The sequence below is a fragment of the Streptomyces sp. NPDC001663 genome (assembly GCF_042893105.1).
Taxonomy (GTDB): domain Bacteria; phylum Actinomycetota; class Actinomycetes; order Streptomycetales; family Streptomycetaceae; genus Streptomyces.
In genome coordinates this window covers 300,101-410,676 of sequence record NZ_JBIAUR010000001.1, presented here as the reverse complement: position 1 = coordinate 410,676, position 110,576 = coordinate 300,101, and the positions used below count along the sequence as shown (strand labels likewise).

108 protein-coding genes, 1 tRNA gene and 2 pseudogenes (2 of these 111 running past the window's edge) are annotated in these 110,576 nt (G+C 71.1%); 68 read left to right on the top strand and 43 right to left on the bottom strand.

What is annotated here, in order from left to right:
* Nucleotides 1-444 carry the end of a cytochrome gene (locus ACFY1L_RS01965; RefSeq protein WP_388816672.1) on the top strand. It extends 966 nt beyond the left edge of the window, so 444 of the gene's 1,410 nt are visible here — the last part of the coding sequence; its start codon lies beyond the left edge, outside the window; its stop codon occupies nt 442-444.
* An 82-nt stretch (nt 445-526) separates the two neighbouring features.
* Nucleotides 527-1,381 (top strand): Cof-type HAD-IIB family hydrolase, encoded by an 855-nt coding sequence (locus ACFY1L_RS01960; protein ID WP_388816669.1) that lies wholly within the window; start codon nt 527-529, stop codon nt 1,379-1,381.
* On the opposite strand, the gene ACFY1L_RS01955 is transcribed toward ACFY1L_RS01960, so the two are convergent.
* The 4 genes from ACFY1L_RS01955 to ACFY1L_RS01940 form a co-directional block, all read right to left on the bottom strand.
* Nucleotides 1,378-2,088 (bottom strand): response regulator, encoded by a 711-nt coding sequence (locus tag ACFY1L_RS01955; RefSeq protein WP_388816666.1) that lies wholly within the window; start codon nt 2,086-2,088, stop codon nt 1,378-1,380. The two genes, ACFY1L_RS01960 and ACFY1L_RS01955, sit on opposite strands and share 4 nt — an antisense overlap.
* A gap of 70 nt (nt 2,089-2,158) precedes the next feature.
* The gene (locus tag ACFY1L_RS01950; RefSeq protein WP_388816663.1) at nt 2,159-4,168 is read right to left on the bottom strand and encodes an FtsX-like permease family protein; all 2,010 of its coding nucleotides are present in this window, start codon (nt 4,166-4,168) and stop codon (nt 2,159-2,161) included.
* A 16-nt stretch (nt 4,169-4,184) separates the two neighbouring features.
* The gene (locus ACFY1L_RS01945) at nt 4,185-4,868 is read right to left on the bottom strand and encodes an ABC transporter ATP-binding protein (protein ID WP_388816660.1); all 684 of its coding nucleotides are present in this window, start codon (nt 4,866-4,868) and stop codon (nt 4,185-4,187) included.
* A gap of 22 nt (nt 4,869-4,890) precedes the next feature.
* Complete coding sequence (locus ACFY1L_RS01940) at nt 4,891-5,262, bottom strand: DUF4333 domain-containing protein (RefSeq protein ID WP_388816657.1); 372 nt, start codon at nt 5,260-5,262, stop codon at nt 4,891-4,893.
* A 167-nt stretch (nt 5,263-5,429) separates the two neighbouring features.
* On the opposite strand from ACFY1L_RS01940, the gene ACFY1L_RS01935 reads away from it, so the two are divergent.
* The 9 genes from ACFY1L_RS01935 (at nt 5,430) to ACFY1L_RS01895 (ending at nt 14,514) form a co-directional block, all read left to right on the top strand.
* On the top strand, nt 5,430-6,593 hold the full coding sequence (locus ACFY1L_RS01935) for a sensor histidine kinase (RefSeq protein ID WP_388816654.1): 1,164 nt from the start codon (nt 5,430-5,432) through the stop codon (nt 6,591-6,593).
* 103 nt (nt 6,594-6,696) lie between these two features.
* Nucleotides 6,697-7,353, top strand: a complete 657-nt coding sequence (locus tag ACFY1L_RS01930) for a helix-turn-helix domain-containing protein (protein ID WP_388816652.1) — start codon at nt 6,697-6,699, stop codon at nt 7,351-7,353.
* 52 nt (nt 7,354-7,405) lie between these two features.
* Nucleotides 7,406-8,740 carry a M24 family metallopeptidase gene (locus ACFY1L_RS01925; protein ID WP_388816649.1) on the top strand — a complete coding sequence of 445 codons (1,335 nt, stop codon included), beginning with the start codon at nt 7,406-7,408 and terminating at the stop codon, nt 8,738-8,740.
* Nucleotides 8,740-9,720: a thiamine pyrophosphate-dependent dehydrogenase E1 component subunit alpha gene (locus ACFY1L_RS01920; protein WP_388816646.1), complete on the top strand. Its 981-nt coding sequence runs from the start codon at nt 8,740-8,742 to the stop codon at nt 9,718-9,720. Before ACFY1L_RS01925 ends, ACFY1L_RS01920 begins: the two co-directional genes overlap by 1 nt.
* Nucleotides 9,708-10,688, top strand: a complete 981-nt coding sequence (locus ACFY1L_RS01915; protein WP_388816643.1) for an alpha-ketoacid dehydrogenase subunit beta — start codon at nt 9,708-9,710, stop codon at nt 10,686-10,688. The genes ACFY1L_RS01920 and ACFY1L_RS01915 overlap by 13 nt, the downstream gene beginning before the upstream one ends.
* Nucleotides 10,689-10,710: 22 nt before the next feature.
* Nucleotides 10,711-12,063 (top strand): amidohydrolase family protein, encoded by a 1,353-nt coding sequence (locus tag ACFY1L_RS01910; RefSeq protein ID WP_388816640.1) that lies wholly within the window; start codon nt 10,711-10,713, stop codon nt 12,061-12,063.
* On the top strand, nt 12,060-12,935 hold the full coding sequence (locus tag ACFY1L_RS01905) for a cupin domain-containing protein (RefSeq protein ID WP_388816637.1): 876 nt from the start codon (nt 12,060-12,062) through the stop codon (nt 12,933-12,935). Before ACFY1L_RS01910 ends, ACFY1L_RS01905 begins: the two co-directional genes overlap by 4 nt.
* Nucleotides 12,932-13,621 carry an SDR family NAD(P)-dependent oxidoreductase gene (locus ACFY1L_RS01900; RefSeq protein WP_388816634.1) on the top strand — a complete coding sequence of 230 codons (690 nt, stop codon included), beginning with the start codon at nt 12,932-12,934 and terminating at the stop codon, nt 13,619-13,621. The genes ACFY1L_RS01905 and ACFY1L_RS01900 overlap by 4 nt, the downstream gene beginning before the upstream one ends.
* Nucleotides 13,618-14,514 (top strand): NAD(P)-dependent oxidoreductase, encoded by an 897-nt coding sequence (locus tag ACFY1L_RS01895; protein WP_388816631.1) that lies wholly within the window; start codon nt 13,618-13,620, stop codon nt 14,512-14,514. Before ACFY1L_RS01900 ends, ACFY1L_RS01895 begins: the two co-directional genes overlap by 4 nt.
* Nucleotides 14,515-14,522: 8 nt before the next feature.
* On the opposite strand, the gene ACFY1L_RS01890 is transcribed toward ACFY1L_RS01895, so the two are convergent.
* The 7 genes and pseudogenes from ACFY1L_RS01890 to ACFY1L_RS01860 form a co-directional block, all read right to left on the bottom strand.
* Nucleotides 14,523-14,915 carry a winged helix-turn-helix transcriptional regulator gene (locus ACFY1L_RS01890; RefSeq protein ID WP_388816628.1) on the bottom strand — a complete coding sequence of 131 codons (393 nt, stop codon included), beginning with the start codon at nt 14,913-14,915 and terminating at the stop codon, nt 14,523-14,525.
* Between the two features lie 66 nt (nt 14,916-14,981).
* Nucleotides 14,982-15,794 carry an SAM-dependent methyltransferase gene (locus ACFY1L_RS01885; RefSeq protein ID WP_388816626.1) on the bottom strand — a complete coding sequence of 271 codons (813 nt, stop codon included), beginning with the start codon at nt 15,792-15,794 and terminating at the stop codon, nt 14,982-14,984.
* A 54-nt stretch (nt 15,795-15,848) separates the two neighbouring features.
* A pseudogene (locus ACFY1L_RS01880) lies at nt 15,849-15,971 on the bottom strand (endonuclease); the annotation flags it as partial.
* Nucleotides 15,972-16,024: 53 nt separating this feature from the next.
* Nucleotides 16,025-16,357 (bottom strand): DUF3140 domain-containing protein, encoded by a 333-nt coding sequence (locus ACFY1L_RS01875; protein WP_388816623.1) that lies wholly within the window; start codon nt 16,355-16,357, stop codon nt 16,025-16,027.
* A gap of 49 nt (nt 16,358-16,406) precedes the next feature.
* Nucleotides 16,407-16,889, bottom strand: coding sequence for a Dps family protein (locus ACFY1L_RS01870; protein WP_388816620.1), 483 nt, complete (start codon nt 16,887-16,889; stop codon nt 16,407-16,409).
* On the bottom strand, nt 16,886-17,143 hold the full coding sequence (locus ACFY1L_RS01865) for a WhiB family transcriptional regulator (protein ID WP_388816616.1): 258 nt from the start codon (nt 17,141-17,143) through the stop codon (nt 16,886-16,888). Before ACFY1L_RS01865 ends, ACFY1L_RS01870 begins: the two co-directional genes overlap by 4 nt.
* Before the next feature lie 99 nt (nt 17,144-17,242).
* Complete coding sequence (locus tag ACFY1L_RS01860) at nt 17,243-18,052, bottom strand: alpha/beta hydrolase (RefSeq protein ID WP_388816613.1); 810 nt, start codon at nt 18,050-18,052, stop codon at nt 17,243-17,245.
* Between the two features lie 136 nt (nt 18,053-18,188).
* On the opposite strand from ACFY1L_RS01860, the gene ACFY1L_RS01855 reads away from it, so the two are divergent.
* The 3 genes from ACFY1L_RS01855 to ACFY1L_RS01845 all read left to right on the top strand — a co-directional run bounded on the left by ACFY1L_RS01855 (nt 18,189) and on the right by ACFY1L_RS01845 (nt 20,738).
* On the top strand, nt 18,189-19,376 hold the full coding sequence (locus tag ACFY1L_RS01855) for a thiolase family protein (protein ID WP_388816610.1): 1,188 nt from the start codon (nt 18,189-18,191) through the stop codon (nt 19,374-19,376).
* Nucleotides 19,377-19,404: 28 nt separating this feature from the next.
* Nucleotides 19,405-19,893, top strand: coding sequence for a universal stress protein (locus tag ACFY1L_RS01850; RefSeq protein WP_388816608.1), 489 nt, complete (start codon nt 19,405-19,407; stop codon nt 19,891-19,893).
* Nucleotides 19,894-19,964: 71 nt separating this feature from the next.
* Entirely contained in the window at nt 19,965-20,738 is a 774-nt protein-coding gene (locus ACFY1L_RS01845) for a sulfite exporter TauE/SafE family protein (protein WP_388816605.1), read from the top strand.
* On the opposite strand, the gene ACFY1L_RS01840 is transcribed toward ACFY1L_RS01845, so the two are convergent.
* A complete protein-coding gene (locus tag ACFY1L_RS01840; protein WP_388816602.1) occupies nt 20,724-21,530 on the bottom strand; it encodes a TIGR01458 family HAD-type hydrolase in 807 nt (268 codons plus the stop codon). The genes ACFY1L_RS01845 and ACFY1L_RS01840 overlap by 15 nt on opposite strands.
* A 123-nt stretch (nt 21,531-21,653) precedes the next feature.
* On the opposite strand from ACFY1L_RS01840, the gene rpmG reads away from it, so the two are divergent.
* From rpmG to ykgO, 3 genes are read left to right on the top strand one after another with little or no spacing between them, the layout of a single operon-like run.
* Entirely contained in the window at nt 21,654-21,818 is a 165-nt protein-coding gene (gene rpmG / locus ACFY1L_RS01835) for a 50S ribosomal protein L33 (protein ID WP_388816599.1), read from the top strand.
* 41 nt (nt 21,819-21,859) lie between these two features.
* Nucleotides 21,860-22,120 (top strand): type B 50S ribosomal protein L31, encoded by a 261-nt coding sequence (locus ACFY1L_RS01830; protein ID WP_388816596.1) that lies wholly within the window; start codon nt 21,860-21,862, stop codon nt 22,118-22,120.
* 24 nt (nt 22,121-22,144) lie between these two features.
* Nucleotides 22,145-22,267 carry a type B 50S ribosomal protein L36 gene (gene ykgO / locus ACFY1L_RS01825; protein WP_361258987.1) on the top strand — a complete coding sequence of 41 codons (123 nt, stop codon included), beginning with the start codon at nt 22,145-22,147 and terminating at the stop codon, nt 22,265-22,267.
* Here the strand turns inward: ykgO and ACFY1L_RS01820 are convergent.
* The 3 genes from ACFY1L_RS01820 to ACFY1L_RS01810 all read right to left on the bottom strand — a co-directional run bounded on the left by ACFY1L_RS01820 (nt 22,248) and on the right by ACFY1L_RS01810 (nt 25,825).
* Complete coding sequence (locus ACFY1L_RS01820) at nt 22,248-24,368, bottom strand: MDR family MFS transporter (RefSeq protein ID WP_388816593.1); 2,121 nt, start codon at nt 24,366-24,368, stop codon at nt 22,248-22,250. The two genes, ykgO and ACFY1L_RS01820, sit on opposite strands and share 20 nt — an antisense overlap.
* An 82-nt stretch (nt 24,369-24,450) precedes the next feature.
* Complete coding sequence (gene cobF, locus ACFY1L_RS01815; RefSeq protein WP_388816590.1) at nt 24,451-25,224, bottom strand: precorrin-6A synthase (deacetylating); 774 nt, start codon at nt 25,222-25,224, stop codon at nt 24,451-24,453.
* Between the two features lie 76 nt (nt 25,225-25,300).
* A complete protein-coding gene (locus ACFY1L_RS01810; RefSeq protein ID WP_388816587.1) occupies nt 25,301-25,825 on the bottom strand; it encodes a DUF309 domain-containing protein in 525 nt (174 codons plus the stop codon).
* A gap of 100 nt (nt 25,826-25,925) precedes the next feature.
* Here ACFY1L_RS01810 and ACFY1L_RS01805 point away from each other — a divergent pair.
* Nucleotides 25,926-25,999, top strand: a tRNA-Pro gene (locus tag ACFY1L_RS01805).
* Nucleotides 26,000-26,225: 226 nt separating this feature from the next.
* Nucleotides 26,226-27,524 (top strand): phosphatidylserine/phosphatidylglycerophosphate/cardiolipin synthase family protein, encoded by a 1,299-nt coding sequence (locus tag ACFY1L_RS01800; RefSeq protein WP_388816585.1) that lies wholly within the window; start codon nt 26,226-26,228, stop codon nt 27,522-27,524.
* A gap of 7 nt (nt 27,525-27,531) precedes the next feature.
* Here the strand turns inward: ACFY1L_RS01800 and ACFY1L_RS01795 are convergent, their stop codons facing one another.
* Nucleotides 27,532-28,284 (bottom strand): TetR/AcrR family transcriptional regulator, encoded by a 753-nt coding sequence (locus ACFY1L_RS01795; RefSeq protein ID WP_388816582.1) that lies wholly within the window; start codon nt 28,282-28,284, stop codon nt 27,532-27,534.
* 231 nt (nt 28,285-28,515) lie between these two features.
* Between ACFY1L_RS01795 and ACFY1L_RS01790 the strand changes: the two genes are divergently transcribed.
* Both ACFY1L_RS01790 and ACFY1L_RS01785 read left to right on the top strand, forming a co-directional pair.
* Nucleotides 28,516-30,672 (top strand): glycosyltransferase, encoded by a 2,157-nt coding sequence (locus ACFY1L_RS01790; RefSeq protein ID WP_388816579.1) that lies wholly within the window; start codon nt 28,516-28,518, stop codon nt 30,670-30,672.
* A complete protein-coding gene (locus ACFY1L_RS01785) occupies nt 30,669-31,439 on the top strand; it encodes a polysaccharide deacetylase family protein (protein ID WP_388816576.1) in 771 nt (256 codons plus the stop codon). The genes ACFY1L_RS01790 and ACFY1L_RS01785 overlap by 4 nt, the downstream gene beginning before the upstream one ends.
* A gap of 10 nt (nt 31,440-31,449) precedes the next feature.
* On the opposite strand, the gene ACFY1L_RS01780 is transcribed toward ACFY1L_RS01785, so the two are convergent.
* The 3 genes from ACFY1L_RS01780 to ACFY1L_RS01770 are packed head-to-tail and all read right to left on the bottom strand — an operon-like array spanning nt 31,450 to nt 35,204.
* A complete protein-coding gene (locus ACFY1L_RS01780; protein ID WP_388816573.1) occupies nt 31,450-32,598 on the bottom strand; it encodes a glycosyltransferase in 1,149 nt (382 codons plus the stop codon).
* Nucleotides 32,595-33,818: an ATP-grasp domain-containing protein gene (locus ACFY1L_RS01775; protein ID WP_388816570.1), complete on the bottom strand. Its 1,224-nt coding sequence runs from the start codon at nt 33,816-33,818 to the stop codon at nt 32,595-32,597. Before ACFY1L_RS01775 ends, ACFY1L_RS01780 begins: the two co-directional genes overlap by 4 nt.
* Nucleotides 33,819-33,830: 12 nt before the next feature.
* Nucleotides 33,831-35,204 (bottom strand): exopolysaccharide biosynthesis polyprenyl glycosylphosphotransferase, encoded by a 1,374-nt coding sequence (locus tag ACFY1L_RS01770; protein ID WP_388816567.1) that lies wholly within the window; start codon nt 35,202-35,204, stop codon nt 33,831-33,833.
* Nucleotides 35,205-35,330: 126 nt separating this feature from the next.
* On the opposite strand from ACFY1L_RS01770, the gene ACFY1L_RS01765 reads away from it, so the two are divergent.
* Nucleotides 35,331-36,572: an NAD(P)-binding domain-containing protein gene (locus ACFY1L_RS01765; protein WP_388816564.1), complete on the top strand. Its 1,242-nt coding sequence runs from the start codon at nt 35,331-35,333 to the stop codon at nt 36,570-36,572.
* A 36-nt stretch (nt 36,573-36,608) separates the two neighbouring features.
* Here the strand turns inward: ACFY1L_RS01765 and ACFY1L_RS01760 are convergent, their stop codons facing one another.
* From ACFY1L_RS01760 to ACFY1L_RS01740, 5 genes are all read right to left on the bottom strand, one after another.
* The gene (locus ACFY1L_RS01760; protein ID WP_388816561.1) at nt 36,609-37,463 is read right to left on the bottom strand and encodes a hypothetical protein; all 855 of its coding nucleotides are present in this window, start codon (nt 37,461-37,463) and stop codon (nt 36,609-36,611) included.
* The gene (locus tag ACFY1L_RS01755; protein ID WP_388816558.1) at nt 37,460-39,610 is read right to left on the bottom strand and encodes a polysaccharide deacetylase family protein; all 2,151 of its coding nucleotides are present in this window, start codon (nt 39,608-39,610) and stop codon (nt 37,460-37,462) included. The genes ACFY1L_RS01760 and ACFY1L_RS01755 overlap by 4 nt, the downstream gene beginning before the upstream one ends.
* Nucleotides 39,607-39,789 (bottom strand): hypothetical protein, encoded by a 183-nt coding sequence (locus ACFY1L_RS01750; protein ID WP_388816555.1) that lies wholly within the window; start codon nt 39,787-39,789, stop codon nt 39,607-39,609. The genes ACFY1L_RS01755 and ACFY1L_RS01750 overlap by 4 nt, the downstream gene beginning before the upstream one ends.
* Nucleotides 39,789-41,228, bottom strand: coding sequence for a glycosyltransferase (locus ACFY1L_RS01745; RefSeq protein WP_388818869.1), 1,440 nt, complete (start codon nt 41,226-41,228; stop codon nt 39,789-39,791). The genes ACFY1L_RS01750 and ACFY1L_RS01745 overlap by 1 nt, the downstream gene beginning before the upstream one ends.
* Before the next feature lie 197 nt (nt 41,229-41,425).
* Entirely contained in the window at nt 41,426-42,775 is a 1,350-nt protein-coding gene (locus ACFY1L_RS01740; RefSeq protein WP_388816552.1) for a nucleotide sugar dehydrogenase, read from the bottom strand.
* A 170-nt stretch (nt 42,776-42,945) separates the two neighbouring features.
* On the opposite strand from ACFY1L_RS01740, the gene ACFY1L_RS01735 reads away from it, so the two are divergent.
* Nucleotides 42,946-44,784: a glycoside hydrolase family 15 protein gene (locus tag ACFY1L_RS01735; protein ID WP_388816549.1), complete on the top strand. Its 1,839-nt coding sequence runs from the start codon at nt 42,946-42,948 to the stop codon at nt 44,782-44,784.
* On the opposite strand, the gene galE is transcribed toward ACFY1L_RS01735, so the two are convergent.
* From galE to iolC, 7 genes are all read right to left on the bottom strand, one after another.
* On the bottom strand, nt 44,732-45,832 hold the full coding sequence (gene galE, locus ACFY1L_RS01730) for a UDP-glucose 4-epimerase GalE (RefSeq protein ID WP_388816546.1): 1,101 nt from the start codon (nt 45,830-45,832) through the stop codon (nt 44,732-44,734). The genes ACFY1L_RS01735 and galE overlap by 53 nt on opposite strands.
* A gap of 92 nt (nt 45,833-45,924) precedes the next feature.
* On the bottom strand, nt 45,925-46,710 hold the full coding sequence (locus ACFY1L_RS01725; RefSeq protein WP_388816543.1) for a GntR family transcriptional regulator: 786 nt from the start codon (nt 46,708-46,710) through the stop codon (nt 45,925-45,927).
* A 35-nt stretch (nt 46,711-46,745) separates the two neighbouring features.
* Nucleotides 46,746-48,239, bottom strand: a complete 1,494-nt coding sequence (locus tag ACFY1L_RS01720) for a CoA-acylating methylmalonate-semialdehyde dehydrogenase (RefSeq protein ID WP_388816541.1) — start codon at nt 48,237-48,239, stop codon at nt 46,746-46,748.
* A 40-nt stretch (nt 48,240-48,279) separates the two neighbouring features.
* On the bottom strand, nt 48,280-50,157 hold the full coding sequence (gene iolD, locus ACFY1L_RS01715) for a 3D-(3,5/4)-trihydroxycyclohexane-1,2-dione acylhydrolase (decyclizing) (protein WP_388816538.1): 1,878 nt from the start codon (nt 50,155-50,157) through the stop codon (nt 48,280-48,282).
* Nucleotides 50,157-51,047 (bottom strand): 5-deoxy-glucuronate isomerase, encoded by an 891-nt coding sequence (gene iolB, locus ACFY1L_RS01710; RefSeq protein WP_388816536.1) that lies wholly within the window; start codon nt 51,045-51,047, stop codon nt 50,157-50,159. The genes iolD and iolB overlap by 1 nt, the downstream gene beginning before the upstream one ends.
* 30 nt (nt 51,048-51,077) lie before the next feature.
* Entirely contained in the window at nt 51,078-51,956 is an 879-nt protein-coding gene (locus ACFY1L_RS01705; protein ID WP_388816533.1) for a deoxyribose-phosphate aldolase, read from the bottom strand.
* 13 nt (nt 51,957-51,969) lie between these two features.
* On the bottom strand, nt 51,970-52,947 hold the full coding sequence (gene iolC, locus ACFY1L_RS01700; RefSeq protein WP_388816530.1) for a 5-dehydro-2-deoxygluconokinase: 978 nt from the start codon (nt 52,945-52,947) through the stop codon (nt 51,970-51,972).
* 296 nt (nt 52,948-53,243) lie between these two features.
* On the opposite strand from iolC, the gene ACFY1L_RS01695 reads away from it, so the two are divergent.
* The 6 genes from ACFY1L_RS01695 to ACFY1L_RS01670 all read left to right on the top strand — a co-directional run bounded on the left by ACFY1L_RS01695 (nt 53,244) and on the right by ACFY1L_RS01670 (nt 60,724).
* Entirely contained in the window at nt 53,244-54,263 is a 1,020-nt protein-coding gene (locus tag ACFY1L_RS01695) for a sugar ABC transporter substrate-binding protein (protein WP_388816527.1), read from the top strand.
* Entirely contained in the window at nt 54,263-55,339 is a 1,077-nt protein-coding gene (locus tag ACFY1L_RS01690; protein WP_388818866.1) for an ABC transporter permease, read from the top strand. The genes ACFY1L_RS01695 and ACFY1L_RS01690 overlap by 1 nt, the downstream gene beginning before the upstream one ends.
* A gap of 4 nt (nt 55,340-55,343) precedes the next feature.
* A complete protein-coding gene (locus ACFY1L_RS01685; protein ID WP_388816524.1) occupies nt 55,344-56,261 on the top strand; it encodes an ATP-binding cassette domain-containing protein in 918 nt (305 codons plus the stop codon).
* Between the two features lies 1 nt (nt 56,262).
* Nucleotides 56,263-57,165: a sugar phosphate isomerase/epimerase family protein gene (locus ACFY1L_RS01680; RefSeq protein WP_388816521.1), complete on the top strand. Its 903-nt coding sequence runs from the start codon at nt 56,263-56,265 to the stop codon at nt 57,163-57,165.
* A gap of 19 nt (nt 57,166-57,184) precedes the next feature.
* Nucleotides 57,185-58,204 carry a Gfo/Idh/MocA family protein gene (locus tag ACFY1L_RS01675; RefSeq protein ID WP_388816519.1) on the top strand — a complete coding sequence of 340 codons (1,020 nt, stop codon included), beginning with the start codon at nt 57,185-57,187 and terminating at the stop codon, nt 58,202-58,204.
* 72 nt (nt 58,205-58,276) lie between these two features.
* Entirely contained in the window at nt 58,277-60,724 is a 2,448-nt protein-coding gene (locus tag ACFY1L_RS01670) for a hypothetical protein (RefSeq protein ID WP_388816516.1), read from the top strand.
* Here ACFY1L_RS01670 and ACFY1L_RS01665 read toward each other — a convergent pair.
* Nucleotides 60,693-61,148 (bottom strand): GNAT family N-acetyltransferase, encoded by a 456-nt coding sequence (locus ACFY1L_RS01665; protein WP_388816513.1) that lies wholly within the window; start codon nt 61,146-61,148, stop codon nt 60,693-60,695. The genes ACFY1L_RS01670 and ACFY1L_RS01665 overlap by 32 nt on opposite strands.
* Nucleotides 61,149-61,224: 76 nt before the next feature.
* Here ACFY1L_RS01665 and ACFY1L_RS01660 point away from each other — a divergent pair, with 76 nt between their 5' ends.
* On the top strand, nt 61,225-62,925 hold the full coding sequence (locus ACFY1L_RS01660) for a hypothetical protein (protein ID WP_388816510.1): 1,701 nt from the start codon (nt 61,225-61,227) through the stop codon (nt 62,923-62,925).
* Here ACFY1L_RS01660 and ACFY1L_RS01655 read toward each other — a convergent pair.
* The 4 genes from ACFY1L_RS01655 to ACFY1L_RS01640 all read right to left on the bottom strand — a co-directional run bounded on the left by ACFY1L_RS01655 (nt 62,880) and on the right by ACFY1L_RS01640 (nt 67,153).
* Entirely contained in the window at nt 62,880-63,896 is a 1,017-nt protein-coding gene (locus tag ACFY1L_RS01655; protein ID WP_388818863.1) for a Gfo/Idh/MocA family protein, read from the bottom strand. The two genes, ACFY1L_RS01660 and ACFY1L_RS01655, sit on opposite strands and share 46 nt — an antisense overlap.
* Before the next feature lie 250 nt (nt 63,897-64,146).
* Nucleotides 64,147-65,151, bottom strand: coding sequence for a Gfo/Idh/MocA family oxidoreductase (locus tag ACFY1L_RS01650; protein ID WP_388816507.1), 1,005 nt, complete (start codon nt 65,149-65,151; stop codon nt 64,147-64,149).
* Nucleotides 65,152-65,196: 45 nt separating this feature from the next.
* A complete protein-coding gene (locus ACFY1L_RS01645) occupies nt 65,197-65,973 on the bottom strand; it encodes an SDR family oxidoreductase (protein ID WP_388816505.1) in 777 nt (258 codons plus the stop codon).
* A gap of 16 nt (nt 65,974-65,989) precedes the next feature.
* Entirely contained in the window at nt 65,990-67,153 is a 1,164-nt protein-coding gene (locus ACFY1L_RS01640) for a phytanoyl-CoA dioxygenase family protein (protein ID WP_388816502.1), read from the bottom strand.
* 130 nt (nt 67,154-67,283) lie between these two features.
* Between ACFY1L_RS01640 and ACFY1L_RS01635 the strand changes: the two genes are divergently transcribed.
* Both ACFY1L_RS01635 and ACFY1L_RS01630 read left to right on the top strand, forming a co-directional pair.
* Nucleotides 67,284-68,315: a LacI family DNA-binding transcriptional regulator gene (locus tag ACFY1L_RS01635; RefSeq protein WP_388816499.1), complete on the top strand. Its 1,032-nt coding sequence runs from the start codon at nt 67,284-67,286 to the stop codon at nt 68,313-68,315.
* A gap of 8 nt (nt 68,316-68,323) precedes the next feature.
* Nucleotides 68,324-68,935 (top strand): poly-gamma-glutamate hydrolase family protein, encoded by a 612-nt coding sequence (locus ACFY1L_RS01630; RefSeq protein WP_388816496.1) that lies wholly within the window; start codon nt 68,324-68,326, stop codon nt 68,933-68,935.
* Here the strand turns inward: ACFY1L_RS01630 and ACFY1L_RS01625 are convergent.
* Entirely contained in the window at nt 68,919-70,076 is a 1,158-nt protein-coding gene (locus ACFY1L_RS01625; RefSeq protein WP_388816493.1) for a Gfo/Idh/MocA family protein, read from the bottom strand. The two genes, ACFY1L_RS01630 and ACFY1L_RS01625, sit on opposite strands and share 17 nt — an antisense overlap.
* A gap of 122 nt (nt 70,077-70,198) precedes the next feature.
* Here ACFY1L_RS01625 and ACFY1L_RS01620 point away from each other — a divergent pair, with 122 nt between their 5' ends.
* Nucleotides 70,199-71,203, top strand: coding sequence for a LacI family DNA-binding transcriptional regulator (locus ACFY1L_RS01620; protein ID WP_388816490.1), 1,005 nt, complete (start codon nt 70,199-70,201; stop codon nt 71,201-71,203).
* 23 nt (nt 71,204-71,226) lie between these two features.
* Here ACFY1L_RS01620 and ACFY1L_RS01615 read toward each other — a convergent pair whose 3' ends face one another.
* On the bottom strand, nt 71,227-71,571 hold the full coding sequence (locus tag ACFY1L_RS01615; protein ID WP_388816487.1) for a cupin domain-containing protein: 345 nt from the start codon (nt 71,569-71,571) through the stop codon (nt 71,227-71,229).
* A gap of 132 nt (nt 71,572-71,703) precedes the next feature.
* Between ACFY1L_RS01615 and ACFY1L_RS01610 the strand changes: the two genes are divergently transcribed.
* From ACFY1L_RS01610 to ACFY1L_RS01595, 4 genes are all read left to right on the top strand, one after another.
* The gene (locus tag ACFY1L_RS01610) at nt 71,704-72,216 is read left to right on the top strand and encodes a hypothetical protein (protein ID WP_388816484.1); all 513 of its coding nucleotides are present in this window, start codon (nt 71,704-71,706) and stop codon (nt 72,214-72,216) included.
* Between the two features lie 61 nt (nt 72,217-72,277).
* Nucleotides 72,278-72,871: a hypothetical protein gene (locus ACFY1L_RS01605; protein ID WP_388816482.1), complete on the top strand. Its 594-nt coding sequence runs from the start codon at nt 72,278-72,280 to the stop codon at nt 72,869-72,871.
* 26 nt (nt 72,872-72,897) lie between these two features.
* Nucleotides 72,898-73,764 carry an intradiol ring-cleavage dioxygenase gene (locus tag ACFY1L_RS01600; protein ID WP_388816479.1) on the top strand — a complete coding sequence of 289 codons (867 nt, stop codon included), beginning with the start codon at nt 72,898-72,900 and terminating at the stop codon, nt 73,762-73,764.
* Nucleotides 73,761-74,843, top strand: a complete 1,083-nt coding sequence (locus ACFY1L_RS01595; RefSeq protein ID WP_388816476.1) for a maleylacetate reductase — start codon at nt 73,761-73,763, stop codon at nt 74,841-74,843. The genes ACFY1L_RS01600 and ACFY1L_RS01595 overlap by 4 nt, the downstream gene beginning before the upstream one ends.
* A gap of 72 nt (nt 74,844-74,915) precedes the next feature.
* On the opposite strand, the gene ACFY1L_RS01590 is transcribed toward ACFY1L_RS01595, so the two are convergent.
* From ACFY1L_RS01590 to ACFY1L_RS01580, 3 genes are all read right to left on the bottom strand, one after another.
* Nucleotides 74,916-76,391, bottom strand: coding sequence for an MFS transporter (locus tag ACFY1L_RS01590; protein ID WP_388816473.1), 1,476 nt, complete (start codon nt 76,389-76,391; stop codon nt 74,916-74,918).
* Nucleotides 76,392-76,454: 63 nt separating this feature from the next.
* Nucleotides 76,455-77,654, bottom strand: coding sequence for a sensor histidine kinase (locus tag ACFY1L_RS01585; protein WP_388816471.1), 1,200 nt, complete (start codon nt 77,652-77,654; stop codon nt 76,455-76,457).
* Nucleotides 77,655-77,796: 142 nt separating this feature from the next.
* Nucleotides 77,797-78,831, bottom strand: a complete 1,035-nt coding sequence (locus tag ACFY1L_RS01580; protein WP_388816468.1) for a zinc-binding dehydrogenase — start codon at nt 78,829-78,831, stop codon at nt 77,797-77,799.
* 272 nt (nt 78,832-79,103) lie between these two features.
* Between ACFY1L_RS01580 and ACFY1L_RS01575 the strand changes: the two genes are divergently transcribed.
* The 14 genes and pseudogenes from ACFY1L_RS01575 (at nt 79,104) to ACFY1L_RS01510 (ending at nt 92,344) form a co-directional block, all read left to right on the top strand.
* Nucleotides 79,104-79,601: a MarR family winged helix-turn-helix transcriptional regulator gene (locus tag ACFY1L_RS01575; RefSeq protein WP_388816465.1), complete on the top strand. Its 498-nt coding sequence runs from the start codon at nt 79,104-79,106 to the stop codon at nt 79,599-79,601.
* Nucleotides 79,602-79,755: 154 nt separating this feature from the next.
* Nucleotides 79,756-80,406, top strand: a complete 651-nt coding sequence (locus ACFY1L_RS01570; RefSeq protein ID WP_388816462.1) for a GntR family transcriptional regulator — start codon at nt 79,756-79,758, stop codon at nt 80,404-80,406.
* A 51-nt stretch (nt 80,407-80,457) separates the two neighbouring features.
* Nucleotides 80,458-81,210 carry a PIG-L deacetylase family protein gene (locus tag ACFY1L_RS01565; RefSeq protein ID WP_388816459.1) on the top strand — a complete coding sequence of 251 codons (753 nt, stop codon included), beginning with the start codon at nt 80,458-80,460 and terminating at the stop codon, nt 81,208-81,210.
* Nucleotides 81,207-81,920 (top strand): 4-carboxy-4-hydroxy-2-oxoadipate aldolase/oxaloacetate decarboxylase, encoded by a 714-nt coding sequence (locus ACFY1L_RS01560; RefSeq protein ID WP_388816457.1) that lies wholly within the window; start codon nt 81,207-81,209, stop codon nt 81,918-81,920. The genes ACFY1L_RS01565 and ACFY1L_RS01560 overlap by 4 nt, the downstream gene beginning before the upstream one ends.
* A complete protein-coding gene (locus ACFY1L_RS01555) occupies nt 81,917-83,029 on the top strand; it encodes a 4-oxalomesaconate tautomerase (protein ID WP_388816454.1) in 1,113 nt (370 codons plus the stop codon). Before ACFY1L_RS01560 ends, ACFY1L_RS01555 begins: the two co-directional genes overlap by 4 nt.
* Nucleotides 83,026-83,976 (top strand): catechol 2,3-dioxygenase, encoded by a 951-nt coding sequence (locus ACFY1L_RS01550; protein WP_388816451.1) that lies wholly within the window; start codon nt 83,026-83,028, stop codon nt 83,974-83,976. The genes ACFY1L_RS01555 and ACFY1L_RS01550 overlap by 4 nt, the downstream gene beginning before the upstream one ends.
* A 131-nt stretch (nt 83,977-84,107) precedes the next feature.
* Nucleotides 84,108-85,433, top strand: a complete 1,326-nt coding sequence (locus ACFY1L_RS01545; RefSeq protein ID WP_388816448.1) for an MFS transporter — start codon at nt 84,108-84,110, stop codon at nt 85,431-85,433.
* 89 nt (nt 85,434-85,522) lie between these two features.
* A complete protein-coding gene (locus ACFY1L_RS01540) occupies nt 85,523-86,308 on the top strand; it encodes an alpha/beta fold hydrolase (RefSeq protein WP_388816445.1) in 786 nt (261 codons plus the stop codon).
* A gap of 122 nt (nt 86,309-86,430) precedes the next feature.
* Nucleotides 86,431-87,069 (top strand): annotated as a pseudogene (locus tag ACFY1L_RS01535) (ABC transporter ATP-binding protein); the annotation flags it as partial.
* Between the two features lie 101 nt (nt 87,070-87,170).
* A complete protein-coding gene (locus ACFY1L_RS01530; protein ID WP_388816442.1) occupies nt 87,171-87,962 on the top strand; it encodes an ABC transporter permease in 792 nt (263 codons plus the stop codon).
* A 38-nt stretch (nt 87,963-88,000) separates the two neighbouring features.
* Nucleotides 88,001-89,326: a sensor histidine kinase gene (locus ACFY1L_RS01525; protein WP_388816439.1), complete on the top strand. Its 1,326-nt coding sequence runs from the start codon at nt 88,001-88,003 to the stop codon at nt 89,324-89,326.
* A gap of 42 nt (nt 89,327-89,368) precedes the next feature.
* The gene (locus tag ACFY1L_RS01520; RefSeq protein ID WP_388818860.1) at nt 89,369-90,013 is read left to right on the top strand and encodes a response regulator; all 645 of its coding nucleotides are present in this window, start codon (nt 89,369-89,371) and stop codon (nt 90,011-90,013) included.
* Between the two features lie 102 nt (nt 90,014-90,115).
* The gene (locus tag ACFY1L_RS01515; protein WP_388816436.1) at nt 90,116-90,856 is read left to right on the top strand and encodes a PP2C family protein-serine/threonine phosphatase; all 741 of its coding nucleotides are present in this window, start codon (nt 90,116-90,118) and stop codon (nt 90,854-90,856) included.
* A gap of 132 nt (nt 90,857-90,988) precedes the next feature.
* Complete coding sequence (locus ACFY1L_RS01510; protein ID WP_388816433.1) at nt 90,989-92,344, top strand: MFS transporter; 1,356 nt, start codon at nt 90,989-90,991, stop codon at nt 92,342-92,344.
* Here the strand turns inward: ACFY1L_RS01510 and ACFY1L_RS01505 are convergent.
* Entirely contained in the window at nt 92,341-92,754 is a 414-nt protein-coding gene (locus ACFY1L_RS01505; RefSeq protein ID WP_388816430.1) for a cupin domain-containing protein, read from the bottom strand. The two genes, ACFY1L_RS01510 and ACFY1L_RS01505, sit on opposite strands and share 4 nt — an antisense overlap.
* 203 nt (nt 92,755-92,957) lie before the next feature.
* On the opposite strand from ACFY1L_RS01505, the gene ACFY1L_RS01500 reads away from it, so the two are divergent.
* The 12 genes from ACFY1L_RS01500 (at nt 92,958) to ACFY1L_RS01445 (ending at nt 103,908) form a co-directional block, all read left to right on the top strand.
* Nucleotides 92,958-93,521: a carboxymuconolactone decarboxylase family protein gene (locus tag ACFY1L_RS01500; protein ID WP_388816427.1), complete on the top strand. Its 564-nt coding sequence runs from the start codon at nt 92,958-92,960 to the stop codon at nt 93,519-93,521.
* A complete protein-coding gene (locus tag ACFY1L_RS01495; RefSeq protein ID WP_388816424.1) occupies nt 93,518-95,005 on the top strand; it encodes a sugar ABC transporter ATP-binding protein in 1,488 nt (495 codons plus the stop codon). The genes ACFY1L_RS01500 and ACFY1L_RS01495 overlap by 4 nt, the downstream gene beginning before the upstream one ends.
* Before the next feature lie 59 nt (nt 95,006-95,064).
* A complete protein-coding gene (locus ACFY1L_RS01490) occupies nt 95,065-96,012 on the top strand; it encodes an ABC transporter permease (RefSeq protein ID WP_388816421.1) in 948 nt (315 codons plus the stop codon).
* Between the two features lie 43 nt (nt 96,013-96,055).
* Nucleotides 96,056-97,006: a sugar ABC transporter substrate-binding protein gene (locus ACFY1L_RS01485; protein WP_388816418.1), complete on the top strand. Its 951-nt coding sequence runs from the start codon at nt 96,056-96,058 to the stop codon at nt 97,004-97,006.
* Between the two features lie 46 nt (nt 97,007-97,052).
* Nucleotides 97,053-97,964 carry a LysR family transcriptional regulator gene (locus ACFY1L_RS01480; RefSeq protein ID WP_388816415.1) on the top strand — a complete coding sequence of 304 codons (912 nt, stop codon included), beginning with the start codon at nt 97,053-97,055 and terminating at the stop codon, nt 97,962-97,964.
* 97 nt (nt 97,965-98,061) lie between these two features.
* Entirely contained in the window at nt 98,062-98,982 is a 921-nt protein-coding gene (locus tag ACFY1L_RS01475; protein ID WP_388816412.1) for a VOC family protein, read from the top strand.
* 20 nt (nt 98,983-99,002) lie between these two features.
* Entirely contained in the window at nt 99,003-100,451 is a 1,449-nt protein-coding gene (locus ACFY1L_RS01470; RefSeq protein ID WP_388816405.1) for an NAD-dependent succinate-semialdehyde dehydrogenase, read from the top strand.
* Nucleotides 100,448-101,227: a fumarylacetoacetate hydrolase family protein gene (locus tag ACFY1L_RS01465; protein WP_388816402.1), complete on the top strand. Its 780-nt coding sequence runs from the start codon at nt 100,448-100,450 to the stop codon at nt 101,225-101,227. The genes ACFY1L_RS01470 and ACFY1L_RS01465 overlap by 4 nt, the downstream gene beginning before the upstream one ends.
* Nucleotides 101,224-101,595, top strand: coding sequence for a VOC family protein (locus ACFY1L_RS01460; protein ID WP_388816399.1), 372 nt, complete (start codon nt 101,224-101,226; stop codon nt 101,593-101,595). The genes ACFY1L_RS01465 and ACFY1L_RS01460 overlap by 4 nt, the downstream gene beginning before the upstream one ends.
* Nucleotides 101,596-101,621: 26 nt before the next feature.
* Nucleotides 101,622-102,407: an alpha/beta fold hydrolase gene (locus ACFY1L_RS01455; protein ID WP_388816396.1), complete on the top strand. Its 786-nt coding sequence runs from the start codon at nt 101,622-101,624 to the stop codon at nt 102,405-102,407.
* Nucleotides 102,408-102,429: 22 nt separating this feature from the next.
* On the top strand, nt 102,430-102,909 hold the full coding sequence (locus ACFY1L_RS01450; RefSeq protein WP_388816393.1) for a heme-binding protein: 480 nt from the start codon (nt 102,430-102,432) through the stop codon (nt 102,907-102,909).
* Nucleotides 102,910-102,912: 3 nt separating this feature from the next.
* A complete protein-coding gene (locus tag ACFY1L_RS01445) occupies nt 102,913-103,908 on the top strand; it encodes a methionine synthase II (cobalamin-independent)-like protein (RefSeq protein WP_388816390.1) in 996 nt (331 codons plus the stop codon).
* A 106-nt stretch (nt 103,909-104,014) separates the two neighbouring features.
* On the opposite strand, the gene ACFY1L_RS01440 is transcribed toward ACFY1L_RS01445, so the two are convergent.
* Nucleotides 104,015-104,302 carry a putative quinol monooxygenase gene (locus ACFY1L_RS01440; protein WP_388816387.1) on the bottom strand — a complete coding sequence of 96 codons (288 nt, stop codon included), beginning with the start codon at nt 104,300-104,302 and terminating at the stop codon, nt 104,015-104,017.
* A 134-nt stretch (nt 104,303-104,436) separates the two neighbouring features.
* Between ACFY1L_RS01440 and ACFY1L_RS01435 the strand changes: the two genes are divergently transcribed.
* From ACFY1L_RS01435 to ACFY1L_RS01415, 5 genes are all read left to right on the top strand, one after another.
* On the top strand, nt 104,437-105,903 hold the full coding sequence (locus ACFY1L_RS01435) for an aldehyde dehydrogenase family protein (RefSeq protein ID WP_388816384.1): 1,467 nt from the start codon (nt 104,437-104,439) through the stop codon (nt 105,901-105,903).
* On the top strand, nt 105,896-107,095 hold the full coding sequence (gene lhgO, locus ACFY1L_RS01430; RefSeq protein WP_388816381.1) for an L-2-hydroxyglutarate oxidase: 1,200 nt from the start codon (nt 105,896-105,898) through the stop codon (nt 107,093-107,095). Before ACFY1L_RS01435 ends, lhgO begins: the two co-directional genes overlap by 8 nt.
* A 142-nt stretch (nt 107,096-107,237) precedes the next feature.
* A complete protein-coding gene (locus ACFY1L_RS01425; protein WP_388816378.1) occupies nt 107,238-108,098 on the top strand; it encodes an amidohydrolase family protein in 861 nt (286 codons plus the stop codon).
* A 13-nt stretch (nt 108,099-108,111) separates the two neighbouring features.
* Entirely contained in the window at nt 108,112-109,821 is a 1,710-nt protein-coding gene (locus tag ACFY1L_RS01420; protein ID WP_388816375.1) for a thiamine pyrophosphate-dependent enzyme, read from the top strand.
* A 105-nt stretch (nt 109,822-109,926) separates the two neighbouring features.
* Nucleotides 109,927-110,576 carry the 5' portion of an Ldh family oxidoreductase gene (locus ACFY1L_RS01415; protein WP_388816372.1) on the top strand. The gene runs 412 nt beyond the window's last position, so 650 of the gene's 1,062 nt are visible here — the first part of the coding sequence; it begins with the start codon at nt 109,927-109,929; the stop codon falls past the right edge of the window.

Genomic DNA, 110,576 nt, shown 5'->3' with positions numbered 1-110,576 from the left:
AACCACACCATCCGCGCCGGCGACCCCGTGTGGGTCTCCTCGGCCGCCGCGCACGCCGACCCCCTCTTCGCCGGGCAGATGGCACCGGGCTCCAGCATCAGCAGCCGGGCGCACCTGTCGTGGGGTGCGGGGCCCCGCCAGTGCCCGGCCCGTGAGCTGGCCTCGACGATCGCGGCGGCGGGCGTGCGCCGTGTCTTCGAACGGTTCGCACATCTGGAGCTCGCCCTCCCGGTCGACCAACTCCCGTGGCGCTCCTCGCCGTTCATGCGCGGGCTGCGCTCGCTGCCGGTGCGGTACGAGCTCGCCGGGCCGGTGCCGGAGGCCCCGGCGCCGATGGCGGCCGAGGCGCCCGCAGCGGACGTACCGGACGTCCCGGACCAGGCGGCCAAGCGGCGGTCGTCGCTGTGGCGGTACCTGACCGGGCTGATCCGGTCCGGGAGCTGACCGTCCGCGCAGCTCGCGTAGGGTGACGGGACCGCCGTACGACATCCCGGCGCTCCGTCGCGCCCGCCACCGGAAGCAGGTCATGTCCTCCGCCCTCTCGCCCCTGAGCACCGCCGCCGACCTGCCCACCGGTTCCGCCGACATACGGCTGATCGTCACCGACATGGACGGCACGCTGCTGGACGACGCCAAGCGGATCCCGGTCGGCCTGTGGGAGACGCTGGCCGAACTGCGTCGGCGCGGGGTGCTGTTCAGCCCGGCGAGCGGGCGTCAATACGCCACGCTGGCACGGGAGTTCGCCGAGGTGGCCGAGGGCATGGTGTTCATCGCGGAGAACGGCACGTACGTGGTGCGCGACGGCGTGGAGCTCAGCTCGGACCCGCTGGAGCCCGAAGTCGCCGCCCGCGTCGTCCATGCCGTACGGCAGCTGGTGGCCGAGGGCGTCGACGTGGGCGCCGTCGTCTGCGGCAAGCGGTCCGCGTACGTCGAGCGCAGCGACGAGGCGTTCCTGGCCGAGGTGCGCAGGTACTACCTCGAGCACCGGGTCGTGGAGGACGCCACCGCCGTCGACGACGACGTCATCAAGGTGGCCCTCTTCGACTTCGGCGCGGCTGAGCGGACCACTGCCCCGGCCCTGGCACCGCTCACGGACACCCACCAGGTCGTCGTCTCCGGCGAGCACTGGGTCGACGTCATGAACCGCACCGCCGACAAGGGCGCCGCCCTGCGCCGGCTCCAGCAGGAGCTGGGCATCACGCCCGCGCAGACCATGGTCTTCGGCGACTACCTCAACGACCTGGAGATGCTGGACGCCGCCAACTGGTCCTTCGCCATGGCCAACGCCCACCCGGACGTCATCGCAAGGGCCCGCCACCTGGCCCCGTCCAACAACGACAACGGCGTACTGCGCACGATCGCCCGCGTGCTCAACCTCTAGGCATCGGGGCGCTGCGCATACCCGTTCTGCCACGCCCAGGCCGCGATCTCGACCCGGTTCCGGGCCGCCAGTTTGAGCTGGACGCTGGAGAGGTGGGTCTTGACCGTGGAGAGGGAGACGTAGAGCTCGGCGGCGATCTCGGCGTTGGTACGGCCGAGGGCGACCCGGCGGACCACGTCGAGCTCGCGGTCGGTGAGGGACTCGGTGGGCGGTGCGGGCCGTACCGGCGCCTCGGCCTGTGAGCCGCCGCCGGTCACGTGCTTGAGTAGGCGCACGGTGACCGAGGGGGACACCAGCGAGTCGCCGGCCGCCGCGGCGCGGACCGCTTCCGCGAGCAGGGTCGGTCCGGAGTCCTTGAGCAGGAACCCGCACGCGCCGCCGCGCAGCGCCCCGTACACGTACTCGTCGAGGTCGAAGGTGGTGACCACGACGACCCGCATCGGGTCGGCGACATCCGGTCCCGCCAGCAGCCGGGTCGCCTCCAGGCCGTCCAGCTTCGGCATCCGGATGTCCAGCAGGCACACGTCCGGCCGCACCCGCCGGGCCAGCGCCACGGCCTCCTCGCCGTCCCCGGCCTCCGCGACCACGGTGATGTCCGGCTGGGCGTCCAGGAAGAACCGGAAACCGGTGCGGACCATGTCCTGGTCGTCGGCGATCAGGACGCGGATGGGGGTGCCGGACGGAGTGGCGGGGGTGGGGCTCGTCATGGCTCGATCATGCCTCAGGGGGATTTCCGGCGGAGCGGCCACCGTGTCGGTGACCGCTCCGTGTTCAGTGTCAGTCCGCGGTCCGGGCCGGGTCGGCCGTCACCTTCCGCAGCAGCGGGCGGCTGCCGCTGATCGCGGCGAACATCGCCAGCGCGCCGAGGACCGTGCAGGCGGACAGTTCCAGGAGGCCGGTGGTGTTGATCGTGGTGCCGAACGCCTTGTTGAGCCGGCTGGAGCCGTACATGCCCATCGCGGTGGTGCCCCCGGCCAGGACCACCAACGGGACGACCGTCTCGCGCACCCGGGCCCGGTCCAGCACCCGCAGCGGGGTGCCCGCCAGCCGCAGCAGGCCGTACACGCGACGCCGGTCGAGGACGTTCGCCGCGGCGGTCAGTCCGGCGGAGGCGGTCGCCACGGCGAAGCTCAGGGCCAGGGTGGCGATGCTGACCTCGGCGATGCGGTCGGTGGCGGTGCTGTCGCGCGCTCCGGCGTAGTCCCGCGAGTAGGGCGGCGTGCTTTTGGCGAGCGGCGTGAGCGCGGTGGCTGCGGTGTCGACGGCCTGTGCGCCGCCGGAGACGTGGGCGATGACGCCCGGAGTGCCGCCCAGCAGGTTGCCGTAGTCGTCCGAGCGGCCGACCGTGACGGTCGCGGTGACACCGGCGCGGCGCAGCAGCGTACGGGCCTCGGCGGCGGCGTGCCGGGCGGCGCCGGCGTTCGCGGTGACCACGGCGACCCGGTCCTGGTAGTGCGCGGTGTCGGTGCCCAGCGTGCTGACGGAGAAGAACCCGGCCGCGAACCCGGCCAGCACCAGCCCGCTGACGGTGCGCCAGGAGCCGCGGGGGTCGTCGCTGAGCCGGCGCGCGGCCAGCAGCGTCGCCGGACGGCGGGCGAAGCGGCCCACGACCCGGCCCAGCCGGTCCACGACCCACGGCCCGAACAGCCAGAACGCGCCGTAGAACAGGAGCAGAAGGGCGAGCAGGTCACGGTTCTTGAGCTGGCCGCCACCGGCCTTCGTCCAGATGTAGCCCAGGACTGCCACGAACACCGCGAGACGGATCAACCGGGTGCGCCTCGGATTCGCCTGCTGGGCCACGCCCAGCGGGGAGGTCGCCACCTGGCGCAGCATCGACACGGCGCTGACGGTGATGAGCGCGGTCACCGCGAGGACGACCCCCGCGAACCACCCCGGCCCCACCCACAACTGGCCCGTGTACCAGCTGCCGATGCCGTACGGGATCTGCGCGAGGGCGGGCAGCAGGGCCACGTGGGCGAGCGCGCCCGTGAGGGCTCCGGCCGCGCCGACGGCCGCCGCCTCGACGGCGGTCATGGCGAGGATCTGCCTCGGAGTGGCCCCGGCCAGCCGCAGCGCGGCGAGCCGCTGTTCGCGCCGGGCCGCGCCGAGCCGTCCGGCCGCGGAGGACAGCACGACCACGGGCATCGCCAGCAGCACCACGCCCAGCAGGGCCACCGTCCGGTCGGAGGCGGTGAACAGGCTCACCTGGCTGCCGGAGAACCCGGAGATCTCGGCCCGCGCGGCCTGTCCGATGTCGAACCAGGTCGCTCCGCCGTCGGCGGCCCCGGACACCGCGGAGTCGCCCGGCGCCCGCCCCACCACGGCGACCAGCTCGTCCGGCGAGGCGAGACCGGCCGCGCCGATCGTGCCGTAGGACGTCACCTCGGGGAAGCGGTCGGCGAGTTGCTTCGCCGGGAGCTTGTGCAGCAGGTCGGCCAGGGCGGGGGAGACGTACACCTGGCCCTGCTTCGGGAAGGTGCTCAGGCCGGGCGGTGCGGGGGTCGCCGCGCGGCCGGGCAGCTGGGCCAGGGACACCACCGTGACCGGCTCGTGGCGGACGAAGGTCGTGGCGAGCGCCTGGACGGCCGTGCCGTGCTTGGCGGGTTCGGGGGTGCGCCAGGCCGTGCGGTCGGCGCGGGTGCCGGAACCGAGCGTGGCGGCGATCATCACCAGCATCACGAACGCGCCGACGGCGGCGGCGCCTGCCGCGAGCAGCCGGCTCTGCAGACCGCGGCGGCCGGACGACTTGGCGAGGTGCCAGGTAAGGGACAGGACGGGGGAGCGCATCACATCTCCGGAGGGGTCAGGCGACCGTGTACTGGCCGTAGTTGTTGATCCGGCCGTCGCGGACCTGGAGGATCCGGTCGCAGTGCGCGGCGACGTCGGCGTCGTGGGTGACCACCACCAGGGCGGCGCCCTGCTCGCGGGTCACGGAGGTGAGCAGGCGGACGACCTCGGTGCTGGTCGTCTGGTCGAGGGCGCCGGTGGGTTCGTCGGCGAAGACCACGTCGGGTTCGATGACCAGGGCGCGGGCGATCGCCACCCGCTGGGCCTGGCCGCCGGACAGCTGGCCCGGCCGGCGCAGCTCCAGGCCGTCGAGGCCGAGCGGCGCGAACCAGCGGCGGGCGCGGGCTACGGCCCGCTTGCGGGGCATGCCCTCCAGCATCAGCGGCAGGGCGACGTTCTCCTCGGCGGGCAGCTCCGGCAGCAGCTGGCCGAACTGGAAGACGAACCCGAACCGCTTGCGGCGCAGGGCGCTCAGCCGGTTCTCGCCCAGCTTGTCGACGCGCTCGCCGCGCAGCAGGACCTGGCCGCCGTCGGGACGGATGATCCCGGCGAGGGTGTGCAGCAGTGTGGACTTGCCGGACCCCGAGGGGCCCATGACGGCGAGGGAGTCGCGCTCGCCGACCTCGACGTCCACCCCGGCCAGGGCGGTGATGGAGCCGTACGTCTTGGTGAGGCCGTAACCGGCCAGAACGGTGCTCATGATGTATGTACCGGGTCCCTTCTCAGCGCTCGAACTTCCAGGTGACGGAGGAGCCCGTGGCCTTGACCACGGAGACCGGGATGTCGACGCTGCGCCCGTCGGTGCTCTTGCCGGTGCAGGTGATGGTGGCGCCGGCGACGGCCTTCAGACCGGTCGGGCAGGTGACGCCGGAGACCTTCTTGCCGACCCAGGGCAGGGGGTGGTACTTGCTCTCGGCGCGACCCGCGACGATCTTGCCCGACAGGGCCTTGTGGCCGTCCACCTGCACCGACGAGTACCGGTCGAGCTCGCTGGTCGACTCGGTCCCGGACAGCAGGTAGGTGCCGAGACCGCCCAGGGCGACCAGGGCGGTGGCACCACCGACGGCGCCGACGAGGAACTTGCTGGGCTGCATCACGCACTCCTGATGACTGAGGGCCCTGCGGGACCGTTCGGGGAAGTGGCTCCACCCTCGCCCGCGGGCCCGTGCGCGCGCCTCGGCCACAAGGCCACGGTGAGGCGGCGCCGCCTCGGCCATTCGGCCGATCCGGCCGCTCTTCGCCCTCACCTACGGTGAACGGCATGACCTCCATCTCCGGCCGGGGCTGCTCCCGTGGATTCGGCGTCGGCTTCGTGCTCGCGGCGTCGGTCGCCGACCTCCTGATCGTGGGCAGCGCGGGCGAGAACGTGCGGCCGACCGTCGTGGTGCTCCTGGTCGGACTGGTCGCCGTGCTGTGGCCGGCCGAGCGGCACCCGGCCTGGCTCACCCCCCAACTGCGCACGGCTGTACCGGCGTTGGTCTCCGCGCTCTACTCGGTGGGCGCACTGCTGGCCGGGTCGGAGGCTCTGTTCGGCCCGGGCGAGATCGCCATCCTGCTGTGCCTGCTGTTCGTCGCCGTACGGCACTGCCCACCCCTGTCGGCCATGGTGTGCGGTGCGCTGGACGGCGTCGCGCTGCTGCTCACGCCGCTGCGCTACTCCCACTCGGTCAAGGACGGCGGGACCCTCGGCGTCATGGTCGGGGGCCTGGTCCTGATCGGACTGGTCGCCGGTCTCGCGGCCTATCTGCGCTCCCTCGACTACCGCCGCACCGTCGCCGTCACCGACACCCGACGCGAGGAGCGGGTGGCGATCGCCGCCGACCTGCACGACTTCGTCGCCCACCACGTCACCGGCATCCTGGTGCAGACCCAGGTGGCCCGCGTGATGGCGACCACGCAGCCGGAGAATCTCGACCCGGTCCTCGCCGGCATCGAACGCGCCGCCACCGAGACCCTGGCCTCGATGCGCCGCACGGTCGGCGTCCTGCGCGACACCGGCGACGAACCGGCCGACCGCCGCCCGGTCGGCGACCTGGCCGCCGTCACCGGCCTGACCGAGGGCTTCGCGAGCCCCGTCCAGAAGGTCACCCTGCACCGCGACCCCACCGTGCCCGACGACCTCCCGCACGAGGTCCAGGCGGCCGCCTTCCGTGTCGTCCAGGAGTCCCTGACGAACGTCCGCCGCCACGCCGCCGACGCCGCCCAGGTCACGGTCCGCCTGAGCTACGACACCGACCGCCTGTCCGTGGCGGTCGCGGACGACGGCCGAGGCGGCACCCAACTCCCGGCCGCCGCACACGGCGGCGGCTTCGGCCTGGTCGGCCTGAAGGAACGGGTGACCGCGCTCGGCGGCGACCTGCACGCGGGACCGCGGGCCGGGGACGGCTGGGAGGTACGGGCGGAGTTCCCGGCGGGCCGACGCTGAACGCCGACGTACCGGACGGGGGCCGTCGCCTGCGGCTCTGGCGTCACCGTGCACCCCGGCTGTTCAATGGTGCTGCACATGTCCGCCCGAGAGGGGAGCAGCCGTGTCTCCTGCCGCCGTGCCGCCCGTCGGTGCGCGCATCCGGCAGGCGCGCCTTGCGAAAGGCGTGAGCCTGCGTGGCCTCGCGCGGGACGTCGGCGTCTCCGCGAGCCTGGTCTCCCAGATCGAGACCGGCAAGAGCCAGCCGTCGGTGAGCACGCTGTACGCCATCACGACCGCGCTGTCGATCTCCGTCGAGTCGCTCTTCGACGGATACGAGGACGAGGCCGCCGCGCCCCCGGTCCTGACCGCGTCCGCCGCCCCCGCCACCGTGCTGCACGCCCTCGCCGCCTTCGCCGCCGACCCCGGCCGCCGTATAGGACCGCTGGTCACACCCGGTGAGCGCGACGTACTGGAACTGGACTCGGGTGTCGTGTGGGAGCGTCTCGGGCACGTGCCCGGCACGGACGTCGACTTCCTGCTGGTGACCTACCGGCCCGGCGGCTCCTCCTCCAGCTCCGGCGGCCTGATGCGCCACGCGGGCACCGAGTACGGCTATCTCACCTCCGGCGAACTCGTCCTCACCCTCGGCTTCGACGAGCACACGCTCCGTCCCGGCGACGCCGTCTGCTTCGAGTCGACAACCCCGCACCGCTACCGCAACGATGGTGCTGAGCCGGCCGTCGGCGTCTGGTTCGTGTTCAGCCAAAGCGTTCAGTAGCACTTGACACTCACGAGGCGTGGTCGTTCACTCCGAAGTGGGGGTGGTCGCCATGGCGATCCGCACATATGGACCCAATGCCGTCGACTGGGAAGAGCGCATCGACCTGGACCGGCTGCGCAAGGAGCGCCTGGCCCGGCTGCACGAGACCCTGAACCGCTCCTCGCTGGGCGCCGTGCTCAGCTTCGACTTCGCCAACATCCGCTACATGACCGCCACGCACATCGGCACCTGGGCGATGGACAAGCTGATCCGCTTCGCCCTGCTGGTGCGCGGCGGCGAACCGGTCGTCTGGGACTTCGGCTCCGCGGCCCGTCACCACCAGCTCTACAACCCGTGGCTGGACTACAGCGACGGCAAGGACGGTCCGCCCACCGGCGCCCGCGCCGGGATTTCGACCTTGCGCGGTGCCTTCCATCCGGACGCCGGCATCGCCGCGGACGTGGCCCGCAAGATAGCCACCGAACTGCGCGAACACGGCCTCGCGAACGAGCCCCTCGGCATCGACGTCGCCGAGATGCCGATCCTCACCGCCCTGCGCGCCGAGGGCATCGACGTCGTCGACGGCCAGCAGGTCTTCCTCGAGGCCCGCCGCACCAAGACCCGCGACGAGATCTCCCTGCTCACCCAGGCCTGCGCGATGGTGGACGCGGCCTACGAGGAGCTCTACGGTTACCTGCGTCCCGGCGTGCGTGAGAACGAGTGCGTCGGCCTCGTCAGCAAGGTCCTCTACGACCTCGGCAGCGAGTACGTCGAAGGCGTCAACGCCATCTCCGGCGAACGCTGTTCACCTCACCCGCACGTCTACAGCGACCGCCTGATCCGCCCCGGCGACCCCGCCTTCTTCGACATCCTGCACAGCCACCTCGGCTACCGCACCTGCTACTACCGCACCTTCGCCGTCGGCAGCGCCTCCGCCGCCCAGCGCGACGCCTACATCCGCTGCCGCGAGTACATGGACGAGGCCATCGCCCTCGTCCGGCCGGGCGCGACCACCGCCGACATCGTCCAGGTCTGGCCGCGCGCCGAGGAGTTCGGGTTCGCCGACGAGACCGCCGCCTTCGCCCTGCAGTACGGCCACGGGGTCGGCCTGTCGATCTGGGAGAAGCCCATCTTCAGCCGACTGGTCTCGCTCGACCACCCCGAAGTCCTCGAAGAGGGCATGGTGTTCGCCCTGGAGACCTACTGGCCGGCCGCCGACGGCTGGTCCGCGGCCCGTATCGAGGAGGAGCTGGTCGTCACCGCGGACGGCTGCGAGGTCATCACCAAGTTCCCGGCCGAGGAACTGCTGGTCGCGGGCCGCAAGTACTGGACGGTCGGCGGCGAGCTCAACACCAGGCGCGAGGCGCAGTCCCACCTCAACACCCGTAGCAACGGGGGTGCTTGATGGTCGACCGCGACGAACTCCTCGCCCTGTACGAGCAGATGGTCCTCATCCGCCGTACGGAGAAGGCCGCCCACGACCTGTTCATGTCCGGCCTGGTCAAGGGCACCACCCATCTCGCCGCCGGGCACGAGGCGATAGCCGTCGGCGCGAGCGCGGCCCTGCGCCCCGACGACTACGTCTTCGCCACCTACCGCGGCCATCACCACGCCATGGCCCGCGGCGCCACCCCCGAGGAGTGCCTCGCCGAACTCATGAGCCGCGCAACGGGGTTGTGCAAGGCCAAGGGCGGCTCCATGCACCTCACCAAGGCGTCCACCAACATGCTCGGCTCGTACGCCATCGTCGGCGCCCACCTGCCGATGGCGGTCGGCGCCGCATGGTCGGCCCGGCTGCGCGGCACCGGACAGCTCGCGGTCGCCTTCTTCGGCGACGGCGCCACCAACATCGGCGCCTTCCACGAGGCCCTCAACCTGGCCGCCGTATGGAAACTGCCCGTCCTGTTCGTCTGCGAGAACAACCTGTACATGGAGTACACGCCCATCGCCGACGTCACGGCGGTGGCCCGACCCGCGGCCGACCGTGCGCCCTCGTACGGCATCCCGGGCGAGGTCGTCGACGGCAATGACGTCGTCGCCGTGCAGGAGGCGGTGGCCCGGCTGGCTCAGCGGGCCCGGGCGGGAGACGGGCCCGCTGTCCTGGAGGCCGAGACCTACCGCCACTTCGGGCACAGCCGCGCCGACCCGGCCACCTACCGTCCGGCCGAGGAGGTCGAACGGTGGCTCAAGCACGACCCGTTGGACCTCGCCCGCGGCCGCCTCGTCGAGCTGGGGGTGCCCGAGGAGACGGTCACCGCGGCCGACGAGCGCGCCCGTGACGTCGTGGAGAAGGCGGTCGATGCGGCGAAGAACGCGCCGCCGCCGGATCCGAGCGAGGCGCTGACCGACGTGTGGGCGGACGGAGGTGCGGCATGGCGGACGTGATCACCTACCGCGATGCGGTCGCGGAAGGCATCGCCCGCGAGATGCGCCGGGACTCCACCGTCGTATGTCTCGGCGAGGACATCGGCGAGGCCGGCGGGGTGTTCAAGACCACCGTCGGGCTGTTCAAGGAGTTCGGGCCCGAGCGGGTCTGGGACACGCCGATCTCCGAACAGGCCATCGTGGGCGCGGCGATGGGCGCCGCGATGACCGGGATGCGGCCGGTCGCCGAGATCATGTTCTCCGACTTTTTGGCCTGTTGTTGGGACTACCTCGCCAACGAGATACCCAAAGTGCGTTATATGACGGGTGGTCAGGTCACCGTGCCCCTCGTCGTACGCACCGCCAACGGCGGCGGGCTCGGCTTCGGCGCCCAGCACTCGCAGGCCACCGAGAACTGGGCCCTGACCGTTCCCGGCCTGAAGATCGCGGCACCGGCCACGCCCGCCGACGTGATCGGCATGATGGCGGCGGCGATCCGCAGTGACGACCCGGTCGTCTTCTTCGAGCACAAGGGGCTGCTGGCGAGCAAGGGTGCGCCGCCTCCGCCGGACCACGTGGTCGAGCTGGGGCGGGCGGCGGTCGTCCGCGAGGGCGCCGACGTGACCCTCGTGGCCCTCGCCTCGATGGTGCCCATGGGACTGAAGGCCGCCGAACTCCTTGCCCCGGAGGGCGTCGACGTCGAGGTCGTCGACCTGCGCTGCCTGATCCCGCTCGACACCGCCACCGTCCTAGCCTCCCTCGGGAAGACCTCGCGGCTCGTCACCGTCGAGGAGAACCCGTACCAGGGCGGCTGGGGCGCCACCCTCGTCTCGGTCGTCGCCGACGAGGGGTTCAGCCTGCTGGATGCGCCGGTGCGCCGGGTGGCAGGGGAGTGCGTGCCGCTGCCGTTCGCCGACGCGCTGGAGGAGCGGGTCATCCCCACCGTAGAGAAGGTCGTGGCGGCAGTCCGGAGTCTCGCCGCGTACTGAACACCCCTGAGGAGGAAGCGCGATGACCGATCGGATACTGCTTCGCGGGGGGCACGTGATCTCGATGGATCCCTCCGTCGGGGATCTGCCGAGGGGTGACGTCCTCATCGAGGACGGCCGAATCGCGGCCGTGCAAACGGAGATCAGCGCGGATGCGGAAGTGCTCGACATGACCGGCCGCATCGTGATCCCCGGCTTCGTCGACACCCACCGCCACACCTGGGAGGCGTCCATCCGCAATGTCGCCCCGGATGCCACCCTGGACGACTACTTCGTCGACATCCTCGACACCTTCGCCCCGCTCTACACCCCCGAGGACGTGTACGCGGGCAATCTCGCCGGCACCCTCGAATGCCTCAACGCCGGTATCACCACCCTCGTCGACTGGTCCCACATCAACAACACGCCCGAGCACCCGGACGCCGCGGTCCAGGCGCTCACGGAGACCGGCATCCGTGCGCAGTACGCGTACGGCAGCGCCAACACCTCCCTCGCGGACTACTGGTTCGAGAGCAAGATCGCGATTCCGGGCGACGACGTCCGCCGGATCCGCGCCAAGTACTTCGCCTCCGACAACGGCCTGCTGACCATGGGGCTCGCCACCCGCGGCCCCGGCTTCTGCGTCAACGACGTCGTCACCTCCGAATGGATCCTCGCGCGCGAGCTGGACATCCCGATCACCGTGCACGTGGCGATGGGGCGCCTGGCGGGCCGCTTCGGCATGGTCAAGCAGCTCCACGACCTCGGGCTCCTCGGCTCCGACACCACCTACATCCACTGCTGCTACTTCAGTGAGGAGGAGTGGCGGATGGTCGCCGACAGCGGCGGCACGGTGTCGATCGCACCGCAGGTCGAGACCCAGATGGGGCACGGCTGGCCGCCCGTGATGAAGGCGATCGAGTACGGGCTGCGGCCCAGCCTGAGCATCGACGTCGTCACCACCGTGCCCGGCGACATGTTCACCCAGATCCGCGCGGCCTTCGGGGCCGAGCGGGCCCGCGTCAACGCGGACTGCTGGAAGGCCAACATGCCGGTGCCGGACACCATGTTGACGGCACGTCAGATGCTGGAGATCGCAACGCTGAACGGCGCGCATGTCGCGGGACTGGAGCACCGCACCGGTTCCCTGACCCCCGGCAAGCGCGCCGACGTCGTCGCCATCGACGCCACCGCAGTGAACGTCGCGCCGGTGCACGACGCGGCCGCCGCGGTGACCCTGTCGGCCGATGTGTCCAATGTCGAGACGGTCATCGTCGACGGCGTGATCCGCAAGCGCGACGGCAGGCTGACGGCCGACGTGGCGCGGGCCCGGCGGCTCGTCGAGGAGTCCCGCGACCGGCTCCTGGCGGCGAAGGAGGCGAGGCCGACGGCATGACCCGGCATCTGGTGCGGCGGTCCGCCGATGTGCCCGAGCCGCAGTACGACCGACTCGGGTACCGCAGGCGGACGTTGGTCGGCGAGGACGACGGCAGCGTGCACACCGGCTTCGGGCTGTGCGAACTGCGGCCGGACGGCGGGGTGCCGGCCCATGTGCACTCGTACGAGGAGAGCTTCCACATCCTCGACGGCACGGTGATCCTCGACCTGCCGGAGGGCTCGTACCTGCTCGAAGAGGGCGACTACGGCATCCTCCCGACCGGCGTCCCGCACGCCTGGCGCGGTGCCGGAGACACCCCCGCGCGCTGGGCGGACATGCTGGCGCCGGTCCCGCGGGCGCGCTACGGGTTCGACACCCAGGCCGTCCGGGATCTCCCGCCGCGCACCCCCGTCCGGATCGACGTCCGTGACCCGCGCACCCGCTTGTTCGGCCACTTCGAAGCCGCCCAGATGGACCCGGGAAAGCAGTCCCAGGACCTCCTGGCGGTCTCGGCCAGCATGCGCACCGCTCTGCTCGTCTACAGCGGCATCACTGTGAAGATGATGGTCGACAGCGACCTCGGCGCGGTCGCCTCGACGATGTTCATGGTGCAGTACGCGCCCGACGGCGTCGCCGGCACCCACGACCACCCCTTCGAGGAGACGTACCTGTTCCTCGAAGGGGAGGCGGACGCGACCTTCGACGGCGAGACCTACCGGCTCGGGCCCGGCGACTGCGCCTGGGCGGGCGCCGGTTGTGTGCACGGCTTCGCCAACGCCGGTCAGGGGCCGCTGCGTTGGCTGGAGACACAGGCACCGCAGCCGCCGCCACGCCACTCGTACCGGTTCACCCGCGACTGGGACTACTTGAGGGAGGCCCTGGAGTCATGAGCAGCGTCCTGGTCGTCGGCGGCACGTCCGGCATCGGCCGTGAGTTCGCCCGCGAGCGGTCGGAACGGGGGGACGACGTCGTCCTCACCGGCCGCGACCCTGCCCGCGCCGACGCCGTCGCCAAGGAGATCGGCGCCCGCGGTCTCGCCCTGGATCTGTCCCGACCGCGGGAGATAGCAGGGGCGTTGGCCGATGTGGAGCGCGTCGACCACCTGGTGCTCGCCGGAGTCACCCGCGACGAGAACACGGCCGCCGACTACGACATCAGTGCCGCCCTCCGCCTCGTCACGCTCAAACTCGTCGGCTACACCGAGGTCGTGCACGTCCTGCGGCCCCGGATGACCGACGACAGCGCGATCGTCGTCTTCGGCGGCCAGGCCAAGGAGCGCCCCTACCCCGGCGCGACGACGGTGGCGACCGTCAACGCGGGCGTACGGGGCCTGGTGAACACCCTCGCCGTCGAGCTCGCACCGGTCCGGGTCAACGCCGTCCACCCGGGTGTCGTGGGCGACAGCCCCTACTGGCAGGGCAAGCCGGCGGAGGTGCTGGCCGGGCTGCGTGCCAGGACCCCGACGGGACGGCTCGCGACCATGGCGGACGTCGTCGACGCCGTGGACTTCCTGCTGCGCAACCGCTCGGTCAATGCAGTGGAGTTGAGCGTGGACGGGGGGTGGCTCCTCGGGTGAGCGACAGGGATCGGGGCGGCGGCACGGGACCGCGCGTCGCGGTCGTCGGTACGGGCCGGATGGGCGCCGCCATGACGATACGGCTGCGCGAGGCCGGCTTCCCGGTGACGGCGTACAACCGCACGCGGGAGAAGGCCGCGGCCACCGGCGCCGCCGTCGCCGGTACGCCCCGCGAGGCCGCCGCGACGGCGGATGTCGTCCTCGTCTCCCTCGCCGACGCCACGGCCGTGACGGGGGCGTACGGTGGCGACGACGGCATCGTGGCCGGACTGCGCCCCGGCGCGGTCGTGCTGGAGACCAGCACGGTCGCCCCCGAGACGGTGACCGCCCTGAGCCCGCTGGTCGAGAAGGCGGGCGCGACCCTGCTGGACACGCCGGTCTCGGGCAGCGTCAGCTTCGTCCAGCAGGGCAGGCTGACGGTGATGGCGGGCGGGGACGCGGCGGCTCTGGAGCGGGCCCGGCCGGTACTGGACGTCCTGGCGGCCCGAGTCGTCCACCTCGGCCCCGGCGGCAACGGCGCGGCGATGAAACTGGCGGTCAACTCCCTTCTGCTCGGCCTCAATCAGGCCCTCTCCGAGGCTCTCGTCCTTGCCGAACGGGCCGGAGTGCCGCGGGAGTCGGCGTACGAGGTGTTCGCCGCGGGCGCCGCGGGGGCGCCGTTCGTGCAGTACAAGAAGGAGGCGTATCTGAATCCGGAGGGTGCCGCGGTCGCCTTCACCCTCGAACTGGTCGCCAAGGACCTCGACTTGGTCCTCGCCCTCGCCGAACGCGTGGGTGCACCCATGCAACAGGCCGTCGCCAACCGGCGGTTGGTGGGCGAGGCAGTGGAACAGGGCTTCGGGGGGCGGGACTTGAGTGCAATTGCGGAGTACTTGCGCGCCAAGCCTTGGTGAGGCCCGGGTCAGGCCTTCGCCTCGTCGTACTCGGCGCGCGCCTTCTCCACCGCCGGCATCTGCCGGTCCACCCACCGGGCGAGGGCGCTGACCTGCTCGGCGGCCTCCCGGCCGAGGTCCGTGAGGGAGTAGTCCACGCGCGGCGGGATCACGGGCTTCGCGTCGCGGTGGACCAGGCCGTCGCGCTCCAGGGTCTGCAGCGTCTGCGTCAGCATCTTCTCGCTGACCCTGCCGATCGCCCGGCGCAGCTCACTGAAGCGGTAGGAGCGCTCCAGCAGCGCGATCAGCACCAGGGTGCCCCAGCGGCTCGTCACGTGTTCCATGACCAGACGGTGGGGGCACATCGTGCCGCCGTCGGCCATCCGTACCTGGTCGACGAGTGTCGTGTCGTTCACGCCCATGACGGAAGCTTACTCCAGGGTGGGCACTTTCGAAAAGTTAGTGCGCTCGTGGTGCGCCGCCGGTCGTCAGGGCTTGACGCCGATGCCCCCGTACAGGGACACGGGCCCCGTCCCGTCCGGCGTCTCGTCCAAGCCGAGCTCGGGATGCCAGTCCACCACGGACACGATCCCCGGCTCGACGAGGTCGAGCCCCTTGAAGAAGCCGGCCATCTCGGCGTGGGTGCGGGCCACCAGGGTCACGCCCCCCGCCGCGTACGCCTCGATGCCCCGCCGTACGCTCTCCGGCTCGAAGTCGGCCGTCATCGCCGAAAGGACGAGGCAGCTGCCCGGGGCGAGCGCGTCGACGAGGGTGCCGACCACGTCGTAGGCACCGTCCTCGTCGGCGATGAAGTGCATCAGCGCGATCAGGGACAGGGCGACCGGGCGGCCGAAGTCCAGGACGCGGCCCGCCTGTTCGAGGATTGCGCCGGTGTCTCGGGCGTCGGCCTGGAGGTACTCCGTGACACCTTCCGGGGTGCCGCGCAGCAGTGCGCCCGCGTGCGCGAGGACGATCGGATCGTTGTCGACGTAGACGACACGCGCGTCCGGTGCCACGGTCTGGGCGATCCGGTGGAGGTTGGGCTCGGTGGGGATGCCGCTGCCGATGTCGAGGAACTGGCGGATTCCCGACTCCCCGACGAGCCTGCGCGTGGCCCGCTGCATGAAGCGGCGGTTGGCCCGGGCGGTCCTCGGCGCGCCGGTCTCGATCGACATGATCTGCCGGCCGAGCTCCTCGTCGACCGGGTAGTTGTCCTTGCCGCCGAGGAACCAGTCGTAGACGCGCGCGGGATGCGGCCTCGTCGTGTCGATCCGGGTGCCGGCCGGCTCGGTGGCGGTCACGTGCTGCTCCTCTGCTCGGCGGACCCGACAGGACGTGCGAGCAGTCTGACACGATCATGCGGCGCGACGGAGACTGTCTTCGGCCACCTCCTCGTCCCGGGCCGCCGCCCGCACCAACGCGGCGGCCAGGACGGCCGGTTGGGTGTTCCCGGCGAGCTTCACGAGCCGGTCCGCATCCGACGTACGCCCGTGCAGATTCGCCAACTCCCTTACCGCACGCTGCTGTTCGGTCATGGCTTGAGCGGATCGTGGCCGATCGTCATCAGCATGTGCCGACGACGGGTCTCCTCGGCCTCGGGCTCGTTCTCCAGGTCGGCCTGCGCCGTCACCGTGTCCACGACCTCGTACATCACCTCGAGGTCGTCGTCGGTGAGGTCGGTGCGTCGCTTCTGCAGGATCGCCAGGACATGCTGCCCGGTCGGCGAGCCCGCGTGCTCGGGCAGCGGCTCCGTCTGTTCGTCGGCCTCGCTCACCCGCAGCCACGCGGCCAGTTCCTGCGAGGTCATGTTCACCACGCGGTGGAAGTCCTCCCACAGCGCGTCGAGTTCGAGGGCGTCGGTCATCGCGTCCCCTTTCCGTACGTACGTGCTCCGGTGGCCGGGGCCTGTCCGGTCAGTTGTCGCGCGGCCAGTTCTCCGCGTCGAACATCCACCGCTGCTTCTCGAGCTCGGCGGTGAGGGAGATCAGCAGGTCCTGGGTGACCGGATCCGGCTCCGCGGTCGCGTCGATGCGTTCGCGCAGCCGCCCGATCGCCGCCTCCAGCGTGTCCACGACCAGCTGGACGACCTCCGTGTCCCGCAGCCAGCCGTCCTTCGGGCCCGGCAGCGTGTAGGCCGCCGCGATCGTCTCGGGCCGGCCGTCGGGCGGCAGGCCGAGCGCGGCGGAGCGCTCCGCCACCGTGTCGGCGAAGGCGCGCGCCGTGTCCACGACCTCGTCGAGCTGCAGATGGATCGAACGGAACCGCGGGCCCACGATGTTCCAGTGCGCCTGCTTGCCGATCAGCGAGAGCCCGAGAAGATCCACGAGAGTGCTCTGCAGCGCCTCTCCGGTGACCTTGCGGGCCGGTTCCGGAAGCGTGCTCTTCACGACAGTCATAGGGTGCTTCTCCTTCTGGCGTCGTGCGTGTCGGTGCGGAGCAGTGCGGTGCGTTCCTCCTCGCAGGTCCCTCCCCACACCCCCGAGGTCTGACCGCTGCGCAGGGCCCAGTCGAGACACTCGACGGTCACCGGGCAGCGGGCACAGACGCGTTTGGCCGCGGCGATGTCCCGCAGCGCCGGTCCCTCGGTGCCCACCGGGAAGAAGAGCTCGGGGTCCTCTCCCGCGCAGGCAGCACCGCGCAACCACTCCATGCGGGCGCGGGTGCCCAGGGCGAACCGGTGCAAACGCGGCGCCGGGGCGGCCTGACCCCGTCTCGGTGTGTGAGCAGGCTGTCCAGGTGTCGGATCAGGTCAGTTCGTGAGTACGTCGTCCACGAACCGCGTCAGGTCCGCGAAGACCTCGGCCTTGTTCGTCTCGTTGAACACCTCGTGCCGGGCACCGGCGTAGATCCGCTCGACGAGGCGGCCGCCGCTCAGCTGCTCGACGCCGACGCGGCTGCCCGCGAGCGGCACCAGCCGGTCGTCGTCGCCGTGCAGCCACAGCAGCGGGAGCCCGCCGATGTCACCGCCCTTCGCGACGGTCTCCAGGGTGCAGGCGAACGCCTCCACCGTCGGCCGCTTCATCGGGCCGTGCCAGACCAGCGGATCGGCGGCGTACGCCTCCCCGACCGCCGGGTCCCGGGAGAGCGCGGCCGGGCTGATGGGCGTGTCGGGGATCTCGTCGAGCGCGAGCAGCCGGCCCGGCAGCTCCCAGACCCCGATCACCGGCCCGGACAGCACCAGCGCGGCGAGCTCGTCGCCGTGGCGCTGGGCGTAGCGGGCCGAGATCAGGCCGCCCATGGAGTGCCCGATCAGGACGAGCGGCACGCCGGGGTGCACGGACCGGGCCAGGGCGGCCACGGCGTGGAGGTCGGTGACCACGTCCTCGAAGTCCTCGACCAGCACCGGCTCGCCCGCCGACCTCCCGTGCCCCATGTGGTCGGGCCCGAACACGGCCGCGCCGTGCCCGACCAGGACGTCGGCCACCTCCTCGTACCGGCCGACGTGCTCGCCGTAACCGTGCACCAGCAGGGCGAGGTACCGCGGCCGCTCGCGTGGCCACTCGCGTGCGGTGATCGTGCCCCTGGTGCCGGTCAGGACGTGCTCACGGGCGTCGGCCATGTCTCCTCCAGCTGCGTCGGTGAAGGTCCCCGTGGATCTTCCCAGGGAGCCGCCCGGCGGTCTATAGTCCAAAACTAGCGGTGCTAATTAAACGGCTGCCGCCCGGGTGCAGCCGCCGTAGCTCAGGAGTCCTGTCGTGCGTCCCGTCCACTTCGCGGCCGCCCGCCGCACCCCCATCGGCAAACTGCGCGGAGCCCTGTCCGCAGTACGGCCCGACGACCTCGCCGCGGCCGTCGTCCGCGGGCTCGTCGCCGACGTACCCGCCCTCGACCCGGCGCGCATCGACGACGTCTACTGGGGCGCCGCCAACCAGGCCGGCGAGGACAACCGCAACGTCGCCCGCATGGCCGCCCTGCTCGCCGGCCTCCCCGAGTCCGTACCCGGCGCCACGGTCAACCGCCTGTGCGCCTCCGGCCTCGAGGCGGTGACGCTGGCCGCCCGCACCGTCGCCGCGGGCGAGGCCGATGTCGTCCTCGCGGGCGGCTCCGAGTCGATGAGCCGCGCCCCCTTCGTCCTGCCCCGCCCCGACGAGGCCCTCCCGCACCGCATCGAGACCGCCGACACCCGCCTCGGCTGGCGCCTGGTCAACCCGGCGATGAAGGACCTCCACGGCCTGCTCTCCATGGGCGAGACCGCGGAGGAGGTGGCGAAGCGATACGGCATCCCGCGCGAACGCCAGGACGAGTTCGCCCTGCGCAGCCACCAACGCGCCGCGGACGCCCGCAAGAACGGCCACTTCGACGACGAACTCCTGCCGGTGGAGCGCCCGGACGGCGTACTCGTCGACGCCGACGAATGCATCCGCGAGGACACGTCGTACGAGAAGCTCGCGCGCCTGAAGCCGGTCTTCCGCGAGGGTGGCACGGTGACGGCGGGCAACGCCTCACCGATGAACGACGGCGCCGCCGGCCTCCTCCTGGTCAGCGAGGAGGCCCTCAACGACCTGGGCCTGGAGTCGCTGGGCCGCTATGTCGCCGGCGTCTCGGCCGGTGTCCACCCCGACGTCATGGGCATCGGCCCGGTCCCCGCCACGCGCAAGGTCCTCGCCCGCGCCGACTGGAGCATCGCCGACATCCAGGAGGCCGAGTTCAACGAGGCGTTCGCGGCCCAGGCCCTCGCCTGCGTGGACCAACTCGGCATCGACCCCGACCTGGTCAACCCGAGCGGCGGCGCGATCGCCCTCGGCCACCCGCTGGGCTGCTCGGGAGCCCGCATCCTGACGACACTGCTGCACGGCATGCGGCGGACGGGGGCGGAGCGCGGCCTGGCCACCATGTGCGTGGGGGTGGGACAGGGGAGCGCGGTGCTGGTAGAGAGGCACTAGCTGTTCTTCGCAGGGTGGAGGCCTCCGCATGGCTGTCGTGGTCTGGATCGTCGAGGGCACCTGGCCGGCATGCGTGGACGCCGCCCGCTCGCATACGGCCGAGGGCGACGAGATCGTGCTGCTGCACGTGACCGGACAGGAGCTCCCGGGCGTCGCGCACGGCGCCTTCGCCGGACTGCTCGGCCGCGGGCATCCCGAACGCGATCCCGGCATCCAGGTCGAGCATCTCGCCGCCGCCTCGGCCCAGCAGTTGCTGCAGGCCGCCGCCGACCGACTCGGCCGCCCCTGCACCCGCGTGGAGCGCACCGGCCGGGTCGAACGCGAGGTCGTCGCCGCGGCCGAGGACGCCGACCTCCTGATCCTGGCCCGGGACGGCGACCGCAGCCGCCTCGGGCCGAAGAGCCTGGGCCCGGCCTGCCGCTTCGTCGTCGACCACGCGCCGTGTCCCGTGCTGCTCATCTGGCCCGAACCGGCACCGGACCTCGCAGACATGCCGCCACCGCCGCATCACCGATAGGGCCGGGCAGTCGCCACCTGTCGAGACGCTCCTTACGCCGCCGGATGCATGCGCATAGCATCGGTGCCCGCATGAACACGATGACGCTCTGGCACATAACCGGCTGGGAGTTCGCCGCCCTCGCCTTCGCGGCCCTCCTCGTCGGCTTCTCGAAGACCGCCGTGAGCGGGGCCAACACGGTGAGCCTCGCCATCTTCGCGGCGGTCCTGCCCGCCCGCGCCTCCACCGGCGTACTCCTGCCCATCCTGATCGTCGGCGACGTCCTCGCCGTCCTCACCTACCGGCGGCACGCCCACTGGCCCACGCTCTGGCGGCTGTTCCCGGCGGTCGCGGCGGGCGTGGTCCTCGGCACGCTGTTCCTGGTCTGGGCCGACGACGGGATCGTACGGACGTCGATCGGCGCGATCCTGCTGCTGATGGCGGCCGTGACGGTCTGGCGGCGACGCACGGCCGAGGCCGAGGAGGAACCGGACTCGGTCGCCACTCGCTCGGGCCGCGTCAAGGCCCGCTCGTACGGCGTCCTCGGCGGCTTCACCACGATGGTCGCCAACGCGGGCGGCCCGGTGATGTCGATGTATCTGCTGTCCGCGGGCTTCCGCAAGCTCGGCTTCCTGGGGACCTCGGCCTTCTTCTTCCTGATCGTCAACGTGTCCAAGGTGCCCTTCAGCGCCGGCCTCGGCCTGATCGACGGACCCTCACTGCTCCTTGACGCCGCGCTCGCGGTGTTCGTCGTACCCGGTGCGTTCATCGGCAAATGGGCTGTGAACCGAATCAACCAGCGACTCTTCGAGCAACTCGTGATCGCGGCCACGGTCGTGGGCGGCCTGCAGCTACTTCTCCGCTGACCCGCGCAGCAGCGCCGGCAGGTCCGCGAAGGACTCGATGACACGGTCGGGCGTACCGCTCGCGTCCCGATGCGTCTCCGGCAGGTACTTCCCGGTCTTGACCAGCACCCCCGTGAGGCCGGCGCGCTGCGCGGCCAGCACGTCCGACTCGATGTCGTCCCCGACCATCACCGCATCGCCCGCATCGACCCCCAGCCGGGCGAGCGCCGCCCCGAAGAACGCGGCCGACGGCTTCCCCGTGACCTCGGCCTCGGTACGGGCGGCCTTCTCCAGCCCGGCGAGAAACGCACCGGAGTCCAGCTGCAGCCCGGCATCGGTACGCCAGTACAGATTCCGGTGTACGGCCACCAGCCGGGCCCCGCGCTGCAGATACCCGAAGGCCCGGTTGAGCGAGGCGTAGTCGAACTCGGGCCCGGCGCCTCCGACGATGACGACGTCCGGCACCGCAGCGGCATCGGCGTCGGCCGGGTCGAGGAGCGTGACGCCCTCGAGATCCTCCCGAATGTCCCCGCTGTTCAGCAGCGCACACCGAGCCCCCGGGTGGTGCTCGGCGAGATACGCGGCGGTGACGACCGGCGCGGTCAGGATGTCCTCCGTGTCCACCGCGAACCCCGCCTCCCGCAGCGTCCCGGCGATGGACGCCCGGGTCCGTGAGGTCGTGTTGGTCACCAGCGCTATCCCGAGCCCGGCCTCCCGGAGCTCCCGCAACGCCTCGACGGCCCCCGGCAGCGGCTCCCAGGAGACCGTCAGGACCCCGTCGATGTCGATCAGGACGGCACGTACAGACTCCATGGCTGGACGATAGCCGCGAACGAGTCGGCAACCCGGGAATGCAACGGGGGGAGGCGGCGTTACAACGACTGTAATTGACATGCCCGGATCAAGGATCCGTGGTGTGGGCGAAGGGAGGACCCCATGGCACGCAGCACCGCGCGCCCCGTCGTCAAGCTGAAGTCGACGGCTGGAACCGGTGTCACCTACGTGACCCGCAAGAACCGCCTGAGCGACCCCGACCGGCTGGTCCTGCGCAAGTACGACCCGGTGGTCGGCGCGCACATCCTGTTCCGCGAAGAGCGCTGAACCCGTCTCGAACAGCCCCAGGTTCCGAGGAGGCAAACCCCATGAAGCCCCGCATCCATCCCGACACCCGGTTCGTGGTCTTCCGTGACCGCGCCGCGGACGTCGCGTTCCTGACCCGTTCCACCGCCGACTCGTCCAGGACGATCGAGTGGCAGGACGGCCGGACCTACCCGCTCATCGACGTCGAGATCTCGTCGGCGTCCCACCCCTTCTACACGGGGAAGTCGCGGGTCCTGGACACCGCCGGCCGAGTGGAGCGCTTCGAGCGCCGCTACGGCCGCGCGGCCGAGAACCGCAGCTGACCACGGAGTGAGGAGAGCAGAACCATGAAGGTGCGCAAGTCCTTGCGCTCACTGAAGTCCAGGCCCGGCGCCCAGGTGGTCCGCCGACGCGGCGTGGTCTTCGTCATCAACAAGAAGGAACCCCGCTTCAAGGCCCGCCAGGGCTGACGGAGTTACGGACGTCGGCTGCCCGGTCCGCGCCGCTGGACACGAGTTCCGCCGGGCGCTGGGACAGACCGTGTGACAGGTCCTCGACCAGCAGTCGCTTCGCGATCGTGTCCACGGCGGCGCGCAGATCGGTCCCGGAGGGGCGGCCGATGTCCTGCTGTACCCGTTCCTCGAGCCACTCGGCCCACGCCTGGCTGATGACCGCGGCCTCGCGTGCGCCGGCCTCGGTGTGGGAGAGGAGCGAGCCGTCGCGGATGAGGAAACCCTCGTCCGCCATGCGGTCGAAGACCGGCAGCAGCACCTCGGGCGGCATGTGGCGGCGGGCGGCGATCACGCCGAGGCTCGCGTGGCCGACCAGCCGGTTCAGCAGCTCGACCTGCATCACCGCCCAGGCGCCGGCGATGTCGAGCCGGGTGTCGCACTCCGCCATGATCCGGCGCACCGTGTCCAGGTCCGTGCTGCCGATGATCTTCCCGACGGACGCTTCGAGCAGCCGCTGCGAGTCTGCGCCGTGCGGTGAGGCGAACCCGTCGCCCATGTCGGTGGAGCCCGCCCGCGCGCTGTCGCGCAGCTCGACCTGTTTGAGGAACAGCGAGACGAGGAACCCTGCGGCCGCGACCGGCACGGTCCACAGGAAGACGGTCTGCAACGTGTCGGCGTACGCGTCGATGATCGGGGCGGCGACCCCTGAAGGCAGCTTGTGCAGTCCCTCCGGGCTGGTCGCCGCCTTGGCGACGACCGCCGGGTTGACGGCGCCGGACCCCGCGGCCTCCGCGATTCCGTCGGTGAGGTTCGGCTTGAGGGTGTTGGTGTAGATCGTGCCGAACACCGCCGTACCGAAGGAACTGCCCAGCGTACGGAAGAAGGTGACGCCGGAGGTCGCGGTGCCGAGGTCGGCGTAGTCGACGGTGTTCTGCACGGCGATCGTCAGGACCTGCATGCACAGGCCGATGCCGGTGCCGAGTACGAACATGTACAGCGACTCCAGCCAGGCGCCCGTCGACGGCCCCATGAGGGACATCAGATACAGGCCGACGCCCATCACCAGCGAGCCGACGACGGGGAAGTAGCGGTACTGGCCGGTCTTGCTGACCACGTTGCCGCTGAACACCGACGCGATCAGCAGTCCGATCACCATCGGCAGCGTCCGTACGCCGGAGATCGTGGCCGAGTCGCCGTCGACGTACTGCAGATAGGTCGGCAGATACGTCATCGCGCCGAGCATCGCGAACCCGACGATGAAGCTGAGCACCGAGCAGACCGTGAATACCGGGTTGGCGAACAGTCGCATGGGCAGCATCGGTTCGCGTGCCCGGGTCTCCACCCAGCAGAACAGTCCGAGCGCGACCGCGCCTCCCACGAACAGGCCGATGATGGTGCCCGAAGTCCACGCGTACTCGTTGCCGCCCCAACTCGTCGCCAGGATCAGCGCGCTCGCGCCGACCGCGACGAGGGCGATGCCCAGGTAGTCGATGACGGGCCGGGACGCCGACTTCACCACCGGGATGGTGCGGGCGGCCGCGACGACGACGAGGATCGCGATCGGCACGTTGACGTAGAACGCCCAGCGCCAGGACAGATGGTCGGTGAACAGCCCGCCCAGCAGCGGCCCGATGACGGTGGCCACCCCGAACACGGCCCCGATCGCGCCCTGGTACTTGCCGCGCTCCCGCAGCGGGATCACGTCGGCGATCAGCGCCATCGCCGTCACCATCAGCCCGCCCGCGCCGATGCCCTGCATCGCGCGCCAGGCGATCAGCAGCGACATGTTCGTGGCCAGACCGCACAGGAACGAGCCGGTGATGAAGACGACGGCCGAGACCTGGAAGACCACCTTGCGCCCGAACAGGTCGCCGAACTTGCCGACCAGCACCGTCGAGACGGTCTCCGCGAGCAGGTACGAGGTCACCACCCACGACATGTGCGCGGCACCGCCGAGGTCCGACACGATCGTCGGCAGGGCCGTGCCGACGATCGTCTGGTCCAGGGCCGCGAGCAGCATCCCGAGCATGATCGTCACGAAGACGACGTTGCGCCGGCGCGAGTCCAGCACGGGCGGCTGCGAGGCGGCGGACGGTGCGAGCTCCTCGGCGACTGTCACGAGGTCACGATCACACCGGTGGACCACGCACGCATGCGGGACCGGTCCGCTCGGGTGGCCTGCGGGCCGCCGCTCCTTGGGGTCAGTCCTCGGAGTTCCGCCGCAACAGATACGTGTCCATGATCCACCCCTTGCGCTCGCGGGCCTCCGCGCGCAGCCGCTCGATCCGCGGCGCGGCCTCGGCGATCGGTCCGGAGACGAGGATCTCGTCCGGGGTGCCTATGTAGGCGCCCCAGTAGATGTCGATGTCCTGCTCGGCGTACTTCCGGAACGTCTGGTGGGCGTCCAGCATCACCACCACGTCGTCCACCCCCTCCGGGAAGCCCTCGGCGAGCCGACGCCCGGTGGTGATCTGCACCGGCCCGGCGACGCGGTTGAGCCCCGTCCGATGCCGGGCGACGAGCGCCGAGACACTGCTGATCCCCGGCACGACGTCGTACTCGAAGTCCACGGCGCCCCGCTCCCGCACCTCGTCGAGAATCCCGATCGTGCTGTCGTACAACGCGGGATCTCCCCACACCAGGAACGCGCCGCTCTCCTCCTGGCCCAGCTCCTCCGCGATCAGCCGCTCGTAGATGCCCGCACGGGCGCTGCGCCAGTCCCCGACGGCGGGGGAGTAGGCCGCACCTCCCGCGCTCCGGTCCCGCTCCGGATCCCGCGCCTCGACCACCCGATACGACGACCCCTCCGGTATGTGCGCGTCGAGCATGTCCCGGCGAAGGCGCGTGAGATCGCTCTTCAAATCGCCCTTCTCGAGGATGAAGAACACGTCCGTACTCCGCAGCGCCCTGACCGCCTGCAAGGTGAGCTGGTCGGGGTCGCCCGCGCCGATGCCGATGACATGAATCTTTCGCACACCCCGAGTCTGCCGCACGCCACTGACAGTCCGTACAGCACATCCACACCGAGCGGATACGGCACGGACTCGTCCCTTACGACACCTGCCCCCGCAGCCGCGGCGCCCGCACCCCCGCGTCGACGGCCCCGCCGCCCGCCTCCACGTCGTCCGCCAGCCCCCGCCCCCAGGCGACCAGCCCCACCAGATCCATCCCGTACGGCCGCTGCCGCCCCGACTGCGCCGCCCACTGCTCCACGCCCGCGGCGCCCCGCCGCAGCAGCCGGGCGCCGCCCGTGACGTTCCCGCGGGCAGCATGCGTGAGCCCCACGGCGACCTGCGCCAGCCCCCGCCACAGCGCCCGCTCCTCCTCCGGCCCCGACTTCCAGGCGTCCTCGAACACCTCGTGCGCGTGGAAGGGCTTGCCCGCGTCCAGCAACTCCTGCGCCTCGGCGACGCTCTGCTCCGGGGTGCGCACGACGCCTTCGGGCTGCCGGGCCACGCCCTGCGCCTCGTACGGGAGGGGCCGCCCGAGCCCGTCCCGCGGCCGGGCGTTGCGCGCCCGCCCCTCGCCGTCCCGGTCCCGTGCGCCTGCCGATCGTCCTGAGGATGTACTGCCCATACGCCGATTGTCCCGCGCCCCGCGACCGACTTCGGCGCGGTACCCGACGTGGGGTAAAGTGCTGTCCGCGCGATCACGCGGTTCACCGCGGAAAGCGCACCGGGACGTGGCGCAGCTTGGTAGCGCACTTGACTGGGGGTCAAGGGGTCGCAGGTTCAAATCCTGTCGTCCCGACGGTGCGAAGGGCCTTCGCAGGCGGAAGCCTGCGGGGCCCTTTTCGTATGCGCCGGTTCCCGCCCCTGGGCCGTGCGCGCCCGCCGGCCGTCGAGCCCCCCGATGCTCCGAATGCCTGGACTCTCCGGTCGCCCGCCGTACCCCTGCCACACAAAGTGACCTCGCCCGGCACAGAGTGATCCCTTCGCTTCCGTGCTCCCTCTCGACTCTCGAGGAAAGGGCGAAGATGACCCGTTCGACCGTGGGCCCGCAGCCGGCTCGCCCCCTCCGCATGCTGGCACCCGTCGCCGTGGTCCTGTACCTGGTGGCCGCGCTGCTCGTCGGCACCGCGACACCCGCCGCCGCACTGACCAAGCCGGTCATCAACGGACCCGTGTTCAACGACCCGCTGGGCACCCCGGAGCAGCAGAAGGCGATCTTCACCCAGCTCGTCCGGTTGATCGACGCGACGCCCGCCGGGGCGACGATCCGCGGCTCGATGTACGAGTTCCAGGACCAGGAGGTCGCCGACGCGCTGCTCGCCGCCGACCAGCGCGGCGTCAACGTCAAGCTCATCGTCGACGAGTCGACCTATGTCGGCGAGGGGGGCGTCGAGTACAACAACCCGGTCTACCGGTCCCTCAGGTCCGGGCTCGGAACCAATGACGCCGCCCGCTCCTGGATCGTCGTCTGCGACGACAGGTTCGAGGACGCCGACGGCGTGGACGACGTGGTGCGCGGCTGCCTGAGCGTGGCCCCGCCCGCACCGGCGTACAACCACAACAAGTACTTCATCTTCTCGAGGATCGGGCCCTTCGACGACGGCACCAGCTACTCGAAGGTCGTCTTCCAGACCTCCTCGAACCTCTCCGACTGGTACAAGGTCGAGTCCTTCAACGACGCCGTGACCTTCGCGAACGCCACCGTCTACGACGGCTACGCGTCGTATCACGAGAAGCAGCGCGTCGGGCGCACCCTCGCGGGCGGCAACAACCACGTGTACTTCTCCACCCCGACCGGGTCGACCTACCGGGCCTTCTTCTTCCCGCGCGGTGACGCCTCGTACAACAACCCGGCCACCGACACCGTCGTCAACGCTCTCAACGAGGTCAGCTGCGCCTACACCGGCGCGGACGGGCAACGGCACCAGACCGACATCCGCATCTTGATGCACACCTTCTACGGCTCGCGCGTCCAGGTCGCCGACAAGCTGGCCCAACTGCGCGGCAGGGGCTGCTGGATCGACATCGTCTACGCCGAGAGCGACTCCAAGATCACCAACAAGCTGGCCGCAGCCGGCATCCAGTACCGCAGGTGCCGCATCCCCAACGGCCCGGGCATCGACGTCCGTCCGCACAACAAGGAGATCCTGATCGACGGCGACTACGGCGGCAGCATCACCCCGCGCGTCTACACGGGCAGTGCCAACCTCGCCGGGTCTTCGCTGCGCTCGGCCGATGAGGCGCTCGTACGGATCGTCAGCGCGTCGTACCACTCGAAGTATCTGAGCACCTTCTACAAGGTCCGCTCCGCCTGCGGGGGTTGACGGGTCGTCACTTTCCAGGTTCCTGGGCGAAGCGGTCGAGCAGCGCGTCCAGCCCGGCCGCCAGCCCTTCCGGTCCGCCCCGCTCGGCCAGAGCGGGGGCGGTCTGCCGGAGCCGGGGCAGCTCCTGGGACGGCATGCGGTGCAGGCCCAGGCGGAAGGACGGATCGGGCTCGTCGGGGTTGTCCACCATGGGCCGCAGCTCCACGGACACATAGCCGAGGAGCCAGGCGGTGAAGGCCTGGAACACGGTCGCGGAGCGGGTCTCGTCCAGTTCGGCGTCCCGGAGCAGGGCGAGCACCCTCTCGTGGTCCTTGAGGACGGCGAGTGGCCGCTGGGCCAGCGGAACCGCCAGCATGCGCGTGGAGAGCAGCGGTACGGCCCGGGGGTGCGCGAGGCAGACGTCGTACGTCGCCCGGGCGATCCGGTGGAGCTCGGCGCGCCAGGCGGGCGCGGTGTCCGTCGAGCCGGTCCCGGGTTCGGCGGCCAGGCGCTCCTCCAGCTCGAGATAGAGCGCTTCGACCAGGCCGTCGAGCAGGGCGTCCTTGCTCGCCGCGTACCGGTAGAGCGCCATCGCCTCCACGCCGAGCTCCGCGCCCAGCCGGCGCATGCTCAGCGCGGACAGGCCCTCGCGGTCCACCAGTTCCAGGGCGGCGGCCAGCACGCGCTCGCGATTGAGCCTGCCGTAGCGCCCGCGGTCGCTTGCGCGACGCGTGGGGCCGGGATCCGAGGCGCTCTTCGCCATTGCGCGTCTCCTCGCCATGCGGCCGCATGCCCCTTCGGGGGCTGACGGCATCCGTATACGACGTAAACACGGATGTTAGCCGGAAGCGGTCGAAGGTCCCCGCCTTGACCGCGTGTCCGTTTCACTCTATTCTGTACGTATACATCGTAAATATACATAGAACAGCTGCCGTGAGTCCTCTGGGCGGCGCTGGTCTGTCCTCCTTGGGTCGGCGGCAGATCGGCGCCGCGACTCTGCTTGGAGGGACACATGAACCGTCCACTGCGCGTCACGGTGGTCACGACCGCCGGAATCCTCGGCGGTGCCGAACTGTGGCTGCTGGCGCTGCTCGACGCCACCGACCGGCTGGACGTGGACGCGGTGATGCTGGGGGAGGGGCCGCTGGGCGAGCAGTTCCGCCGCCGGGGCATCCCCTGCGTCACGCACCGCACGGGCCGGACCGGAGCGGCGATCGCGGCCTCCGCGGCATGGTTCGCGCGCCGGCTGCGGGCGGACCCGCCGGACGTGGTCCTCGCCAACGGCATCAAGGCGGCGTGCGTGTGCGGCCCGGCCGCGTGGCTCACCGGGGTGCGCTGCGTGTGGGCCAAGCACGACTACACCCACCCGCGGCTGATGAAGCTCCTGGCCGCGCTCATCGACGACTGCGTGGCGACGGCGGACGGACTGGTCGTCGCCTCGCGGCATCCCCGGGCCGTCCTCGTGCCGTTCCCCGCGCCGGAGGGCACCGCACTGCCCCGCGAGGCAGCCCGGAAGGAACTCGTACGGCACGGCGTGCGGCTCGGAGACGGTCACGACGAGCCGCTGCTGCTCACCGTCAGCCGCCTGGTCGCCAACAAGGGCGTGGACAACGCAATCGAAGCGTTGGCGAAGCCCGGCGGCGAGCGCTGGCGGCTGGCCGTCGTCGGGGGCGAGGATCCGACCGAACCGGACGAGCGGAGCCGGCTCGTGCAGTTGGCCGCCGAACTCGGCGTGAGAGACCGCGTCGACTTCGCGGGCTTCGTCCAGGACGCCTGGCGGATCATCCCCGGCGCCGACGCGGCCGCGGTGCTGACCAGGCCCACCCCGGCCATGCCCCACCCCGAGGGTTTCGGTGCGGTCGCCCTGGAGGCGATGCGCTCCGCGATCCCGGTGATCACCACGCCCGGCCCCGTCGCCGACCGGGTGGCGCAGCCGGGCGCGGCCCCCGCCGGGATCGCCGTGCCGCCCGACGACCCCGCCGAAGTCGGCCTGGCGCTGCGGCAGTTGGCGGACCGCGACACCCGTCTCGCGATGGGCGCGGAGGGGCAGCGGCTGACCGCCTCCCACCCGGGTCCGGCCGAGTGCGCCGGACGGCTGGTGCAGATCATGTCCGCGGCCGCCCGGCTGCCCGGTGCGGGGCTGACCGGGACCGCGCCGGTCTCGGTGGTGACCACCGTGCTCGACGAGGCCGACGTGATCGACCGGCTGCTGGCCCTGCTGGTTCCCCAACTGGCCGCGAACGGGGACGAGATCGTCGTCGTCGACGGCGGCTCGACCGACGACACCGCCGACCGGGTCGAGGCGTGGGCCGCGAAGGACGCCCGGATACGTCTGCTCCGCCTCCCCGGCGCTGGCATCTCGGCCGGCCGCAACGCAGGCGTGAAAGCGGCGGTCAACCCGCTGATCGCCTGCACCGACGCGGGCTGCTACCCCGACCCGGACTGGCTGGACCGACTGCGCTCCGCCGCGGCCGAGCCCGAGCCGGCCGACCTGATCACCGGCGTCTACCGGGTCGACGGCCATGGCGCGCCGGCCCGGGCCATGGCGGCCGCGGGCTATCCGGTCCCCGAGGAGGCCCGGCATCCGGGACCGTGGACCCGCGCGTACTGCCGGCTCTTCGGCCGCGGACTCGACGCGACCATGCCCACCGGGCGCTCGATGGCCTTCACCCGGGCCGCCTGGCAGGACGCGGGAGGCTTCCCCGAACAGCTGCGGACCGCCGAGGACGTGCTCTTCGGGCGTGCCGTCGTCGGGGCCGGCCACCGCGCGGTCCTGGCCTCCGCCGCCGAGGTCCGCTGGGAGCAGCGGCCGACGCTGCGCCGGACGGCGGCCATGTACTTCCGCTACGGCGAGGGCGACGGACGCTCGGCGGACCGGCGCGTGCTCGGCCGGGACCTGGCCAGAGCCCTCGCCTACGCCGCCGCCCTCGCCGCGGTGGCCAAGGGCCCGCGCGCACGGTCCGCCGCGACCACGGCGTTCGCCGCGTATGTGTCACTGCCGCTCACCAGGGCCGTCCGCCGCGGCCACTGGACGGCGCTGCCCCTCGTCCCCTTCGCCGCGGCGCTGCGCGACCTCGCCAAGGCGGCCGGAGCCGGACGGGGACTGGCCGACCGGATCAAAACGGACAGGACCGTCGCGTACGGTCCGGACACGAAGGGTTTCCGATGAGTCACCCCATACCGACCAGGCAACCACTGGTGTTGATGTACCACGGCGTCGGCAAGCGCCCCGCCCACCAGGACCCGTTCTGCTTGTTCGTCCCACCGGACACGCTCCACCGACAGCTGCGACGGCTCCTCGACCGGGGCTGGACGCCCCTGACGCTCGGCCGGTACCTGAGCGGTGACTTCCCTCGACGCAGCGTGCTGGTGACCTTCGACGACGGCTACCAGGGCCTGTTGGACGACGGGGTGCCGGTCCTGCGCGAACTGGGCTTCCCCGCCACCGCCTTCGTGCTCACCGGAGTGCTCGGCGGCACCTCCACATGGATGACCGACATGACCGACGAGCCGCTGCTCGACGCCGACGGCATACGCGCGCTGGCTGCCGCGGGGCTCGATGTCGAATGTCACGGCTGGGACCACAGCGAGATGGCGAACGCCGACGCTCGGACCCTCACCCGCAATCTCGTGGACGCCGCGGCGGCGCTGGCCGACATCACCGGCAAGCGAGCCCGCGCCTTCGCCTACCCCTACGGAACGCACGACGCCGCCGCCCGCAGAGCCGTGGCCGAAGCCGGGTTCGAGATCGCGTTCAGCGTGCACCACGGCGCCGGGCGCTACGCCGTCCCGCGCGTCGACATCAACGCCACCGAGGTCGACGCGACCTTCCGGCTGAAGACCTGGCGGGGCTATCACACGGCCCGCAGGATGTCCGGTGCGGTGCCGCTGCTGCGCCCCGCCCTGCACTCACTGATCGGCTTCGCCCAGCGATAGCGACCGGGTCCTACAGGTGCTCGTCCGGGCCGTGAACCCCCGCGGCCCAGACCCGGCTCGCCTCGTCGTACACGTCGTACATGCGCTCGACGACCCGCCGCACGTCGTGATGGCGGCGGACGTGGGCCCGCGCCTCCTCGCCGAGTGCACGGCTGGTCGCCGGGTCGGCCAACAGACGCGTCATCGCGGCTGCCAGCGCACCCGGATCCTCCAACGGCACGACGGCGGACGGCACTTGACGGCGCGGCAGAAACTCCCGCGCTCCGGGCACATCGGTGACGACGACGGGACGTGAGCACGCCATGGCCTCCAGCGGGGCGAGCGCCAGGCCCGCCTCCCAGCGCGAGGCCAGCACCACGAGATCAGCGGCGAGATACCAGTCACGAGGGTCTACGACGGCTCCGGCGAACCGAACGGTCGACGACGCCCGCGCAGCCAGCACCGAACGCTCCGGCCCGCCCCCGACCAGCACCAGCCGCGCCCGCGGCATCCGCTCCTCGACCTCCGCCCAGGCGTCGAGCAGCACGTCCTGCCCCTTCTGACGGCAAAGCCGCGCCACACACACGGCCAGCGGTCCGGTGCCGGCGACACCGAGCCGGGACCGCGCGGCCTCACGCGCGGAGACTTCCGGCGGACCACACCACTCGAGGTCCACCCCATTGCGTACGACGGTGTACCGGGACCGGATGCCGAGGGCCACCCCATGGGTGCGCTCGCCCTCGCTGACGCACACCACCTGGTGCGCCCAGCGCGCGCCCGTCCGCTCCCACCGCACGGCGGCGGCCCGCAGGACGGCGGAGGCGGCGTCGAAGGACCAGGCGTGCGGCTGGTAGACGGTGGGCAGGCGCCCGCGGATCGCCAGCCGCCCGGCGAGGCCCGCCTTCGCGCTGTGCAGGTGCACCACGTCCGCACGCACCGTGCCCACGATGCGCCGCACCCCGGCCACCTCGCGCGCGAGCGCCGGACCGGGAGAGCGTACGGCGTCCCACCGCACCACCTCGGCCCCGCACCGCGCGGCCGTCCGCGGCAGCGTGCCGGCGGCCGGACACGCCACGATGACGTGGTCGCCCGTCGCGCACTGCCCGGCGGCCAGGTCCGTGACCACTCGGGCGACGCCCGCCTCGCTCGACTGGGCGAGGTGCAGGATGGTCCCCCTCATGGGACTGCGCCCTTCAGCGGGACCGCGGCGCGCACCGGCTTCGTCAGCCGCCGGGCCACGGTCCCGCTGAAGCGCACCGCTTCGGCGACCGCGGGCACGGGATCGTCCGGGCTCAGCCAGGCCCGTTCGAGGTTGCGCCGGGACAGCGCCGCCGGGAGCCGGCGTTCGCGCCAGGCGCTCACCGTCGCCGACACGGCGTCCAGGTTGCCCACGATGAAGCCGCGGCCGTGGACCTGCGACCCGTCAGGAACGTGCTGACCGGTCAGATCCAGGTACTGAGCCCGGACGACGTCCATTCCTCGCGCGGTTCTGAAGAGGCGGAACTGCTGTCCGAACCGGGGGTTGAAGTCCACCAGCTTGTAGCGGCCGTCACGCCGGTCGAACCGCCAGTCCAGGTCGGCGATCCCGCAGTAGCCGATCGCCCGGCACAGCTCGGCGGCCAGCCTCGCGAGGACGGTGTTCGGCCGGGCCCGCGCCCGCGTGGTGAGGCCCGTGCCGGGCGGCCAGGAGCGGAGCTTGTGCCCCGTGAAGACGAGCCGGGGCGTGCCTCCCGCGCCGACGTAGAGGTGGGTGAACCACTCCTCGGCGATGTCGAGCGGGATGTACTCCTGCACGATGACGGAGGGCGACTCGGCCGCCCCGCACCGGGCGAGCAGCTCGTCCTCGTCGTGCACGACGGTGGTGTGTCCCATGGCGGAGTCGTCCAGCTTGGTGAACGCCTCCCTGTCCTTGAGGACCACCGGAAAGCCCCACTCGCGAGCCACCGCGACCAACTCGGCGCGGTTCACCGGCGATCGGGTCCGTGGAGTGGGCACCCCGTGCTCCTGACAGATCCGGTGCAGACCCTCCTTGCTGGCCACCCTGCGGGGGAGCGCGGGCGGCACGGGGGGCAGGACGAACCATTCGGCCAGGCGGTCCGCGTTCTCCGCCAGCAGTACGGCGGCCTCGTCCCCCTCCGCCACCGCGACCGTCGGGCGTCCGATCGCCCGGCCCATCTGCAGAAGGGCCGCGACCAGTTCCGCCGTGTCCTCCCGGCCGCTCGTCGGGCGGACGAAGCGGCCGGCGAGGTGGCGTGAGAGGGCGGCCGGCGTGAAACGGTCCTCGACCATGGCGTACGCCGGGACACCCATGCGGCCGAGGGTGCGCACCACCCCGAGCCCTCCGTGGAGCTGGGGGAAACGCCCCAACTTGACGAGCAGTGCCGGTACTTGGTCCCTCATGAGGGGCTCCTGTCAGCAGGCGCCGGTCCGGCGCACGACCGCGGACGGGGTCCGCAGCAGAATGGACAGGTCGAGGGCGGGCGACCAGTTCTCGACGTAGCTCACATCGAGCCGGTCCCGCTCCTCGACCGGCAGGCGGGAGCGGCCACTGACCTGCCACAGCCCGCTCATCCCCGGCTTCACCAGCAGCCGGTGGCTGCCGTCCTCGCTCAGGGCGGCGACCTCGTCCTTCACCAGGGGCCGCGGGCCGACCAGGGACATGTGGCCCGCCAACACGTTGAACAGCTGCGGCAGTTCGTCCAGCGAGGACGAGCGCAGGAACGACCCCGCCCGGGTGACGCGCGGATCGTCGGCGATCTTGAAGTACCGGTCGCTGCCGTAGAGGTTGAGGTGGGCGAGCTCGGCCTTGAGCCGGTCCGCACCGCGGTGCATCGTCCGGAACTTCAGCAGGGTGAACTCGCGGCCGTCGCGGCCGATTCTGCGCTCCCGGAAGAACGCGGGTCCCGCGCTGTCCAGCCGTATCCAGGCGGCGACGGCCGCCATCAGCGGAGCCAGCAGCAGGATGCCGACCAGCGCCAGCAGGCGGTCGGTCAGCTCCTTGGGGATGCGCGGCAGCACGGAGAGCGTGGGTGCGCGCAGCTGCAGCAGGGGCACTCCGGCGACCGGACGCACGGCCAGCCGCCCGGCCGAGACGTCGGCGAGCACCGGCGCCAGCATCAGGTCGACGCCCGCCGTCCGCAGCTCCCAGGACAGCCGCCGCAGCCGGTCGGCGCCCAGCTGGGGGCCCGGCAGCGCGATGACCCCGTCGCAGCCGGTCCGCCGTACCGCCTTCAGCAGGTCCACGGCGTCGGGTGCGACCGGGCCGGTGCGGCAGACGCCGATGACCTGCGGCGCGGGGGAGCGCCCCCGGTGCAGCGCCGCGATCAGTTCGGCGGCGGATTCGGCGGGTCCGAGCACCAGCACGCGGCCTGCGTCTGCGCGCGTCCTCGCCCGCCGGCACCGCCGCAGCCCGAGCGTCAGCCCGGCGGTGAGGGGCAGTGCGATCAGCGCGTCGTGCAGCGGCTCGTCGCGCGGCACGAACCACCATGCGGCGCCGGCCGCGGCGACGGCCAGACAGGCCGCCCGCAGAACCCGGCGCAGGCACTCCGCGTCGGCACCGGAGTCGTACGCCCGCTGTGACACCAGAGCGCCGAGCCACAGCGGGACGAGCACGGCCGGGACGAACCAGCGATGGAAGAGCAGAAACACCCCGCCCGCCACGACGCCCGCGGCGAGTGCGTCTACCGCGAGCAGGACCGGAACCGAAGAGCCACGGCGGCGGCGCCCGCGCGCCCGTCCCGCGGTCCTCGCCGGTCCGGTGCTGATCGTCTCGTCCACGACGGCCACGGCTCGCTACCTCACCTCTTGGCCGGTCTTGCCTGCCCTACCTCGTACGTTTACGCTGTATGTATACATAAGCCCGATTTGGGCAGTTCGTCAAGAACTCGCTGATGGGAAAGGCGCCGGAAAACCATGAAGCCTCCAGGAGACGTCAAAGTCGCCGTGGTGGGAGCAGGCCCCTACGGGCTCGCCATCGCCGCGCACCTCCAGGCCCGCCGAGTGCCGCACCGGATCTTCGGGGAGCCGATGCAGGGCTGGCGCTCGCACATGCCGCGCGAGATGTACCTCAAGTCCTCCCCGTTCGCGTCGTCGATCTCCGCCCCCGCCCCGGGACACGGGCTCGGGGAGTTCCGGGCCCAGGAGGGACGCCACCCGGGCCGCGAGCGGGAACCGGTGCCGCTGTCCGAATTCGTGCGCTACGGGCTGTGGTTCCAGGAGAACTGCGTCCCCGGCCTCGAACGGACCGCGGTGCGCCGCATCGACCGCCCCCCTGACGGCCGGTTCCGGGTCACGCTGGACTCCGGGGAGGAGTTCACCGCGCGGTCCGTCGTCGTCGCCACGGGCGTCAACCCCTTCGCCTACGTACCGCGCGAGTTGGCCGAGCTGCACGAGGACAGCCTCGTCTCGCACACCGCGGACCACACCGACCTGTCGGTGTTCGCGGGCCGGCGCGTGGTCGTGGTGGGAAGCGGCCAGTCGGCCCTCGAGACCGCTGCCCTGCTGAACGAGGCCGGCGCGGAGCCCGCGGTGGTCGCCCGCACCCGGCCGTCCTTCGGTCCTCCTCCGGTGGCCGACAGGGCGGAAGAGCGCCCGCTGCACGCCCGGCTGATGTGGCCGGAGGCCGTGATGGGCACCGGCTGGCCGCTGGTGGTCTGCAGCCGCGGGCCCTCCGCCATCCGGCACCTGCCGGCCCGCATCCGTGCCCACCTGCTGCGCACGGTGCTGGGACCGTCCGGCGCATGGTGGCTCCGGGAGCGCGTGCAGGGCCGGGTCCCGGTGCTGTCCGGGCGCAGCCTCCACTCGGCGGCGCGCGAGAACGGCGGGGTGCGGCTGAAGGTGCGGAACGAGGGCGGGGACGTGGAGACCCTGTACGCCGACCACGTCATAGCGGGGACGGGATACCTGGTCGACGTCGACCGGGTGGAGCTGCTGAGCCCGCAGCTGCGCCGGTCGGTGCGCAAGAGCGCCGCCGAGCCGCCTCAACTGGCCAATGCGCCGCAGCTGTCCGCCGACTTCCAGTCGTCGGTGCCGGGTCTGTACTTCGCGGGGCTGGCCGCCGCGCCCACCTTCGGGCCGCTGCTGCGGTTCGTGTGCGGTACGGGATTCACCGCCAGGCGGATCAGCGCCGCACTGGCGGCGGTCAACGGGGGATAGGGCAACGGGAGATGGGGTACGCGCGCCGGCGTCCGGTCATCCGGACGTCGGCGTCGTCTGCACCGGCAGGGCGCGGAAGTCGCGGAAGAGCAGCTCGGTGTTGTCCGCCCGAAGCCCCACCCCGCCGGGCCGGGTCAGCCGCCCGGGGGTGTGGTCCTCGCCCGTGAGAACCGTCTTCCCGTCGATCTCCAGTCGCAGCAGCACCGACCCCGAGGGCAGGTTGACGGCGCTGGCCTCCACCTGGTGCCAGGCGCCGTAGGAGATGGCGTGGGTGCTCTCGGCGAGGGTGGCGTAGCTGCCGTTGTCCTCGTTCTCGGTGCCGGAGCCCGGGATCTTGCGCTTGATCACCACCGCGCCGTCGCGGCGGCGGAAGCTGACCCCGTACAGCTCCTGCGGGCTGTGGTAGCGCAGCCAGATGTGGCCGCCGTCCCACTCCCGGGCAGGGGTGCGCGGCGTCGTGATGGGTGGGTCGAGGCGGACCCACACGCTCACCGTCACCGCACCGAAGTCGCGGCGGCGCGTGACCAGCCGGAAGATGGCCGACTCGGTGTGCCGGGCGGAGTCGGGACCGGTGTCCTCGGCGTCGGGCACGCCCGTCCAGCCCGCGCCGTCCTTGGCGAACAGGGAACCGCTGGTGGCGATCCAGTCGCGGGAGAGCTTCGCGCGCGGGTTGTCCGGGTAGAGGAAGGCGAACGCGTTGGTGACGAGGCCCTCCTTGCCGAAGGTCGGCTCAAAGAGGGCCGCCGGCTTCGACGGCCCCTCCTCGTTCGACTTCAGGAACAGGGCCGTCCCTGCCCCGATGACGACCGCCACGACCAGGATGAGGCCGTAGACGAGTCGCCGCCGGGAGATCCTCCGGGCCTTCGGCGGGTGCGTGGGCTCGTCGTTCATCCGGCGGCCACCGGTACGACCACGAGATGGGCCACGGTCGGCCAGGAACTGCGGTTGGTCTCCCGGTACGCGGCGTAGGCCACGCCCCCGGTCTGTCCCTGGGCCGGCAGCTTCACCCGGACCGTGCCGTCCACGGTGATCACCGTGGACCGTTGGGTCGTCGTGACCGACAAGCGGTGCGAGCCGGCCGCCTTCAGGGCGCGTGTGCTCACCAGGCTCTGGCTGTCGGTGTCTCCGGAGAGCACCTCCAGCCGGCTGTGCGAGACCTGCACGCCGATCACCTGACGGCTGCCCACCTTGACCAGAATTGCGGCTTTCACGCTCGGATCGTAAAGCTTGGAGATCGTGCCGCTCGCCGTGTAGCCGGTCCAATGGCGCGTCCGGGCGGGCTGATACGCCCCATAGACGGACAGGGCGCTGCGATCCAGCGGCGTGATCGCGCCGTCCTTGACCTGGAACGGCGCCCGCACTCCGGGCGCGCTCTCCCAGTACGCGGAGGGGGCCATCAGCGCCGATCCGGTCATGGCCTGCCTGATGCCGGCTGCCGCAGGGGACTTCTGGGTCAGCGGGGAGAGGCGCAGCGCGCTGAAGGCCGGGGGTGCGGTTCCCGGGTTGCTGCCTACCCGGATGCCCAGGCCGCCGGTGAGCCCGGTGGCGGGGATGCCCTTGGCGGTCCAGTGGAGCTCGGTGCCGCCGTCCACCCGGGCCGTGGTGGTCGCGCCCCGCACGCTGATGCTCAGGGTGTGCGAAGTGCTCGGCGCCAGTTGGCGTACGACCCTCTGGCGTCCGCCGACTTCCAGCGTGGCCGCGCCCTGGCTGACGCTGATCACCACCATGCCCCTGCTGCGGCTGCGTACCACTACGGCGGCCCGGTTGGTGCCGTCACCGAGTCCGGTGACGGTGGCGTTCACCCGGTAGTCGGTCCAGTCGACGCTCCCGAGGGCGCGGTACTCCGCGGCGGCGTAGTGCTGGTCCTTGACGGCGAACCTGCGCTTGGTGAACGCCGTGAGGCCGCGTCGGTCGGTGCCGTCGTTGGGCGTCCAGGCCGCGGGTTCGGCCAGGGGGTGGGAGGCGACGGGGGGCACCTGGGTCCACGCCGCGATCTTGTCGAGCAGTCCGTGGGCGGTGGTCGAGTGGAGCACCTCGAGCCGCTGCATCGTGCGGTCCGCGGCGGCGCGGCGGCTGGCGGCGGCCAGCGGCTCCAGCGGGTTGGGGGGCTCGTTGGACATGAGGGCCGTGTAGTGCCTGAGGAGCAGGCCCTGCAGAGTCAGTCCCGGGGGCAGATTGCCGCGCTCCGTGGCCTCACTGAAGGGGTAGGCGAAGAACTGGGGCCTCGGCAGGCCGTGGCTCTTGAAGGCATCGAGGTTCTTGCCGATGTCCGCGAGCACTCGCGTCCGGTACTCCGTCCGGGTCTCCAGCCGGTGCTGCGCCGGCAGCCACAGGCGGTGGGAGAGGGCGGAGCCGTTGTGCCCGGCGGCGTCCGTCTGCTGGCGTGTGTGCATGCCGTGGGTGTGGCTCTGGAAGTCCCACCGGCCGGAGCCGGCCATCCGCCCGATCTCCCGCCAGGAGAGGTAGTAGGGGCGGTCGTCCACCCGGGAGGTGATCAGGAAGACGGTGCCGTGCATGTGGTGGCGGGCGAGGATGCGGTCGGCGTTGACCCACAGGCCGTTCGCCCCGTCGTCGAAGGTGATGAAGACCGACCTCGGCGGGGCGGGGCCGCCCTTGAGGTAGTCGACGAACTCCGTGCTGGTCAGGCTGCGGTATCCCGCCTTCTCCAGCGCGGCCAACTGGGCGTCGAAGGCGGTCGGGGTGACCACGTACTCGCTGGGGTTGCGGGTGTTGATGTCGTGGTAGGTCAGCACGACGGGAGCCGTGGCTGCCGGCAGCCCCCGGACCGTCCGCTGCGCCGCCGCGGCGGCGGTGGCGTCGAGATAGGTCACCGGCGTCTCGTTCTGCTTGCTCATGTACTTCTGGTTCAGGTAGTGCTGCGCGGCCGCGTAGAACGGCACCAGGAGTACGGCCATGGCGAGCAGGATGAGCGCGGTGCGGACCCACAGGTGGGTGACGAGGCGGACGCCCCGCCGGGTCCGGCCGCGGAGGCCGTCGGGCGGAGGATTCGGCTTCGTCAGGGGCTGGGTTCCGGTCACCGCACAATGCCTCCTCGGGTGAGCACCATCGCGTACAGGAAGGCGACCACGGCGAGGGACAGCAGGAGGGCCAGCAGGCGTCCGAACCTGCGCATGTCGACCCTGGACAGGGCGACCTTGGGGAGATCGATCCGGGCGAGGCCGATCTTGGAGAGGTCGATCTTGGGCAGGCTGTTCATCAGGTGGCACTCCTCGACCAGACCCCTCGCCGGATGGTGGCGACGGAGTACGGCAGCAACCAGGCCAGTAGCAGGGTGGAGAGCAGGCCCATCACCGGACGGTAGATCCAGCGGGAGTCGCCCGGGTTGTCGATCTTGAAGGCGAGGCCGTAGGCACAGCCCTTGAGGATGATTCCGCACAGGTAGAGCACGGTGAGGTAGGCCGCCCCGTGCATCGGCGCCCAGATCATGTGCCGGAACGCCATGAAGGGCGCGGCCGTCACCCACAGGACGTGGCAGTAGTAGAGGGTCGCCGGTCCCACGCCCATGTGCCACATGAAGGTGCCGGTGAAGCACAGGTTGCGGACGAAGCTCTTCTTCCAGCGGATCTGCTGCTTCATCAGGGGCCGGAAACGGGGCGGGGCGTTGGTCCACACCTTGGCCGAATAGCAGTAGCCGATGCGCCACCTGCGCTCCGGGTAGTTCCGCTCGGTGACGAACGGCGAGTCCGCGTACTTGGCCTTGAGCGCCTGGCCCTTCCACTTCTGGCCGAGGACGTAGCCGGTGAGCTGGCGGTCGGTGGAGAAGCGGAACGGGGCGCCCATGAAGCGGTCGTTGGCCCAGGCGGGCAGGTAGTTGAAGATGGCATCCCGCCGGAACACCGCGAGCGGGCCGGAGACGCAGGTGACGGTCCCCCAGGTGGACTCGGTCGCCTTCCCCACCCGGAACTGGCCCTCGAACCAGACGTCCTGTGCCTTCGTCCAGAAGCTGAAGTCCGCGTTGAGCGCGCGGGCGTGGCCGCTCACCGCGCCCAGCTCGCGGTGCGTGACGAGGGCGCGCACGCAGTGGGAGAGGGCGTCCGGGGCCAGGAAGCAGTCGGAGTCGGTCATGGCGATGATGTCGCCGTCGGCCTCCTCGCAGGCGCGGACCAGGGCGCCCTTCTTGCCGAGGTTCTTCTCCAGGCATATGACCCGGATGCCGAGCTCCTCCTCCAGCCGGCGCAGCACGTCCTGGGTGCCGTCCTCGGACAGGTCGTCGACCACGATGACCTGGAGGTCCGGGTAGTCGCTCGTGGCCATGGAGCGCACGCAGTTCTCGATGCACTCCACCTCGTCCTTGACCGCGAGCAGGAAGCTCACCCTGGGCGTGGTGGGCAGTGCGGGGAAGCTGTCGAGGTTCTTCGGCCGCCTGCGCATGGGGCGCTGCGACGGGTCGTCGTAGCGGGTGTAGGCCAGGTAGAACATCGTGATGGTGCCGAGCAGGACGGTGAAGCCGTAGCTCATGATCAGGGGGTCCTGCAGCAGCGCCGGCGCTCCCCGGGCCAGGATCAGCAGCAGCGGCAGCAGGCAGATCAGGGTCAGCACGCGCCGCGCGTCGTAGCGGGTGTCCGGGTCCAGTCGGTCCAGCCACCGGCGCACGAACCCGGGCCGCTGCGGCCGGGCCGAGCGAAGCGGCGGCAGCGGCGGCGGTGCCGGCTTCGGCTTCGGCCGGGTGAGGACGCCCGGGCCCGCTCCGGAGCCGTTCAGCGGCGGATCGCGGAGCTTCGGTCCGGACCCGTTCGGCGACGGATCACGCAGCTTCGGCGCGTCCGCCCCCAGATGCTGCGGGGCCGACGCGCCACCCGCACCGGGATGGCGCCGTCCGGTGTAGGCGGCGCTCACAGGATCGCCTTGGCCTTCAGCGGCGGGAGCCGGTAGGTGGCGTCCAGTACGGCCGGCTGGTCGGCGAGCCAGCCCAGCTCGGTGCCTGGCTGCACCGTGTGCACGACGACCAGGTCCCACTGCTCGTCCGCCGGCTCGGTGACGCCGGCGAGCGTGCGGGAGCCGAGTCGCAGGGCGGGGATCAGCGGGTCCGTGAAGTGCACCTCGGCGCCCTCCTCGGCCAGTTCGGCCAGGATCTCCAGCGCGGGCGACTCGCGCAGGTCCGCTACGCCCGGCTTGTAGGCGACGCCCACCATCAGGATCCGGGCGCCCGAGGCGCTGGTGCCCCGCTCGGCGAGGATGTCGCGCACCCGCCGCACCACCTGCCGCGGCCGGGCCGCGATCGCGGACATGGCCGTCTCGACCAGCGGAGAGGTGACGCGCATCGCCCGCAGCTGCCAGAGCAGGTAGTGCGGATCGCAGGGGATGCAGTGGCCGCCCACGCCGGGGCCGGGATAGTGCGCCACGAAACCGTACGGCTTGGTCGCCGCCGCCTCGATGATCGGCAGCGGCTGCAGGCCGAGCGCCCGGCAGTTCTCGGCGAACTCGTTGGCCAGCGCGAGGTTGACGGCCCGGAACGTGTTCTCCCACAGCTTGGTCATCTCCGCCTCCTCGGCCGAGGAGACCGTGTGCACCGCGGGCGCGGTCCGGCGCAGTACGGCCGCGGCCAGGGCGGTGCTCAGCTCGCCCGTGCCGCCGACCACGCGCGGCGTGCGGTCGTGGGAGACATTCGGATGGTCGTTGATGAGCCCCGGGTCGATGCGCTCCGGCGAGAAGGCCACGAACACATCGCGGCCGACCCGGAACCCGCGCTCGGTCAGCGGCTCGACCAGCAGATCGCGGGTGGCGCCCACGTAGGTGGTCGAGGTGAGCATCAGCAGTTGACCGGGGACGGCATGCTCGACCACCGAGGCGCAGGCCGCGGAGAGCGCGCGCAGGTCGGGCACGAGATGGCGGTCGATCGGGGTCGGCACACAGATCACGACGGTGCGCGCCCGGGCCGTCGCGGCGTGGTCCGAGGTGACGGTGAACCGCGCGCCGTCCGCATGGGCGGCGAGGCGCTCGTGGTCGGTGGGCGTCAGGTCCACCTCGCGGCTGCGGATGGCGTCCAGCCGGCTCTCGCTGACGTCGACGCCGATGACCTCGTTGCCCGCCGTGAGCAGGGCGAGGCTGGTGGGGAGGCCGACGTAGCCCAGGCCGACGACGGCGACGGCCGCCGCGGCATGGTCGTCGACCTGCGCGGGCTCGTACTCGGGGGCGACGTCGGGGATCTGCTGGGCGCCCTGCCGGACTGGAAGGAGGTACATGGGTGCTCCACGCCATATATTTACGTCGTATACATACATCTTTCGCCCATTTCGGTCATGTCGTCAAGTGCGGGCACCCGGGGGTTCGTTCGTGGATCCGCCCGGGGCTTGACTCGGGGTTCTCGTGGGCAGAGGATGTACGTATACGACGTAAACATACGGGTACAGCCATGAGTGCTCTCATCGAGGACTACGCCCTCATCAGCGACCTGGAGACCGCGGCCATGGTCGGCCGGGACGGTTCAGTCGACTGGCTGTGTCTGCCCCGCTTCGACTCACCGGCCTGTCTGGCCGCGCTGCTGGGCACCGAGGGCAACGGCTTCTGGCGGGTCGCCCCCGCCGACCGCGCCCCCCGGCCCTGTACGCGCAGGTCCTACCGGTCGCAGACGCTCGTCCTGGACACCTGGTGGGAGACCGCGTCCGGGACGGTGCGGGTCACCGACTTCATGCCCCAGAGGACCCAGCTGCCCTGTCTGGTCCGCGTCGTCGAGGGCCTCTCGGGTGTCGTGTCCATGCGCAGCGAGCTGCGGCTGCGCTTCCACCAGGGCCGAGTGGTGCCCTGGGTCCGGGCCGTCGACCGTTGTGCCGTGGCGGTTGCCGGTCCGGACGCCGTCTGGCTCGGCGTCGACGGGGCGGAGTCGTCGCCCCGCGACGCCGACGCCTCGGTGCACGACTTCACCGTCCAGGCCGGGCGGCGGCTGGCGCTGACCCTCGTGTGGTCGCCCTCGCACCGGCCCGAGCCGCCCGCGCCGCTCGGCGTCCCCGCGGAGACGCTCCTCAAGGAGACCTCCGACTTCTGGCGCCGCTGGGCCGCACAGTGCCGCTACGAAGGGCCCTGGCGGGACGCCGTGGTGCGCTCCCTGATCACCCTGAAGGCCCTCACCTACGCCCCCACCGGCGGCATCGTCGCCGCGCCGACCACCTCGCTGCCCGGCTGCATCGGCGGCGAGCGCAACTGGGACTACCGCTACTGCTGGCTGCGCGACTCCACCCTGACCCTCTCCTGTCTGCTGCGCAGCGGCTATCGCGAGGAGGCGACGGCCTGGCTGGACTGGCTGGTGCGGGCCATCGGCGGAGCCCCCGCCGATCTGCAGACCGTGTACGGCGTCGGCGGGCAGCGCCTGCTGCCGGAGACCGAGGCGCCCTGGCTGCCCGGCTACGAGGGATCGCGGCCCGTCCGGTTCGGCAACTCCGCGATGAGCCAGTTCCAGCTGGACATCTACGGCGAGGTCCTCGATGCCTTCTGTCTGTCGCTGCGGGCCGGGATCCCCATGCCCGCCCATGTGTGGAACCTGGTCGAGTCGATGATGGGCTATCTGCAACGGCACTGGCGCGAACCCGACCAGGGGCTGTGGCAGACCCGCGGCCCCCGGCGGCAGTTCGTCCACTCCAAGGTCATGGCCTGGGTGGCCGCCGACCGCGCCCTGCAGATGGGCAGGCTGCTCGGCCGCAACGGCTCCTCCGGCGAATGGCGCGCCATGCGGGACGAGGTCCACCGCCAGGTGTGCCGGGAGGGCTGGCACCCCGGGCGACGTGCCTTCGTGCAGTCCTACGGCTCACCGGCCCTGGATGCCTCCGCACTGCTGATGCCGCGGTTCGGCTTCCTGCCTGCCCGGGACGAGCGGGTGCGCGAGACGGTCCGCGCGATGCGGCAACTGCACCACGGCGGTTTCGTACGGCGATACGCCCCCGAGGGCGACGGCGTGCCCGGCGCGGAGGGCACCTTCGTTTCGTGCACCCTCTGGTACGCCGACGCCCTGGCCGCGACCGGCCACGCCGAGCAGGCCCGGGAGGTCTTCGAGCGGGTGCTCTCCGTCCGCAACGACGTCGGCCTGCTCTCCGAGCAGTGGGACCCCGACGCGGGCCGCCAACTGGGCAACGCGCCCAAGGCGTTCAGCCACATCGCCCTGGTCGAGACCGCGTTCGCGCTGTCGGCGGCGCCGGAGCGGCGCCCCGTCAGTGCTTCGGCTTCGGGCGCCGGTCGGAGTCGGCGTATCCGTACGGGTTGAGCTCCTGGAAGCGCCAGGCGTCCCGGCACATGTCCACCAGGTCCCGCGTGGGCCGCCAGCCCCAGGCCCGGGTCACGGCACTCGCGTCCGCGACTCGCACGGCGACGTCGCCGGGGCGGCGGGGCCCGATCTCGTACGGGACCTGCCTGCCGCACGCCTCGGAGAAGACGGAGACGACGTCCAGGACCGAACGCCCTTGTCCCAGGCCCAGGTTGAACACGCGCATGCCCGGTGCGTCGACCAGGTGGTCGAGCGCGACGCGGTGCGCCTCGACGGCGTCCATGACGTGGATGTAGTCGCGGACCCCGGTGCCGTCCGGCGTCGGATAGTCCGCGCCGAACACCTCCAGCCGCTCCCTGCGGCCGACGGCGACCTGCGCCAGATGCGGCATGAGGTTGTCGGGCACGCCCCGTGGGTCCTCGCCGAGCAGCCCGCTGGGGTGTGCGCCCGCCGGGTTGAAGTACCGCAGGCTCAGCACGGTGTACTCCGGCCGGTGGCGGCAGATGTCGGCGAGGATCCGCTCGCAGACCCACTTCGAGAACGCGTACGGGTTGCGGGGCCGCGTCGGGGTGGACTCGTCCAGCGGACCGGGGCCGGCGTCGCCGTAGAGCGAGCAGGAGGAGGAGAACACGAGGCGGTGCACCCCGTGCTCGTGCATCGTCCGCAGCAGCGAGGTGGTGCCGCCGACGTTCGTGTCGTAGTGCTCGACGGGTGTCTCGAGTGAGGCGTTCACGGACTTCAGTGAGGCGAAGTGCATGACGGCGTCCACGGAGTGCCGGGCGAAGACGGCCGACAGGGCGCGTCGGTCCCGTATGTCCAGTTCGTAGACGGCCCCGACGAAGCGGCCCGCGATCCGCTCCACCCGGGCGAAGACCTGGGGCCTGCTGTTGATGTAGTCGTCGACCACGATCACCTCGTAACCGTGGTCGAGGAGATCGACGCAGGCGTGGCTGCCGAGGAAACCGGCTCCGCCGGTGACAAGGACCGTGGACGGAGCCCAGGGTGAAGCGGCCCCCTGGCGTGTGTGCGCTCGCCGGTCCTTGTCCACGGTTCCTCACCCGGGCCTGGAGTGACGCCGTATGTTTACGACGTATATTCACGACTGTGCCTCGGCAGCTCCCCGTAGTCAAGCGGACGGGTTCACGGCCTCACCAGCAGCTGGAAGTCGAACGCGTAGCGCGAGGCCCGGTAGATGTGCGTCCCGTACTCGACCGGCCGGCCCGTGTCGTCGTACGCCGTGCGCTGCATGGTCAGCAGTGCGGCGCCCCCCTGTTCGTCGAGGCGGGCCGCCTCCTCGGCGGTGGCGGAGCGGGCGCCTATGGTCTGGCGGGCGCTGTGCAGGGTGATGCCGGCGGTGCGCATCATCCGGTACAGGCCCGTCGACTCCAGGCGCTCGCTGTCCAGGTCGAGCAGGGTTGCCGGCAGGTAGTTGCACAGCAGGGCCACCGGGTGGCCGTGCGTGAGGCGCAGCCGCTCCAGGGCGATCACCTCGCTGCCCTCCGCGATGCCGAGCGCGGCCGCGACGTCCGGGGACGCCGGCACGCGCTCGTTGCGCACCACCTGCGTGGTCGGGCCCTGTCCGGCCGCCTCCAGGTCGTCGTAGAGGCTGGAGAGCTCCAGTGGGCGCTTGACCTGGCTGTGCACGACCTGCGTGCCGACGCCTCGGCGGCGCACCAGCAGGCCCTTGTCGACCAGGGACTGGATGGCCTGCCGGACCGTGGGTCTGGACAGGCCCAGGCGCGTCGAGAGGTCGATCTCGTTGCCCAGGAGGTTCCCCGGGGCGAGGGCCCCGTGCTCGATCGCCGCCTCCAACTGCTGGGCGAGCTGGTAGTACAGCGGCACCGGACTGCCCCGGTCCAGGGCGAAGTCCAGGGAGTCGAGCGCGGGGGCGTTCGCGGCACGGGTCGTGCCACGAGTCTTCGCCATGGACGTACCTCCTTCCGAAGGAGACTGACGGAGCGTCAGGAGTGGCTGGGGAAACCGAGGTTGATGCCCGCGTCGGCCGGGTCCGGCCAGCGCGTGGTGATCACCTTGCCCTGGGTGTAGAAGGCGATGCCGTCGTTGCCGTAGACGTGCAGGTCGCCGAAGAGGGAGTCCTTCCAGCCGCCGAAGGAGTGGTAGCCGACGGGGACCGGGATCGGCACGTTGACGCCGACCATGCCCGCCTTGACCTCCAGCTGGAAGCGGCGGGCGGCGCCGCCGTCCCGGGTGAAGATCGCGGTGCCGTTGCCCCAGCGGGAGTCGTTGATCAGCTTGATGGCCTCGTCGTACGACTCGGCGCGGACCACGGCCAGGACGGGGCCGAAGATCTCGTCCCGGTACGCGTCCGCGGTCAGCGGCACCCTGTCCAGCAGCGAGACGCCGAGGAAGAAGCCGTCCTCGTGGCCCTCGACCGAGTAGCCGGTGCCGTCGACGACGACCTCCGCGCCCTGCTCGGCGGCCGACGTCACGTAGGAGGCGACCTTGTCGCGGTGCTCGCGCGTGATCAGCGGGCCCATCTCGGAGGACGGGTCGTTGCCGGGGCCGATCTTCAGGTTCTTCGCCCGCTCGGCGATCTTGGCCACCAGCTCGTCGCCGGTGTCACCGACGGCGACGACGACGGACACGGCCATGCAGCGCTCGCCGGCCGAGCCGTACGCCGCGTTGATCGCCTGGTCGGCCGCGAAGTCCAGGTCGGCGTCGGGCAGGACCAGCATGTGGTTCTTGGCGCCGCCGAGGGCCTGGACCCGCTTGCCGTGCTCAACTGCCTTGAGCTGGATGTACTTTGCGATCGGCGTCGAGCCGACGAAGGAGACGGCCTCGATGTCCGGGTGCTCCAGCAGGCGGTCCACGGCGACCTTGTCGCCCTGCACGATGTTCAGTACGCCGTCGGGCAGGCCGGCGTCGGCGGCCAGTTCGGCCAGGCGGAAGGAGGCCGACGGGTCCTTCTCGCTGGGCTTGAGCACGAAGGTGTTGCCGCACGCGATGGCGAGCGGGAACATCCACATCGGCACCATGGCGGGGAAGTTGAACGGCGTGATGCCGGCGACCACGCCCAGCGGCTGGCGGATCGAGGCGACGTCCACGCGAGTCGAGACCTGCGTGGACAGCTCGCCCTTCAGCTGCACGCTGATCCCGCAGGCCAGCTCGACGATCTCCATGCCGCGCGCGACCTCGCCGAGCGCGTCGGAGTGCACCTTGCCGTGCTCGGCGGTGATCAGCTCGGCGATCTCGTCGCGGTGGGCGTCCAGCAGCTCGCGGTACTTGAACAGGATCGCGGTGCGCTTGGCGAGGGAGGAGGTGCCCCAGGTCTCGAAGGCGGCCTTGGCGGAGGCGACGGCGGCGTCCACCTCGTCGACGGAGGCGAAGGAGACCTGCTTCTCCTGGGCGCCGGTCGCCGGGTTGTAGACGGCGCCGTGGCGGCCGGAGGCGGACTCGACGGGCTTGCCGTCGATCCAGTGGGTGATGGTCTTCATGGTGCGGGGCCTTTCACAAAGGGGTCGTGCCGGGGGGATGTCAGAGGTGGCGGCGCTGGTCGGCGACCTGCCGGTCGTACTCATCGCGGGCCTGTACGGCGGCCTCGCGGGAGGCGGTCTGCGCGACCGGCACGTCCCACCAGGCCTCGGCCGGGGGAGCGGTCGGGGTGGCGGTGTCGGTCTCGACGTAGACGCAGGTCGGGCGGTCGGAGGCGCGGGCCGCGGCGAGCGCCTCGCGCAGTTCGCGGACCGTCTTGGCGCGCAGTACGTCCATGCCGAGGCTGCCCGCGTTGGCGGCCAGGTCGACGGGGAGCGGGGCGCCGGAGAAGGTGCCGTCGGCGGTCCGGTAGCGGTAGGCGGTGCCGAAGCGCTCGCCGCCGACGTACTCGGAGAGGCCGCCGATGGAGGCGTAGCCGTGGTTCTGGATGAGCAGGAGGTTGACGGGCAGGCCCTCCTGGACGGCGGTGACGATCTCGGTCGGCATCATCAGGTAGGTGCCGTCGCCGACCAGGGACCAGACCGGGGTGTCGGGGGCGGCCTGCTGGACGCCGATGCCGGCCGGGATCTCGTAGCCCATGCAGGAGTAGCCGTACTCCAGGTGGTACTGGCGGGGGCTGCGCGCCCGCCACAGCTTGTGCAGGTCGCCGGGGAGCGAGCCGGCCGCGTTGATCACCACGTCGTCGTCGCCGACGACCGCGTCCAGGGCGCCGAGCACCTGGGTCTGGGTGGGGACGGCGTTCTCGTCGGCGGCGGTGAAAGCGGCGTCAACAACCTGCTCCCAACGGTCCTTGCCGGCGCGGTACTCGGCCTCGTAAACCGAGTTCACACGGTGCCCTGCCAGCGCCTCCGTCAACGCTGTGAGCCCTGCGCGTGCGTCGCAGACGACCGTCCGCGCCGCCAGCTTGTGCGCGTCGAACGCGGCGATGTTGAGGTTGACGAACCGGACGTCCGGCTGCTGGAAGAGCGTGTTGGAGGCCGTGGTGAAGTCCGTGTACCGGGTGCCGACGCCGATGATCAGGTCGGCGGTGCGCGCGATGTCGTCGCTGACCGCCGTGCCGGTGTGGCCGATGCCGCCGAGGTCGGCGGGGTGGTCGTGGCGCAGCGAGCCCTTGCCGGCCTGGGTCGAGGCGACGGGGATGCCGGTGGCGTCCACCAGCGCCTTCAGCGCCTCCTCGGCCCGGCTGTGGTGGATGCCGCCGCCCGCGACGATCAGTGGGCGCTCGGCGGCCCGGATCGCCGCCACGGCCTCCGCCAGCTCGTACGGGTCGGGCGCGGGGCGCCGTACGTGCCACACGCGCTCGGCGAAGAACTCCTCCGGCCAGTCGTAGGCCTCGGCCTGGACGTCCTGGGGGAGGGCCAGGGTGACCGCGCCGGTCTCGGCGGGGTCGGCGAGGACCCGCATGGCGCCCAGCGCCGAGGGGATCAGGGCCTCGGGGCGGGTGATGCGGTCGAAGTAGCGGGAGACCGGACGCAGGGTGTCGTTGACGGACACGTCCGCCTCGGTCGGGTGCTCCAGCTGCTGGAGGAGCGGGTCGGCGACGCGGGTGGCGAAGTAGTCGCCGGGCAGGAGCAGCACCGGGAGGCGGTTGATCGTCGCCAGGGCGGCGCCGGTGACCAGGTTGGTGGCGCCCGGGCCGATGGACGTCGTCACGGCCTGCGCGGAGAGGCGGTCGAGCTGGCGGGCGTAGCCGACGGCCGCGTGCACCATGGACTGCTCGTTGCGGCCCTGGTGGTACGGCATGGTGTCCTCGCCCGCCTCCAGGAGGGCCTGGCCGAGTCCGGCAACGTTGCCATGGCCGAAGATGCCCCAGGTGCCGGCGATCAGCCGCTGTCGTACGCCGTCGCGCTCGGTGTACTGGGCGGACAGGAACCGCACCAGGGCCTGGGCGACGGTCAGTCGGCGGGTGGGCGTGCTCATCAGGACTTCTCCGGGGCCGTGTAGAGGGGGAGGCGGGGGTCGACCGGTTGGTCGGGCCAACTGTCGCGGACCCAGGCGTGATCGGGGTGGTCGCAGATCAGCCAGGCGCGCTCGGGCTCGGGGCCCGCCATGACGTTGAGGTAGTACATGTGGTGGCCGGGCACCGCCATGGACGGTCCGTGCCAGCCGTCGGGGATCAACACGACGTCTCCGCCGCGCACTTCGGCCAGGACGTCGGTGTTGCGGCCGTGTCCGGAGGGCGAGACGCGCTGGTAGCCGAGGCCGGGGGTGCCCTCGTGGTCGGCGAACTCGAAGTAGTAGACCTCTTCGAGGACGGACTCCTCGCCGGGCCGGTGCTCGTCGTGCTTGTGCGGCGGGAAGGACGACCAGTTGCCGCCCGGGGTGATCACCTCGACCGCGATGAGCTTGTCGCACTCGAAGACGCCGGCCGCGCCGAAGTTGTTGACCTGGCGGGAGGAGTTGCCGGTGCCGCGCAGCTCCACCGGCACCGAGGAGGCCGGTTCGTAGCGGGCGGGCAGCCGGCGGGTGCAGCGCGCCCCGGTGAGCGCGAACCGTCCGCCGCCGTCGCTCGTGATGGTCGCACGGGCGTCCCGGGGCACGTAGGCGAAGTCGCTGACCGCGCTGAACACGCTGTCGCGGCCGGTGAGTTCGAAGGTGTCGTGGCCGAAGTCGTCCGCGGCGGCGACGGTGCAGGAGCCGCTCAGCGGCAGCACGATCCACTCGCTCTCGCCGGTGTCGAAGCTGTGCGCGCCGCCCGGCGGCAGCTCCAGCACGCGCAGGCTGGAGTAGCCCCAGCCGGCCTTCTCCGGCGTCACGTCGACGACGTACGGGCCGCCGAGGGCCTTGCCCGCGGGAAGGTGGTATGTCATATGGCACTCCTCCGAGTCACAACAGGAACGTCACAGCAGACCCACGGCCGTGTCGACCGCCGTCTCCACACTGCCCTCGGCGGGGTAGAGCAGCGACCGGCCGACGACCAGGCCGAAGACGGTGGGCAGCCGGAGAGCCTTGCGCCAGCGCTCGTAGGCGCCCTCCTGGTCGTCGCCGATCTCGCCGCCGAGCAGCACGGTCGGCAGCGTGGAGGTCTCCAGGACCTCGCCCATCTCGTCCGCGTTCTCGGTGACGGGCAGCTTCAGCCAGGTGTAGGCGGAGGTGCCGCCCAGGCCCGAGGCGATGGCGATGGACTTGGTGACGGCCTCGGCGGAAAGGTCGTTCCTGACCTTGCCGTCGATCCGGCTGGAGATGAACGGCTCGACGAACAGCGGGAGCCGGCGGGCGGCCATGTCGTCGATGGCGCGGGCGGTGGACTCCAGCGTGGTCAGCGAGCCCGGGTCGTCGTAGTCGATGCGCAGCAGCAGCTTGCCCGCGTCGAAGCGGAGGCGGGCCATGTCCTCGGCGCGATGGCCGGTGAAGCGGTCGTCCAGCTCGAAGGCGGCGCCCGCGAGGCCGCCGCGGTTCATGGAGCCCATGACGACCTTGTTCTCCAGCACCCCGAGCAGGAGGAGGTCCTCCAGGATGTCGGCGGTGGCCAGGACTCCGTCGACGCCGGGCCGGGAGAGCGCGATGCACAGGCGCTCCAGCAGGTCGGCGCGGTTGGCCATGGCGAGCCGCCGGTCGCCGACGCCGAGGGCGCCGCGAGCCGGGTGGTCGGCGGCCACGATCATCAGACGGCCGCTGTCACCGATGAGCGGACGGCGGGTGCGCCGGGCGGCCGCTTCGGCGACGGCCTCGGGATTCCGGGCCCTGACCGAGACGAGGTCGGGGATGCTGAGGGACAAGTGAGGCTCCGTTTCAGGGAGTGGCTCGCGCGAGGAGGTCTTCGACCTCGGCCTCGGTGGGCATCGCGGAGGAACAGGCGAGTCGGGAGGCGACGAGGGCACCGGCCGCGTTGGCGTACCGCATGATTTCGGCCAACTCCCAGCCGGACAGCAGCCCGTGCACGAGGGAGCCGCCGAAGGCGTCGCCCGCGCCGAGGCCGTTGGCCACCTCGACGGGCACCGGCGGGACCTCGGCGGTGGTGCCGTCGCGGTGCACCGCGAGCACGCCCTTGGGCCCCTGCTTGACCACCGCCAGCTCCACACCGGCCTCCAGCAGCGCCTCCGCGCAGGCCCGCGGCTCGCGGACGCCGGTGGCGACCTCGCACTCGTCGAGGTTGCCGACCGCGACCGTGGCGTGCCGCAGCGCCTCCGCGTAGTACGGGCGGGCCTCCTCCGGGTCCTTCCAGGCTGAGTCATTCCAAAGCGCCGGGCGCCAGTCGAGGTCGAAGACCGTGGTGCCCGCCTTGTCGCGCGCCTTGAGGGCGGCGAGCGTGGCGGAGCGGCTCGGTTCCTCGCTCAGGCCGGTGCCGGTGATCCAGAAGACGCGGGTCGCCCGGATGGCGAAGTAGTCCAGCTCCTCGGAATGTATCTCCAGGTCAGGAGCCTTAGGCTGCCGGTAGAAATACAGAGGGAAGTCATCCGGAGGGAAGATCTCGCAGAAGGTCACCGGTGTCGGGTACGCGGCGACGGGCGCGACCCAGCGGTCGTCGACGCCGAACCCCTTCAGTGCCTCGTGCAGGTAGGTGCCGAAGGGGTCGTCCCCGGTGCGGGTGATCACCGCGGTGGACCGGCCGAGCCGGGCCGCCGCGACCGCCACGTTGGCGGCCGAACCGCCGAGAAACTTGCCGAAGGTCTCCACCTGCGCCAGGGGTACGCCCGACTGCAGAGGGTAGAGATCGACGCCTATGCGGCCCATAGTGATCAAGTCGAAGGACTGGGATGACTCGGCCATGCGCGACGCTCCTCGGGCTGTGCTGGGGATGCGGGTGGTCCCGGTGGGTCTGCCGCCTCCCAGGTGTAGGCCTCAGCGGGCGACGCTGTCAATAGTTTGTACTTACATTCGGACCTGCTTGTGAAATGATGTCTTAACAAAGTATTGACACCGGGCGCGGCCGGGGGTTTGATCCCGTCCCAGGCCAACCGCCGCGTTTGCGGCAGACGACCCGGACATGCCAAGATCCCGGGCCCTGGATCTTCGTGATCCCCCTCTCCCTTTCCCCCGCAACGCACAGTGAGGTGCCAGGAAAGATGGACCGTTCTTCTCACCCCCGCTCCCGCAGACTCGTCCCCGTAGTGGCGGTCGCCGCGGCGGCAGCCCTGACCCTCGCCGGCTGTTCCAGCAGTTCGGGGGGCAAGAAGTCCGAAGAGGGTGGAGGCAACGCCTCTGCGGGCAAGGCCACCACGCCCCGAATGACGGTCGCGCTCGTCACCCACCAGTCGCCCGGTGACACCTTCTGGGACATCGTCCGCAAGGGTGCCGAGGCTGCCGCCGCCAAGGACAACATCAAGCTGATCTACTCGGCCGACCCGAACGCGGGCAACCAGTCCAACCTGGTGCAGAACGCGATCGACCAGAAGGTCGACGGCATCGCGGTCACCCTCGCCAAGCCGGACGCCCTGAAGACCGTCATCGGCAAGGCGAAGTCGGCCAACATACCCGTCGTGGGTCTCAACTCCGGTCTGAGCGACTGGAAGAAGCTCGGCCTGATGGAGTTCTTCGGCCAGGACGAGACCGTGGCGGGTGAGGCGTTCGGCAAGAAGCTGAACGACCTCGGCGCCAAGCACGCGGTCTGTGTCGTCCAGGAGCAGGGCAACGTCGGCCTCACCCAGCGCTGCGACGGCCTGAAGAAGACCTTCTCCGGCAAGACCGAGACGCTCAACGTCAACGGCACCGACATGCCGTCCGTGAAGTCGACGATCACCGCCAAGCTCAAGCAGGACTCGTCCATCGACTACGTCGCCACGCTCGGCGCCCCGTTCGCGCTGACCGCGGTGCAGTCGGTGTCGGACGCCGGCAGCAAGGCGAAGGTCGCCACCTTCGACCTGAACAAGGACCTCACGAGTGCCATCAGCAAGGGCACGATCGAGTTCGCGGTGGACCAGCAGCCGTACCTGCAGGGCTACCTGGCGGTCGACTCCCTATGGCTCTACAAGAACAACGGCAACTACAGCGGTGGCGGTGAGGAGCCCGTGCTGACGGGCCCGGCGTTCGTCGACAAGTCCAACGTCGAGCAGATCGCCAAGTTCGCCGCAAAGGGAACCCGGTGATCAGTATGACCCAGCACGCCGAGCCGGCGGTGACCACACCGCCGGCCCCCGGCCCCAAGGAGAGCGACGGGCGCACCGCTGAACGGTCCCTGGCCGTCAGGGTGTTGGCCCGGCCCGAGGTGGGCGTCTTCCTCGGTGCCGTAGCGGTCTACGTGTTCTTCCTGATCGCGGCGCCGCCGGTGCGCGACGCGAGCTCGATGGCGAACATCCTCTACCAGTCCTCGACCCTCGGCATCGTGACCATCCCGGTCGCGCTGCTGATGATCGGCGGGGAGTTCGACCTGTCGGCCGGTGTCGGGGTGATCACCTCGGCGCTGACCGCGAGCATGACGGCCTATCAGCTGACCCTGAACGTGTGGGTCGGTGTGTTCGCCGCGCTGATCGTGTCGCTGGCGATCGGCTTCTTCAACGGCTGGATGGTGGTCAAGACCGGACTGCCCAGCTTCCTGGTCACGTTGGGCACGTTCCTGATCCTGCAGGGCGTCAACCTCGCGGTGACCAAGCTGGTCACCGGGAACGTCGCCACCGACGACATCAGCAACATGGACGGCTTCGACAGCGCCCGGAAGGTCTTCGCCTCGTCCTTCGACATCGGTGGCGTGCAGGTGAAGATCACCGTGTTCTGGTGGCTGCTGTTCGCGGCGATCGCCACCTGGGTGCTGCAGCGCACCAAGTTCGGCAACTGGACCTTCGCGGTCGGCGGCAACAAGGACAGCGCCCGGGCCGTCGGTGTGCCGGTGGCCTTCACGAAGATCTCCCTGTTCATGCTGGTCGGCTTCGGCGCCTGGTTCGTCGGCATGCACCAGCTGTTCTCGTTCAACACCGTGCAGTCCGGCGAGGGCGTCGGCATCGAGCTGATCTACATCTCCGGCGCGGTGATCGGCGGCTGCCTGCTGACCGGCGGCTACGGCTCGGCGATCGGCCCGGTCTTCGGCGCCTTCATGTTCGGCATGGTGCAGCAGGGCATCGTCTACGCCGGCTGGAACCCGGACTGGTTCAAGGCCTTCCTGGGCGTGATGCTGCTCGGCGCCGTCCTGATCAATCTGTGGGTCCAGCGCACCATGACCCGGAGGTGACCCGATGACATCCATGAACAAGGCCGGTACGCACGGCGAGATCATCGCCGACACCGCCCCCGAGACGGACGACGCCCCGATCGTCGAACTGCGCAACGCGGGCAAGGCGTACGGCAACATCCGCGCCCTGCACGGGGTGAGCCTCCAGGTCCGCCCGAGCCAGGTCACCTGCGTGCTCGGCGACAACGGCGCCGGCAAGTCCACCCTGATCAAGATCATTTCGGGGTTGCACCAGCACACCGAGGGCGAGTTCCTCGTCGACAACGCCCCCGTACGCTTCTCCACCCCGCGCGACGCGCTCGACAAGGGCATCGCCACCGTCTACCAGGACCTGGCGACCGTCCCGCTGATGCCGGTGTGGCGCAACTTCTTCCTCGGCTCCGAGATGACCAAGGGCCCCTGGCCCGTGCGCCGCCTCGACATCGAGAAGATGAAGAAGACCGCGGACGAAGAGCTGCGCGAGATGGGCATCATCCTGGACAACCTGGAACAGCCCATCGGCACCCTGTCGGGCGGTCAGCGCCAGTGCGTGGCGATCGCCCGCGCGGTCTACTTCGGCGCCCGGGTGCTGATCCTGGACGAGCCGACCGCGGCGCTGGGTGTGAAGCAGTCGGGTGTGGTGCTGAAGTACATCGCGGCGGCGCGTGACCGCGGTCTGGGCGTCATCTTCATCACCCACAACCCGCACCACGCCTACATGGTCGGCGACCACTTCAGCGTGCTGCGCCTGGGCACCATGGAACTCTCCGCCGAGCGCAGCCAGATCACGCTCGAGGAGCTGACCAACCACATGGCCGGCGGCGCCGAACTCGCCGCGCTCAAGCACGAGTTGTCGCAGGTCCGCGGCGTCGACGTCGAGGAACTCCCCGAAGAGGCCGACCTCACCGCACCCGTGGCGACCGGTCCTGAGGGGAAGGGCTGAGATGGCTGCTTCGCTCGACCGCATTCGGGTCGGGTCGGCCCCCGACTCCTGGGGCGTCTGGTTCCCCGACGACCCGCAGCAGGTGCCCTGGGAACGCTTCCTCGACGAGGTCGCCGAGGCCGGCTACTCGTGGATCGAGCTGGGTCCGTACGGCTATCTGCCGACCGACCCGGCCCGGCTCACCGACGAGACCGCGAGGCGTGACCTGAAGGTCTCGGCCGGCACGGTCTTCACCGGACTGCACCGCGGCCCGTCGGTCTGGGAGTCCACCTGGGAGCACGTCAGCCAGGTCGCCGCGCTCACCCAGGCGATGGGCGCGAAGCACCTGGTGGTGATCCCCTCCTTCTGGCGGGACGACAAGACCGCCGAGATCCTCGAGCCGCCGGAGCTGACCCACGAGCAGTGGGCCCACCTCACCAAGGGCATGGAACGGCTCGGCCACGAGGTGAAGGAGACGTACGGCCTCGACATCGTCGTGCACCCGCACGCGGACACGCACATCGACACCGAGGACCACGTCGAGCGCTTCCTCGACTCGACCGACGACGAACTGGTCAACCTGTGCCTGGACACCGGGCACTACGCCTACTGCGGCGGCGACAGCGTCAAGCTGATCGAGACGTACGGCGAGCGCATCGGCTATCTGCACCTCAAGCAGGTCGACCCGGAGATCCTCGCGGACGTGGTCAGGAACGAGACCCCGTTCGGGCCGGCCGTGGCCCGGGGCGTGATGTGTGAACCGCCGTCCGGCGTACCGGAGTTGGGGCCGGTGCTGGAGGCCGCGCAGAAGCTCGGCGTGGAGCTGTTCGCCATCGTCGAGCAGGACATGTACCCGTGCGAGCCGGACAAGCCGCTGCCCATCGCGGTGCGTACCCGCAAGTTCCTGAGGTCCTGCGGCGCCTGACCATCCGAGGGGGACGACCATGGCTCAGCCCGCAATGCTGCAAGTCGCCGTCGTCGGCACCGGAAAGATGGGCGCCGACCATGTCCGCCGTATCCAGGAGGTCACCAGCGGCGCCCGGGTGACCGCCGTCGTGGACGTCGACGCGGAACGCGCCAAGGCCGTCGCGGCCCGCGTCGACGGCTGCACCGCCTACACCGACCCGGCCGCCGCGATGACGGCGGCCGACGTCGACGCCGTGCTGATCGCCTCCCCGGGGCCCGCTCACGAGGCGGCCCTGCTGGCGGCGTTCGAGCGCGACCTGCCCGTGCTGTGCGAGAAGCCGCTCACCCCGGACGCGGCATCCGCACTGCGCGTCATGGAGGCCGAGCAGAGACTCGGCCGCCGCCGGGTCCAGGTCGGCTTCATGCGGCGCTACGACGCCGAGTACACGAGGCTCAAGTGCCTGCTGGAGTCGGGCCAGTTGGGCCGGCCGCTGATGCTGCACAACCGGCATCGCAACGTCGCCTCCGCGCCGGGCTGGCGCAGCGAGATGCTGATCAACGACTCCGTCGTGCACGAGATGGACGTGACCCGCTGGCTGCTCGGCCAGGAGATCACGGCCGTGACGGTACTGCGCCCGACTCCGTCCGCGAACGCGCCGGACGGGATGCAGGACCCGCAGTTCGTCGTGTTCGAGACCGACGGCGGCGCGATCGTCGACGTCGAGATCTTCGTCAACTGCGGCTTCGGCTACCAGGTCCAGGCCGAGGTGGTCTGCGAACGCGGCACCGCCCGCATCGGCGACGGCCATGCCATGGTCACCAACATGGCCGGCCGCTGGGGCGGCACCATCGCCCAGGACTTCGTCGAACGCTTCGCCGATGCCTACGACCGCGAGGTCCAGGCCTGGGTCGACGCCACCCGCCGCGGCGAGGTCACCGGCCCGAGCGTCTGGGACGGCTACGCCGTGTCCGCGGTCTGCGAGGCGGGCGTGCGGGCGCTCACGGAGGGTGCCCGGGTGGAGGTCGAGCTGGTGGAGCGGCCGGCGCTGTACCGCTGACGGCCCAACCACTCGTGGGAATCGCCCAATTGCGTGATGGTCCGCGGCGCCGTGCCGCGCGACGCTGTCACCGTGACAGAGACAGCTCCGGCCGCGGCGGTCTCCGCGGAAACCGTGGAGATCCGCGTGCACGGCGTCAGCGGGACGCCGGTGGAGAGCCTGCTGGAGATCCGCTCCGTCCGCCAGGTCGACGGCGACGACCTGGCGGGCTTCTACCGCCTCCCGGAAGCCGCGCAGCCATCGGCCGTCCCATGCGAGGCGTTCCGCTGGGGCGCGATGACATCGGGCTCGGTCTCCAAGGCCGTATGGCTCCTGCTGGCGCCTCTGGGCGTGATCAACCTGGCCGGGTTCACCCTGCCGGGGCCGGTCGGCGAGAAGCCCACGAGGCGGGAGGAACGGACCCTGGGAGCGGCCGAGGCCCTGCTGCGGCTGCTCGCCCTGGGCATGACGCTTCTGCTGGTCACCGCCGTGACGTTCGTGGCGGTCGACCTGGCCGCCTGGCAGTGCGGCGGCGACGCCCAGTGCGCGAAGAAACTGCCGTTCCTGTCCGGGCCCCGGACCGGATGGCACCTGCGCCTGCTGTGCGCGGCGGCTGTGCCGGCCGTGGTGGTCGCGGTGCTCGACCTCATCAGCTCGCGGGTGTACCTGTATCCGCCGCCCCCACCGCTGCCGGAGTCCGACTCCGACCCCCGACCGGTCCGTGACCTGGGGGACCGCCAGTTCTGGATGCCGAAGCCGCGCACCGCCCTGCTGCGCCGACTGCACCTGTCCGCCTCGCTGGCCGTGATCGCGATGCTCATCGCCCACCTGTCCACGCACTACGTGTCCGGACTGGACGCCGCACAGGGCTGGTCGCGCGGGTTCCTGTGGACGCTGTTCTGGATCGGGGTCGTGATCACCGGCTCGTGCCTGGTCGCCACTGCCGCCGGCCGCATGCCGGGCGAGCGGAACGTGAACGCGGTCGACGATCCCAACGCCGTCCCGGTCCTGTGCAGCATCCTGTACGGCGCGGCCTGGGCGGTCTTCGCCGCCACCGCGGTGACGGGAGCGTTCTGGGGCGGCCGGGTCGTCCGGCGCACGGGACGCCTGCCGGTATGGCTGACCGGCTTCGACTGGGCCTTCCAGGCGTACTACGCGTACGCGGCAGGGCTGTTGGTGCTGCTCGCGGCGGCCAACGCGGTCCTGCGGCTCGGATACGACCCTGCCCACCGCGTACCGACGCCGTACCGGCGGCTGTGCGGCGGCATGACCTGCACCGTCCTGACCGGCTTCGCCGTGCTGCTGGCGACCGGGTTCACGTCGGGTCTGATCCTGCAGACGGCACGCCTCTTCGGTCACCGTGACGCCCTCACGGACACCCAACAGCCGCTCGACCTGCCGGACCTGTTCCATGTGACAACCCTGCTGTGGGGACTGCTGGTGGTGCCGCTCGTCGCGCTGGCCGTCGTCTGTCTCGTCCTACGTGCGGTTCGCCCCCGGTGGCCGAGCGGCGTGTCCATGCCGCAGCGGATCAAGGACGACTACAAGGACCAGCGCCTGACGGAACGCACCGTCAAGGGCATCCGCGTGGCGTGGCAGCGCGCCCGCCTGAAGTACCCCCTGCCCAACTGGCTGTTCGCGGTGGGGGCGGTGGGATGGGTCGCCGCCGTCGCCCAAGGAGTGCTGGGCTGCTACGCGGTGCTCCCGGGAAAGGATCCCGTGCCCGGGTGGCTGGACGATCACCTCTACCGCGGCCGGGCGGCCTCCGCCTTCTTCCACTTCGTCGACGAGGCTCTGGGCACCTGGACACTGACGGCGCTCGCCGCCGCTCTCGTCTTCCTCGGCACGCGGGCCTTCCGCAGCCCCGTCTGGCGGCGCGGCGTGGGCATCGTGTGGGACCTGCTCGCGTTCTGGCCGCGCTGGACCCACCCGATCGTGCCGCCGCCTTACGGGGGCCGTGCGGTGCTCGGACTGGTCAGGCGAGTGGAGGAGAAGACCGTGGGCCAGGGGAAGGTCGTGCTCTCGGGCCACAGCCAGGGCAGCCTGATCTGCGCGGCGGCCGTCCTTGCCATGGAGGAGACCGACCGGCGCCGGGTCGCCCTGCTCACCTACGGCTCCCAGCTGATGTGGGCTTATGCCCGGCTCTTCCCCGCCTACGTCGGCCATCCCACGCTCAAGGACCTGTACACGACCAAACTGCACGAGCGCTGGCACAACCTGCACCGCTGGACCGACCCCCTCGGAGGCCCGGTCCTCGCCCACCCCGCGAAGGGCCCGGTCGACCCGGTGCTGCCCGCCACCGACTGGAAGACGATCAACGACGACCCTGTCTCTGGCGGCGGGGACCCGCCGACCGGCTGCTGGTGGCGCAGGTTCGGCCCCGAGTACCAGCTGCACGACCCGCGCACCGTCGACCCGTCCGACAACGCCCCCGCCACCCCGATGCTCGGCCACAGCGACTACTACGACGATCCGGCCTTCGACGCCGTGGTGCGCGAGTTGGCGGCTGCTATCGACCGTCCCCGGCGAGCGCCCGAGTGAACACGACCCTCGGCCGACCGGGCCCGTTGTAGTCCGCCTCCACCCGGACATCGAACCCGAGGCTGCGATGGAAGGCGACCGACCCCTCGTTGCCGACGGTCGTGATCGCCTTCAACCGCACCGCCCCCTGGCGCCGGGCCGCCTCGGTGAAGGCGCCGTACAACTCGCGTCCCAGACCGGTGCCGCGGGCGTCGTCCCTCGTCGCGACCAGGTGCACGTATCCGGTCCCGTCGGGCGTGACGAAGCCGATCAGGTACCCGAGGATGCCTTCCTCCGAGCGGGCGACCAGGCAGGTCCGCCCGAACTCGTGGACCAGGGGCAGGAGATGGAGCGCGCGCAGGTCGCGCCCGTCCCAGTAGCGGGCGTGGTCGGCGAGGACCTGCTGGATGTCGGTGACGTGGGCGGGCGTGATGCGGGCGGCCATGGTGCCGATCATGGCAGAGCGTGCAACTTCCACGCGTTCCCGGCCGTCCTCTGTGTGACGGCGAAGGGGGTTGCGGATGGGGCTCGTACGGATCCTGCTGCCGGTGCCGCGCGCGATGGCCCGGCTGGCGCCGGGAGTCGGCCGTCCGCTGCTCGGTGCGGCACTGTCGTGGTGCGTCATGCCCCGCTGGGTGCTGCTGCGGCCGCCGCCGGCGGCGCGCCGAGCGGCGTGGGCGGCGGAACTGGTCGCCCTGTACCACCCGTCGGCCGACGCCGACCGGCTGGCGCGCGCCCTGCTCCTGCGGGCGCACGGGCTGCTGCTGTCGGGGCGGTACGAGGAGGCGTGCGCGGCGGCGGACGGCGCGCTCGCGATGCCGGGCGCGCGGCCGTCGGCGACGCAGTCCGCGTTCGCCCTGCACACGCGCGCCCAGGCGCTGCTGTTCGGCGGCCGGCCCGAGGAGGCGCTGGAAGCGGCGCGTGAGGCGGTCGAGTCGTACCGTCGCGCCCCCGCTCCCGCCCGCCGGGAACGGGGCCTGGGCAATCTGCCGGGCGCCCTGCGCATCCACGCACTCGCGCTGGGCGCGCTCGGCCGCACGGCGGAGTCCGTGACCGTGTACGAGGAGTGCGCCTCCCTCCTGCGGTCCATGTCGGTGGGGGAGTCGGCGAACCTCTACCTGGACCACCCGAGGGTCTTCGCCGAACTGGTGCGCGGGCTGCGGGTTCTCGGCCGGTACGAGGAGGCGCTGGCGGTCGGCCCCGAGGCCCGCGAGGCGGTGACCGGGCCGATCGTGTGGGCCGCGCCCGACGTCGTTCTGACGCTGCGGGTGGAGCTTCTGACCGACCTGGCCGTCTGCGAGAGTGCCGTGGGACGGCCGGCGGACGGGCGGGAAACGGCCGAGGAGGCGGTCGCCCAGGCCCACCGGCTCGCCGGACGCAGTCCAGCCGTGGGCGCGTCGCAGCTGGCCTCCGCGCTGGACGGACTGATCGCCGTGCTCGACGAACTCAGGGCGTATGAGGACGAGTTGACCGCCCTGCGCGAGCTGGCCGACGTGTACACCCGTCGTGCCGACGACCCCTTGCTCGCGGACACGCTCAACGACATCGCCCGCTGCCTCGGGCTGACCGGCGACCCTCGGTCCGCGCTGGCGGAGGGCGAGCGCGCCGTGACCGTCGCCAGACGGGCCGCCGACCGTGATCCCGAGCATCACGAGCCGCAACTCGCCTGGCTCCTCGCGAATCTGAGCCTGCGTCAACAGAACGCCGAAGAACCGGAGTCGGCCGTGGCCACCGCCCGCGAGGCGGTGACGCTCACCCGGCGGCTGGCCGAGCGGGACTGGACGACGTACCAGCCCCTGGCCGCCCGCCGCCTGCGCGTCCTCGGCCAGGCCCTGCGCGGCACCGGCGCGTACACCGAGGCCCTGGCCTGCTACGAGGAGGCGGAGACCGCCCTGCGGGAGCTGATCGACGACGGCGGCGACCACACCGCCGAGCTCGCCCGGACCCACTCCCGCTTGGCGGCCACCCTCGAGAAGGCGGCCCACGCCCACCTGGGCGCGGGCCGCACCGCCGAGGCGGTCGCCGCCCTGCGCTCCCTGCTCGCCCTCACCCGCCGCGCGGACGGCACGGACGTGCACGCCCTTTGCGTCACGGCCTTCGCCGAGATCCGCGCGGAACGGGAGAGCGTCGTACAGGTGTGGCAGCGGGCGACCGGAGAGCCCTACCCGACCTTCGTCTACACCCGCGTCCGCGGCCGAGGCTCGAACCCCGCCGCCCGGTAGCAGGCGTCGATCAGCGTCATCGTCGCCAGTGCGTCGTCCGCGTCCAGCGGCAGCGGGGCGTTCTCGCGCACCCGGGCCGCGAACGCCTCCAACTGGTAGGTGTACGACGACCGGGTCCCGAGCCGCTCCGTGCGCTCGCCGTCCGCCGTGCGGACCACGACCCGGTCGTCCAGGTGCGGCAGCACGAAGTTCGGTGCGAGCGCCTCGCCCCGGGTTCCGACGATCCGGCAGCTCATCTCCAGGCCGTCGTAGGCCATGTGGCAGCGGGCGGATGCGGTGGCCCCGCCCGGGAACTCCAGCTCGGCGTCCAGCCACTCGTCGACCCCGGGTGCACCCGCCCGCTCCCCGCCCCGCGCGGAGACCAGCCGCGGTGCGCCGCCCGCCCAGGGCGCCAGCATCCGTACCGCGTGCAGGCTGTAGCAGCCGAGGTCCATTACGGCGCCGCCGGCCAGCGGCAGCGACCAGCGTGGGTCGCTGTCCCCGGGGGCCCCGATCGCGACCAGCGTCTCCACCCGCTGCAGCTCGCCCAGTTCACCGCTTTCAAGGAGCTCGTGCAGGCGCCGGGTGACCGGGTGGAAGAGGTAGTGGAAGCCCTCCATGAAGACCGTGCCGGCCTTCGCGGCCGCCTCGCGTACCTCGGCGGCCTCCTCGGCGTTGCTCGCCGACGGCTTCTCGCTCAGGACGTGCTTGCCGGCCGCGAGGGCGGCGAGGTTCCACGGCCCGTGCAGGCCGTTGGCGAGCGGGTTGTAGACGGCCTCGACCTCCGGGTCGGCCAGCAGGTCGGCGTAGGAGTCCGCGACCCGCTGCACGCCGTGCTCGGCGGCGAAGGCCTCGGCGCGGGACCGGTCGCGGGCGGCCACCGCGACGAGGCGGTGGCCGGTCGTCCGGGCCGGGTCGATCAAAGCGCGTTCGGTGATCCGTGCGGCGCCCAGGACGCCTATGCGCAGTGGGTCGCGGACCGGTTCGCTCATGACGTCCGTTCCTCCTCGGTCGGTTCGTGCAGAGTCAGTGTGCCGCCCGCCGGCGGGAAGTCCAGGCCGTACGTCCTTCAGCTCCTCGGCGACCCGCCCCCACAGCGTGTCGAAGCCGCCCGCGACGGTGAACGCGCCTGCGTGGCCGAGGAGTTCGGGCTGCCGGTACATCAACTCAGATGGTCGACACACTCGTGTTCCGGGCGCCGGAGGCCGCCCAGCGCCCGGAACACGAGACCCGTGGGCGCCGTCAGGCGGTGCGGACCTCGGCGATCGTCACCGGGCGGTGCTCCTGCAGCGACAGGGTGCACGCGTCGGCGATCCAGCCGGCCTCCAGCGCGTCCGCCACCGTGCAGGGGGAGGGGCGGGAACCGGCGACGACCTCGGTGAACGCGGTGAGTTCGGCGCGGTAGGCCTCGGTGAAGCGGTCCATGAAGAAGTCGTGCGGGGTGCCGGCCGGGAATGTCACGCCGGGCTCGACCGAACGCAGCGGGAGCTTGTCCTCCAGGCCCACCGCGATGGAGTCCTGGAAGCCGTGGATCTCCATCCGGACGTCGTAACCCCGGGCGTTGTGGCGGGAGTTGGAGACCACCGCGATGGTGCCGTCGTCCAGGGTGAGGATCGCGCCGGTGGTGTCGGCGTCGCCCGCGTCCTTGATGTAGTCGGCGCCGCGGTTGCCGCCGACGGCGTACACCTCGACGACCTCGCGGCCCGTCACCCAGCGGATGATGTCGAAGTCGTGCACGCTGCAGTCGCGGAAGATGCCGCCGGAGGCGGCGATGTACGCGGCCGGCGGCGGCGCCGGGTCCAGCGTGGTCGACCGCACGGTGTGCAGCTTGCCCAGCTCGCCGCTCTGCACGGCGGCGCGGGCGGCGACGAAACCGGCGTCGAAGCGGCGGTTGTAGCCGATCTGGATCGGCACGTTCGTGCCCTCGACCGCCTTGAGGACCTCGACGCCCTCGGCCATGGTCTTGGCGACGGGCTTCTCGCAGAAGACCGGGATGCCGGCCTCGACCCCGGCCAGGATCAGCCCGGGGTGCGCGTCCGTCGCGGCCGCGACCACGATGCCGTCCACACCGGCGGCCAGCAGGGCCTGAGGCGAGTCCACGACCTCGCCGCCGAACCGCTCCGCGGCACTCTTGGCGGCGTCCGCGAACGGGTCGGTCAGGACGAGCGACTCGACCACGTCGAGCCCGGAGAGGGTCTCGGCGTGGAAGGCGCCGATGCGGCCGAGGCCGAGGATTCCGATACGCATGGGGGTGCAGCTCCTTGAGTGTTTCCTACGAGCGGAGGGGAGAGGTCAGTCGAGTCCGCCGAGTACGTTCTGGTCCCAGTCGATCACCGATCCGGTGACCACGCCCGACCGGTCCGACAGCAGGAAGACCACGAAGTCGGCGATCTCGTCCGGCTGGCCGAGCTTGCCCATCGGCAGCTTCGCGGCGGCCTCCTCGCGCCAGTCGTCGTCGGCGTCGTGGAAGGTCTTCTGCGTGACGTCCTCGCCCTCGGTCGCCGTCCAGCCGATGTTGAGGCCGTTGATCCGCACCTTGTCCCAGCGGTGGGCGTGCGCGGCGTTGCGGGTCAGGCCGATCAGGCCGGCCTTCGAGGCCACGTACGGCGCGAGGAAGGGCTGTCCGCCGTGCGCCGAGCTGGTGATGATGTTGACGATCGTGCCGGGCGCCTTGCGGGAGACCATGTCCGCGACGGCGGCCTGCATGGCGAAGAACGGTGCCTTGAGGTTGATGGCGATGTGCTGGTCGAACAGCTCGGGCGTGGTGTCGAGCAGCGTGCCGCGCGACGTCAGGCCCGCGGAGTTGACCAGGCAGTCGATCCGGCCGTACGCGGCGACGACGTCGCCCGCCGCCGTCCTCGCCTGCTCGGCGTCCGACAGGTCGGCCCGCACGAACATCGCCTTGCCGCCGGCGGCCGTCAGTTCGGTCACCAGCGCCTCGCCGGGAGCCGGGCGCCGCCCGGTCACGGCGACGATCGCGCCCTCACGGACCGCGGCCCGTGCGACGGCGGCGCCGACGCCCTGACTGCCGCCGTTGACGAGCACGACCTTGTCGTCGAGAAGTCCCATGTCTTTACAGGTCCTTTCAGCTTTCGCGGCGCTCGGCGCCGGCCCGCAGCTCGTCCCGCAGAGTCCCGGGAGCCCATCCCTCACTCAGCGCCCGCCGTACGACGTCCGCCTGCGAGGGCGGGGCGAGGCCGGCGACCGGCGGGTCGCTGTCGAGGTTGGTGGGGAAGGGGTAGCCCTCGGCGCTCGCCGCGATCACGTGCTCCAGCCACTCCTCGCCGACGCCCTCGGCCCGGCGCCTGAGCAGCACCGGGAAGACGGCGTTCGCGACCGCCTCGCGGTCCACCGTCTCCATCGCCCGCCCGAACGCCGAGGACACCTGCAGCAGGTTGGCCGTGCGGCGGACGTCGGCGGTGCGGTTGGTGCCGGCCGCGTGGAACAGCGCGGGGTTGAAGAAGGCCGCGTCGCCCTTGGCGAGCGGGAGCTGGACGTGATGGGCCTCGAAGTACGCCTGGAACTCGGGCAGCCGCCAGGCCAGATAGCCGGGCTCGTACTGCTGCGAGTACGGCAGGTACATCGTCGGCCCGGACTCGACGGGCATGTCGCAGTGCGCGACCGCGCCCTGGAGGGTGAGCACGGGGGAGAGGACGTGCACATGGGCCGGGTAGGCCGCCGCGGCCTCGTTGGAGAGGAAGCCCAGGTGGTAGTCCCGGTGCACGGTCTGCGCCGCGCCGCCCGGGTTGACCACGTTGACCTGCGAGGTGACCTGGTAACCGGGGCCGAGCCAGGCCCCCGAGACCAGCGCCAGGATGTCGTTCGCGTAGTAGTCGGCGAAGGCCTCGGGGTCGTAGAGGGCCGCCTTCTCCAGCGCGTTCCACACCCGGTCGTTGGTGCCGGGCCTGGCGAAGTGGTCTCCGGCGTGCGCGCCGGAGGCGTGCTGCTCGGCGATCAGGGCCTCGAAGACGGCACCGAGCCGGTCGACGACGGACGGGTCGGGGAAGGCGCCCCGGAAGACCACGATGCCGGGTCCGTCGGCCAGGGCCCGCACCAGCTCGGCCCGCACCGGGCGCTGCTCGGCCTTGCGCAGCCGCTCGCTGTCGTAGATCAGGACGTTCCGCTCCACTGCGGAGGCGTGCGGGTAGTCGGCGAGGGCGGTGGTCCGCTCGACGATTCCGCGGAAGTCGCTGAGGTCGCAGTCCCGCTCGGAGAGCCAGGCGCGGTGCTCCACGGAGGTGAAGGACATCGGTGTCCTTTCGGTCGGAGGGACGACACAGCCCTCGGTGACAGGGCCGGGTCGCGCTGTCATTCTTGTCATTACAAACCCGTCGAACAACCAGCAGGCGGCCATCAAAAACCCCTCAAGGAGCCACCGTATGGGCCATCCCTTCCCGATCCGGGAGATCGCACGTCAGGCGGGCCTGAGCGAGGCGACGGTCGACCGGGTCCTGAACGGCAGGGGCGGGGTCCGCGAGAGCACCGCGCGGGAGGTCCAGCAGGCGATAGCCGACCTCGACCGGCAGCGCACGCAGGTCCGGCTGGTCGGCCGCACCTTCATGATCGACATCGTGATGCAGACACCCGACCGGTTCTCCACCGCCGTACGGGCCGCCCTGGAGGCCGAGCTGCCGTCGCTCCACCCGGCGGTGGTGCGCTCGCGCTTCCACTTCCGGGAGACCGGCCCCGTGACGGAGCTGACGAGGATCCTGGACCGGATAGCCCGGCGCGGCTCGCAGGGCGTGATCCTCAAGGCCCCGGACGTCCCCGAGATCACGGCCGCCGTCGCGCGCCTCGCGGAGGCCGGCATCCCCGTCGTCACGCTGGTGACCGACCTGCCCGCCACCGCCCGCCTCGCCTACGTCGGCATCGACAACCGGGCGGCCGGCGCGACCGCCGCGTACCTCATGGGCCAGTGGCTCGGCGAACGCCCCGGCAATGTCCTGACCAGCCTCAGCAGCGGCTTCTTCCGCAACGAGGAGGAGCGCGAGATGGGCTTCCGCAGCGCCATGCGCACCCACCACCCGGACCGCGCGCTCGTCGAGATAGCCGAGGGCCACGGCCTCGACGCCACCCAGTACGACCTCGTCCGCGCCGCCCTCGCACGCGACCCGGACATCCGCGCCGTCTACTCCATCGGCGGCGGCAACATCGCCACCCTGCGCGCCTTCGAGGACCTCGGCCGCGAGTGCGCGGTGTTCGTCGCGCACGACCTCGACCACGACAACACCCGCCTGCTGCGCGAGCACCGCCTGTCCGCGGTCCTCCACCACGACCTGCGCCAGGACATGCGCGAGGCCTGCCACGTCGTCATGCGCGCCCACGACGCGCTGCCGCCCACGGGACCGACGCCGCCGTCCGCGATCCAGGTGGTCACGCCGTACAACATGCCCCCGCAGGCGACGAGTTGAGGTGCTGGGTGACGACACGGACCGAGCAGGTGGAGATCGAGGGCGTTCGGCTGCTCACCACCCTGACCCTGGGCGGCGGCACCGGACTTCTCGCACTGCACGGCAGCAACGAGGGCGGCACGGCCGAACTCGCCCGGTCAGTGGGCGAGTTGTGCGATGCCACCACTCTTGTCTTCACCCAGCCGGGCGTGCCGGAGCCGGTGCACATCCCGTCGCCGCGCATGGCGGTCGAGCACTGCGGGCTGCTGCGGGAGTTCCTGGCGCATGTGACCGTCGTGGTGTCCCTGCACGGTCACATGAGGCCTACGGCGCCCCGGTCCATCTTCCTCGGTGGCGGCAACCGTCCGGCCGCGCGGCTGGTCGCGGACGAACTCGACACTCTGCGGCCGGAGTTCGAGGCGGTCACGGACCTCGACGAGATCCCCGTGTCCCTGCGCGGCCTGCACGCCAGGAACCCGGTGAACCTGACCCGCGGCGGAGGCGTGCAGGTGGAACTCCCGCTCGCGGCCAGGACCCGGCGGCGGAGATGGGCGTCCGGAGTCCGGGACAACCCACCCCGGTCCGTCGTCGACGCCCTCGCCAAAGGCGTGGAGTCGCTTGCCGCTATGACTGAACGCTGACCCAGGAGCCGCTCTCCGCCGAACTCACCATCGCCTCCAGCGCGGCGGCACTGCGCACGGCGTCCGGGAGCGTGGCCCCGTACGGCTTGCCCTCCGCGATCGAGCGCAGGAAGCGGTGGGCCTCGATCACCTTCAGGTCGTCCATGCCCATGGCGTTGGCCGCGCCCGGCTGGAAGGCGGCGAACTCGCCGTCGCCCGGGCCGACATGGACCGTGCTGACGGGCTGGTCCTGGTAGCTCGTGCCGCGGCTGACGCCCAGCTCGTTCATGCGGCGGAAGTCCCAGAACACCGCGCCCTTGGTGCCGTGCACTTCGAAGCCGTAGTTGTTCTGCTCGCCGACCGAGACCCGGCAGGCCTCCAGGACACCACGGGCTCCGGAGGCGAAGCGCAGCAGGCAGTTGACGTAGTCCTCGTTCTCGACCGGGCCCAACTCGCCGCCGGTGGCGCGGGTGTGGCCGGCCGTGGCGCCGGTCGGGCGGGCCCGCTCCGGGATGAAGACGGCGGTGTCGGCGGTCAGCGACGCGATGTCGCCGAGTAGGTACCGCGCCAGGTCGGCGCCGTGCGAGGCGAGGTCGCCCAGCACGCCGCTGCCGCCGCGTTCCTTCTCGTAGCGCCAGGTCAGGGCACCCTCGGGGTGGGCGGCGTAGTCACTGAACAGGCGGACGCGGACATGCGTGACCGTGCCGATCCCACCCGAGGCGATCAGCTCGCGAGCGGCCTCCACGGCAGGTGCGTTGCGGTAGTTGAAGCCCACCGCGCTCTGCACGCCCGCGCGCGCGACCGCGTCGGCCACCGCCTGCGCGTCCGCCACACTCAGACCGACCGGCTTCTCGATCCAGATGTGCTTGCCGGCCTCCGCCATCGCGACACCGATCTCCCGGTGCAGGAAGTTGGGGGCGGTGATGGACACGGCCCGCACGCGCGGGTCCTTGACGATGTCACGCCAGTCGCGGGTCGTGGACGCGAAGCCGAACTGCGCGGCGGCCTCCTCCGCCCGGCCGGGCACGTCCTCGGCCACCGTGACCAGCTCAGGGCGCAGGCCGAGCTGCGGGTAGTGGTGCAGGACGCGGGCGTACGCCTGGGTGTGCACCCGCCCCATCCAGCCGAACCCGACGACGGCGACACCCAGGGAATCCACCATGACAGCCCCTCTTTGGACCGGTCCACAATCTGTCCAGCCCACCCTGAGCGGGACATCGGCCTGGTGTCAACCCTCCCCGAACCCTTTGACAAGCCACGGAAGCTCATGGAACGGTCCAGGACATGAAACCGCCGACGATCCGCGACGTGGCCGAGCGGGCCGGTGTGTCCAAGTCGCTGGTCTCGCTCGTGCTGCGCGGCTCCGAGCAGGTGCGGCCCGAGAAGCGGGAGGCCGTGCAGCGGGCGGTGCGGGAGCTGGGCTACCGGCCGAACGCCGCCGCGCGCAGCCTCAGCGAGCAGCGCACCCGCACGGTCGGGGTGCTCCTGAACGACCTGCGCAACCCCTGGTTCGTCGAGCTGCTCGACGGGCTGAACTCGCTGCTGCACGACAACGGCCTGCGGATGCTGCTGGCGGACGCCCGCCTCAACCGCCGCGTCGGCCAGGACCCCGCCGACCCGCTCCTCGACCTGCGGGTCGACGGCCTGGTCGTCGTCGGCACCCTGCCCGACCCGGCCGCGCTGGGGGCGGCCGCCGAGCGCATCCCGGTCGTCGTCGCGGGCGCCCGCGAACAGGCCCCGCCCGGCGTGGACGTCGTCGCCGGCGACGACGAGACGGGCGCGCGGCTGGTCACCGAGCACCTCATCGGGCTCGGCCACCGGCGCATCGCGCACATCGCGGGCTACGGCGCCGTCGGCGAACTGCGCCGGCGCAGCTTCGAGGCGACGATGCGGGCGCACGGCCTCGCGGCCGAGGGGCTCGTGGAACCCAGCGACATGACCGAGGAGGGCGGCTACCGCACCGCCGTCCGGCTGCTGAGCCGCCCGGAGCGGCCCACCGCCGTGTTCGCCGTGAACGACATCGCCTCGGTCGGCGCCCTCTCGGCGGCCGAGGAACTCGGCTTCCGCGTCCCGCACGACGTGTCCGTCGTCGGCTATGACAACACCAGCATCTCCCGCCTGCGCCACGTCTGGCTGACCACGGTCGACAGCTCCGGCCACGAGCTCGGCCGGCGTGCCGCCCGCTGCCTCCTGGACCGCTTCGAGCGGCCCGGGGGAGCGGGCCGACTGCACCTGACGGCACCGACGTTGGAGATCCGCGGCACGACGGCGGCTCCGCTCACCGGTTGATGCCGCTCACGCCTTGCAGGCGCTCACAGGTTGATGGCGTACGCCTTCCTGAGCGTCTCGTGCACCGTCCACGTCGTCCGGTCACCCTCGCGCAGGACGGCCAGGTCGCCGGGTCCGACCGTCAGCGTCGGCCCGCCCTCGACCTCGACGGTCGCCGAGCCGCTGATCACGACGAACAGCTCGTCCGCCTCGGTGTCGGTGACGACGCCGGGCGTGATCTGCCAGATGCCGCGGATCTGCTTCCCGTCCGCCGACTCCCAGACCACCTTCCCGGTCACCTCGGGTGTCCCGGACACGATCTGCTCCGGGTCGAGGGGCTCGGGCTCGAGCTCGGCGTCGGGGATGTTCACAACGAAGCTGTGGGTCATGCGGCGACCCTAACGAGATCGCCGGTCGGCCGGGCGTGGACACTGTGTGCGGTATCGGCGCAGGTGGGAGGACACTTCGTCGCGGCGGTCGCGAACTGGCGGACCTCTCGGGCGCGGGTGATCGTGGAATGCATGGTGGACACCACGGCGGGCGTAGCCGCCCCGCGACAGCACGACACCCGCGAGACGGTCCTCTTCGGCGGCGTCTACGGTGCCGTACTGGCCTGCTCCATGGTCGCGGCGCTCACCCAGTACGGCCACACCTCCCGCGACACCCGCCGCTACGACGCCCTCTGGCTCCTGGTCACCGCACTCGCCTCCGCCCTCGCCCACGGCTACGCCCACTACATCGCCGAGCGCACACCGCACCGCCGCTGGGACTCCCTGCGCGCCCTGGCCGACGAGTGGCCCCTGGTCACGGCGGTGCTGCCCACGGTGCTGATCCTCGCCGGGGCGGGCTGGGGCTGGTGGCCCGCGAACGACGTGGAGTACCCGGCGTTCACGCTGAACATCGCGCTGCTCTTCACGCTGGGTCTGGTGACGGCGAGGTGGTCGAAGCGCCCGTGGCCCGTCGCGGTGCTCATCGGCCTCGTGGACGCGCTCCTGGGCGTGATCGTGGTCGTGGCGAACGCGATCATCAAATGACGCCGGGCTGATCCGAAAGACAGGTCCTGCGCCCCCGTGCGCTGCACTAAGGTCTCGTCGCGTGGGGACGGACATCGACGGTGCCATCGAGCGCCGATCTGCCGACGGACGCTGGGACGTAGAGGTCGACCTGCTGGACTTCCGGCCGCCGCGGGACTACGTCGCCTGGGACTGCCTCTTCGGCGTCCGCGGGACGGGAGACGTGGAGCGGGCGCTCTTCGCCGACCGCGGGCTGCCGGACGACATCTCGGATCCCGTACGGGAGACGGGCATCGGCGACTACCAGCACAGTCACACCTACGTCACCTGGGCCGAGGTCACCGCGGTCGACTGGGACGCGCCCCTGGCCTCGCGGCCCGCCTGGTACTGGGCGCACCAGTCCGACCCCCTGGGCGAGCACCTCGTTCGGGTGACTCCGGGCCTTCGCGAGGCCGCCGCCAGGACCTTCGGCGGGACCCTGCTCCTCGCCCCGCCGGAGTGGCCCCCGGGCGGCGAGGTGCACCTGGACGGCGCGGTGTACCGGCCCGTGATGCTCACCGCGCGGATGCTCGCCCCGCCGGACGAGGGATGCTGGGCAAGGATCTGGAGAGCGATGCGCGAGCTCGCGACCGGGCCCGACGACGAGAACGTACGGCTCGTCGTCTGGTTCGGCTGAACCGCGCACCGGGGAAGGGAGCCCGCATGGCCACCGACGCCACCCACACGACGGTCACGGACGAGGCGGTGCGCAGCCTGCACGCCACCGCCGACCCGCGCCTGCGTGAACTACTCAGCTCCCTGATCCGCCACCTCCACTCCTTCGCCCGCGAGACCGGCCTGACCCAGCAGGAGTGGGAGCGCGCGATCGCCTTCCTCACCGCGACCGGGCAGACCTGCACGGACACCCGGCAGGAGTTCATCCTCCTGTCGGACGTGCTCGGCCTGTCGATGCTCGTCGAGACCATCAACGGCGACCGCGCCCCGGGCGCCACCGAGTCGACCGTCCTCGGCCCCTTCCACATGACCGAGTCGCCGGTGCGTGAACTCGGCGCGAACATCGACCTGGTGGGCGGCGGCGAGCCGTGCGTGGTCAGCGGCCGGGTCCTGTCCCGGGACGGAACTCCCTTGCCGGGCGCGCTGGTCGACGTCTGGCAGGCCGACGGGAACGGCTTCTACGACGTCCAGCAGCCGGACGTCCAGCCGCCGGGCAACGGCCGCGGACTGTTCACCGCGGACGCCGAGGGCCGCTTCCAGTTCCGCACCTGCGTGCCGAGCCCGTACCCGATCCCCACCGACGGCCCGGTCGGCGGCCTCCTGCGCGAGACCGGCCGCCACCCCTACCGCCCGGCCCACATCCACTTCATCGCCACGGCCGAAGGGCATGTGCCGGTCACCACGCACATCTTCGTCGAGGGCAGCGACTACCTCGACTCCGACGCGGTGTTCGCCGTCAAACCGAGCCTGGTCCAGGACTTCGCCGAGACCGACGACCCTTCCCTGGCCAAGGAGTTCGGCGTCCCGAACCCCTTCCGCCACGCCCGCTTCGACCTCGTACTGGAACGCTCGTGACGCACCACCTCGACTTCTCCTACGAGTCACGGCCCGCCCGGGTCGTCTTCCGGCCCGGCGCCGCCACCACCGCGACCCCCGGCGAGGCCGAACGGCTCGGTCTGCGGCGGCTGTTGGTGGTGTGCGGCAGCCACGGCGCGGACACCGCACGGGCCGTCGCCGACTCGCTGGGCCCGGCCTGCGCCGGCCTGCACGACGGCGCCCGTATGCACGTCCCCGTCGAGGTCGCCGACCGCGCCGTCGAGGCGGCCCGCGCGGCCGGCGCCGACGGCTGTGTCGCAGTGGGCGGCGGCTCCTCGATCGGCCTCGGCAAGGCGATCGCCCTGCGCACCGGCCTGCCCCTGATCGCGGTCCCCTCCACCTATTCCGGCTCGGAGATGACCCCCGTCTGGGGCCTGACCGAACACGGCGCCAAACGCACCGGCCGGGACCCGTCCGTCCTGCCCCGCAGCGTCGTCTACGACCCCGAACTCACCCTTTCCCTCCCCGTCCCGCTCTCCGTCACCAGCGGCATCAACGCGATCGCCCACGCCGTGGAGGCGCTCTACGCCCCCGACACCTCGCCCCTGATCGCGCTGATGGCCCAGGAGGGCGTACGGGCGATGGCGGGCGCCCTGCCCGCGGTGGCCGAAGCCCCGGACTCCGTCGAGGCCCGCGGCCGCGCCCTCTACGGGGCCTGGCTGTGCGGCTCCTGCCTCGGCGCCACGACCATGGGCCTGCACCACAAGCTCTGCCATGTCCTCGGCGGCACCTTCGGCCTGCCGCACGCCGAGACCCACACGGTGGTCCTGCCGTACGCCCTGGCCTACAACGCCCCCGCGGTCCCGGACGCGGCCGCCGCCGTGGCCCGCGCCCTCGACACCGACGACGCCCCGCGCGCCCTGCGGGAGCTCGCCGAACGCCTCGGCGCACCCCGCTCCCTCGCCGAACTCGGCCTGAAGGAGGCCGACTTGGCGGTGGCCGCCGCCCAGACCGCCGGCCAGGCCTACGCCAACCCGCGCGAGGTCACGGCCGACGGGGCGCTCGCCGTGCTGCGGGCGGCGTACGAGGGCGCCCCACCGGCGGCCGTGAACGGCTGAGCTGCCCGCACACGACAGACGGTCGCCGCACCGCGGGAGCGGAACGACGGCCGTCTGTGGGGCAGTTGGGCCTCACGCCTTCGCGGTGGCTGCCTCCACCTGTCCGGTCGCGTCCTCGGCAACCTGGGCCGGTGTCTGCCGGCGCGGGATGAAGGAGGCGACGACGAAAGCGAGCAGGGCGGCTCCGGCGCCGATGGCCATGACGACCTTGAAGCCGTTCTCCGAGGGCAGTGCGTGCCCGCCGAAGTCGGTGGTCATCTGGGCCAGGATGACCCCGGCGAGGGCGCTGGCGAAGCTGGTGCCCAGTGAGCGCATCAGGGTGTTGAGGCTGTTGGCGGCACCGGTCTGGGACGGGTCGACCGCGCCCATGATCAGCGCGGGCAGGGCGCCGTAGGTGAAGCCGATGCCGGCGCCGATGATGCAGGACACCAGGACGAGGTGCCAGACCTCGCTCATCAGGACGATGTTGAGGGCGTAACCGGCCGCCACGATCAGCGCACCGATCATCAGGGTGACCTTCGGGCCCTTGGCCTGGGTGACCTTCGCGGACACGGCGGACATGACCATCATGACCAGGCCCTGCGGGGCGAGCACCAGGCCGACCGTCAGCATGGACTTGCCGAGCCCGTAGCCGGTCTGGGTCGGCAGCTGCAGCAGCTGCGGCAGCACCAGCGACATGGCGAACATCGAGAAGCCGAGGGCGACCGAGGCCAGGTTGGTGAACAGCACCTGCGGCTTGGCGGTCGTACGCAGGTCGACCAGTGGCTGCTTCGCCTTCAGCTCCCACCAGCCCCAGGCACCCAGGATCACCACGGCGGCGGCGCCCAGACCCAGCGTGGTGCCGGACGTCCAGCCCCAGTCACCGCCCTTGGAGACGGCCAGCAGCAGGGAGACCAGCCCGGCGGACAGACCGAGCGAACCGACCAGGTCGAAGCGGCCCCCGGTGCGCACCTTGGACTCGGGCACGATCAGCAGCACCAGCGCGAAGGTCACGACACCGAGCACGGCCGAGGTCCAGAACAGGATGTGCCAGTCCCAGCGGTCGGCGATGAACGCGGCGGCCGGCAGCCCCAGCGCACCGCCCACACCCAGCGAGGCGCTCATCACCGCGGTGGACCCGGCCAGCCGGTCGGCCGGCAGCGCGTCCCGCATGATGCTGATGCCGAGCGGCACCACGGCGGCCGCGAGGCCCTGCAGGGTACGACCGATGATCATCGGCACGAGGGAGTCGGTGAGCGCGGCGACGACGGAGCCGGAGACCAGCAGCACGATGCTGACCAGGAGCATGCGCCGCTTGCCGATCATGTCGCCGAGACGGCCCATGACCGGGGTGGCCACCGCGGCGGCGAGCAGCGTGGCGGTGACGGCCCAGGCGGTGTTGGAGGCCGAGGCGTGCAGCAGCGTCGGCAGCTCCGGGACGATCGGGATGACCAGGGTCTGCATCAGCGAGACGACGATTCCGGCCAGCGCCAGCACCGCCACCACGGCGTTCGGCTTCGGCGGGGCCGATGTCCCCGCGTCGGCGGGTCGGGCAAGGGCTTCGGACATGGCGGGGCCTCCGGCAAGGGGTTCATTGCTTGACTTACGCAAGCATATACAGAATTGATTGACTTAAGCAAGTGGAAGTTCGGGGTGTGCCTCGAGCGGCAGCTCGGTGACGACCTCGAAGCCGCCCCGGGGCCGAGGGCCGACGCGGATACGGCCGCCGACCGAATGGGCACGCTCGCGCATGCCCACGACGCCGTAGCCGCCGCCGGGGGGAGCGGGCAGGGTCCGCGTCCCCCTTCCGTCATCGGCGACCGTCAGCTCCAGCCGACCCTCGGAGTAAACGAGCCGCACCTCGGCCTCGCGGGCGGCGGCGTGCTTGGTGACGTTGGTGAGGGCTTCCTGCACGATGCGGTACGCCGTGAGGTCGGCGCCCGCGGAGAGCGCACCGGGCTCGCCCTCGGTGGTGACGGTGACTTCGAGCCCGGCGTTCTCGAACGAGGCCGCCAACTCGGGGAGTCGGGCCAGCCCCGGCGTGGGCTCCAGAGGCTTGTCCGCATCGCCGTCCTGCCGCAACAGGCCGACGGTGGACTTGAGTTCACGCAGCGCAGCCGCGGTCGTGCGGGTCAGGTCGGAAGCGATCCGCGAGGCCTCGCCGGTCCGGTCGGGCAACTGCCCGGCGACAGCGCCGGCCTGGAGATTGGCGAGCACCAGATGATGGGCGACGACATCGTGCAGATCACGGGCGATACGCATGCGCTCCTCCGTGACCCGCCGCCGCGCCTCCTCCTCCCGAGTCCGCTCGGCATGCTCGGCCCGCGTCTGCACGGCATCCAGGTAGGCCGCACGCAGCCGGGTCACCGTGCCGAGCGAGGTCGGCAACAGCAACCAGGCGGCGGGACCGAGCAGTTTGAGGACGAGTGGTTCACCGGTGGGGCCGCTTAGCAGCCCCGTGCCGACGAGCACCGCGATGCCGCTGACGGCAAAGGTGTTGGCGGTCTTCCGGTCGGTACCGACAGCCAGCGAGTACAGCGCGACCATGAGCGGCCCGAGCAGCAGCACGGTGAGGAGATAACCGAGCACGGACGCGACCGCGGCACAGACGAGGGTGACGACGGCCGTGGCCCGGGGCCGTCCGCGCCGCCACAGGAGCGCGAGACAGGAGACCCCGGCCAGCAGGACTCCGGGCCACCAGGGAATCCCGAGGTCCTGCCCGGGAAGGGTGACGAGACTGCCGGGAAAGGAACAGGCGAAGAGAGCGGCGGCGACAACCGCATCGACGGGCTGGGGGCGTCCGCGAGGCGGACGCGGCAGATTGTCGATCATGGAAGTGGGGGTTCCTGTTCAAAGCGCCGTGGGGAGGAGCGCCCCGACAGGGGCGCGGGGAACTGCGCGACAAGCCGCGACGGCGCGGCAGACGGCCAACACCCCATCGCGGCACCGCCAATAGCCGCACCCCGGGCGCCGCCTACTCGAAGGTGACCACGACCTTCTCGGCGGCCCCCGGCGTCATCGCCAGCCCGAACGCCCGCTCGGCCTCACCGAACGGCACCCGATGACTGATCAGCTTCGCGAACCGCTCATGGTGCTCCACCAGTTCCGGCGTCACCTCGAAGATCTCGGTCGGATACCCCTGGGAGGCGATCAGCGTCAGCTCACTGCGCAGCATCCCGCCGAGATCGATGTCCGCACCCTTCTTCTGTACGGCGACCATGACCAGCTTGGCCCCCCACTTGGCGGCGTCCACGGTGGCGTTGAAGACGGCCGCGACCCCGGCGGCGTCGATGTAGATGTCGGTGCCCGCACGGGGCTGCCCGAGTGCGTTGGCGGCCGGGCCGTGCAGCTCGGTCAGCCGGGCGGTGACGTCCTCGGTGGCGGAGTTGATGACGGCGTCCGCACCCACCGCCAACGCGGTCTCGAGCCGCTCGGGGATGACGTCGGCGACGACCACGTGCTGCACCCCGCGCAGCTTCAGCCAGATCGTCGCCCCCAGCCCGATGGGTCCCGCACCGAAGACCACGACCTTGTCGGTCGCCTTCGCCCCGGACCGGTTGACGCAGTGCCGGGCGACGGCCATCGGCTCGTTCAGCGAGGCGACGTCGAAGGGCACGGTGTCGGGGAAGACGGCCACGGTCTTGCCGGCCTCGGCGTTCTCCAGCAGCAGGTACTCGCTCATGGCGCCGTGCGCACCACCGCACCCGATGATCCCGGAGGGCACGCCCTGCGGGTTGACCACCACCCGGTCGCCCACCTTCAGGTCGGTGACCTCGGCGCCCGCCTCCACGATCTCGCCGGCCGGTTCGTGGCCGAGGGGGATGGAGCGCATGGAGCCGTCGGCGCCGGCGGGCATGCCGCCCAGGTGCAGGAAGAAGGTGTCGGTGCCGCAGATGCCGCAGGCGCGGACCTTGACCAGGACGTCCTTCGGGCCCGGTACGGGACGCTCGACGTCCACCAGGTCGATGTGGTCCCGGGTGCCGGTCTTGACGGACTTCATGGTGGCCATGGAGGGCTCGCTTTCTGAAGGGAGGGGAGCGTGGGAGAGAGGCGTCACCGGGGCCGGCGCCGGACGGGGGGAGTGTCCCGGCCGCCGGACCCGGTGACCGCGCCGTCCCCCGTCCCCACGGAGTCGGCGCACAGGGGCCGCCTCCGCTCGACGCGGCCCCGGTCTGCGTGCTGACTGGCTTGCTTGACTTAGGCAAGCACAGTGGAGTTACTTAAGTCAAGCAACCATCTGGATATTGCTTAAGTTAGGCAAGTAGAATTACTCTCGAGTACATGCCCGCGAATCGACCCGCCTCAGTACCCGTCCCGGCGAACGTGAGTGACATCGAGCAGGCACTCACACGTGTCACGTACCTGGCGGGCCGGGCCCGGCAGCACGAGCGCCTGATGGCTCTGGCCGGGCTGCCGCTCGACCGGGCGGCCGTCGCGATCCTGCGGTACATCGCCGAGAGCGAGCCGTTGCGTCCCGGTGTGCTGGCGGTCCGCCTGTCGGTGGAGGCCTCCCATGTCACCCGCCAGCTGCGGCAGTTGGAGCAGGGCGGCTATGTGATCCGTATCGCCGACCCGGACGACCGCCGGGCCCAGCGCGTCCAGCTCACCGACCTCGGCCTGGCGGCCGTCCGGCGCATCCGCGAGGCGAGCCGCCGCGGTCTGGCGGTGGCGCTGGCCGAGTGGTCGGGGGAGGACCTGGAGCAACTCGCCGCGCTCTTCCATCGGTTGGTCGACGACTTCGTCGCCCATGCCGAGGATCCGCTGCCGACGGTCCTTTGACGGCGGGCCCCTCGTCGTCCTGGCCGGCCATTGCCGCCGGTCGTGCCTGCCAGTCGTGCCTGCCAGTCGTGCCTGCAATGAAGCGGACAAAATTGTTGACAATCTTGTTTGGCTAGATTTAGGTTCGACAGGCACTCACTCAGGGAGGGCAACGATGCCGAAAGAAGCCCGTCCGAGCACCGGAGAGCAGGCCAAACAGCATGCGCTCGCGCAGCTGCGGCAGGCGATCCTGCACGGCGAGATGGCACCGGCGCAGCGGCTGGTGGAGAACGAGCTCGCCGAGCAGTTCGGTGTGACACGGGCCAGCATCCGTGCGGCACTGATCGATCTGGAGGCCCAGGGCCTCGTCGAGCGGATCCGCAACCGCGGCTCGCGGGTACGGGTGGTGACCGTGGAGGAAGCGGTCGCCATCACCGAGTGCCGCATGGTCCTCGAAGGGCTGTGCGCGGCGAAGGCAGCCGTCGCCGCCAGCGACGAGCAGCTCGCCGAGCTGACGGAGCTGGGCACGGCGATGACCAAGGCCGTGGCCGACGGCGAGCCGATGACGTACTCCGAGCTCAACCAGGAACTGCACGCCAAGGTGCGCGAGTTCTCCGGCCAGCAGACGGCCGTGGACCTGCTGGAGCGGCTCAATGCCCAACTGGTGCGCCACCGCTTCCAGTTGGCGCTCAGGCCGGGGCGTCCGCAGCACTCCCTGAACGAGCACCTGGCGATGATCGAGGCGATCAGGGCCAGGGACCCGCAGGCGGCCGAGGTGGCCGTCCGCGCCCACCTCACCAGCGTGATCGAGGCGCTGCGCGACTGATCACGGTGGTGCGAGGCGGGCGCCCACCTGTCCATCAAGGAGATTGCAGCAATGACCCAGGCCAATGCGCCCGCCACCGATCCACGTTCCACACTCGTCGTCACCGCGCATGCCGGGGACTTCGTGTGGCGGGCGGGTGGTGCCATCGCCCTGGCCGCCTCCCGCGGGGAGAAGGTCACCATCGCCTGTCTGACCTTCGGTGAGCGCGGCGAGTCCGCCAAGGCGTGGCGCGAGGGCAAACAGCTGGAGGAGATCAAGGCGATACGCCGGGACGAGGCCGAGCGTGCCGCCGCGACCCTGGGTGCCGAGGTCCGCTTCTTCGACGCCGGCGACTACCCGCTCGTCCCCACCGCCGAGTTGACCGACCATCTGGTGGCCGTCTACCGCGAGACCCAGCCCGACGTCGTGCTCACCCACCCGGTCGAGGACCCGTACAACGGCGACCACCCGGCCGCCAACCGGATGGCGCTGGAGGCCCGCGTCCTCGCGCAGGCCCTCGGCTACCCGGGGGAGGGCGAGATCATCGGCGCCCCGCCGGTCTTCTACTTCGAGCCGCACCAGCCCGAGATGAGCGGCTTCAAGCCCGAGGTCCTGCTCGACATCACCGAGGTGTGGGACACCAAGCGCAAGGCCATGGAGTGCCTCGGCGCCCAGCAGCACCTGTGGGACTACTACACCGACCTCGCCGTACGCCGAGGAGTCCAGCTCAAGCGCAACGCCGGCCCCAATCTGGGCCTGGCCCACAAGACCATGGCCGAGGCGTACATGCGTCCCTACCCGCAGATCGCGAAGGAGCTGGCATGAGCGGCGTCATCGTCACCGACCCGCCGAAGGCGGACCTGAAGGACGTCGACGCACTGGCCGGCTTCGGTGCGGCCACCGTCAGCGAGGCGATGGGCCGAACGGGCCTGCTGGGCCCGGAGATTCGGCCCGTCCAGGAGGGCGTACGAGTCGCCGGTACCGCCGTCACCGTACTGAGCTGGCCCGGCGACAACCTCATGATCCACGCCGCCGTGGAGCAGTGCGGCGAGGGCGACATCCTGGTCGTCACCACCACCTCGCCCTGCACGGACGGTCTGTTCGGCGAGCTGTTCGCGACCGCCCTGCAGCAGCGCGGCGTGCGCGGTGTCGTCCTCAACACCGGTATCCGCGACACCCAGGAACTGCGGGACATGGGCTTCGCCGCCTGGTCCCGGGCGGTCTCCTCGCAGGGCACGGTCAAGGCCACCGGCGGTTCGGTCAATGTGCCGATCGCCATCGACGGCCAGGTCATCCGCCCCGGTGACGTGATCCTCGCCGACGACGACGGCGTCGTGGTCGTACCGCGTGAGCGCGCCCGCGAGACCGTCGAGAAGTCCGAAGCCCGAGAGGCCAAGGAGGCCGCCACTCGGGCCGCCTTCCTCGACGGCCAACTCGGCCTGGACCGCTACGGGTTGAGGGGCACCCTCGAGCGACTCGGCGTCGAGTACAAGACGTACGAGGAGTACGCCGGGGACGCGGGGGAGCGGTCGTGACCAGTGTGCCCGAGGAGGTGCGCTGCCTGCTGATGCGGGGCGGCACCTCGAAGGGCGCCTACTTCCTCGCCGGCGACCTCCCCGCCGAACCGGCCCTGCGCGACGCGCTGTTGCTGCGCATCATGGGCAGCCCCGACGACCGGCAGATCGACGGCCTCGGTGGCGCGCACCCGCTCACCAGCAAGGTGGCCGTGGTCTCGCCGTCCGCTGACCCGGACGCCGACGTCGACTACCTGTTCCTCCAGGTCGTCGTCGACCGGCCCGAGGTGAGCGACCGTCAGAACTGCGGGAACATCCTCGCGGGCATCGGCCCGTTCGCCGTCGAGCGCGGACTGGTTCCGGCGGGCGAGGAGTCGACCTCCGTCCGCATCCGCATGGTCAACACCGGCGACCACGCGACGGCGACCTTCCCGACCCCCGGTGGCCGTGTCGACTACACGGGAGGCGCCGAGATCTCGGGTGTGCCGGGGACGGCCGCGCCCGTGGTCATCGAATTCCCGGCCGGGGCAGGGAAGTTGCTGCCCACCGGCAACGTCCGCGACGAGATCGACGGCGTACCGGTGACCTGCGTGGACAACGGCATGCCGACGGTCCTCATCGCCGCCTCGTCCCTCAAGGTCACCGGCTACGAGGCACCCAAGGACCTGGAGGAGGACCTCGCACTCGCCGACCGGCTCCGCGAGATCCGCCTCGAAGCGGGCCGCCTGATGGGTCTCGGCGACGTCTCCGACACCACCGTGCCCAAGCTCACCCTGCTGGCCCCGCCCCGGGACGGCGGTGTGGTGACCACCCGCACCTTCATCCCGGTGCGCTGCCACACCTCGATCGGCGTGCTCGGCGCCGCCAGTGTGGCCGCCGGCCTGCGGATCGAAGGCAGCGTGGGTGCGGAGCTTTCGGAGATCGATCCCGATAGTGACCGAATTCGCATAGAACATCCCACGGGATTCCTGGACATCGAAAGCAGCCTCGGAGCCACTCCCGACGGCCTGCCCGCTGCCCACCGCACCGCCGTGGTCCGCACCGCCCGCAAGATCTTCGACGGCACCGTCTTCCCCAGGTCCGCCGAGACGGCACCTGTCCCTGCACAACCCCAAGGAGGTCAACGATGACTCCGCCGCTCGGCGACATCGCCCACATCGGCCACGCCCAGCTGTTCACTCCGGACCTGGACGCCAGCGTCGCGTTCTTCACCGACTACCTGGGCCTCACGGTCAACGGCCGGGACGGCGGCACGGTCTACTTGCGGACCTTCGACGACTACGAGCACCACAGCCTGGTCCTCACCGCCCGCGAGCGTCCCGGCCTCGGCCGGCTTGCCCTGCGCACCTCGAGCGAGGACGCCCTCCACCGCCGTATCAAAGCGATCGAGGAGGCGGGCGGCAGCGGAAAGTGGGTCGAGGACGAACCCGGCCTCGGCAAGCTGTACTTGACGACCGACCCGGACGGCCACGAGCACGCGCTGTACTGGGAGAGCGAGCACTACCGGGCCCCCGAGGAACTGCGCCCGGCGCTGAAGAACCAGCCACAGGCCAAGCCCAACGGGGGAGTCGGGGTCCGCCGCCTGGACCACATCAACTTCCTCGCCGCCGACGTGCTCGCCAACGCCGAGTTCCAGGAACAGGTGCTGGGGGCCCGGCCGACGGAGCAGATCCAGCTCGACTCCGGGCGGATCGCGGCGCGTTGGCTGACGTACACGAACAAGTCGTACGACGTCGTCTACACCGAGGACTGGACCGGTTCGGCCGGCCGGCTGCACCACATCGCCTTCGCGACCGACACCCGCGAGGACATCCTGCGCGCGGCCGATCTCGCCATCGACACCGGTGTGTTCATCGAGACGGGCCCGCACAAGCACGCCATCCAGCAGACGTTCTTCCTGTACGTCTACGAGCCGGGCGGCAATCGCATCGAGCTGTGCAACCCGCTCACCCGTCTCGTCCTCGCGCCCGACTGGCCGCTGATCACCTGGACCGAGGAGGAGCGCAAGAAGGGGCAGGCCTGGGGCCTGAAGACCATCGAGTCGTTCCACACGCACGGGACACCGCCGGTCGCCTGACAGGTCCCTCGCCGCCCCCTCGCCCCGACTGCCTGCCTTGATTGTCGATGAGATTGTTGACAAAAACGTTGACGAATCTCGCTCTCGGTCCCTAGCGTCGGGGCACCCTGTTCCACGAGAGGAAAACAAAGATGTCCTCCTCCCCCTCCCCGTCCGCTCGCATCAGCAGACTGGCCCTCCTGGTCGTCGGTCTGTGCTGGCTGGCCGTGCTCTTCGACGGCCTCGACATGTTCATCTACGGCTCCGTGCTGCCGCACCTGCTGGAGACGAAGACCTTCGGCCTCACGCCCGACCAGGCCGGCGACCTCGGCAGCTACGCCACCTTCGGCATGCTGGTCGGCGCCCTGACCGCGGGCACGGTCGCGGACCGGATCGGCCGCAAGAAGCTGATGGTCGTCTGCGTGACCGTCTTCTCGCTGGCCTCCGGCATCTGCGCGATATCGGGCAGCGTCGAGGTCTTCGGCCTCGGCCGGACCCTGGCGGGCGTCGGCCTCGGCGGTCTGCTGCCGACCGCGATCAGCATGGTCTCCGACTACGCCCCGCGCGGCCGCGGCGCCATCGTCATCGGCATGCTGATGACCGCGCACCACGCGGGCGGCATCCTCTCCGCGTACGTGGCCAAGTGGCTGGTGGACCCGGTCGGCTGGCGCGCGGCCTTCTGGGTCTGCGTGACCCCGCTGCTGTTCGCCCCGGTGCTGGCCAGGTTCCTGCCCGAGTCGCTGAGCTTCCTGGTCGCCAAGGGGCGGGCCGAGGAGGCACAGTCGCTGGCCACCCGCTACGACGTCGAGCTGCCCGCCGCGACCGGCAAGAAGACGGCGGCCGACCGCTGGGACGCGCTGGCCAACCTGTTCCGCGGCGGCGAGTGGATCCAGACGCTGCTGTACTGGTTCGCCTCCTTCGGCGGACTGCTCCTGGTCTACGGCGTCGCCACCTGGCTGCCCACCCTGATGCGCACCGAGGGCTACGAGCTCACCAATGCCCTGACCTTCGTCGTCGTCTTCAACCTGGGCGGCATCGTGGGCATGCTGGCCGCGGGACGGGCCGCCGACAAGTTCGGTGCCCCGCGTATCTCGGCGATCTGGTTCGCACTGACGGCTGCCGGTGTCTACCTGCTGAGCGTCCACATGTCGATGGGCGTGACCACGCTGGTCGTGTTCCTCACGGGCGTCTTCCTCAACAGCGCCCAGACGATGATCTACGCGACGGTCTCGATCCGCTCCACGCCGGACAACCGCGCCACCGCCGTCGGCTGGACCTCCGGCATGGGCCGCTTCGGCGCCGTCTTCGGCCCGTGGCTCGGCGGTCAGCTGCTCGCCGCGGGCAACGGCGAGTGGGGCTTCACCGCCTTCGCCCTGGCCGGCCTGTCGTCCATGGTCTTCATCGGCATCGCGGCCCTGCGCAGCGCGAAGCCGGGCGCACGCACCGGCGCCGAGCAGGAGCTGGCCGCCGCGCACTGACCAGCCACGGACCCGGTCACAGGGGGCAAGGACGGACGCCGGCCACCGCAGCGGATGCGGGGGCCGGCCTCCGGCGTCAGGCTCGGAGTATGGATAGGCGGTGGGATGTCCGCCGTGCGGGGCCGGACGAGGCGCCGCACCGGGTGCTGATGATCCCGGGCGGGCTGTGTTCGACCGAGTTCTACGCGGACGTGATGGCCGAACCGGCGGTGGCGGGGCTGCGGTTGGTCGGGGTCACGATGCCCGGGTTCGGCGGGACCGAGGCGCCCGAGGACGTCTCCATGGAGAACTACGCCCGGCTGATGGCGGAGTTCGCCGCCGAGTCGGGGTGCGATGTGGTCGTCGGGCACAGCCTCGGTGCGAACGTGGCGATCGAGATGGCCGCCGCCGGTCTGTTCTCGGGACCGCTCGTGCTGCTGTCGCCGACCTTCTCGCGCGGGGACGAGGCGAGGTTCCTGGCGGTGATGAACGGTCTGGGGCGGGTGCCCGGGCTCGGCATCGCGGGCTGGGCCGGCATGCTGAAGCTGCTGCCGAAGGCCATGAAACGCGAACTGCCCAAGCACCGCGCCGAGGCGCTGGCGGCGGACATGGCGGCCAACGATCCGGCCACCTGCCGCCGCATCGTACGGCGCTACTACGAGTACCTGGACCGTTGGCCGTCACTGGTCCCGCGGCTGTGCGAGGCCGACGTCCCGGCCTGGGTCGTCCGTGGTGATCACGACGAGATCGGTCTCACGGACGGCGAGCGGCGAGGACTGGAGGCCTGTCCGCGCGTGCGGATGGTCACGGTGCCGGACGCGGGGCACGCCGTACTGGTCGAGCAGCCCGCACGGGTCGCCGATGTTGTTGTGGACGCGGTCGCGGCGGTTCTATGAAGTCGCCGTGATCATGGTTCCTGGGGGAAATCCCCCAGGTGAAGACGGAGGTCATCCACGTTCCGGGGGCCGAGCGGCGCGCATAGCTTCGACGGCATGAGTGCAGCCATCGAGGAGCAGCCATGATCGAAGCGCGCGGTCTCAGCAAGTGGTACGGGTCGACGCTCGCCGTCGACGGTCTCGGCTTCGACGTCCGGCCGGGCGCCGTCACCGGTTTCCTCGGCCCCAACGGGTCCGGAAAGTCCACCACCATGCGCCTGATCATGGGCCTGGACCGCCCCGACCGGGGCACCGCCCGCATCGGCGGCCGGGCGTACCACGAGCTGCGCTGGCCGCTGCGTGAGGTCGGTGCGCTGCTCGAGGCCCGTACGTACCACCCCGGCCGCAGCGCCGCGACGCATCTGGCGGCGCTGGCCGCCGCCAACGGCATTCCGCGCTCCCGGGTGAGCACGGTGCTGGCCACCGTCGGCCTCGCCGACGTGGCGGGGAAGCGGGCCGGCGGGTTCTCGCTCGGCATGTCGCAGCGGCTCGGTATCGCCGCCGCGCTGCTCGGCGACCCAGCCGTGCTGCTCTTCGACGAGCCGGTCAACGGGCTCGACCCGGAGGGTGTGCGCTGGATCCGCAACCTGATGAAGTCCCTCGCCCACGAGGGGCGCACGGTCCTGCTGTCCAGTCACCTGATCAGCGAAATGGCGCTCACCGCCGACCACTTGATCGTGATCGGCCAGGGCCGGCTGCTCGCCGACACCAGCGTCGGCGAGCTGACGGCCGACGGCCGCTCGCTCGAGGAGGCGTTCTTCGCGATCACCGGGGGCAGCGCGGAGTACCGGGGTGTCGCCCCGACCGAGAACAGGAGGCAGCCATGACCGCCGTACGGACGGAACTCCCCGTCGGCCACTACGGGTTCGCGCATGCCGCGCGGATGGAGTGGATCAAACTGGGCAGCCTGCGTTCGACGTTGTGGGCGCTGCTCGCCACGGTCGTGGGGATGGTCGCCATCGGGGTCGTCACCATCGCCAACACCAAGGCACCGAGCCCGGATCGGGCGGCGACCTTCGATCCGGTGAACAACGTGCTGGCCGGGATCGCCCTCGGCCAGCTCGTCGTGGGCGTGCTCGGGGTGCTCGTGATCACCGGCGAGTACTCGTCCGGGGCGATCAGGTCCACGCTGGCCGCGATCCCGAACCGGCCGCTGCTGCTCGCCGCCAAGGCCGCGGTGCTCGGCGTGGTCACGCTGGCGGTCGGTGAGGTGATCACCTTCGCGACGTTCCTGGTCGGGAGGCTAGCGCTGACCGACGCGGTGCCGCGGCCGGCGCTCGGCGACCCGGGGGTGCCGCGTGCGCTGCTGCTGTCGGGTGCCTACCTCGCCATGGTCGGGCTGCTCGGTCTCGCGCTGGGAGCCGTCGTGCGGCACACGGCCCTGGCCATCGGGCTGCTGGTCGGCGTGCTCTATGTGGTGCCGGCGGTGTTCGCCGGGCTGACCGGGGTCACGGTCGCGAAGTTCTTCCCGACCATGATCGCCGCGAATTCCCTGGCGGTTGCCAAGCCGGTCGCGGACTGTCTCTCACCGTGGGTGGGCTTCGCGATGCTGTGCCTGTATGTGGCGGCGGCACTCGTGGCGGGCGGCCACCTGCTCGTACGCCGCGACGCGTAGCCGCCGCGCGAGGGACCCACGGACGGGACACTGGAACCATGCCCGCACACGACACAACCAGGAGAGCGCTGTCCCAGCCGTTCACCGGACGTGCCTGGGCCGAGGCCGCCTACTGTCTCGTCGGGTTTCCGGTCGCCGTCGTCGGGTTCGTGCTCGTTCTCGTGCTGCTTGCCCTCGGTGCCGGGCTCACCGTCTCCCTCCTCGGTGCCGTTCTCGGGCTGCTGTTCGTGGTCGGTGCGACGGGGCTCGCCCGTGGCTTCGCCGCCGTGCACCGCAGGCTGGCGGCGGGGCTGCTGGGGGAGCGTGTCCCGGTCCCGCTGCCGCTCAGGCCCGCGGGCAAGGTCTTCGCTCGGCTGGACGCCCGGCTGCGGGACGCCGCCGGGTGGCGGTCGGCGGCGTACGTACTGGTCAAACTGCCTGTCGCCGCCCTGGAGTTGTACGCCGTGAGCTGGTGGCTCACCGGGCTGATCAACCTCTCCGCCCCGCTGCGCTGGGCCGCCTTCGGCCAGCGCCCGCGCGACGGCGCGGAAGGCATGCCGACGATCACGCCGATTCCGGTCGGCGGCGGCGCACCGCACAGCACCTCCTTCGCCGGGACCTTCGTGGCCGCCGCGATCGGCGCGGCCACGCTGCTCGCGGCGCCGTGGGTGACCCGTGGCATCGTCGCCGTGGACCTCTGGCTGGTGCGCGCCCTGCTCGGGCCCGGTGAACTCGCCCGGCGCGTACGGAACTTGGAGGAGACCCGCGCCCTCGCCGTCGACGACTCCGCGGCACTGCTGCGCCGGCTGGAGCGGGACCTGCACGACGGTGCGCAGGTACGGCTCGTGGCGCTGGCCATGAGCCTCGACATGGCGAAGGAGGGGCTCGGCGCGGACGGCGAACCCGTCGCCGACCCCGCGCGGTTGCGCCGGCTGCTGGAGACCGCCCACAGCAATGCCACCGAAGCCCTCACCGAACTGCGCGACCTGGCCCGCGGCCTCCACCCGCCCGTACTGGACGACGGCCTGCCCGACGCCCTCGCGACGCTGGCGGCGCGCAGCACCGTACCCGTCGAGGTGTCCGTGGACATCCCGGAGCGGCCCACGCCGGCCATCGAGACGATCGCCTACTTCTGCGCCGCCGAGCTGCTCACCAACGTCATCAAGCACAGCGGCGCCCGGCGGGCCGTCCTGCGCGTCACGCAGGAGGGTCGCCTGCTGCGGCTGTGCGTGACGGACGACGGCCGCGGTGGCGCTGCGCTCGGCGCGGGCAGCGGTCTCGCCGGGCTGACGCAGCGGGTGCGTACGGTCGACGGAACCCTCGACATCAGCAGCCCGGACGGCGGGCCGACGGCCGTGACGGTGGCGCTGCCGCTGCACGCGTGAGCCGCGGCGGCCCGGGAGCGAGGACGTGAGAGCATGCGCCGTATGCGCGTGGTGATCGCCGAAGATGCCGCCGTGCTGCGGGAGTTGCTGGCGCAGATGCTCACCGAGCGCGGCCACGAGGTGTGCGCGGCCGTCGGTGACGCCGACGCGCTGCGGGCGGCCGTGGCCGAGCACCGGCCGGACGTCAGCGTCGTCGACATCCGGATGCCGCCCACGCACACGGACGAGGGACTGCACGCCGCGATCGACATCCGGCGGGAGCAACCCGGCGCGGGCGTGCTGCTGTTCTCGCAGTACATCGAGACGAAGTACGCGACGAGACTGCTGGCCGCGGGCTCGGCCGGCGTCGGCTATCTGCTCAAGGACCGGGTCGCGAACGTCGCCGAGTTCACCGACGCCCTGGCCCGGGTGGCGGCGGGCGGAACGGCCCTCGACCCCGAGGTCGTCACCCAACTCGCCGGTGCCGGCCGCCGCGTGGAGGATCTCGCCTCGCTGACGGCACGCGAGCGCGAGGTGCTGGCGCTGATGGCGGAGGGCAGGTCGAACGGGGCGATCGCGCAGACGCTGGTGGTGTCGGCGGGCACGGTGGAGAAGCATGTGGCGGCCGTCTTCGGCAAGTTGGGTCTCCCGGCTTCGGAGGACGCGAACCGGCGGGTGCTGGCCGTGCTGCGCTACCTCGGAGCGTGAGCAGAGGGCTTCTGACCAGCAGAAATGGTGAACTGCTCCTAGACTTGCCAGGGGAGCCCGTCCTCCAGTGGTGTGTCCGGTGCGGGAAGGCGGTGGGGCTCCATGCAGTACGTCGCGGTGAGTGCGCTCAGCCATCCCGGGCTGCTTCGCGAGCGGAACGAGGACAGCCTTGTCGTCGGGCCGTGGACCCTGTGCGCCACCGTGACCGAGAGCCCCCAGACGCTGGTCTTCCCGCTCGGAACGCCCCTGGTCGTCGCCGTCGCCGACGGGCTCGGCGGGCATCCCGGCGGCGACGTGGCCAGCGCCTTGGTCGCCCGCCGGATCGCGGCGATGGGACCGGCTCTGGACAGCGAGGAAGTCGTCCGCGCCGTCCTGAACGCCTGCAACCGTGCCGTGTACCAGGCCGCCGAGGGAGGCGAGCTCGCCGCCATGGGGACGACGGTGGCCGGCGTCGTCGTACAGCCCGACTCGCTGCTGGTGTTCAACGTGGGCGACAGCCGGGTCCTCGCCGCCGACCGCGACGGGCTGCGCCAGGTGAGCGTCGACGACAGTCCACCGCTCGAACCCGGGCAGCGCACCACGTCCCTGGTCACCCAGTGCCTGGGCGGCACCACCGCGTACCGCGCCGTCGAGCCCCATGTGACGGCGGTGCCGCTGTCGCCCGGCGACCGCTACATCATCTGCACGGACGGCCTGACCGACCCGCTGACGACGGACGTGCTCGAGGAGCTGCTGCGGGAGCACGACGACGGCCGGGCGGCCTTCGAGCTGTGGAAGGCCGCGATTGCGGCGGGCGGGCCCGACAACATCACGCTGGCGGTCGTACGCGTCTCGGACGAGTAGGGGAGGCGACGGCCGCCCGGCTGCCCACGACCACGACTGCACCCCCTCTTGACATGCCCGCGACGGGCCAGCACTCTCACGGCAATCCGTTCCATTGGTTCAAGGGTTCAACCAGCCGGCCGGGGAGCCGCCATGGCCGTACACGAGCAATCCACCGCCGTCGAAGCCATGCACCGGCACCGCCGCCGCGCCGTGGTCGCCAGCACGGTGGGCACCGCGATCGAGTGGTACGACTTCTTCCTCTACGGCACCGCCGCCGCGCTGGTCTTCCCCCACGTGTTCTTCCCCGGTGCGGAGCCGTACACCGGAGTGCTCGCCTCGTTCGCCACGCAGTTCGTGGGGTTCGCCGCGCGCCCCCTGGGAGCCGCCGTCTTCGGGCACGTCGGAGACCGGATCGGCCGCAAGTCCACCCTCGTGACCACGCTCGTCCTGATGGGCCTCAGCACGTTCCTCATCGGCCTCCTGCCGAGCTACTCCACCATCGGTCTCGCCGCACCCGTGCTGCTGGTCCTGCTGCGGGTGGTCCAGGGCATCGGCGTCGGCGGGGAGTGGGGCGGCTCGGTCCTGATGGCCATGGAATGGGGCTCCGAACGCCGCCGCGGGCTCATGGCCAGCTGGCCGCAGCTCGGCGTGCCGCTCGGTCTCCTCGCCTCGACCGGCATGGTCAAACTGATGAACGCCGCATCCGGCGACGGCTTCGACAGCTGGGGCTGGCGGATCCCCTTCCTCGCCAGCGTGGTGCTGATCGGCATCGGGCTGTACGTGCGGCTCAGGGTGCTGGAAAGCCCGGCCTTCACCGCCGTGAAGGAGGAGCGGGTGCTGGTGCGCCAGCCGGTCTGGAGCGTGCTGCGCCACCAGCCGCTCACCGTGCTGACCTCAGCGTTCATCCGGATGTCGGAGCAGGCACCGTTCTACCTCTTCATCACCTTCGTGCTCACCTACGGCACGGAGAAGCTCGGCCTCCCGCGGGGCGACCTGCTGAACTACACGCTCGTCGCGGCGGCCGTCGGGCTGATCAGCGTCCCGCTCTTCGGCCACCTCTCCGACCGGTTCGGACGACGCCGGATCTACGGCATCGGCATCTGCTGCACCGGTCTGTTCGCGTTCCCGTACTTCGGCCTGCTGAACACGGGCACCTCCGGGCTCGTCCTGCTCGCGATCGTGCTCTCCCTGGTCTTCCACGACATCCAGTACGGCCCCCAGGCCGCACTGATCGCCGAGGGGTTCGGCACGAACGTCCGCTACAGCGGTGCGGGACTCGGGTATCAGCTCGCCTCGGTCATCGCGGGCGGACCGGCCCCGCTCATCGCCACGGCGATCCTCCAGCACACCGGTTCCAGCACCTGGATCAGCTGGTACATCGTCGGCTGCTGCGCCGTCGCCATGATCGCGCTGCTGGCCATGCCTCGCCGGGCGCCCGCGGTCACGGCTCCGCAGCGACCCGTTGCCGCGGAAACCGACGCCGCGACCTCCCGGGGAGAGTCCTAGCCGTCCGAGCCCATCTGGTCCTCGTCCGACAGGTGTTCCACCGTCTTGCCCGTCTCCGTGAACGTCCGTGTCACGTGGCCGGACGAATACACCCAGAGAATGCGCAGCGGGCGGTCGCCGACATTGCGGAACAGATGGGGAATGGGCGACGGGACATAGGTGGTGTCGAACTGCTCCAGCTTCGTCACCTCGCCGTCGACCCACACCTCGGCCTCGCCATCGAGGATCGTCACGTGCTCGTCGCAGTTGTGCGAGTGCAGCGGGGCCCCGGAACCGACCGGGTACACGCTCATCCCGCTGGTGATCCTGTTCTCCCCTCGCGCGGACGGGGTGGTGATGAGCGGGGTCGTCATGACGGCGCCGCCGCGGTCGAGAAGGGGGACCGAAGCGGCCTTGATGATGGTGGTCATGCCGGACGACGTTAGGCCGCCGCCCGCGTTATGGGTGCCCTCCGGCGTGCAGTTTTACCTTGCATTTCGGGAGGGGTGAGCTTTCCGGACCCGGCTGTACCGTCGGCTCGCACCGCACGGCTTCTGGATTCGTGCGGGAAACGCGCCGGAAAGAAAAGGCAGGTATCGGCCACATGAGGCTCCCCGTTCTCAGCGATGAGGAAATGACCCCGCGGCAGCAGGAGTTGGCCACCCGTATCGCCGGTCGCCGAGGTGCCGTCCGTGGGCCGTTCCGGGTCTGGCTGCACAGCCCGGAGATGTGCGAACGGGCCGAGTCCCTGGGCGCGTTCGCCCGCTTCGACTGCAGCTTGCCCAAGCACCTGCGGGAGTTGACGCTGCTGATGGCCGCCCGCAACTGGGACGCGCAGTACTCCTGGAACGCACATGTGCACCAGGCGATCGAGGCGGGCATCCCGGAGGCCGCCGTCAAGGCCATCGCCGAGAGGCGCGAGGCCGTCTTCGACAACGAGGCCGACCAGGTCTTCTACCGGTTCTGCCGGGAGATCCTCGACGAGCACTTCGTCACCGACGAGACCTTCGCCGCCGCGCTCGAGCACTTCGGTTCCAAGGGTCTGGTCGACACGATCGGCGCGCTCGGCAACTTCACCATGCTGGGCATGTGCCTGAACACCTTCCAGGTGGACCTCCAGGCCGAGAAGGAGCCACCGTTCCCGGACGTCCGCGGCTACGGCCGGATCGTCCCCGACAGCGACGGGCCGCAGCCATGAGCGCCGTGCTCCGCGTCCGCGGCGTCACCAAGAGCTTCGGCGGGGCGGCCGCCCTCAAGGGCGTCGACCTCGATCTGTACCCCGGTGAGATCCACGCCCTGATGGGCATGAACGGTGCCGGCAAGTCGACCCTGGTGCAGATCCTCTCCGGGGTCCACCAGGCCGACCGCGGCGTCGTCGAGGTCGACGGGCACACCCAGCACGGCCTCACCGTCCGCAAGGCCCGCCGCCTCGGCATCGCCTCGGTCCCGCAACGCCGTGAACTGGCGATGGGCCTGACCGTCGCCGAGAACGTCCTGCTCGGCGACCTGCCCACCCGCAGCCGCACCGTCCACTGGAAGGCGGTCAGGGACGAGGCGCGCGAGGCGCTGCACGGGCTCGGCATCGACATCGACGTGGAGCGCACCGCCGGTTCGCTGAGCGTCGCCGAGCAGACCATGGTCGAGGTGGCCCGCGAGGTCCGCCGCGGCGGACGCATCCTGATCCTCGACGAGCCGACCGCCTGTCTCAGTGCCGAGGCGGCCGACCAAATACGGTCCCTGGTAAGGAAGTTGAGGGACGAGGGCGTCGCCGTCGTCTACATCTCGCACTACATCGACGAGGTCATGGCCGTCGCCGACCGCCTCACCGTCCTGCGCGACGGGGGAGTGGTCCGTACGGCACCCGCCGTGGAGCTGGACCACACCGAGCTCGTACGGGCCATGGTGGGCCGTGACGTCGTCTCCACCCGCCCCGAACGACCCACGCCCAAGGAGGAAGTCGGCCTCGCCGTACGGGGGTTGACCTTCGGCCGGGCCATCCGGGACTTCACCGTCGACGTACGCAGGGGCGAGATCGTCGCCGTCCTCGGACCCGCCGGAGACGCGCAGTCGCAGCTGTTCGACCTGCTGTCGGGTCGACAGCGGCCCGACACCGGCCAACTCCACGTCGAGGGACGGCCGGTGCCCTTCGGCCGCATCCCCGCCTCGCTCGCCAGTGGTCTGCGCTGCGTCACGGGAGACCGTCGGGCCCTGGGCCTGGTCCCGGAGCTGTCCCTGGACGAGAACCTGATGCTCGCCGACGACCGCTTCATGCGCCGCCGCCTGCACCGCCGTACCGAACTCGCCCGCCGGGCAGCTCCGTTGAGGCGCACGTACGGCGTGAAGGCGCTGGCCGGCAACCCGCCGGTGAGCGCGCTGTCGGGCGGCAACCAGCAGAAGGTCCTGCTCGGCAAGTGGCTGGAGACCGCGCCCGCCGCCTGCTTCCTGGAGGACCCCACCAACGGCGTGGACATCGCCGCCATGGCCGACATCCACACCCTCGTCGACGACCTCGCCTCCCGCGGGGTGGCCGTACTGCTCGCCTCCTCCTCCGCCGAGGAGGTCATGCGCCTGGCCGACCGGGTCGTCGTCGTGAGCGCCGGCCGCACGGTCGGCGAGCACGACATCACCGCCATCACCCGCGACGAACTCGTCGCCACGGCCCTCGGAGGACAACCGCAGTGAGCGTCAAGACACTTCCCGATGGCTCCGGCGTTTCCGATCCCCCCAAGTCCCGTGTTTCCATGGGCAGGTTGCGCGACATTCCGCACGCCGGACTGATCGCCGTACTCGCGCTCGTGGTGGTCTTCACCGCCGTGCAGAGCGACACGTTCGCCACCGACCGCAACATCATCAACGTGCTCGGCCAGATCAGCGTCAACGCGGTGCTCGCCGCCGGGCTCACCCTGCTGATGACCGCGGGCGGCATGGACTTCTCCATGGGCAGCAACGTCGCGGTCACGGCCGCCGTTGCCGCGAAACTGCTGGCGGGCGGCCATGCCACGGCCCTCACGGTGGTCGTCGCGCTGCTGCTGGGCACCGGGATCGGGCTGGTCAACGGGCTCGTCGTGACCTTCACCAACGTCGCGCCCTTCGTCGTCACCCTCGCCTCGGCCACCCTGCTCGACGGCGTCGCGCTGCTCGTGCACAACGGCAACACCATCTCCATCGGCACCCGAATGTTCGCCCTCGGCAACGACAAGGTCCTCGGGGTGCCCTACCTGCTGGTCGTCGCCGTCCTGGTGCTGGTCGCGACGGCCCTGGTCATGCGGTTCACCGTCTTCGGCCGCGACGCCTTCGCCATCGGCGGCAACGAGCACGTCGCCCGCCTCAGCGGCATCAACGTCACAGCGCGCAAGCTCACTCTGTACGGCCTGACCGGCACCCTCTCCGGTCTCGCGGGCCTGATGCTGCTGTCCCGCCTCGGCTCCTCCAGCCCCGGCGGCACCGCCGGACTCTCCCTCCAACTCGCCGTCGTCGCAGCGGTGGTGATCGGCGGCACCTCCCTCGCCGGCGGGTACGGCACCGTGGTCGGCACCGCCCTCGGCCTGGTGCTGCTGGGCGTGGTCGCCAACGCGCTCAACCTCCTTGATTTCTCCAGCAATTACCAGCCGGTGTCGGTCGGCGCGGTGCTGCTCGTGGCGGCCGTGGCGAATGAGATGCACAAGGCCCGCTCCGCATCGCGGCACTGACACCTCCTGCTTCCCAACTGCCTCTACCGAAAGGCGCTTCACCATGAGAATTTCCGCCCGTTCCCGCAGCGCCCTGTTCGCCACGGCCGTCACCTCCGCTCTGGTACTGACCGGCTGTGGCGACGACAACGGCAGCAGCGGCTCCGATGACGTCTCCCTCGGATTCGTGAACGGCGGCGACACCGGCTTCCACACCTGTCTGCAGAAGGCCGTCGAGCAGACGGCCAAGACGGAGGGGGCCAAGGTCTACACGGCCAACTCCCACCAGAACGCCGGTACCGAGCTGTCCAACATCGAGGACATGATCTCCCGCAATGTGAGCGCGCTGATCGTGCAGACGGTCAACGTCGACTCGCTCAAGGGCGACATAGCCAAGGCCAAGGCGTCGAACATCCCGATCTATCTGACGTCCGTGGCGACCAGCGACGTCAGCGACATCCTCGGTGCGGCCGTCGTCGACCTGAAGAAGGTCGGCAGCCTGGACGCCGGCTGGGTCGCGAAGGACGCGGGAGGCAAGAACGTCGAGGTCGGCATCGTCGCCGGTGCGCCGGGCGCCGCCTCCGACCTGCTGGTGAACGGCTTCAAGGGCGCCCTGCCCGCCAACGCCAAGGTGGTCGCCAACCAGCCCGGCATGTTCAACCCGGCCAAGGCCCAGGACGTCGCCGAGAACATGATCGAGGCCCACCCGGACCTGGACTACGCCTTCGTCGCCAACGAGGAGATGGGCTTCGCCGTCCGCAAGGCCTTCGACGCGGCCGGCAAGAAGGACGTCAGGATCGTCACCGTCAACGGCACCGACGAGGGCCTGGCGGCCGTGAAGTCCGGCGAGTTCTCCGCCACCGTGGCCAACTCCGCCAAGGTCATCGGCGACACGGCGGTCAAGAACGCCGTCGGTCTTTTGGACAACAAGAAGGTTGACAAGATTGCCAACATTCCTCTTGTGTTGGTCACCAAGGACAACCTGAGCGAAGCGCCTCAGTACTGCCCGAAGTAAGAACCCTCGCTCACAAAGCTGTGAGTGGGAGGGCTCGGAGGAAAACATGGATCGCTTGCTCCTGATGCACAGCTTCGTCACCGTCGCGCAAGTCGGCAGCTTCAGCGGAGCCGCAAAGAGGCTGGGCTCGTCGGGCTCACTGGTGTCACGGCACGTGGCGGAGCTGGAGCGGCAGGTCGGCGTACGACTGGTCAACCGCACCGCCCGCTCGGTGAGTCTCACGGAACCCGGCCAGCGGTACGCGGAATTCGCCGCACGCATTCTGGACGAGATCGAGGCGGAGGACGCAGGCATAGCGCACCTGCACGACCGCGCCGAGGGAACACTCAGCATCATCTGTCCGAAATGGATAGGCAGCCTCGATCTCGGTGACGCCATCGCCGCCTTTTCCGCGGCCCATCCCAAAATCCAGGTCCGTTTCGAACTCGGCGGAATGTCCGACCGCACCTACGATTTCCTGGACAGCGGATTCGACATCGCCTTCCACACCCGAGACCTCAGGGACTCCAGCGTCCGGCTCAAGAAGATCGCCTCGCTGCCGTTCGTCCTGTGCGCCTCGAAGGAGTACCTGGACCGCGAGGGTCCGCTCGACGAGCCCAACGGCCTCGCCCACCACGACTGCCTGGTGCACGTCAACGACCCGGTCTGGCGCATCGGCCACGGCCATGCGTCGACCCTGCACAAGATCCGCAACATCGCCTTCTCGTCCAACTCCTACATCGCCCTGCAGAAGGCGGCCGTGCACGGGCGCGGCATCGCGTTGTTGCCGCAGCGCCCGGCGTACGACGACCTCGTCTCCGGAGCGCTGCAGGTCCTGCTGCCCGACCTGGCGGTGCCCGACCGCCCGCTGTACGCGATCTACGGCCCCGGGCAGGCCACCCCGCGCAAGATCAGCGTGTTCCTGGACTTCCTCACCGACTGGTTCTCGAAGAACCCCATCCCCGTGATCGGGCAGTAGGCGCAAGAAACGATTGCGTATTCCGCGGGGCCCGCTCCATTGAGGCCGCGGCCTGCGGAAATCTACGCTCACAGGCGACCCGTGAAAAGAGGACTCCATGGGAATCCAGAGGATCGAATCGGTCACCTACGGTATCGACGACCTCGACGAATGCGCCCGTTTCTTCGACGACTTCGGGCTGTTCCCGGTGGAGCGGACCGACGAGCACGCCGTCTTCGAGACGCTCACCGGGCAGACCCTCCACCTGGACACCCGCCCCGGCCCGCTGCTGCCGCCCCCCGTGGAGGCCGGGCCCACCCTGCGCGAGGTCGTGTGGGGCGTCGACACCCCCGAGGAGCTGCAGCGTCTGGTGACCGCAGTGGCCAGGGACCGCGAGATCCGCGAGAGCGCCGACGGCGTCCACCACACCGTCGACGAGACCGGCTTCGGTGTCGGCCTCACCCTGGCCCGCCCGAAGCCGGCCCCTGTCACCCCCCGCCCGGCCAACGCGCTCGGCAACGTCAACCGCTGGAACACCGCACTCGGCCCCATCGAGCGCGTCCGCCCGCTCCGTATGTGCCATGTCGCCCTGAACATCCCCAAGCCCGGGAAGGACGAGGCGGTCGCCTTCTACACCGGCCTCCTCGGCTTCCGCCCGACCGACATCGTCGAGCCCATGGGCGTGTTCATACAGGCCCCGGGCGACGAGGACCAGCACACCATGCTGCTGTGCCACCGCCCCGACAAGGCGGGCATCAACCACATCGCCTACGAGGTCCCCGGCTTCGACGACGTGATCGAGGGCGGCAACTACATGATCGACCACGGCTGGCGGGAGGCCCGCCGGCTCGGCCGCCACACCGTCGGCTCCAATGTCTTCCGCTTCCTGCACGCCCCGTGCGGCGGCCGCGTCGAATACGCCGCCGACATGGACCGGGTCGACGACAGCTACGAGACCCGCGTCCACCAGACGACCCCGCCGCACCACATCTGGGCCCTGCGCACCAACCGCGACCAGGACGCGCCTGCCCGGTCCTGACCCTGAGAGGGCACTCACCCATGACCACCGACCACGGCTACCCCGCCGTCCGCATGTACATAGCGGGCGAGTGGTGCCAGGGCGGCACCGGACGTACCGCCCCGATCGTCAACCCGGCCACCGAGGAGGTGATCGGAGAGGTACCGCTGGCGACCACCGCCGATCTCGACCGCGCCCTGGAGGCCGCCGACAAGGGCTTCGAGACCTGGCGGGACACGTCCGTCGCCCGGCGCACCGCCATCCTGCACACCGCCGCCGACCTGCTCACCGAGCGTGCCGCCGAAGTGGGCCGGATCATGACCCGGGAGCAGGGCAAACCCCTCGCGGAGGCCACCGGCGAGGCCCGCCGGGTCGCCGACACCCTGCGCTGGCACATCGAGGACGCCCGTCGCGCGTACGGCCGTATCATCCCGTCGGCCCCCGGCACCCTGCTGTCGGTGCGCCGCGAACCGGTCGGCCCCGTCGCCGCGTTCGTGCCGTGGAACTTCCCCGCGGGCGGCCCCATGCGGAAGATCTCCTCCGCGCTGACGGCCGGCTGCTCGATCGTCATCAAGGCCTCCGAGGAAACCCCGGCGACCGCCGCTGCCCTGGTCGCCTGCTTCGCGGACGCGGGCCTGCCGGCCGGTGTCCTCAACCTCGTCTTCGGCGAACCGGCCGAGGTGTCCGCACACTTGATCCCCTCCCCGGTCGTCCGCCTGGTCGCCTTCACCGGGTCGGTCCCCGTCGGCAAGCTGCTGGCCGCCGAGGCCGGCAAGGTCATGAAGCCGTCGCTCATGGAGCTGGGCGGCCACGCCCCGGTGATCGTGTGCGAGGACGCCGACCCCGCTACGGCCGCCCGCCGTGCCGCCCAGGCGAAGTTCGTCAACGCCGGGCAGGTGTGCACCTCGCCGAGCCGTTTCCTGGTCCACGAGAGCCTGGTCGAGGAGTTCACCGCCGAGTTCGTGAAGGCCGCCGAGGCCGTGGTCGTCGGTGACGGTCTGGCCGAGGGCACCACCATGGGACCGCTCGCCAACGAGCGCCGACTGCAGGCGATGGTCCGGCTGACCACCGACGCCGTGGGCCGCGGGGCCAAGGTGCTCACCGGAGGCGAACGGCTCGACCGCCCCGGCTACTTCTTCGCGCCGACCGTCCTCACCGACGTACCGGCAGACGCGGACCTCATGCACGAGGAACCGTTCGGCCCGATCGCCCCGATCATGCCGTTCACCGACCTCGACGAGGCGCTGAAGACGGCGAACGAGCTGCCGTACGGCCTCGCGGCCTACGGCTTCACCAAGTCCGCCGCCACCGCCGAGCGACTGTCCGGCGAGCTGGAAGCCGGGATCCTCTCCCTCAACCACTGCGGAGGCTCGGTCCACGAGGCACCCTCCGGCGGGGTGAAGGAGAGCGGCTACGGCAGGGAGGGCGGGCCCGAGGCCCTGGACGCCTACCTGGTCACCAAGCGCGTCTCCCACCTGCTGGCGCCATGAGGTACGCACGAGTCTCGGTGGACGGCCGAGCGGTGTGGGGCCGGGTGGGGGAGTCGGACGTCGAGCTGCTGTCCGAGTCGCCGATCGAAGGCGAGCCGACGGTGATCGGAGCGGTGCCGCGCTCGACTGCCGTATGGCTGCCCCCTGTTGTACCGCCCGTCTTCTACGCAGTCGGCATGAACTACCCACGGCACATCGCGCACGCCGGCGTCCCGACTCCCGGGCGCCCAGAGATCGGCTACCGGGCCAACAACGCACTCACCGGCCATCGTTCGCCGATCATCAAACCCGTCGAGGTCGAGGGCCGCTTCGAGGCCGAGCCCGAACTCGTCGCCGTCATCGGCCGTACGCTGCGCCACGCCACGTACGAGGAGGCCCGCAAGTCCGTCTTCGGCTGGACCATCGGCAACGACGTCAGCGCCCGCACCTGGCAGCACCAGGACCGCACGTTCTGGCGCAGCAAGAACAGCGACACGTTCAAGCCCATGGGGCCCTGGATCGAGACGGACGTCGACGCCCTCGCGCAGACCACCACCTTGCGGGTCAACGACGAGGTGCAGGCCCGATTCCCCACAGGCGACATGGTGTTCGACCCCTTCGACCACCTCGTCGAGATGACGAAGCACCTCACCGTGCACCCCGGCGACGTGCTCTGGATGGGCGCCGAGTCCACCTGCCAACTCGAACCGGGGGACACCGTGGACGTCGAGATCAGCGGCATCGGTGTGCTGTCCAACCCCGTACAACTCGAAGGGACACAAGGGAAACCGTCATGAGCAGGGAACCCCGCTACATCCATCACGTCAACTTCCCCACCACCGACCCCGACCGCACCGCCGAGTGGTACACCAAGGTCTTCGGGATGAAGCGCATCATGCCCAAGTCCAACACCCGGGTGGTGCTGATGACCCGCGGCAACTTCGACCTGCACTTCACCCCGGTCGAGGAGATGGAGCGCATGGCGCCCTACCACTTCGCCGTCGAGGTCGACGACTGGGACGACTTCCTCGCCCACCTGAAGGAGCTGGGCATCCGGCACACCCGCCCGATCGAACGCCCCGAGAACCAGTCCAAGTTCTGCTACATCCACGACCCCGACCACACCATGATCGAGCTCGTCTTCCACGGCCGCCGCCCCAACTGATCCTGCACGCACGGGAGTTCACCCTCATGCCCATTGCCGACTCCGACGGCACCTCCATCTACTACGAGCGCCACGGCAGCGGCCCGGCGATCCTGTTCGTGCACGGCAGCGGCGGCCACCACGCCGCCTGGTGGCAGCAAGTGGCCGCACTGCGCGAGGAGTTCACGGTTGTCACCGTCGACCTGCGCGGCTTCGGCAAGTCCGACTCGTCGATGGACGAGTTCGACGGCCAGGACTTCCCGGGCGATGTCGTCGCCGTCCTCGACGCCGAGGACCTGACCGACGCCATGCTGGTCGGCCAGTCCATCGGCTCCGTCGCCGCCCTGCGCGCCGGACTCGTGCGCCCCGAGCGTGTCTCCTCCGTCGTCCTCGGCCACTCCCTCGGCGGCATCAGCCACCCCGAGCTCAGGGAACTGGCCGCCACCGACCGCGCCGAGGCCGTCAAGCTGCCCGTCATCGACCGCCTGCTCACCAAGACCTTCCAGCAGGAGCGCGCCGACCTCACCTTCCTGTTCCAGCAGATGGGCACCTTCAACGTCGCCAAGATGCAGGACCTGCGCAACCTCGATACCAACGGCCCCTCCCTGGGGGAGATCCAGGCCTCCGGCATCCGGGTCGCCTTCCTCGCCGGCGAGAAGGACGCGGTGCTCAGCGTGAAGACCGTGACCCGCGCCCACGAACTCCTGCCCGGCTCCCACCTCGAGGTCGTCCCGGACGCCCCGCACTCCATGTACTGGGAGGCGCCCCAGAAGTACAACGCGGCCGTCGCCCACCTGCGCCGCACCCTTACCGCCCCCAAGGAAGCCGCATGATCCTCGCACCGAAGGAAGCAGCATGACCAGCCTCACCCTGGACGCCGCCGAGGAGATCATCGACGCCGCCCACAAGCGCGCCCAGGCGATCGGCAAGGCGGTGAGCGTCGCGGTCGTGGACGCCGGCGGCTTCCCCGTCGCCATCCGCCGCCCCGACGGCGCCCGCCCGCTCACCCCGGACATCGCCCGCGCCAAGGCCTATACCGCGGCGATCATGCAGCGCCCCGGCAAGATGCTGAAGAAGTGGCAGGAGAGCCAGCCCGTCTTCTTCTCCCAGCTCTCCCAGCTCCCCGGCGCCGCCCTGCCGATCATGGCCACCGAGGGCAGCGTCACCATCAAGAAGGACGGCGAGATCATCGGCGGCCTCGGAATCGCCGGCGGCACCGCGGACGAGGACCAGCGGATAGCAGAGGAGGTCCTCCAATCCCTGGGCTACGAGCTGGAGTTCGCCGCCTGGGGCGTCGCGGGCGGCCCGGCCGGAACCTCCGGAAAGGACGCCTGAACCATGGCGGACACGTTCAACTACCGCATCGACCATCACGGCAGCCTGGTCCGCCCGGCCGAACTCGCCACGGTCGGCGTGGAGCAGGCGGTCAAGGACGCGGTGGGCTTCCAGCGCAAGCTGCGCTCCACCGTCGTGACCGACGGCGACTTCCCGCGTGAGGACTTCCGCAGTGCAGTCTTTGACGGAGTGTCAGGATTCCGCCGTACGGACGAGGTGGGCCCCGACGGCCTGGCGCGCTGGGTCGCCGAGTCGCTGCCGAAGGCCAACGGCCCACTGCTGGCGGACTGGGCGGAGCGGCTCGCCGAGCTGACGATCATCGCACCTAAGGCGTCACTGCCCTCACCGGCCTACCTCGCCGCCACGACCTTCCAGGCCGGCCTCGGCGTCTCCTCCGCCTGCGAACTGGGCGAAGCCCTCGCCGAGATCATCCAGGCCGAGATCGAGCTGCTGGTCTCCAAGGGCGTACGCCTGATCCAGCTCAACAACCCGCTCCTGCTGGGTCAGTTGGGCACCGACCCGACCAACCCGGGCGCACTGTCCTTCGAGGACGCGCTCGCCGTCGATGCGTCGGCGGTACGGCTGGACGAGCGCCCCGAGGGCGTACGGATCGGCGTGGCCCCCGGCTGGGTCGCCCCGACGGCGGTGGACTGGTCCCGCACCGAGCAGCTCTACGGCACCATCACCGCCGACCGCTGGATCCTCCCCTTCGACCAGGGCACCCCGGCCGAACTCGCCCTGGTCAGGGCGCTGCCGGAGAACCGCGACTTCTGCCTGGGCGTGGTCGACGCGACGGTGCCGGAGCTGGAGGACATCGACACCGTGATGGAACGGATCGACGGGGTAGGCGAGTTCAAGGACCTGGAGGACGGGGCGGTCTCACCGTCGCGGGGCTTCGCGGACGTGGCGTCGCGCCCCCTGCTGACAGTCGAGGACCAGCGCAAGAAGCTCGTATTGGTCGAGACAATCGCCCGGTACTGCTGGGGCAACGAGTTCTGAAGCTGCCCAAGGGGCGCGGGGCTGTATCGATATGCGGCTACCGCCGCGTGAGCGCGACCAGCCACAAACAACCCGCGCCCCTGAACGAACACAGGCCCGGCAGACGCTACAGAACCTCGGCGAAAGTCACCGAACGGTCGATGAGCAGCGGCCACACCGTGTCCACGATCAACTCCTGGAAGTGCTCGGCGGCCTTGTGCGCCTCGAACCCGGCCCGGTCGGCATACCGCTCGTACAGCAGAAAGCCGCCGGGCTCGCCCACCACGGTGTGCACCTCGTACACAAGGTTCGCCGGCTCGGCACGGGTAGCCGATCGCGCCTTCAACAACGCGTCCCGCACCACTTCCTCGTCGGCAGTGGCACAGCGGTAGTGGGCGACGACTGCATAGGTCATCCGTTTCCTCCTCGTGCAGGTCTGACCTGCCGATTCCAGCACGAATCCCCTGATGAGCGGCTCGCGCGGAGCGCAACCAATGTGTGCCGCCCCGGCCCTGGTACCCCGTTGCCCAGTGAGGTGTTGTGAACCGTATGCGTACTCTCGAAACACTCTCCGGCGGGGAGTGGGTCACCACAGGCGACTGGATCGACGTCCACGACCCGGCCGACGTCCGCGCTCCGATCGCCCGCATCCCCGCCCTCGCCGCCAAGGACGTCACCCGGGCCTACGACCACGCAGAGCGCGGCTTCACGGTCTGGAAGCGCACCAGCCCCTTCGAACGGGCCCGGATCTTCACCGACGCGGCCCGTCTGATCCGCGAACGGGTCGACGAGATCGCCGCCGACGTCACCACCGAGAACGGCAAGACCCTCGCGGAGGCGACCGGCGAGACCCTCAAGGCCGCCGACTTCCTGGAGTACTACGCAGGCCTCGCCCGCCAGGGCTACGGCACCCTCCTGCACGACGTACGCCCCAACCACCGTACGCACACCCAGCGCGAGCCCATCGGCGTGATCCTGGTGATCAGCCCTTGGAACGACCCGCTGATCACCCCGGCCCGCAAGCTCGCCCCGCTGCTCGCCGCCGGCAACGCGGCGGTGTTCAAGCCGGCCACCGAAACCCCGCTCTCCGGGCTGCACTTGGCCCGCGCCCTGCACGACGCGGGCCTGCCGGCCGGTGTGCTCAACGTCGTCACGGGCCGCACGGCCGAGATCGAGGAGGCACTCCTCGACGACCCGCGCATCGCCGGCATCACCTTCACCGGCTCCAACGCCGTCGGTAACCGCATCCGCCGCCGCCTCGCCGACCGCAACGTCCGCTTCCAAGGCGAACTCGGCGGCAAGAACGCCTCGGTGGTCCTCCGGGACGCCGATCTCCAGGCCGCCGCGAAGGCCGTGGTGGCGGCGTCGTTCGGTCAGGCGGGCCAGCGGTGCACGGCCACCAGCCGGGTCGTTGTCGAGTGGCCGGTGTACGAGGAGTTCACCCGCCTTCTGGTCGCCGAGGTCGAGGCGCTGAAGGTGGGGCCCGGCAGCGACCCGGCGACCACCATGTGCGCCTTGTCCAGCCCCAGGCAGCGCGACTCCGTCCTCGCCGATCTGCGCGGGGCCGTGGAGCAGGGCGCCACCGTTCTCACCGGCGGCCGGGCCGACACCGAAGGCGACCGCGCACACGGCTGCTACGTCCAGCCCACCGTCCTCGCCGACGTCGCCCCCGAAACGGCGATCTGGCGCGAGGAGGTCTTCGGCCCGGTCCTCGCCGTCCGCGCCGTCGCCGACTTCGCCTCCGCCGTCGAGGCCGTCAACGACTCCCAATTCGGCCTGGCGGCGGCGGTCTTCACCCGCGATCTGGGCAGCGCGTACCGCTTCGCCGACGAGGTCGAGTGCGGTCAGGTCGCCGTCAACACGACCACCACGGGCTGGGACGTCCACCTCCCCTTCGGCGGCTTCCGCGACTCCGGCACGGCGTACAAGGAGCAGGGCGAGGAAGTCCTCCGCTTCTCCACCCGCGTCAAGACCGTGGCCGTCAACATCGGTGCTGCGGAGCGGACCCATGGCTGACGAGACGATCGGCGTCGTCGGCGCAGGCATCGTGGGCCTGGCCACGGCCCGCGAGCTCGCCCTGCGCCGCCCCGGCACGCGCGTCCTGGTGCTGGAGAAGGAACGCAAGGTCGCCGTCCACCAGACCGGGCACAACTCCGGTGTCGTACATGCCGGGATCTACTACGCGCCCGGCAGCCTCAAGGCGGACCTGTGCGTTCGGGGCGTGTCCCTGCTCCGTGAGTACTGCCAGGAGCGCGCGCTGCCGTACAAGGAGATCGGCAAGCTAGTGATGGCCGTACGCCCAGACGAACTGGGCCGGATGGAGAACCTCTACGAGCGGGCCAGGAACAACCACGTGCCCGACCTCCGCAAGGTCTCCGAGGAGGAGATCCGCGAGATCGAGCCGCACGCCGGCGGCATCGCGGGCCTGCACTCCCCGCGCACGGCGATCACCGACTACCCGGCAATCGCAAGGGAGTTCGCCAAGGACGTCGAGGACTCCGGCGGCGACGTCAGACTCGGTTTCCCGGTCACGTCGATCACCAATGTGCCCGGGGGCATCGAGGTCGCCTACGGTCAGGAACGTGTCCGCGTCGACCGGCTGATCCTGTGCGCGGGCCTGCACTCGGACTCCGTGGCCAGACTCGCCCAGGACAAACAGGAGCCGCGGATCGTCCCCTTCCGCGGCGAGTACATGCTCCTCAAGCCGGACCGGACGCATCTCGTACGCGGTCTGCTGTACCCGGTGCCCGATCCGCGCTACCCCTTCCTCGGCGTGCACTTCACCCCGCGCGTCGACGGCTCGGTCGAGGTCGGCCCGAACGCCGTACTGGCCCTGGCGAGGGAGGGCTACCAGCTCAGCAGGGTCTCGGTGAGGGACCTCGCCGGACTCGCCGCCTACCCCGGTTCCTGGAAGATGGCCGCCCAGCACTGGCGCACCGGCATCAAGGAGTACCGCGGCTCACTGTCCACGGCGGCCTTCATGAAGGACGCGAAGCTGTACGTCCCAGGCGTCGGCGCCAAGGACGTCGTACGCGGTGGTGCAGGCGTCCGAGCCCAGGCCCTGGACCGCGACGGCACCCTCGTCGACGACTTCCGCATCCACCGGTCCGGCCGGATCACCGCCGTACGCAACGCGCCCTCGCCGGCCGCTACGGCCTCCATGGCGATCGCCGAGCACATCGTCGACGCGGTCTTCGACGACGCCTGACGCAAACAGAGAATGCCCTGCTCACACGGCACTTGCGTGCAACAAGTGCTTGCGCTCCCAGAGGCTCCGCAAGGCCGCACGCCCCACCTAGCGTTCCTTGCGCACCACCCCACCGGCCCCTTCTGCGAAGAGAGTTGAAGACATGTTCGTCGTCGACACCCAGATCCACATTTGGAAGGAAGAGACCCCGGACCGCCCCTGGGTCCCCGGCGCGCGGGAGCGCATCCGGCTCAACGGACACCGCGAGGACCCTTTCTCGTACGAGGAGGCCCTCGAGCTGATGGACGAGGCCGGCGTCAACCGGGCGCTGATCCTGCCGCCGTCCTGGGAGGGCGACCGCATCGACTACGCCCTGGAGGCCTGCGAGGCGCACCCCGACCGCTTCGGCATCATGGCCCGTATCCCGCAGAACAAGCCCGAAGAGGGCAAGGCCATGCTGACGGACTTCGCGCAGAACCCGCATGTGAAGGGCACGCGCCTGACCTTCCACCGGCCGATCGACCGCAACTGGATGATCGACGGCACCAACGACTGGTACTGGCCGATCGCCGAGGAGCTCGGCATCCCGACGATGGTCCACGCGCCCATCTGGAAGCGGGAGTTGGGCCAGATCGCCGAGAAGCACCCCGAGCTGAAGATCATCATCGACCACATGGGCATCATGGCCCGCTGCGTCGACGACGCGATCGGCTACTGGGTGCAGGAGACCGCCGACCTGGCCGCGCACCCCAACATCTACGTCAAGGTCTCCGCGCTGCCTGGCTACTCCACCCAGCCCTTCCCGAACAACAACATCCAGAAGTACGTGCGCGAGATGGTCGACAGGATGGGCCCGCAGCGCTGCTTCTACGGCACCGACATCACGCGGCTGCTCGGTCACGGCATCACCTATACCGACACCATCGAACAGTTCACCAAGCACTGGGACTTCACCCCCGAAGAGCTCGAATGGATCATGGGCCGCGGTATCTCCGAGGTCCTGAACTGGCCGATCGAGGGCTGAGGAAGCGCGAGAGATGACCGACACCACCAACTCCCCGGGCGCCGACGGCGGCGATGCTCTCGTCACCGCCTTCAACGCCGTCGGCGCCGACTACATCTTCTGCTCGTCGGGGTCCGAGTGGGCCCCGGTGTGGGAGTCCCTGGCCCGGCGCCACCGGGACGGACTGCCCTGCCCCGAGTACCTGGACCTGACCCACGAGACCGTCGCGGTGGGCATGGCCACCGGCTACGGCCTGGTCAAGCGCCGTCCCCAGGGCGTGCTCCTGCACGCGGCCCCCGGCCTCCTGCAGGGTTCCATGGCCCTCCACGGCGCACTCCTCGGGGGCGTCCCGATGGTGGTCAGCTCCTCGGAGTCGACCACCTACGGCGATGGACCCGGCCAGGACCCGGGCGGCCAGTGGTACCGCAACCTCTCCATCGTGGGCGGCCCGCACGGCGTCGCCCAGCCGTTCACCAAGTGGTCCAACGAGGCCGCCAGTGTGCACACCCTGCCCACGATGATCACGCGGGCGGCGGAGCTGGCCTGGCGGGCGCCCGCGGGGCCGGCGTACCTGAACATCCCGCTGGAGATCCTCCTGGAGGACTGGGACGGCCGCGAGGCCAAGCCCATCGCTGCTCCCGGCTCCACGCACAGCTCGCCCGAAGAGGTCGACCCCGTCGCCCAGTTGATCCGCGAGGCCGCCAACCCCGTGATCGTCACGGAGACCGCCGGTCGGGAGGCGGGCGGCTTCGAGGCCCTGGTCGCCTTCGCGGAGGCCTGGAACATCCCGGTCGTCGAGCCCGACTCGGCGGTGTGTGGCAACTTCCCGCGCACGCATCCGCTGCACGCCGGCGGTGACATCGGCCCGTGGATGGACGAGGCGGACCTGATCCTGCTGGTCAACTGCAGGGCGCCGTTCTATCCGCCGTCGCGTCGCCCCTCCAGGGCGAAGGTCGTGGTGATCGACGAGGTGCCGCAACGCCCGCATGTGGTCTACCAAGTGCTGTTCGCCGATCGTTACTTGGAGGGCAACGTCGCCAACACCCTGCGGCAGCTGACCAAGCGCGCGAAGGATCTCGATGCGCCGGTGGTGAGTGCCCGCCGCACGGCACAGGAGAAGCGGCGCACCGCCGAACAGGCCGCGATCGCCAGGGCCGAGGCGAAGGCGGGGAAGTCGGAGGGCATCGACCCGGTGCTCGTCGCCGCGACCCTGCGCAAGCTGCTCGACGGCAAGGCCGGCATCGTCGTCGACGAGACCATCACGCACAGCCGCGTCGTCAAGCGCCATCTGCAAACAGCCGCCCCTGACTCGTACTTCTACGTGCAGGGCGGCCTCGGCCAGGGCATCGCGGTCGCGCTCGGCGTCAAACTTGCCGCGCAGGAGCGGCCGGTGGTGCTCACGATCGGGGACGGCGCGTTCGCTTACAACCCGGTCATCCCGTCGTACGACGCCTCCAAGGTCTACGAACTCCCGTTGCTGATCGTGGTGTTCAACAACCGCGTCTACAAGTCGATGAACCTCAACCACCGCCGCTTCTACCCGGACGGTGCGGCCGCCGAGACGGGAGAGTGGTTGGGCACCGACCTGCACCGGCTGCCCCGACTGGCCGCATTCGCCGAGCCGTTCGGCATGCACACGGAGGCCGTGGATACGCCGGACGCCCTTGTGCCGGCGCTGGAGCGGGCGTTGAAGGCTGTGGCCGAAGGGACCACGGCTGTCGTCGACGTCCTCGTCACCCGTTGAGCACTTCGCTGGAACGCCGTTCTCGAGCTGCGGGCCGTATGTGGCTGGTCGCGCAGTTCCCCGCGCCCCCTGGGGCGCGCTGTAGCCCAGGAGGCTTTCGCTGCCATGTCTGATACACCTCCCAAGGTCGTGGTTCCCGCCGAGGACTTGCGCACCCTCTCCGCCGCCCTCCTCGAAAAGGGCGGCCTGAGCGCCGAGTACGCCCGTACCACCGCCGACGTCTTCGTCTGGGCCGCTCTGCGCGGTGTCGACTCCCACGGGATCGCCCGTGTGCCCGCCTATCTGGAGCTGCTCGCCAAGGGTGTCGCCAACGCCGAGCCCGACATCAAGGTCGAGTCGACGACTGCCGCGGCCGCAGTCCTCGACGCCGACCGTGCGCCCGGTCCGGTTGCGCTGAGTGCGGCCGCGGACGAGGCGGTGCGGCGGGCCCGGGAGACCGGCATCGCCTCCGTCGGCGTGCGCCGCACCGTGCACACCGGAGCCATCGGCTACTACGTCTCGAAGATCGCCGAGCAGGGCCTGATCGGCATCGGCTTCGTCGCCGGCATGCCCAACATGGGCTACACCGGCGTCAAGGGCGCCGCCGTGGCCACCAGCCCCCTCGCGATCGCTGTACCGGCCCGCGATCACGCGCCCCTGCTTCTCGACATGGCCACGGCCACCATCGCCCTCGGCAAGATCCGCCAGGCGAAGGCGAGCGGCACCCCGCTGCCGGAGGGCGCGGCGGCGACCGAGGACGGCACCCCGACGACCGA

What these genes read in the sequence shown, in the direction of transcription:
- ACFY1L_RS01455 (WP_388816396.1), top strand. Translation starts at nt 101,622, where the DNA reads ATGCCCATTGCCGACTCCGACGGCACCTCCATCTACTACGAGCGCCAC.
- ACFY1L_RS01445 (WP_388816390.1), top strand. Translation starts at nt 102,913, where the DNA reads ATGGCGGACACGTTCAACTACCGCATCGACCATCACGGCAGCCTGGTC.
- ACFY1L_RS01720 (WP_388816541.1), bottom strand. Translation starts at nt 48,239, where the DNA reads ATGAAGACCATCACCCACTGGATCGACGGCAAGCCCGTCGAGTCCGCC.
- ACFY1L_RS01465 (WP_388816402.1), top strand. Translation starts at nt 100,448, where the DNA reads ATGAGGTACGCACGAGTCTCGGTGGACGGCCGAGCGGTGTGGGGCCGG.
- ACFY1L_RS01695 (WP_388816527.1), top strand. Translation starts at nt 53,244, where the DNA reads ATGGACCGTTCTTCTCACCCCCGCTCCCGCAGACTCGTCCCCGTAGTG.
- ACFY1L_RS01925 (WP_388816649.1), top strand. Translation starts at nt 7,406, where the DNA reads ATGGCGATCCGCACATATGGACCCAATGCCGTCGACTGGGAAGAGCGC.
- ACFY1L_RS01685 (WP_388816524.1), top strand. Translation starts at nt 55,344, where the DNA reads ATGACATCCATGAACAAGGCCGGTACGCACGGCGAGATCATCGCCGAC.
- ACFY1L_RS01450 (WP_388816393.1), top strand. Translation starts at nt 102,430, where the DNA reads ATGACCAGCCTCACCCTGGACGCCGCCGAGGAGATCATCGACGCCGCC.
- iolB (WP_388816536.1), bottom strand. Translation starts at nt 51,047, where the DNA reads ATGACATACCACCTTCCCGCGGGCAAGGCCCTCGGCGGCCCGTACGTC.
- ACFY1L_RS01945 (WP_388816660.1), bottom strand. Translation starts at nt 4,868, where the DNA reads ATGAGCACCGTTCTGGCCGGTTACGGCCTCACCAAGACGTACGGCTCC.
- ACFY1L_RS01680 (WP_388816521.1), top strand. Translation starts at nt 56,263, where the DNA reads ATGGCTGCTTCGCTCGACCGCATTCGGGTCGGGTCGGCCCCCGACTCC.
- ACFY1L_RS01510 (WP_388816433.1), top strand. Translation starts at nt 90,989, where the DNA reads ATGGCCGTACACGAGCAATCCACCGCCGTCGAAGCCATGCACCGGCAC.
- ACFY1L_RS01425 (WP_388816378.1), top strand. Translation starts at nt 107,238, where the DNA reads ATGTTCGTCGTCGACACCCAGATCCACATTTGGAAGGAAGAGACCCCG.
- ACFY1L_RS01840 (WP_388816602.1), bottom strand. Translation starts at nt 21,530, where the DNA reads ATGGAGTCTGTACGTGCCGTCCTGATCGACATCGACGGGGTCCTGACG.
- ACFY1L_RS01545 (WP_388816448.1), top strand. Translation starts at nt 84,108, where the DNA reads ATGTCCTCCTCCCCCTCCCCGTCCGCTCGCATCAGCAGACTGGCCCTC.
- rpmG (WP_388816599.1), top strand. Translation starts at nt 21,654, where the DNA reads ATGGCACGCAGCACCGCGCGCCCCGTCGTCAAGCTGAAGTCGACGGCT.
- ACFY1L_RS01565 (WP_388816459.1), top strand. Translation starts at nt 80,458, where the DNA reads ATGACCCAGGCCAATGCGCCCGCCACCGATCCACGTTCCACACTCGTC.
- ACFY1L_RS01520 (WP_388818860.1), top strand. Translation starts at nt 89,369, where the DNA reads ATGCGCGTGGTGATCGCCGAAGATGCCGCCGTGCTGCGGGAGTTGCTG.
- ACFY1L_RS01830 (WP_388816596.1), top strand. Translation starts at nt 21,860, where the DNA reads ATGAAGCCCCGCATCCATCCCGACACCCGGTTCGTGGTCTTCCGTGAC.
- ACFY1L_RS01500 (WP_388816427.1), top strand. Translation starts at nt 92,958, where the DNA reads ATGACCCCGCGGCAGCAGGAGTTGGCCACCCGTATCGCCGGTCGCCGA.
- ACFY1L_RS01540 (WP_388816445.1), top strand. Translation starts at nt 85,523, where the DNA reads ATGGATAGGCGGTGGGATGTCCGCCGTGCGGGGCCGGACGAGGCGCCG.
- ACFY1L_RS01570 (WP_388816462.1), top strand. Translation starts at nt 79,756, where the DNA reads ATGCCGAAAGAAGCCCGTCCGAGCACCGGAGAGCAGGCCAAACAGCAT.
- ACFY1L_RS01765 (WP_388816564.1), top strand. Translation starts at nt 35,331, where the DNA reads ATGAAGCCTCCAGGAGACGTCAAAGTCGCCGTGGTGGGAGCAGGCCCC.
- ACFY1L_RS01435 (WP_388816384.1), top strand. Translation starts at nt 104,437, where the DNA reads ATGCGTACTCTCGAAACACTCTCCGGCGGGGAGTGGGTCACCACAGGC.
- ACFY1L_RS01950 (WP_388816663.1), bottom strand. Translation starts at nt 4,168, where the DNA reads ATGCGCTCCCCCGTCCTGTCCCTTACCTGGCACCTCGCCAAGTCGTCC.
- ACFY1L_RS01785 (WP_388816576.1), top strand. Translation starts at nt 30,669, where the DNA reads ATGAGTCACCCCATACCGACCAGGCAACCACTGGTGTTGATGTACCAC.
- ACFY1L_RS01625 (WP_388816493.1), bottom strand. Translation starts at nt 70,076, where the DNA reads ATGGTGGATTCCCTGGGTGTCGCCGTCGTCGGGTTCGGCTGGATGGGG.
- ACFY1L_RS01675 (WP_388816519.1), top strand. Translation starts at nt 57,185, where the DNA reads ATGGCTCAGCCCGCAATGCTGCAAGTCGCCGTCGTCGGCACCGGAAAG.
- ACFY1L_RS01530 (WP_388816442.1), top strand. Translation starts at nt 87,171, where the DNA reads ATGACCGCCGTACGGACGGAACTCCCCGTCGGCCACTACGGGTTCGCG.
- ACFY1L_RS01860 (WP_388816613.1), bottom strand. Translation starts at nt 18,052, where the DNA reads ATGGCCGACGCCCGTGAGCACGTCCTGACCGGCACCAGGGGCACGATC.
- ACFY1L_RS01580 (WP_388816468.1), bottom strand. Translation starts at nt 78,831, where the DNA reads ATGGCCACCATGAAGTCCGTCAAGACCGGCACCCGGGACCACATCGAC.
- ACFY1L_RS01660 (WP_388816510.1), top strand. Translation starts at nt 61,225, where the DNA reads ATGGGGCTCGTACGGATCCTGCTGCCGGTGCCGCGCGCGATGGCCCGG.
- ACFY1L_RS01560 (WP_388816457.1), top strand. Translation starts at nt 81,207, where the DNA reads ATGAGCGGCGTCATCGTCACCGACCCGCCGAAGGCGGACCTGAAGGAC.
- ACFY1L_RS01905 (WP_388816637.1), top strand. Translation starts at nt 12,060, where the DNA reads ATGACCCGGCATCTGGTGCGGCGGTCCGCCGATGTGCCCGAGCCGCAG.
- ACFY1L_RS01790 (WP_388816579.1), top strand. Translation starts at nt 28,516, where the DNA reads ATGAACCGTCCACTGCGCGTCACGGTGGTCACGACCGCCGGAATCCTC.
- ACFY1L_RS01750 (WP_388816555.1), bottom strand. Translation starts at nt 39,789, where the DNA reads ATGAACAGCCTGCCCAAGATCGACCTCTCCAAGATCGGCCTCGCCCGG.
- ACFY1L_RS01640 (WP_388816502.1), bottom strand. Translation starts at nt 67,153, where the DNA reads ATGTCCTTCACCTCCGTGGAGCACCGCGCCTGGCTCTCCGAGCGGGAC.
- ACFY1L_RS01890 (WP_388816628.1), bottom strand. Translation starts at nt 14,915, where the DNA reads ATGGGCGTGAACGACACGACACTCGTCGACCAGGTACGGATGGCCGAC.
- ACFY1L_RS01420 (WP_388816375.1), top strand. Translation starts at nt 108,112, where the DNA reads ATGACCGACACCACCAACTCCCCGGGCGCCGACGGCGGCGATGCTCTC.
- ACFY1L_RS01650 (WP_388816507.1), bottom strand. Translation starts at nt 65,151, where the DNA reads ATGCGTATCGGAATCCTCGGCCTCGGCCGCATCGGCGCCTTCCACGCC.
- ACFY1L_RS01955 (WP_388816666.1), bottom strand. Translation starts at nt 2,088, where the DNA reads ATGACGAGCCCCACCCCCGCCACTCCGTCCGGCACCCCCATCCGCGTC.
- ACFY1L_RS01550 (WP_388816451.1), top strand. Translation starts at nt 83,026, where the DNA reads ATGACTCCGCCGCTCGGCGACATCGCCCACATCGGCCACGCCCAGCTG.
- ACFY1L_RS01725 (WP_388816543.1), bottom strand. Translation starts at nt 46,710, where the DNA reads ATGGCGAAGACTCGTGGCACGACCCGTGCCGCGAACGCCCCCGCGCTC.
- iolD (WP_388816538.1), bottom strand. Translation starts at nt 50,157, where the DNA reads ATGAGCACGCCCACCCGCCGACTGACCGTCGCCCAGGCCCTGGTGCGG.
- ACFY1L_RS01760 (WP_388816561.1), bottom strand. Translation starts at nt 37,463, where the DNA reads ATGAACGACGAGCCCACGCACCCGCCGAAGGCCCGGAGGATCTCCCGG.
- ACFY1L_RS01645 (WP_388816505.1), bottom strand. Translation starts at nt 65,973, where the DNA reads ATGGGACTTCTCGACGACAAGGTCGTGCTCGTCAACGGCGGCAGTCAG.
- ACFY1L_RS01920 (WP_388816646.1), top strand. Translation starts at nt 8,740, where the DNA reads ATGGTCGACCGCGACGAACTCCTCGCCCTGTACGAGCAGATGGTCCTC.
- ACFY1L_RS01480 (WP_388816415.1), top strand. Translation starts at nt 97,053, where the DNA reads ATGGATCGCTTGCTCCTGATGCACAGCTTCGTCACCGTCGCGCAAGTC.
- ACFY1L_RS01740 (WP_388816552.1), bottom strand. Translation starts at nt 42,775, where the DNA reads ATGTACCTCCTTCCAGTCCGGCAGGGCGCCCAGCAGATCCCCGACGTC.
- lhgO (WP_388816381.1), top strand. Translation starts at nt 105,896, where the DNA reads ATGGCTGACGAGACGATCGGCGTCGTCGGCGCAGGCATCGTGGGCCTG.
- ACFY1L_RS01795 (WP_388816582.1), bottom strand. Translation starts at nt 28,284, where the DNA reads ATGGCGAGGAGACGCGCAATGGCGAAGAGCGCCTCGGATCCCGGCCCC.
- ACFY1L_RS01900 (WP_388816634.1), top strand. Translation starts at nt 12,932, where the DNA reads ATGAGCAGCGTCCTGGTCGTCGGCGGCACGTCCGGCATCGGCCGTGAG.
- ACFY1L_RS01850 (WP_388816608.1), top strand. Translation starts at nt 19,405, where the DNA reads ATGGCTGTCGTGGTCTGGATCGTCGAGGGCACCTGGCCGGCATGCGTG.
- ACFY1L_RS01735 (WP_388816549.1), top strand. Translation starts at nt 42,946, where the DNA reads ATGAGTGCTCTCATCGAGGACTACGCCCTCATCAGCGACCTGGAGACC.
- ACFY1L_RS01780 (WP_388816573.1), bottom strand. Translation starts at nt 32,598, where the DNA reads ATGAGGGGGACCATCCTGCACCTCGCCCAGTCGAGCGAGGCGGGCGTC.
- ACFY1L_RS01915 (WP_388816643.1), top strand. Translation starts at nt 9,708, where the DNA reads ATGGCGGACGTGATCACCTACCGCGATGCGGTCGCGGAAGGCATCGCC.
- ACFY1L_RS01590 (WP_388816473.1), bottom strand. Translation starts at nt 76,391, where the DNA reads ATGTCCGAAGCCCTTGCCCGACCCGCCGACGCGGGGACATCGGCCCCG.
- ACFY1L_RS01495 (WP_388816424.1), top strand. Translation starts at nt 93,518, where the DNA reads ATGAGCGCCGTGCTCCGCGTCCGCGGCGTCACCAAGAGCTTCGGCGGG.
- ACFY1L_RS01575 (WP_388816465.1), top strand. Translation starts at nt 79,104, where the DNA reads ATGCCCGCGAATCGACCCGCCTCAGTACCCGTCCCGGCGAACGTGAGT.
- ACFY1L_RS01865 (WP_388816616.1), bottom strand. Translation starts at nt 17,143, where the DNA reads ATGGAGTGGTTGCGCGGTGCTGCCTGCGCGGGAGAGGACCCCGAGCTC.
- ACFY1L_RS01935 (WP_388816654.1), top strand. Translation starts at nt 5,430, where the DNA reads ATGACCTCCATCTCCGGCCGGGGCTGCTCCCGTGGATTCGGCGTCGGC.
- ACFY1L_RS01620 (WP_388816490.1), top strand. Translation starts at nt 70,199, where the DNA reads ATGAAACCGCCGACGATCCGCGACGTGGCCGAGCGGGCCGGTGTGTCC.
- ACFY1L_RS01585 (WP_388816471.1), bottom strand. Translation starts at nt 77,654, where the DNA reads ATGATCGACAATCTGCCGCGTCCGCCTCGCGGACGCCCCCAGCCCGTC.
- ACFY1L_RS01810 (WP_388816587.1), bottom strand. Translation starts at nt 25,825, where the DNA reads ATGGGCAGTACATCCTCAGGACGATCGGCAGGCGCACGGGACCGGGAC.
- ACFY1L_RS01600 (WP_388816479.1), top strand. Translation starts at nt 72,898, where the DNA reads ATGGCCACCGACGCCACCCACACGACGGTCACGGACGAGGCGGTGCGC.
- ACFY1L_RS01440 (WP_388816387.1), bottom strand. Translation starts at nt 104,302, where the DNA reads ATGACCTATGCAGTCGTCGCCCACTACCGCTGTGCCACTGCCGACGAG.
- ACFY1L_RS01665 (WP_388816513.1), bottom strand. Translation starts at nt 61,148, where the DNA reads ATGGCCGCCCGCATCACGCCCGCCCACGTCACCGACATCCAGCAGGTC.
- ACFY1L_RS01615 (WP_388816487.1), bottom strand. Translation starts at nt 71,571, where the DNA reads ATGACCCACAGCTTCGTTGTGAACATCCCCGACGCCGAGCTCGAGCCC.
- ACFY1L_RS01610 (WP_388816484.1), top strand. Translation starts at nt 71,704, where the DNA reads ATGGTGGACACCACGGCGGGCGTAGCCGCCCCGCGACAGCACGACACC.
- ACFY1L_RS01875 (WP_388816623.1), bottom strand. Translation starts at nt 16,357, where the DNA reads ATGACCGACGCCCTCGAACTCGACGCGCTGTGGGAGGACTTCCACCGC.
- iolC (WP_388816530.1), bottom strand. Translation starts at nt 52,947, where the DNA reads ATGGCCGAGTCATCCCAGTCCTTCGACTTGATCACTATGGGCCGCATA.
- ACFY1L_RS01525 (WP_388816439.1), top strand. Translation starts at nt 88,001, where the DNA reads ATGCCCGCACACGACACAACCAGGAGAGCGCTGTCCCAGCCGTTCACC.
- ACFY1L_RS01910 (WP_388816640.1), top strand. Translation starts at nt 10,711, where the DNA reads ATGACCGATCGGATACTGCTTCGCGGGGGGCACGTGATCTCGATGGAT.
- ACFY1L_RS01470 (WP_388816405.1), top strand. Translation starts at nt 99,003, where the DNA reads ATGACCACCGACCACGGCTACCCCGCCGTCCGCATGTACATAGCGGGC.
- ACFY1L_RS01490 (WP_388816421.1), top strand. Translation starts at nt 95,065, where the DNA reads ATGGGCAGGTTGCGCGACATTCCGCACGCCGGACTGATCGCCGTACTC.
- ACFY1L_RS01775 (WP_388816570.1), bottom strand. Translation starts at nt 33,818, where the DNA reads ATGAGGGACCAAGTACCGGCACTGCTCGTCAAGTTGGGGCGTTTCCCC.
- ACFY1L_RS01505 (WP_388816430.1), bottom strand. Translation starts at nt 92,754, where the DNA reads ATGACCACCATCATCAAGGCCGCTTCGGTCCCCCTTCTCGACCGCGGC.
- ACFY1L_RS01800 (WP_388816585.1), top strand. Translation starts at nt 26,226, where the DNA reads ATGACCCGTTCGACCGTGGGCCCGCAGCCGGCTCGCCCCCTCCGCATG.
- ACFY1L_RS01515 (WP_388816436.1), top strand. Translation starts at nt 90,116, where the DNA reads ATGCAGTACGTCGCGGTGAGTGCGCTCAGCCATCCCGGGCTGCTTCGC.
- ACFY1L_RS01960 (WP_388816669.1), top strand. Translation starts at nt 527, where the DNA reads ATGTCCTCCGCCCTCTCGCCCCTGAGCACCGCCGCCGACCTGCCCACC.
- ACFY1L_RS01460 (WP_388816399.1), top strand. Translation starts at nt 101,224, where the DNA reads ATGAGCAGGGAACCCCGCTACATCCATCACGTCAACTTCCCCACCACC.
- ACFY1L_RS01475 (WP_388816412.1), top strand. Translation starts at nt 98,062, where the DNA reads ATGGGAATCCAGAGGATCGAATCGGTCACCTACGGTATCGACGACCTC.
- ACFY1L_RS01635 (WP_388816499.1), top strand. Translation starts at nt 67,284, where the DNA reads ATGGGCCATCCCTTCCCGATCCGGGAGATCGCACGTCAGGCGGGCCTG.
- ACFY1L_RS01485 (WP_388816418.1), top strand. Translation starts at nt 96,056, where the DNA reads ATGAGAATTTCCGCCCGTTCCCGCAGCGCCCTGTTCGCCACGGCCGTC.
- ACFY1L_RS01870 (WP_388816620.1), bottom strand. Translation starts at nt 16,889, where the DNA reads ATGACTGTCGTGAAGAGCACGCTTCCGGAACCGGCCCGCAAGGTCACC.
- ACFY1L_RS01845 (WP_388816605.1), top strand. Translation starts at nt 19,965, where the DNA reads ATGAACACGATGACGCTCTGGCACATAACCGGCTGGGAGTTCGCCGCC.
- ACFY1L_RS01655 (WP_388818863.1), bottom strand. Translation starts at nt 63,896, where the DNA reads ATGAGCGAACCGGTCCGCGACCCACTGCGCATAGGCGTCCTGGGCGCC.
- ACFY1L_RS01940 (WP_388816657.1), bottom strand. Translation starts at nt 5,262, where the DNA reads ATGCAGCCCAGCAAGTTCCTCGTCGGCGCCGTCGGTGGTGCCACCGCC.
- ykgO (WP_361258987.1), top strand. Translation starts at nt 22,145, where the DNA reads ATGAAGGTGCGCAAGTCCTTGCGCTCACTGAAGTCCAGGCCCGGCGCC.